General features: G+C 67.7%; 102 protein-coding genes and 3 pseudogenes. 49 read left to right on the top strand and 56 right to left on the bottom strand.

What is annotated here, in order from left to right:
- Window positions 1-453: 453 nt before the first annotated feature.
- A complete protein-coding gene (locus ACYJSS_RS02670; RefSeq protein ID WP_111262645.1) occupies window positions 454-1,008 on the top strand; it encodes a hypothetical protein in 555 nt (184 codons plus the stop codon).
- Window positions 1,009-1,583: 575 nt separating this feature from the next.
- Here the strand turns inward: ACYJSS_RS02670 and feaR are convergent.
- The 4 genes from feaR to ACYJSS_RS02650 form a co-directional block, all read right to left on the bottom strand.
- Window positions 1,584-2,498, bottom strand: coding sequence for a transcriptional regulator FeaR (gene feaR / locus ACYJSS_RS02665; protein ID WP_111262666.1), 915 nt, complete (start codon window positions 2,496-2,498; stop codon window positions 1,584-1,586).
- Between the two features lie 156 nt (window positions 2,499-2,654).
- Window positions 2,655-3,578, bottom strand: a complete 924-nt coding sequence (gene paaX, locus ACYJSS_RS02660; protein ID WP_111262644.1) for a phenylacetic acid degradation operon negative regulatory protein PaaX — start codon at window positions 3,576-3,578, stop codon at window positions 2,655-2,657.
- A gap of 67 nt (window positions 3,579-3,645) precedes the next feature.
- Window positions 3,646-4,242, bottom strand: coding sequence for a phenylacetic acid degradation protein PaaY (paaY, locus tag ACYJSS_RS02655; protein ID WP_111262643.1), 597 nt, complete (start codon window positions 4,240-4,242; stop codon window positions 3,646-3,648).
- Entirely contained in the window at window positions 4,239-4,556 is a 318-nt protein-coding gene (locus tag ACYJSS_RS02650; RefSeq protein WP_146603036.1) for a hypothetical protein, read from the bottom strand. The genes paaY and ACYJSS_RS02650 overlap by 4 nt, the downstream gene beginning before the upstream one ends.
- A gap of 105 nt (window positions 4,557-4,661) precedes the next feature.
- Here ACYJSS_RS02650 and paaF point away from each other — a divergent pair, with 105 nt between their 5' ends.
- The 6 genes and pseudogenes from paaF (at window position 4,662) to paaK (ending at window position 10,831) form a co-directional block, all read left to right on the top strand.
- The gene (gene paaF / locus ACYJSS_RS02645) at window positions 4,662-5,435 is read left to right on the top strand and encodes a 2,3-dehydroadipyl-CoA hydratase PaaF (RefSeq protein WP_111262642.1); all 774 of its coding nucleotides are present in this window, start codon (window positions 4,662-4,664) and stop codon (window positions 5,433-5,435) included.
- Between the two features lie 38 nt (window positions 5,436-5,473).
- Window positions 5,474-6,265 carry a 2-(1,2-epoxy-1,2-dihydrophenyl)acetyl-CoA isomerase PaaG gene (gene paaG / locus ACYJSS_RS02640; RefSeq protein WP_111262641.1) on the top strand — a complete coding sequence of 264 codons (792 nt, stop codon included), beginning with the start codon at window positions 5,474-5,476 and terminating at the stop codon, window positions 6,263-6,265.
- A 3-nt stretch (window positions 6,266-6,268) separates the two neighbouring features.
- The gene (gene paaH / locus ACYJSS_RS02635) at window positions 6,269-7,792 is read left to right on the top strand and encodes a 3-hydroxyacyl-CoA dehydrogenase PaaH (protein WP_111262640.1); all 1,524 of its coding nucleotides are present in this window, start codon (window positions 6,269-6,271) and stop codon (window positions 7,790-7,792) included.
- A pseudogene (gene paaI, locus ACYJSS_RS02630) lies at window positions 7,779-8,229 on the top strand (hydroxyphenylacetyl-CoA thioesterase PaaI). Before paaH ends, paaI begins: the two are co-directional and overlap by 14 nt.
- A complete protein-coding gene (gene pcaF / locus ACYJSS_RS02625; protein ID WP_111262639.1) occupies window positions 8,222-9,427 on the top strand; it encodes a 3-oxoadipyl-CoA thiolase in 1,206 nt (401 codons plus the stop codon). Before paaI ends, pcaF begins: the two are co-directional and overlap by 8 nt.
- A gap of 90 nt (window positions 9,428-9,517) precedes the next feature.
- Complete coding sequence (paaK, locus tag ACYJSS_RS02620) at window positions 9,518-10,831, top strand: phenylacetate--CoA ligase PaaK (RefSeq protein ID WP_111262638.1); 1,314 nt, start codon at window positions 9,518-9,520, stop codon at window positions 10,829-10,831.
- Window positions 10,832-11,114: 283 nt separating this feature from the next.
- Here paaK and ACYJSS_RS02615 read toward each other — a convergent pair whose 3' ends face one another.
- On the bottom strand, window positions 11,115-11,486 hold the full coding sequence (locus ACYJSS_RS02615) for a helix-turn-helix domain-containing protein (protein WP_111262637.1): 372 nt from the start codon (window positions 11,484-11,486) through the stop codon (window positions 11,115-11,117).
- Window positions 11,483-11,620 (bottom strand): annotated as a pseudogene (locus ACYJSS_RS02610) (type II toxin-antitoxin system HigB family toxin); the annotation flags it as partial. The gene ACYJSS_RS02615 and the pseudogene ACYJSS_RS02610, both read right to left, overlap by 4 nt.
- Window positions 11,621-11,763: 143 nt before the next feature.
- Here ACYJSS_RS02610 and ACYJSS_RS02605 point away from each other — a divergent pair.
- Window positions 11,764-12,117, top strand: a complete 354-nt coding sequence (locus ACYJSS_RS02605) for a DUF1428 domain-containing protein (protein ID WP_111262636.1) — start codon at window positions 11,764-11,766, stop codon at window positions 12,115-12,117.
- Between the two features lie 164 nt (window positions 12,118-12,281).
- Here the strand turns inward: ACYJSS_RS02605 and ACYJSS_RS02600 are convergent, their stop codons facing one another.
- Together ACYJSS_RS02600 and ACYJSS_RS02595 are read right to left on the bottom strand one after the other, a co-directional pair.
- Entirely contained in the window at window positions 12,282-12,476 is a 195-nt protein-coding gene (locus ACYJSS_RS02600; protein WP_111262635.1) for a hypothetical protein, read from the bottom strand.
- Window positions 12,477-12,544: 68 nt separating this feature from the next.
- Window positions 12,545-12,763: a hypothetical protein gene (locus tag ACYJSS_RS02595; RefSeq protein ID WP_236206653.1), complete on the bottom strand. Its 219-nt coding sequence runs from the start codon at window positions 12,761-12,763 to the stop codon at window positions 12,545-12,547.
- 520 nt (window positions 12,764-13,283) lie between these two features.
- Between ACYJSS_RS02595 and paaA the strand changes: the two genes are divergently transcribed.
- The 15 genes from paaA (at window position 13,284) to ACYJSS_RS02520 (ending at window position 28,901) form a co-directional block, all read left to right on the top strand.
- A complete protein-coding gene (gene paaA, locus ACYJSS_RS02590; protein ID WP_111262633.1) occupies window positions 13,284-14,273 on the top strand; it encodes a 1,2-phenylacetyl-CoA epoxidase subunit PaaA in 990 nt (329 codons plus the stop codon).
- 155 nt (window positions 14,274-14,428) lie between these two features.
- Entirely contained in the window at window positions 14,429-14,710 is a 282-nt protein-coding gene (gene paaB / locus ACYJSS_RS02585; protein WP_111262632.1) for a 1,2-phenylacetyl-CoA epoxidase subunit PaaB, read from the top strand.
- A 10-nt stretch (window positions 14,711-14,720) separates the two neighbouring features.
- Window positions 14,721-15,482 (top strand): 1,2-phenylacetyl-CoA epoxidase subunit PaaC, encoded by a 762-nt coding sequence (paaC, locus tag ACYJSS_RS02580; protein ID WP_236206652.1) that lies wholly within the window; start codon window positions 14,721-14,723, stop codon window positions 15,480-15,482.
- On the top strand, window positions 15,469-16,002 hold the full coding sequence (gene paaD, locus ACYJSS_RS02575; RefSeq protein WP_236206651.1) for a 1,2-phenylacetyl-CoA epoxidase subunit PaaD: 534 nt from the start codon (window positions 15,469-15,471) through the stop codon (window positions 16,000-16,002). The genes paaC and paaD overlap by 14 nt, the downstream gene beginning before the upstream one ends.
- Before the next feature lie 76 nt (window positions 16,003-16,078).
- Window positions 16,079-17,155, top strand: coding sequence for a 1,2-phenylacetyl-CoA epoxidase subunit PaaE (gene paaE, locus ACYJSS_RS02570; protein ID WP_459479225.1), 1,077 nt, complete (start codon window positions 16,079-16,081; stop codon window positions 17,153-17,155).
- Between the two features lie 157 nt (window positions 17,156-17,312).
- Window positions 17,313-17,621 (top strand): DUF485 domain-containing protein, encoded by a 309-nt coding sequence (locus ACYJSS_RS02565; RefSeq protein WP_236206649.1) that lies wholly within the window; start codon window positions 17,313-17,315, stop codon window positions 17,619-17,621.
- Window positions 17,618-19,255 carry a cation acetate symporter gene (locus ACYJSS_RS02560; RefSeq protein WP_236206648.1) on the top strand — a complete coding sequence of 546 codons (1,638 nt, stop codon included), beginning with the start codon at window positions 17,618-17,620 and terminating at the stop codon, window positions 19,253-19,255. The genes ACYJSS_RS02565 and ACYJSS_RS02560 overlap by 4 nt, the downstream gene beginning before the upstream one ends.
- A gap of 72 nt (window positions 19,256-19,327) precedes the next feature.
- Window positions 19,328-21,382, top strand: coding sequence for a phenylacetic acid degradation bifunctional protein PaaZ (gene paaZ, locus ACYJSS_RS02555; RefSeq protein WP_236206647.1), 2,055 nt, complete (start codon window positions 19,328-19,330; stop codon window positions 21,380-21,382).
- Between the two features lie 291 nt (window positions 21,383-21,673).
- Complete coding sequence (locus ACYJSS_RS02550) at window positions 21,674-23,011, top strand: alginate export family protein (protein ID WP_236206646.1); 1,338 nt, start codon at window positions 21,674-21,676, stop codon at window positions 23,009-23,011.
- 44 nt (window positions 23,012-23,055) lie between these two features.
- Window positions 23,056-25,200 (top strand): methyl-accepting chemotaxis protein, encoded by a 2,145-nt coding sequence (locus tag ACYJSS_RS02545; protein ID WP_459479222.1) that lies wholly within the window; start codon window positions 23,056-23,058, stop codon window positions 25,198-25,200.
- 311 nt (window positions 25,201-25,511) lie between these two features.
- Window positions 25,512-26,657 carry an amine dehydrogenase large subunit gene (locus tag ACYJSS_RS02540; protein WP_236206643.1) on the top strand — a complete coding sequence of 382 codons (1,146 nt, stop codon included), beginning with the start codon at window positions 25,512-25,514 and terminating at the stop codon, window positions 26,655-26,657.
- A gap of 10 nt (window positions 26,658-26,667) precedes the next feature.
- Window positions 26,668-27,207, top strand: a complete 540-nt coding sequence (locus ACYJSS_RS02535; RefSeq protein WP_236206642.1) for a MauE/DoxX family redox-associated membrane protein — start codon at window positions 26,668-26,670, stop codon at window positions 27,205-27,207.
- Between the two features lie 3 nt (window positions 27,208-27,210).
- Entirely contained in the window at window positions 27,211-27,828 is a 618-nt protein-coding gene (gene mauD, locus ACYJSS_RS02530) for a methylamine dehydrogenase accessory protein MauD (RefSeq protein WP_173180355.1), read from the top strand.
- Window positions 27,829-27,843: 15 nt separating this feature from the next.
- A complete protein-coding gene (locus tag ACYJSS_RS02525) occupies window positions 27,844-28,365 on the top strand; it encodes a methylamine dehydrogenase light chain (RefSeq protein WP_021217250.1) in 522 nt (173 codons plus the stop codon).
- A 14-nt stretch (window positions 28,366-28,379) separates the two neighbouring features.
- Complete coding sequence (locus tag ACYJSS_RS02520; protein ID WP_236206641.1) at window positions 28,380-28,901, top strand: cytochrome c; 522 nt, start codon at window positions 28,380-28,382, stop codon at window positions 28,899-28,901.
- Between the two features lie 690 nt (window positions 28,902-29,591).
- On the opposite strand, the gene ACYJSS_RS02515 is transcribed toward ACYJSS_RS02520, so the two are convergent.
- The 6 genes from ACYJSS_RS02515 to ACYJSS_RS02490 all read right to left on the bottom strand — a co-directional run bounded on the left by ACYJSS_RS02515 (window position 29,592) and on the right by ACYJSS_RS02490 (window position 34,982).
- A complete protein-coding gene (locus tag ACYJSS_RS02515) occupies window positions 29,592-30,191 on the bottom strand; it encodes a LysE family translocator (RefSeq protein WP_236206640.1) in 600 nt (199 codons plus the stop codon).
- A gap of 94 nt (window positions 30,192-30,285) precedes the next feature.
- Window positions 30,286-31,122, bottom strand: a complete 837-nt coding sequence (locus tag ACYJSS_RS02510) for an AraC family transcriptional regulator (protein WP_111263909.1) — start codon at window positions 31,120-31,122, stop codon at window positions 30,286-30,288.
- A gap of 126 nt (window positions 31,123-31,248) precedes the next feature.
- Window positions 31,249-31,866 carry an isochorismate family cysteine hydrolase YcaC gene (gene ycaC, locus ACYJSS_RS02505; RefSeq protein ID WP_111263908.1) on the bottom strand — a complete coding sequence of 206 codons (618 nt, stop codon included), beginning with the start codon at window positions 31,864-31,866 and terminating at the stop codon, window positions 31,249-31,251.
- A gap of 70 nt (window positions 31,867-31,936) precedes the next feature.
- Entirely contained in the window at window positions 31,937-33,775 is a 1,839-nt protein-coding gene (locus ACYJSS_RS02500; RefSeq protein ID WP_111263916.1) for an amidohydrolase, read from the bottom strand.
- Window positions 33,776-33,928: 153 nt separating this feature from the next.
- Window positions 33,929-34,495, bottom strand: a complete 567-nt coding sequence (locus ACYJSS_RS02495) for an antibiotic biosynthesis monooxygenase (protein ID WP_236206639.1) — start codon at window positions 34,493-34,495, stop codon at window positions 33,929-33,931.
- A 49-nt stretch (window positions 34,496-34,544) separates the two neighbouring features.
- On the bottom strand, window positions 34,545-34,982 hold the full coding sequence (locus ACYJSS_RS02490) for a DoxX family protein (RefSeq protein WP_111263906.1): 438 nt from the start codon (window positions 34,980-34,982) through the stop codon (window positions 34,545-34,547).
- 236 nt (window positions 34,983-35,218) lie between these two features.
- Between ACYJSS_RS02490 and ACYJSS_RS02485 the strand changes: the two genes are divergently transcribed.
- The 4 genes and pseudogenes from ACYJSS_RS02485 (at window position 35,219) to ACYJSS_RS02470 (ending at window position 40,551) form a co-directional block, all read left to right on the top strand.
- Window positions 35,219-36,640 carry a mechanosensitive ion channel domain-containing protein gene (locus ACYJSS_RS02485; protein WP_111263915.1) on the top strand — a complete coding sequence of 474 codons (1,422 nt, stop codon included), beginning with the start codon at window positions 35,219-35,221 and terminating at the stop codon, window positions 36,638-36,640.
- Window positions 36,641-37,097: 457 nt separating this feature from the next.
- A complete protein-coding gene (ald, locus tag ACYJSS_RS02480) occupies window positions 37,098-38,222 on the top strand; it encodes an alanine dehydrogenase (protein WP_111263905.1) in 1,125 nt (374 codons plus the stop codon).
- 436 nt (window positions 38,223-38,658) lie between these two features.
- Window positions 38,659-39,693, top strand: a pseudogene (locus ACYJSS_RS02475) (HAMP domain-containing protein); the annotation flags it as partial.
- Between the two features lie 93 nt (window positions 39,694-39,786).
- Window positions 39,787-40,551, top strand: coding sequence for a methyl-accepting chemotaxis protein (locus ACYJSS_RS02470; RefSeq protein WP_459479242.1), 765 nt, complete (start codon window positions 39,787-39,789; stop codon window positions 40,549-40,551).
- Between the two features lie 526 nt (window positions 40,552-41,077).
- Here ACYJSS_RS02470 and ACYJSS_RS02465 read toward each other — a convergent pair.
- Complete coding sequence (locus ACYJSS_RS02465) at window positions 41,078-41,431, bottom strand: winged helix-turn-helix transcriptional regulator (RefSeq protein ID WP_111263903.1); 354 nt, start codon at window positions 41,429-41,431, stop codon at window positions 41,078-41,080.
- A 307-nt stretch (window positions 41,432-41,738) separates the two neighbouring features.
- Complete coding sequence (locus tag ACYJSS_RS02460; RefSeq protein WP_236206026.1) at window positions 41,739-42,623, bottom strand: LysR family transcriptional regulator; 885 nt, start codon at window positions 42,621-42,623, stop codon at window positions 41,739-41,741.
- A 100-nt stretch (window positions 42,624-42,723) separates the two neighbouring features.
- Between ACYJSS_RS02460 and ACYJSS_RS02455 the strand changes: the two genes are divergently transcribed.
- Both ACYJSS_RS02455 and ACYJSS_RS02450 read left to right on the top strand, forming a co-directional pair.
- The gene (locus ACYJSS_RS02455; protein ID WP_236206027.1) at window positions 42,724-43,710 is read left to right on the top strand and encodes a cyclase family protein; all 987 of its coding nucleotides are present in this window, start codon (window positions 42,724-42,726) and stop codon (window positions 43,708-43,710) included.
- Between the two features lie 128 nt (window positions 43,711-43,838).
- On the top strand, window positions 43,839-44,684 hold the full coding sequence (locus ACYJSS_RS02450) for an EamA family transporter (protein WP_236206028.1): 846 nt from the start codon (window positions 43,839-43,841) through the stop codon (window positions 44,682-44,684).
- Between the two features lie 4 nt (window positions 44,685-44,688).
- Here ACYJSS_RS02450 and ACYJSS_RS02445 read toward each other — a convergent pair whose 3' ends face one another.
- The 7 genes from ACYJSS_RS02445 to ACYJSS_RS02415 form a co-directional block, all read right to left on the bottom strand.
- Window positions 44,689-45,345, bottom strand: a complete 657-nt coding sequence (locus tag ACYJSS_RS02445) for a DUF2848 family protein (protein ID WP_111263899.1) — start codon at window positions 45,343-45,345, stop codon at window positions 44,689-44,691.
- A 249-nt stretch (window positions 45,346-45,594) separates the two neighbouring features.
- Window positions 45,595-45,936, bottom strand: a complete 342-nt coding sequence (locus ACYJSS_RS02440; protein WP_111263898.1) for an I78 family peptidase inhibitor — start codon at window positions 45,934-45,936, stop codon at window positions 45,595-45,597.
- A gap of 166 nt (window positions 45,937-46,102) precedes the next feature.
- Window positions 46,103-47,362: a type II toxin-antitoxin system HipA family toxin gene (locus ACYJSS_RS02435; RefSeq protein ID WP_236206029.1), complete on the bottom strand. Its 1,260-nt coding sequence runs from the start codon at window positions 47,360-47,362 to the stop codon at window positions 46,103-46,105.
- Window positions 47,355-47,672 (bottom strand): helix-turn-helix domain-containing protein, encoded by a 318-nt coding sequence (locus ACYJSS_RS02430; protein WP_111263896.1) that lies wholly within the window; start codon window positions 47,670-47,672, stop codon window positions 47,355-47,357. Before ACYJSS_RS02430 ends, ACYJSS_RS02435 begins: the two co-directional genes overlap by 8 nt.
- Before the next feature lie 228 nt (window positions 47,673-47,900).
- A complete protein-coding gene (locus ACYJSS_RS02425; protein WP_111263895.1) occupies window positions 47,901-49,196 on the bottom strand; it encodes an MFS transporter in 1,296 nt (431 codons plus the stop codon).
- Window positions 49,197-49,240: 44 nt separating this feature from the next.
- A complete protein-coding gene (locus ACYJSS_RS02420) occupies window positions 49,241-50,575 on the bottom strand; it encodes an amidase (RefSeq protein ID WP_236206030.1) in 1,335 nt (444 codons plus the stop codon).
- On the bottom strand, window positions 50,572-51,246 hold the full coding sequence (locus ACYJSS_RS02415) for a DUF2848 domain-containing protein (protein WP_236206031.1): 675 nt from the start codon (window positions 51,244-51,246) through the stop codon (window positions 50,572-50,574). The genes ACYJSS_RS02420 and ACYJSS_RS02415 overlap by 4 nt, the downstream gene beginning before the upstream one ends.
- Window positions 51,247-51,538: 292 nt before the next feature.
- Here ACYJSS_RS02415 and ACYJSS_RS02410 point away from each other — a divergent pair, with 292 nt between their 5' ends.
- A complete protein-coding gene (locus tag ACYJSS_RS02410; RefSeq protein ID WP_111263892.1) occupies window positions 51,539-52,426 on the top strand; it encodes a pseudouridine synthase in 888 nt (295 codons plus the stop codon).
- 211 nt (window positions 52,427-52,637) lie between these two features.
- The gene (lpdA, locus tag ACYJSS_RS02405; RefSeq protein ID WP_236206032.1) at window positions 52,638-54,038 is read left to right on the top strand and encodes a dihydrolipoyl dehydrogenase; all 1,401 of its coding nucleotides are present in this window, start codon (window positions 52,638-52,640) and stop codon (window positions 54,036-54,038) included.
- A gap of 215 nt (window positions 54,039-54,253) precedes the next feature.
- Here the strand turns inward: lpdA and ACYJSS_RS02400 are convergent, their stop codons facing one another.
- Window positions 54,254-55,540 carry a sigma-54-dependent transcriptional regulator gene (locus ACYJSS_RS02400; RefSeq protein WP_111263890.1) on the bottom strand — a complete coding sequence of 429 codons (1,287 nt, stop codon included), beginning with the start codon at window positions 55,538-55,540 and terminating at the stop codon, window positions 54,254-54,256.
- Between the two features lie 316 nt (window positions 55,541-55,856).
- Between ACYJSS_RS02400 and ACYJSS_RS02395 the strand changes: the two genes are divergently transcribed.
- From ACYJSS_RS02395 to ACYJSS_RS02380, 4 genes are all read left to right on the top strand, one after another.
- Window positions 55,857-57,734, top strand: coding sequence for a di-heme-cytochrome C peroxidase (locus ACYJSS_RS02395; RefSeq protein ID WP_236206033.1), 1,878 nt, complete (start codon window positions 55,857-55,859; stop codon window positions 57,732-57,734).
- A gap of 69 nt (window positions 57,735-57,803) precedes the next feature.
- On the top strand, window positions 57,804-58,970 hold the full coding sequence (locus ACYJSS_RS02390; protein WP_111263888.1) for a catalase family protein: 1,167 nt from the start codon (window positions 57,804-57,806) through the stop codon (window positions 58,968-58,970).
- Between the two features lie 128 nt (window positions 58,971-59,098).
- Entirely contained in the window at window positions 59,099-59,692 is a 594-nt protein-coding gene (locus tag ACYJSS_RS02385) for a YkgJ family cysteine cluster protein (protein WP_236206034.1), read from the top strand.
- Between the two features lie 705 nt (window positions 59,693-60,397).
- Window positions 60,398-60,901: a BRO-N domain-containing protein gene (locus ACYJSS_RS02380; protein WP_236206035.1), complete on the top strand. Its 504-nt coding sequence runs from the start codon at window positions 60,398-60,400 to the stop codon at window positions 60,899-60,901.
- Between the two features lie 106 nt (window positions 60,902-61,007).
- Here the strand turns inward: ACYJSS_RS02380 and ACYJSS_RS02375 are convergent, their stop codons facing one another.
- From ACYJSS_RS02375 to ACYJSS_RS02335, 9 genes are all read right to left on the bottom strand, one after another.
- Window positions 61,008-61,385, bottom strand: a complete 378-nt coding sequence (locus ACYJSS_RS02375) for a cupin domain-containing protein (protein WP_236206036.1) — start codon at window positions 61,383-61,385, stop codon at window positions 61,008-61,010.
- A gap of 76 nt (window positions 61,386-61,461) precedes the next feature.
- Complete coding sequence (locus ACYJSS_RS02370; RefSeq protein WP_236206037.1) at window positions 61,462-62,271, bottom strand: AraC family transcriptional regulator; 810 nt, start codon at window positions 62,269-62,271, stop codon at window positions 61,462-61,464.
- A complete protein-coding gene (locus ACYJSS_RS02365) occupies window positions 62,268-62,693 on the bottom strand; it encodes a DUF1801 domain-containing protein (protein WP_236206038.1) in 426 nt (141 codons plus the stop codon). Before ACYJSS_RS02365 ends, ACYJSS_RS02370 begins: the two co-directional genes overlap by 4 nt.
- Before the next feature lie 813 nt (window positions 62,694-63,506).
- Window positions 63,507-64,547 (bottom strand): hypothetical protein, encoded by a 1,041-nt coding sequence (locus ACYJSS_RS02360; RefSeq protein WP_236206039.1) that lies wholly within the window; start codon window positions 64,545-64,547, stop codon window positions 63,507-63,509.
- Between the two features lie 116 nt (window positions 64,548-64,663).
- Window positions 64,664-65,440 carry an APH(3') family aminoglycoside O-phosphotransferase gene (locus ACYJSS_RS02355; RefSeq protein ID WP_236206040.1) on the bottom strand — a complete coding sequence of 259 codons (777 nt, stop codon included), beginning with the start codon at window positions 65,438-65,440 and terminating at the stop codon, window positions 64,664-64,666.
- A 102-nt stretch (window positions 65,441-65,542) separates the two neighbouring features.
- Window positions 65,543-67,066: an MFS transporter gene (locus tag ACYJSS_RS02350; protein WP_236206041.1), complete on the bottom strand. Its 1,524-nt coding sequence runs from the start codon at window positions 67,064-67,066 to the stop codon at window positions 65,543-65,545.
- Window positions 67,063-68,487 (bottom strand): efflux transporter outer membrane subunit, encoded by a 1,425-nt coding sequence (locus ACYJSS_RS02345; RefSeq protein WP_111262671.1) that lies wholly within the window; start codon window positions 68,485-68,487, stop codon window positions 67,063-67,065. Before ACYJSS_RS02345 ends, ACYJSS_RS02350 begins: the two co-directional genes overlap by 4 nt.
- 5 nt (window positions 68,488-68,492) lie before the next feature.
- On the bottom strand, window positions 68,493-71,624 hold the full coding sequence (locus ACYJSS_RS02340; RefSeq protein ID WP_236206042.1) for an efflux RND transporter permease subunit: 3,132 nt from the start codon (window positions 71,622-71,624) through the stop codon (window positions 68,493-68,495).
- 27 nt (window positions 71,625-71,651) lie between these two features.
- Window positions 71,652-72,800: a MexC family multidrug efflux RND transporter periplasmic adaptor subunit gene (locus tag ACYJSS_RS02335; RefSeq protein WP_236206043.1), complete on the bottom strand. Its 1,149-nt coding sequence runs from the start codon at window positions 72,798-72,800 to the stop codon at window positions 71,652-71,654.
- 169 nt (window positions 72,801-72,969) lie between these two features.
- On the opposite strand from ACYJSS_RS02335, the gene ACYJSS_RS02330 reads away from it, so the two are divergent.
- Window positions 72,970-73,533 (top strand): TetR/AcrR family transcriptional regulator, encoded by a 564-nt coding sequence (locus ACYJSS_RS02330; protein WP_111262674.1) that lies wholly within the window; start codon window positions 72,970-72,972, stop codon window positions 73,531-73,533.
- Window positions 73,534-73,675: 142 nt separating this feature from the next.
- On the opposite strand, the gene ACYJSS_RS02325 is transcribed toward ACYJSS_RS02330, so the two are convergent.
- Together ACYJSS_RS02325 and ACYJSS_RS02320 are read right to left on the bottom strand one after the other, a co-directional pair.
- The gene (locus ACYJSS_RS02325; protein ID WP_111262675.1) at window positions 73,676-74,806 is read right to left on the bottom strand and encodes a M14 family metallopeptidase; all 1,131 of its coding nucleotides are present in this window, start codon (window positions 74,804-74,806) and stop codon (window positions 73,676-73,678) included.
- A gap of 99 nt (window positions 74,807-74,905) precedes the next feature.
- Window positions 74,906-75,559, bottom strand: coding sequence for a YceH family protein (locus tag ACYJSS_RS02320; RefSeq protein ID WP_236206044.1), 654 nt, complete (start codon window positions 75,557-75,559; stop codon window positions 74,906-74,908).
- Window positions 75,560-75,939: 380 nt separating this feature from the next.
- Between ACYJSS_RS02320 and ACYJSS_RS02315 the strand changes: the two genes are divergently transcribed.
- Window positions 75,940-76,425: a hypothetical protein gene (locus ACYJSS_RS02315; RefSeq protein WP_236206045.1), complete on the top strand. Its 486-nt coding sequence runs from the start codon at window positions 75,940-75,942 to the stop codon at window positions 76,423-76,425.
- 130 nt (window positions 76,426-76,555) lie between these two features.
- On the opposite strand, the gene ACYJSS_RS02310 is transcribed toward ACYJSS_RS02315, so the two are convergent.
- Window positions 76,556-77,011 (bottom strand): Lrp/AsnC family transcriptional regulator, encoded by a 456-nt coding sequence (locus ACYJSS_RS02310; protein WP_111262677.1) that lies wholly within the window; start codon window positions 77,009-77,011, stop codon window positions 76,556-76,558.
- 131 nt (window positions 77,012-77,142) lie between these two features.
- Between ACYJSS_RS02310 and ACYJSS_RS02305 the strand changes: the two genes are divergently transcribed.
- A complete protein-coding gene (locus ACYJSS_RS02305) occupies window positions 77,143-77,763 on the top strand; it encodes a LysE family translocator (RefSeq protein ID WP_236206046.1) in 621 nt (206 codons plus the stop codon).
- Here the strand turns inward: ACYJSS_RS02305 and ACYJSS_RS02300 are convergent.
- Genes ACYJSS_RS02300 through ACYJSS_RS02290 form a run of 3 tightly spaced genes read right to left on the bottom strand, consistent with a single transcriptional unit; the run spans window position 77,760 to window position 82,687 of the window.
- Window positions 77,760-78,884 carry an ABC transporter permease gene (locus ACYJSS_RS02300; protein ID WP_236206047.1) on the bottom strand — a complete coding sequence of 375 codons (1,125 nt, stop codon included), beginning with the start codon at window positions 78,882-78,884 and terminating at the stop codon, window positions 77,760-77,762. The two genes, ACYJSS_RS02305 and ACYJSS_RS02300, sit on opposite strands and share 4 nt — an antisense overlap.
- 3 nt (window positions 78,885-78,887) lie before the next feature.
- Window positions 78,888-81,617: a ribosome-associated ATPase/putative transporter RbbA gene (gene rbbA, locus ACYJSS_RS02295; RefSeq protein ID WP_236206048.1), complete on the bottom strand. Its 2,730-nt coding sequence runs from the start codon at window positions 81,615-81,617 to the stop codon at window positions 78,888-78,890.
- Complete coding sequence (locus ACYJSS_RS02290) at window positions 81,617-82,687, bottom strand: HlyD family secretion protein (RefSeq protein WP_111262681.1); 1,071 nt, start codon at window positions 82,685-82,687, stop codon at window positions 81,617-81,619. The genes rbbA and ACYJSS_RS02290 overlap by 1 nt, the downstream gene beginning before the upstream one ends.
- A gap of 218 nt (window positions 82,688-82,905) precedes the next feature.
- Between ACYJSS_RS02290 and ACYJSS_RS02285 the strand changes: the two genes are divergently transcribed.
- Window positions 82,906-83,094, top strand: a complete 189-nt coding sequence (locus tag ACYJSS_RS02285) for a hypothetical protein (protein WP_111262682.1) — start codon at window positions 82,906-82,908, stop codon at window positions 83,092-83,094.
- Between the two features lie 63 nt (window positions 83,095-83,157).
- On the opposite strand, the gene ACYJSS_RS02280 is transcribed toward ACYJSS_RS02285, so the two are convergent.
- Window positions 83,158-83,454: a hypothetical protein gene (locus ACYJSS_RS02280; protein WP_111262683.1), complete on the bottom strand. Its 297-nt coding sequence runs from the start codon at window positions 83,452-83,454 to the stop codon at window positions 83,158-83,160.
- Window positions 83,455-83,608: 154 nt separating this feature from the next.
- Window positions 83,609-84,052 (bottom strand): bleomycin resistance protein, encoded by a 444-nt coding sequence (locus ACYJSS_RS02275; protein WP_373875142.1) that lies wholly within the window; start codon window positions 84,050-84,052, stop codon window positions 83,609-83,611.
- A 132-nt stretch (window positions 84,053-84,184) separates the two neighbouring features.
- On the opposite strand from ACYJSS_RS02275, the gene ACYJSS_RS02270 reads away from it, so the two are divergent.
- Window positions 84,185-84,415 (top strand): DUF2789 domain-containing protein, encoded by a 231-nt coding sequence (locus tag ACYJSS_RS02270; RefSeq protein ID WP_111262684.1) that lies wholly within the window; start codon window positions 84,185-84,187, stop codon window positions 84,413-84,415.
- A 254-nt stretch (window positions 84,416-84,669) separates the two neighbouring features.
- Here ACYJSS_RS02270 and ACYJSS_RS02265 read toward each other — a convergent pair whose 3' ends face one another.
- Complete coding sequence (locus ACYJSS_RS02265; protein WP_236206049.1) at window positions 84,670-85,413, bottom strand: SDR family oxidoreductase; 744 nt, start codon at window positions 85,411-85,413, stop codon at window positions 84,670-84,672.
- A 138-nt stretch (window positions 85,414-85,551) separates the two neighbouring features.
- Between ACYJSS_RS02265 and ACYJSS_RS02260 the strand changes: the two genes are divergently transcribed.
- Complete coding sequence (locus ACYJSS_RS02260) at window positions 85,552-86,466, top strand: LysR family transcriptional regulator (RefSeq protein WP_236206050.1); 915 nt, start codon at window positions 85,552-85,554, stop codon at window positions 86,464-86,466.
- A gap of 398 nt (window positions 86,467-86,864) precedes the next feature.
- Here ACYJSS_RS02260 and ACYJSS_RS02255 read toward each other — a convergent pair whose 3' ends face one another.
- On the bottom strand, window positions 86,865-87,869 hold the full coding sequence (locus ACYJSS_RS02255) for a zinc-dependent alcohol dehydrogenase family protein (protein WP_218281330.1): 1,005 nt from the start codon (window positions 87,867-87,869) through the stop codon (window positions 86,865-86,867).
- A gap of 231 nt (window positions 87,870-88,100) precedes the next feature.
- On the opposite strand from ACYJSS_RS02255, the gene ptrC reads away from it, so the two are divergent.
- A complete protein-coding gene (ptrC, locus tag ACYJSS_RS02250) occupies window positions 88,101-88,292 on the top strand; it encodes a type III secretion system co-regulatory protein PtrC (RefSeq protein WP_111262723.1) in 192 nt (63 codons plus the stop codon).
- A gap of 24 nt (window positions 88,293-88,316) precedes the next feature.
- Here the strand turns inward: ptrC and ACYJSS_RS02245 are convergent, their stop codons facing one another.
- The 4 genes from ACYJSS_RS02245 to ACYJSS_RS02230 form a co-directional block, all read right to left on the bottom strand.
- A complete protein-coding gene (locus tag ACYJSS_RS02245; protein ID WP_111262687.1) occupies window positions 88,317-90,554 on the bottom strand; it encodes a xanthine dehydrogenase family protein molybdopterin-binding subunit in 2,238 nt (745 codons plus the stop codon).
- Window positions 90,555-90,565: 11 nt separating this feature from the next.
- A complete protein-coding gene (locus tag ACYJSS_RS02240; protein WP_111262688.1) occupies window positions 90,566-91,024 on the bottom strand; it encodes a (2Fe-2S)-binding protein in 459 nt (152 codons plus the stop codon).
- A 140-nt stretch (window positions 91,025-91,164) separates the two neighbouring features.
- The gene (locus ACYJSS_RS02235) at window positions 91,165-92,091 is read right to left on the bottom strand and encodes an AraC family transcriptional regulator (protein ID WP_111262689.1); all 927 of its coding nucleotides are present in this window, start codon (window positions 92,089-92,091) and stop codon (window positions 91,165-91,167) included.
- A 244-nt stretch (window positions 92,092-92,335) separates the two neighbouring features.
- Window positions 92,336-93,355, bottom strand: a complete 1,020-nt coding sequence (locus ACYJSS_RS02230) for a zinc-dependent alcohol dehydrogenase family protein (protein WP_111262690.1) — start codon at window positions 93,353-93,355, stop codon at window positions 92,336-92,338.
- Between the two features lie 166 nt (window positions 93,356-93,521).
- On the opposite strand from ACYJSS_RS02230, the gene ACYJSS_RS02225 reads away from it, so the two are divergent.
- The 4 genes from ACYJSS_RS02225 (at window position 93,522) to ACYJSS_RS02210 (ending at window position 100,767) form a co-directional block, all read left to right on the top strand.
- Window positions 93,522-94,439: a LysR family transcriptional regulator gene (locus tag ACYJSS_RS02225; protein WP_111262691.1), complete on the top strand. Its 918-nt coding sequence runs from the start codon at window positions 93,522-93,524 to the stop codon at window positions 94,437-94,439.
- Window positions 94,440-94,934: 495 nt separating this feature from the next.
- Window positions 94,935-96,176, top strand: coding sequence for a multidrug efflux RND transporter periplasmic adaptor subunit MexE (gene mexE, locus ACYJSS_RS02220; RefSeq protein WP_236206051.1), 1,242 nt, complete (start codon window positions 94,935-94,937; stop codon window positions 96,174-96,176).
- Between the two features lie 11 nt (window positions 96,177-96,187).
- Window positions 96,188-99,376: an efflux RND transporter permease subunit gene (locus ACYJSS_RS02215; RefSeq protein ID WP_111262693.1), complete on the top strand. Its 3,189-nt coding sequence runs from the start codon at window positions 96,188-96,190 to the stop codon at window positions 99,374-99,376.
- A complete protein-coding gene (locus ACYJSS_RS02210; RefSeq protein WP_236206052.1) occupies window positions 99,373-100,767 on the top strand; it encodes an efflux transporter outer membrane subunit in 1,395 nt (464 codons plus the stop codon). The genes ACYJSS_RS02215 and ACYJSS_RS02210 overlap by 4 nt, the downstream gene beginning before the upstream one ends.
- Window positions 100,768-101,213: 446 nt before the next feature.
- Here the strand turns inward: ACYJSS_RS02210 and ACYJSS_RS02205 are convergent, their stop codons facing one another.
- From ACYJSS_RS02205 to ACYJSS_RS02180, 6 genes are all read right to left on the bottom strand, one after another.
- Window positions 101,214-101,837, bottom strand: coding sequence for an NIPSNAP family protein (locus ACYJSS_RS02205; protein ID WP_236206053.1), 624 nt, complete (start codon window positions 101,835-101,837; stop codon window positions 101,214-101,216).
- Between the two features lie 85 nt (window positions 101,838-101,922).
- Window positions 101,923-102,912 (bottom strand): 3-hydroxybutyryl-CoA dehydrogenase, encoded by a 990-nt coding sequence (locus ACYJSS_RS02200; protein ID WP_373875143.1) that lies wholly within the window; start codon window positions 102,910-102,912, stop codon window positions 101,923-101,925.
- A complete protein-coding gene (locus ACYJSS_RS02195) occupies window positions 102,912-104,018 on the bottom strand; it encodes an NAD/NADP-dependent octopine/nopaline dehydrogenase family protein (protein WP_236206054.1) in 1,107 nt (368 codons plus the stop codon). Before ACYJSS_RS02195 ends, ACYJSS_RS02200 begins: the two co-directional genes overlap by 1 nt.
- Before the next feature lie 415 nt (window positions 104,019-104,433).
- Window positions 104,434-105,363, bottom strand: a complete 930-nt coding sequence (catA, locus tag ACYJSS_RS02190; RefSeq protein ID WP_236206055.1) for a catechol 1,2-dioxygenase — start codon at window positions 105,361-105,363, stop codon at window positions 104,434-104,436.
- A 55-nt stretch (window positions 105,364-105,418) separates the two neighbouring features.
- Window positions 105,419-105,709 (bottom strand): muconolactone Delta-isomerase, encoded by a 291-nt coding sequence (gene catC / locus ACYJSS_RS02185; RefSeq protein WP_021217318.1) that lies wholly within the window; start codon window positions 105,707-105,709, stop codon window positions 105,419-105,421.
- A gap of 26 nt (window positions 105,710-105,735) precedes the next feature.
- Window positions 105,736-106,857 (bottom strand): muconate cycloisomerase family protein, encoded by a 1,122-nt coding sequence (locus ACYJSS_RS02180; protein ID WP_236206056.1) that lies wholly within the window; start codon window positions 106,855-106,857, stop codon window positions 105,736-105,738.
- 125 nt (window positions 106,858-106,982) lie between these two features.
- On the opposite strand from ACYJSS_RS02180, the gene ACYJSS_RS02175 reads away from it, so the two are divergent.
- The 3 genes from ACYJSS_RS02175 to ACYJSS_RS02165 all read left to right on the top strand — a co-directional run bounded on the left by ACYJSS_RS02175 (window position 106,983) and on the right by ACYJSS_RS02165 (window position 108,563).
- A complete protein-coding gene (locus tag ACYJSS_RS02175; protein WP_111262702.1) occupies window positions 106,983-107,858 on the top strand; it encodes a LysR family transcriptional regulator in 876 nt (291 codons plus the stop codon).
- A gap of 67 nt (window positions 107,859-107,925) precedes the next feature.
- Window positions 107,926-108,168, top strand: coding sequence for an AbrB/MazE/SpoVT family DNA-binding domain-containing protein (locus tag ACYJSS_RS02170; protein WP_236206057.1), 243 nt, complete (start codon window positions 107,926-107,928; stop codon window positions 108,166-108,168).
- On the top strand, window positions 108,165-108,563 hold the full coding sequence (locus ACYJSS_RS02165) for a PIN domain-containing protein (RefSeq protein ID WP_111262704.1): 399 nt from the start codon (window positions 108,165-108,167) through the stop codon (window positions 108,561-108,563). The genes ACYJSS_RS02170 and ACYJSS_RS02165 overlap by 4 nt, the downstream gene beginning before the upstream one ends.
- Before the next feature lie 265 nt (window positions 108,564-108,828).
- On the opposite strand, the gene ACYJSS_RS02160 is transcribed toward ACYJSS_RS02165, so the two are convergent.
- The 3 genes from ACYJSS_RS02160 to ACYJSS_RS02150 form a co-directional block, all read right to left on the bottom strand.
- Complete coding sequence (locus ACYJSS_RS02160; protein WP_236206058.1) at window positions 108,829-110,106, bottom strand: OprD family porin; 1,278 nt, start codon at window positions 110,104-110,106, stop codon at window positions 108,829-108,831.
- A gap of 280 nt (window positions 110,107-110,386) precedes the next feature.
- Window positions 110,387-110,887 carry a flavin reductase gene (locus tag ACYJSS_RS02155; RefSeq protein ID WP_111262706.1) on the bottom strand — a complete coding sequence of 167 codons (501 nt, stop codon included), beginning with the start codon at window positions 110,885-110,887 and terminating at the stop codon, window positions 110,387-110,389.
- 18 nt (window positions 110,888-110,905) lie between these two features.
- On the bottom strand, window positions 110,906-111,862 hold the full coding sequence (locus tag ACYJSS_RS02150; RefSeq protein ID WP_236206059.1) for a PDR/VanB family oxidoreductase: 957 nt from the start codon (window positions 111,860-111,862) through the stop codon (window positions 110,906-110,908).
- Window positions 111,863-111,874: the final 12 nt, after the last annotated feature.

Genomic DNA, 111,874 nt, shown 5'->3' with positions numbered 1-111,874 from the left:
TGGCGTCGAGCGCAGCGAAGCCCAACGGGGGTCAATGGGAAGGTGCCAGGGCCGTTCGCGAGCAGAGCTCGCTCCTGCGAGGTGGAATCGGAGGTGGGCTGCGTAGGGCGGGTGAAACCCGCGTGAGGCGTGCCGAAGGAAGATTCATGGCACGAAATCCGCGCCGCCCGGGTGCTTATTCGCGAATGAATTCGCTCCTGCAAAGGCGGGTACGGACGGCGGCCTGCCGATCACTCGAATTCTCACTTTAAAGATTACAAAAAGCACGTAACTCATTGATTTTCATATAAATGAAAAATCTAGAATTTACTTTAACTTTTGCCTGCATACGTTTGAAAGCAGGCGATTCCGGCGCCGAAACCTTGCCGTAATACTTCTGGCATATCACCGTCATCTCGCCGTCACACGACTCGGGCAGATTCGCGTCTCACCAATCCTGGGGAGGACCATGAAATGCCCTACAAGAAAACCCTGATCCAATCGCTGACCCTGGCCGCGCTGGCCATCGCCGTTTCCGCCTGCAGCACCCAGCCGGCCGCCCCGGCCAAGGTCGAGGCGCTGAACAACGAAGACTGGTATCAGATCCGCACCGAGAAGGAGCTGTTCGTCTTCGACGACTACGCCACCTATCGCGGCTTCATGCAGAACGGTACCGCCCCGCTGAAGAAAGCCACCGGCAAGAAAGACGGCTTCGACCGCGACATCACCCTGATCCTCAAGGCCGACGACCAGGGCAAGGAAGCCAAGACCAGCGCCCAGCGCTTCCTGGACGTCAGCCTGCCGCCGGCCCAGCCGTTCTACGGCGAGCTGCGTGACGAAGAAGGCATCATCTATGTGTTCAGCCGCTACGGCGACATGATGGACATGTACAAGATCGGCGAGCCCACCTTCAGCTACGTCGACATCGGCGGCGGCCCCGACGGCCAGCGCGTGGTCTACGTCCTGACCAAGGAAGAGCCCAAGCCGGAAAAGCTGATCGCCCAGTTCCGCCGCAACTACGGCATGTGATCCGCCCACCACGGTCACCCAACGGCAGCGCCCAGGCGCTGCCGTTTTCATTTGTGCGAAAAATGCCGACACCAACCCGCCCGGGAACACCCGTAGGGGCGAGTTCATTGGCTCTGTCTGCGTTAGCTGTTGTGGTTTTGAAGCAAGCCGTCAAGCACGGTGCTTTTCGGGCACCAAGGGTTTGTGCCACTTCCACAGCATGGGTTTCGCTTCGCTCTACACCATCCTACGAAAGCCGCCGCCACGTGCGTACTGGGTCGGTGCGCGCAGAAATGTTGGGATTTGAGCGAAGAAGGCTGGCCCGAAGGGTGAGCGAAGCGAATCAAGGGGTTGAGCGACATGGATGTCGCGAGAGGCGCATCGGGCCAGGGATGGCCCATTGGCGATGGAGCGAGGGAAGTCTGGCTTCAGCCAGACCCGTATGGCGGGGCAGGCCCTTTTGGTTGCTTTTAAGTGGCTCGGCATTCCGACGATTGTCAAAAGGGACTCGCCCGGGTGGGCGAAACCAAAAGCCCCACCAAAACCCTGCAATCAGCTGGGCTCAAGTCCTCTAGCAACGCGCAGCCCAAGTCCACCTAGTGCTGATAACGCTTGCGGTACTCGCCGGGAGAAACGCCGAAGCGCGCCTTGAAGGCGGTGGAGAAATAGCTGGAATCCGAGAACCCCCAGGAATAGCCAAGAGCGGAGAGCTTCTGCTCGGCGCCGCCCAGGCGCAGGGACTCGGCGCAGAAGTCCAGGCGGCGGTTCTTGATGTACTGCGCCACCACCAGCCCCTTGCGCGAGAACATGCGGTACAGGCCACGCACCGAAACCCCCACCTCGCGCGCCAGCAGCTCCGGGCAGAGCTCCTCGGAACGGATGTGCGCATCGATGAAGTCCAGGGTCTTGCGGAAAACCCGCTCGTGCACGTCGCCCTCGGCATCGACGGCGCTGATGGCCGGGCGCAACAGGCTGACCACCGCATCCAGGGTCGCCTCGCTCTCGTGCTGGCTGAGGCACTCGTGCTGGCTGGCCTCCAGCACCAGGCGATGGGTGAGCAGCGCGATGGGCGAGGTGGCGGCGATCTTCTGCGCGCAGCGCACGCTGCCATAGCGCAGGTTCTGTTCCACCAGGTGGCGCGGCAGGATCAGCGACAGCTGCCGGGAATTGGCGCCGTAGGTGAAGTCGCTGGGCAGCGAGGAGTCGATCAGGGTGATGTCGCCGGGCGCCAGGCGCACGCGGTTGCCGCCCTGCTCCATGTTCGCCTCGCCCTGCAGCTGGAAGGCGGCGAAGAAGTGCCGACCGTCGCTCTGCGCCACCTCGTGCTCGGTGCGATAGAGCCGCGCCTGGGCGACATCGACGAAGCTCAGCTTGATGGCGCCGGATTTGTATTCGCGGACCGCGCCGGAGAATTCATCCCCGAGGGTCTTGGCGCAGAAGCGCCCGCATACCTGGTTGATCCGCTGCAACCACTCGTCGAAGCGGTCGGTTCTCAGTGCACGTGCAGTCATGGCCATGGAGCCTCTGGCTAGCTTTCTTATTGTTATTGAAGGCCGCATCGAGGCGACCTTCGTTCATTCTTCCTCCGTGCCATCCCGCGACCTGCGGTGCGGCCCGGCGGATCACGCCAAGCACTTCGCCCTCCTGGGCATTTCGAGACAGGAGCCCTATTTAAGCCCGCCGAATCGCCGATAGAAACTTTCGCCGACATCCGGCAGCGGACCGTCTGCGGTTTCCAGTGCGCCATTGAGCCACTCCTCGGCCTTGGCTTGCACCAGGCGGTAGATATTGCGGCACAGCTGGCGCGCCGCACGCCCCTCCCAGTCGCCCGGCAACAGCTCGTCGGGCAGCTGCGGGTCGCGCAGCAGCAATTTGCGGTACTCGTGTATCAGCAGGGTTCGTGCCAGGAAGCAGTCCTGCGGCTGCAGCGCCTCCTGTTCGCGCAGCGCCTGCCACAACGGGCGGAACAGCTGGATGAATTCGCTGTAGTGCGCCGCCAGCTCGTCGATGTTCCAACTCTCGCGAACCTGCATGCGCAGAGCCCTGGAGGCGAGCACATCCTGGGCGGTGGTCTCGAAGACGATGGTTTCCTCCAGGGCCTCGAGGTCCTGCAGGGTGGCGTTCACATCCATGCGGTCGCAGCGCGGGCAGGCCAGCACGATCGGGGAAATCGCACCAAAACCTTGCCACTCCAGCTCCTCGCGCACCTGTTTGCGCTTCTCCTGGGGCAGCTGCGAGAGCATCACCAGGCACCAGGAACCGTCCCAGGCCGGCAGGCTGGAGCTGTACACGCGCTTGAAGGCCTTTTCGAAACGCCGCCGCCCGGTGCCGGTGAGGCTGTAGTAGCTGCGCCGGCCGACCTTCTCGGCGGTGAGCCAGCCTTCCTTGGTCAGGCGGAAGATCGAGGTACGGATCAGGCGCTCATTCACGCCGATGGGCTCCAGCAGCTGGATCAGGCTGCCCAGCCACACGGTGCCGCCATGGGGTTCGATGGCATCGCCATAGAGGGTGATGATCAGCGAGCTGGCGCGCAGCGGCGTCTGCTCCTGGAAACGGGTGATGAGGTGCTGCAGGGGAGCGAGGGACGTCATGGGCGAACCGGGCGCTGGAAAGTTGCCGAATATACCCGTCGCATCGGCGCGCTGACCACAGTCGCGCTCATGCCGATTCCCCCTTCGGGCGCAGGCCGTCGACGCGGTTGCGCGGGCGATCCGGCTCCACCGCCGACAGCGGCTCGCAGGCCACCATGCTCGCCATGCAGCGCCGCGCCAGCGCCTGGTACTCCCGGGTGCCGCGCTGCTTCCAGGCCACCTCCTCGTCGCCGAGCCGGCGCTTCACCTCGGCCGGCGCACCCATGACCAGGGACTGCTCCGGGCACTCGAAGCGCGCCTTGACGAAGGCCGCGGCGGAGACGAAGGAGCGCGCACCGATATGGGCGCCATCCATCACCACCGCATTCATGCCCACCAGGGCGTCCTCGCCGATGCGACAGCCGTGCAGCACCGCGCCGTGGCCGATGTGGCCGTTGCGCTCCACCACCGTGTCGCTTTCCGGGAAACCATGCATCACGCAGGTGTCCTGGATGTTGGCGCCCTCCTCCAGGACGATCCGCCCGAAGTCGCCGCGCAGGCTGGCCAGCGGGCCCACATAGCAGTTGGGGCCGATGATCACGTCGCCGATCAGCACCGCCGACGGGTGCACGTAGGCGCTCGGGTCCACCACCGGAACCAGCCCGTCGAGGCTGTAGCAGGTCATGGCGCAACACCCCGCGCGATGGGTTGAAGCAGGAAAAGGCGGCTCATGGTCGATCCTCGCAAGCGAATACCGCGACAAAAAAGCGATGCGGCAGGTGACGCAACTTGTATCACATCATTTTTATCGGATAAAGCCAGCAATCGCGTATCGGTTGACACAAATCCACCCTTCACCGCCAGAAGCCCGCACCAATACTGGAACTCGCCGACTCGCATTGGCGAGAAGCCAGCATCGGAACGCCAGGACGCGCAAGGAAACACCTCATTAAAGACACACAAAATCAATTCAATGCTTATTGTTTTGTATCGCTTCACGCGTATACTCCGGAAAAACGCCAGCCCGCCCAGCGGACGAATGCCTGGCAACCCAACAACAAATGCCGGCCCAGATGCCGTGCGTGCGCCGTGAGGGCCCGCTGCATGCCCCAGACTCTCGTCGTCCTGCCACCGGATAGAGGCGTGCGCCTCATCACCCTGCAACGCCCGGAGGCGCTCAACGCCCTGAACACCCAGTTGCTGGGCGAACTGGCACTGGAACTGGACACCGCCGAGCGCGACCCGGAGACCCGCGTGGTGGTGCTCACCGGCAGCCGCAAGGCCTTCGCCGCCGGCGCCGACATCAACGAGATGGCCGAGCGCGACCTGGTGGGCATCCTCGACGACCCGCGCCAGGCCCACTGGCAGCGCATCACCCGCTTCCCCAAGCCCCTGGTCGCCGCGGTCAACGGCTTCGCCCTGGGCGGCGGCTGCGAACTGGCCATGCACGCCGACATCCTCATCGCCGGCGAGGACGCCCGCTTCGGCCAGCCGGAAATCAACCTCGGCATCATGCCCGGCGCCGGCGGTACCCAGCGCCTGCTGCGCGCCGTAGGCAAGTCCCTGGCCATGCAGATGGTGCTCGGCGGCGAGGCCATCGACGCCCGCCACGCCCTGCGCGCCGGCCTGGTCAGCGAAGTGACCCAGCCGGAATTCACCGTCGAGCGCGCCCTGGCCATCGCCCGCGTCATCGCCGGCAAGGCACCTCTCGCCTTGCGACTGGCCAAGGAGGCGTTGCTCAAGGCCGAAGACACCGACCTCGCCAGCGGCCTGCGCTTCGAGCGCCACGCCTTCACCCTGCTGGCCGGCACCCGTGACCGCGAAGAAGGCCTCGCCGCCTTCCGCGAGAAACGCACCCCCGAATTCACCGGCCGCTGACCCGGCCGCCCACCACTCGACTCCATAGAGCGCACGCCATGAATTTCGAGCACATCCTGTTTTCCATCGAGGCCGGGGTCGCCACCCTCAGCCTCAACCGCCCCGAACAGCTCAACAGCTTCAACGCCGCCATGCACGGCGAGGTCCGCGAGGCCCTCAAGCGCGTGCGCCAGGACCCGGAGGTGCGCGTCCTGCTGCTCACCGGCGAGGGCCGCGGCTTCTGCGCCGGGCAGGACCTGGCCGACCGCAACGTCGCGCCGAGCGCCGAGATGCCCGACCTGGGGCTGTCCATCGAGCGCTTCTACAACCCGCTGATCCGCGCCCTGCGCGACCTGCCGCTGCCGGTGATCTGCGCGGTCAACGGCGTGGCCGCCGGTGCCGGCGCCAACATCCCGCTGGCCTGCGACCTGGTGCTGGCGGCGCGTTCGGCCAGTTTCATCCAGGCCTTCTGCAAGATCGGCCTGGTGCCCGACTCCGGCGGCACCTGGAGCCTGCCGCGCCTGGTCGGCCTGGCCCGTGCCAAGGCCCTGGCATTGCTGGGCGAGCGGCTGAGCGCCGAGCAGGCCGAGCAATGGGGGCTGATCCACCGCGTGGTGGATGACGCCGCGCTGCGCGACGAGGCCCTGAAGCTGGCGCGCCACCTGGCCACCCAGCCCACCTACGGCCTGGCCCTGATCAAGCGCGCCCTCAACGCCAGCCTGGACAACGGCTTCGACCAGCAGCTGGAGCTGGAGCGCGACCTGCAGCGCCTGGCCGGCCGCAGCGAGGACTACCGCGAAGGCGTCGGCGCCTTCATGGAGAAACGCACCCCGAGCTTCAAAGGACGCTGAGCCATGCACGCCCTGAACAGAGAAACCCCGGTGGCCGTGATCGGCGCGGGCGCCATGGGCGCCGGCATCGCCCAGGTCGCCGCCCAGGCCGGGCACCCGGTGCGCCTGTACGACACCCGTACCGGCGCCGCCGCCCAGGCCATCGCCGGCATCGACCGGCAGCTCGCCCGCCTGGTGGACAAAGGCAAGCTGGAGGCCGCCGCCCATGTCGCCACCCTCGCCCGCCTGCGCCCGGCCGATGAGCTGGAGGAGCTGGCCGACGCCGGCCTGGTGATCGAGGCGATCGTCGAGAAGCTGGAGATCAAGCGCGAGCTGCTGCAGCGCCTGGAGGCCCTGTGCGCCCCCGACTGCATCCTCGCCAGCAACACCTCGTCGCTGTCCATCACCCGCCTCGCCGCCGGCCTGCGGCACCCGGGCCGCGTGCTCGGCATGCACTTCTTCAACCCGGCACCGCTGATGGCGCTGGTGGAGGTCGTCTGCGGCCTCGACAGCGACCCGCAACTGGCCAGCTGCCTGTTCGAAACCGCCCGCGCCTGGGGCAAGCAGCCGGTGCACGCCCGCTCCACCCCCGGCTTCATCGTCAACCGCGTGGCGCGTCCCTTCTATGCCGAAAGCCTGCGCCTGCTGCAGGAAGGCGCCGCCGATTGCGCCACCCTCGACGCCCTGCTGCGCGAGGCCGGAGGCTTTCGCATGGGCGCCTTCGAACTCACCGACCTGATCGGCCATGACGTCAACTACGCCGTCACCTGCGGGGTGTTCGACGCCTACTACGGCGACGCCCGCTTCCAGCCCTCACTGATCCAGAAGGAGCTGGTGGACGCCGGCCGCCTCGGGCGCAAGAGCGGCCGGGGCTTCTACGACTACGCCGAAGGCGCCGAGCGCCCGCAGGCGGCGACGCTCGCCAGCACCGCCACCGTGGACACCTGCGCCATCGAAGGCGATCTCGGTGTCGCAGCCCCACTGGTGCAGCGCCTGGAAAGCACCGGCGTGCGGGTCACCCGCCGTGACGGTGCCGGGCTGCTGCGGGTCGGCGACGCCACCCTGGCGCTGAGCGACGGCCGCCTGGCCGCCCAGCGCGCCCGCGAGGACGGCCTCGACAACCTGGTGCTGCTGGACCTGGCCCTCGACTACGGCCGCGCCGAACGCCTCGGCATCAGTTGGGCGGCGGGCACCTCCCAGGCCGCCATCGATGCAGCGGTCGCCCTGCTCGCCCGCGCCGGCATCAGTGCCAGCCCGCTGGCCGACGTCCCCGGCCTCGCCGTGCTGCGCACCGTGGCCATGCTCGCCAACGAAGGCGCCGACGCCTTGCTCCACGGGGTCGCCAGCGCCGCCGACATCGACCTGGCCATGTGCGCCGGGGTCAATTACCCGTGCGGCCCGCTGGCCTGGGCCGACGCCATCGGCCCGGCCCAGGTGCTGCGCACCCTGGACAACCTGCAGGCCGCCTATGGCGAGCCGCGCTACCGCCCCTCGCTGGCCCTGCGCCGCCGGGTGGCCGAAGGGAGGACACTGCATGACCAACCGTGAAGCCCTGTCGCTGGCCGAGGCCTGCGCCAGCACCCTGTACGAACGCGACGCCGCCAGCCAGGCGCATGGGCATGCGCCTGCTCTCGGTGGCCCCCGGCGCCGCCCGGGTGGGCATGAGCGTGCGCGCCGACATGCTGCAGGGCGTCGGCACCTGCCATGGCGGGCACCTGTTCGCCCTGGCCGACTCGGCCTTCGCCTTCGCCTGCAACACCTACAACGAAGTCACCGTGGCCATCGGCTGCAGCATCGACTACGTGGCCCCGGCGCACCTGGGCGACACCCTCACCGCCCAGGCCACCGAACAGAGCCGCAGCGGCCGCACCGGCAACTACGACGTGCGCATCGAGAACCAGAACGGGCAACTGATCGCCCTGTTCCACGGCAAGTCCTACAAGGTGCGCGGCACCCTGCTCGACGAGGAATCCCTGCATGAATGACGCCCTGATCATCGACGCCGTGCGCACGCCCATCGGGCGCTACGCCGGCGCCCTGTCCTCCGTTCGCGCCGACGACCTCGGCGCGGTGCCGATCCGCGCCCTGATGCAGCGCCACCCCGAGCTGGACCGGGGCGCCATCGACGACGTGATCTACGGCTGCGCCAACCAGGCCGGCGAGGACAACCGCAACGTCGCGCGCATGGCAGCCCTGCTCGCCGGGCTGCCGGTCACCGTGCCCGGCACCACCCTCAACCGCCTGTGCGGCTCGGGGCTCGACGCCATCGGCAGCGCCGCCCGCGCCCTGCGCTGCGGCGAGGCCGGGCTGATGCTGGCCGGCGGCGTGGAATCCATGTCCCGCGCGCCCTTCGTGATGGGCAAGTCCGAACAGGCCTTCGGCCGCAGCGCGGAGCTATTCGACACCACCATCGGCTGGCGCTTCGTCAACGGCCTGATGAAGCGCCAGTACGGTATCGACTCCATGCCCGAGACGGCGGAGAACGTCGCCGAGCAGTTCGGCATCAGCCGCGCCGACCAGGACGCCTTCGCCCTGCGCAGCCAGCTCAAGGCGGCCGCCGCCCAGGCCAGCGGGCGCCTGGCGAAGGAGATCGTCCCGGTGGAGATTGCCCAGCGCAAGGGCCCGTCGAAATGGGTGGAGCAGGACGAGCACCCGCGCGGCGACACCACCCTGGAGCAGCTGGCGCGCCTCGGCACGCCCTTCCGCGAAGGCGGTAGCGTCACTGCCGGCAACGCCTCCGGGGTCAACGACGGTGCCTGCGCCCTGCTGCTGGCCAGCACCGATGCCGCCCGCCGCTTCGGCCTCAAGCCCCGCGCCCGCGTGGTCGCCATGGCCTGCGCCGGCGTCGAGCCGCGCATCATGGGCATCGGCCCGGTGCCGGCCACGCGCAAGGTGCTGGCGCTCGCCGGCCTGTCGCTCGCCGACATGGACGTGATCGAACTCAACGAAGCCTTCGCCGCCCAGGGCCTGGCCGTGCTCCGCGAACTGGAACTGGCCGACGACGATCCCCGGGTCAACCCCAACGGCGGCGCCATCGCCCTGGGCCACCCGCTGGGCATGAGCGGCGCGCGCCTGGTCACCACCGCGCTGCACGAACTGGAAGCCCGCTCCGGCCGCTACGCCCTCTGCACCATGTGCATCGGCGTCGGCCAGGGCATCGCCCTGATCATCGAAAAACTGTAACCGCCACACCGGGCCGGGAAGGCCGGGAGTATCCTGCCTTCCTGCACTCAGGCGCCCAGCGCCACGCACAAGAACAATACGAGTGATGAAATGAACATGATCGCCAATGCCGCCTTGCTCGACCCGATGGAAACCGCCAGCGTCGACCAGCTCCGCCAGCACCAGCTGGAACGCCTGCGCTGGAGCCTTGACCACGCCTACCGCAACGTCCCGCTGTACCGCCAGCGCTTCGACGAACTGGGCGTGCACCCCGAGGACCTGAAGAGCCACGACGACCTCGCCCGCTTCCCCTTCACCGGCAAGTCCGACCTGCGCGACAACTACCCCTACGGCATGTTCGCCGTGCCCCAGCAAGAGGTGGTGCGCATCCACGCCTCCAGCGGCACCACCGGCAAGCCCACCGTGGTCGGCTACACCCAGAACGACATCGACACCTGGGCCAACGTGGTGGCGCGCTCGATCCGCGCCGCCGGCGGCCGCAAGGGCGACAAGGTGCACGTCTCCTACGGCTACGGCCTGTTCACCGGCGGCCTTGGCGCCCACTACGGCGCCGAGCGCCTGGGCTGCACGGTGATCCCCATGTCCGGCGGCCAGACCGAGAAGCAGGTCCAGCTGATCCGCGACTTCCAGCCGGACATCATCATGGTCACGCCCTCCTACATGCTGAACCTCGCCGACGAGATCGAGCGCCAGGGCCTGGACCCGCACAAGCTGGCCCTGCGCCTGGGCATCTTCGGCGCCGAACCCTGGACCGCCGAACTGCGCCGCGCCATCGAGGAGCGCCTGGGCATCACCGCCCTGGACATCTACGGCCTCTCGGAAATCATGGGCCCGGGCGTGGCCATGGAATGCGCCGAGACCAAGGACGGCCCGACCATCTGGGAAGACCACTTCTACCCCGAGATCATCGACCCGGTGACCGGCCAGGTGCTGCCGGACGGGCAGATGGGCGAGCTGGTGTTCACCTCCCTGTCCAAGGAGGCGCTGCCGATGATCCGCTACCGCACCCGCGACCTCACCCGCCTGCTGCCGGGCACCGCGCGCCCCATGCGGCGCATCGACAAGATCACCGGGCGCAGCGACGACATGCTGATCATCCGGGGCGTCAACGTCTTCCCCACGCAGATCGAGGAGCAGGTGCTCAAGGTCCGCCAGTTGGCCGAGACCTACGAGATCCACCTCTCGCGCACCGGCAACCTCGACAGCATGGAAGTCCACGTCGAACCCCGCCATGGCCTGGAGCCGCTGGACCAGGCGCAGGAACTGGCGCTGTGCACCGAACTGGGCCGCCATATCAAGACCTACATCGGCATCACCTCGCGCATCGTGCTGCGCCCGGCTTACTCGCTGAAGCGCTCCGAAGGCAAGGCCTGCCACGTCTACGACAACCGCGCCAAGGCGTGAGCCGCCCACGCCTTTAGAACGTGGAGGGGCACAGACAGTCCTCGGAGTTTGCGGCCGCCGCTCACTCCGGACGTAGGGTGTGCTGCGCGCACCTGGGCTCGCCGGAAGCACCCTGCGGCGGTGCGCACGGCACACCCTACGGCTCGAGCTCATCCTGTCGTGCCCTCAGTTCGAGTCGTCACAGGCAAAGCCGATGACACATGACCACGGCCTAAGGAGGTGACTGCTCACGTGCAAATGAAAAGCCCCGCCGAAGCGGGGCTTTTTGCCGTGCTGGAACCACTCAGACGGCGGTCGGTGGCTTGATCAGGCTCTCCGCAGGGATGCCGAACATCTCGTGCAGCTTCCAGATCATCGGCAAGGTGAGGGAGCGCTTGCCGTTGAGCACCTCATAGACCCGGTTGGGGCGCCCGATGGCGGGCACCAGGTCGGCCACGGTCAACCCGGACTGCTCCATGCGGAACTTGATGGCCTCCACCGGCCCGGGCAGGTCGACCGGGAAGTGACGCGCCTCGTACGCCTCGATCAAGGTGAGCATCACCTCGAAGAAGTCGCCTTCGGGCGTGTCCGGCTCAGGCTCGTTCTCGAACAGCGGCGCCACCAGCTCGAGCGCCGCGCGGTAGTCATCGTCAGTGCGAATCGGGCGGATGTTCATGATCCCGGGTCCATCTCCACAGTGTTGGCATCGATGGCGTCGTACTCCCTGTGAGTACCGACGAACTTGATATAGAGCGCACCGAAGCGGTAGGCAACCGCCACCACCAGCCGATAGTCATTGCCCTTGATACTGCCTCACAACCTGCAGCCGCCGCGCCGCTCGTCGGAACAGCCCGGGCATTCGCCCAGGAATTGTCTCAATCGCCAATCCTGAATCGACTACCGGATGAGACCGGCACGTGGATCGCCACGCGCCACCGCCCAGGAGATCGCTCATGAGCTACGTAGATGGATTCGTCGTCCCCGTGCCCACCGCCAAGCGCGAGGCCTATATCGCCCTCGCCCGCACCGCCGCCCAGGTGTTCAAGGACCATGGCGCCCTCAGCGTCGTCGAGTGCTGGGGCGATGACGTGCCGGAGGGCAAGGTGACGTCCTTCCCCATGGCGGTGAAACGCAAGGACGACGAGACGGTGGTGTTCTCGTGGATCACCTGGCCGTCCCGCCAGGCCCGCGACGAAGGCATGAAGAAATCCATGGAGGACCCGCGCCTGCATCCCGATCCCGAGAAGATGCCCTTCGACGGGCAGCGCATGATCTATGGCGGCTTCGAGGTGATAGTCGACGCCTGATGGGCACGGGTAGCCCGGACTGTTCAGTGGATCCCCGCGTTCGCGAGGATGACGGTGCTCGCTGCGGTATCCCCGCCACCTCGTCACCCCCGCGAACGCGGGGGCCTACTAAACGTAAAGGCGGGCTGAAACCCACCCTACGCCCGCCCGACACCTCACCCCGATCAGGGCTCCAGCGCCGGGGATTGCAGCGCCACTAGCACGCCGTCAGCCCAGCGCAGGCGCGAGGCAAGACGGCCCGAGTCCTCGCGGGCGGGCGCGGCCAGCTCGGTGGCGCCCTCTGCCAGGGCCTGGGCGTGCAGTTCCGCGACGCGCGGGGTGACCAGCAGCACCTCGATGGCTTCTAGACCCGCGCCCATCAGCCCTTCGCCTTCGTGGTCATTTCGAACATCCCTGAATGATGGGTTCGAGTGGAATGCGAGGCCGCTCAGCCCCGCAGCAGCCCGCGCAGCGAGCGCACCAGCCAGGCGATGGCCATCAGCTCCAGCGCCACCAGCACGCCCACCAGCTCACCGAGCTCGGCCGAGAACAGCGGCAGGCACAGCCCGCCATCGGCACAGGCGAGGAACGGGCGCAGCACCGCGACCAGCACCACCACCCCCAACCCAGAGGCCAGCAGCGCCAGTGCCAGGCGCCCGAGCGCCACCGACGAAGGCGCCGCAAACGACCACGGCCCCATGTCCCGCCAGGCCACCAACACCGTGCCGGAACCCGGATGGAAACAGAAGGATGAACACCCGCGCCTGAACATGAAGGCCTCCAATGCCAATGGCAGGCCGGCAGTATGCAAAGGCGCGCAGCGCCGGTCTTTTAAGCTTTGGGGGGCAATTGTTAAAAAGAGTAAAGGGAACGGAACAATGTAGTCATTTCTGAAATTTTGAATCTCTTTCCCCTTAGCTGGAAGCTTGAAGCCTGAAGCTGGAAGAAAAAGCCAAAAGCGCCCCAGCCCACGACTCTGGCTCTGGCTCTGGCTCTGGCTCTGGCTCTGGCTCTCAGCTTCCAGCTTCCAGCTTCCAGCTCCTAGCTCCTAGCTTGCCACTTGAAGCTTGCCACTTGCCGCTTTTCCAATCCGACACCTATTTTTTAATTTGATATTTGTTTTTGTATCATTTAAAACTAGCGCCATGGCCAAGCCACCCCACGAACCCGCATGGCTGGAGAACGGCATGTACGCACAATTGGTTGAGACCGGCGTGAAGCGCGTGAAGGCGCTGGAGGAGATGTCCCCGGAAGAGCGCGCCTTCCAGGAAAGGATCGATGCGGAAATCAAGATCGAGCCGAAGAACTGGATGCCGGACGCCTACCGGCAGACGCTGATCCGGCAGATTTCCCAGCATGCGCATTCCGAGATCGTCGGCATGCTGCCGGAGGGCAACTGGGTGACCCGCGCGCCCACCCTCAAGCGCAAGCTGCAGCTGATGGCGAAGATCCAGGACGAGGCCGGCCACGGCCTGTACCTCTACAGCGCCATGGAAACCCTCGGCGCCTGCCGCGACGAGGAGATCGCCAAGCTGCACAGCGGTCGCGCCAAGTATTCGAGCATCTTCAACTACCCGACCCTGAGCTGGGCCGACATGGGCGCGGTGGGCTGGCTGGTGGATGGCGCCGCCATCGTCAACCAGGTGGTGCTGCAGCGCACCTCCTACGGGCCCTACTCCCGCGCCATGGTCCGCATCTGCAAGGAAGAGTCCTTCCACCAGCGCCAGGGCTACGAAATCCTCCTGCACATGATGCGCAACGGCACCCAGGCGCAGAAGGACATGGTCCAGGACGCCATCAACCGCCTCTGGTGGCCCTCGCTGATGATGTTCGGCCCCAGCGACGAACACTCCCCCAACAGTGCCCAGTCCATGGCCTGGAAGATCAAGCGCCAGGGCAACGACGAGCTGCGCCAGCGCTTCATCGACCAGACCGTGCCGCAACTGGAGCTGCTCGGCTGCACCGCGCCGGACCCGCACCTGAAGTGGAACGAGGCGCGCGGCCACTACGACTTCGGCGAAATCGACTGGAGCGAGTTCTACGAAGTGCTCAAGGGCAACGGCCCCTGCAACCACGAGCGCATCGCCACCCGCCGCAAGGCCATCGAAGACGGCGCCTGGGTCCGCGAAGCCGCGGTGGCCCATGCCCGCAAGAATCAGAAGAAAGACGCCGCCTAACCCACCGCCACCTGTGAGCTTGCGAGCTAGAGCAGAACGAGGTGGAAACAGGCGCGGGCGCGGAGTTTACGACTGTAGATGAGCAAGCCCGGGGCTGTTTCCAGCGACGTTATGCCGACGCGCAGCAGCTCACACCTGATGAGCAGGAGAACACAATGAGTGAATGGACCCTTTTCGAGGTCTTCGTGCGCAGCAAGCACGGCCTCAACCACAAGCATGTCGGCAGCGTGCACGCCGCCGATGCCGCCATGGCCATCGAGAACGCCCGCGAGCTGTACACCCGCCGCAACGAGGGCGTGAGCCTCTGGGTGGTGCCCTCGGCGCTGATCACCGCCTCCTCCCCCGATGAGAAGGAACCGCTGTTCGACCCGGCCGAAGACAAGGTCTACCGCCACGCCAGCTTCTACGAGCTGCCGGCCGAAGTCGGCCACATGTGAGGCGCACGCCATGACTGCCAAGCACGACCTGATCGAATACCTGCTGCGCCTCGGCGACAGCGCCCTGGTGCAGGGCCAGCGCCTTTGCGAGTGGTGCGGCAAGGCCCCGGCCCTGGAAGAGGAGCTGGCGTTGATGAACGTCGGCCTCGACCTGGTGGGCCAGGCCCGCAACTGGCTGGAATACGCCGCCGAGCTGCTGGACGACGGCCGCGACGCCGACCACCTGGCCTACCGCCGCGACGAGCGCGCCTACCGCAACCTGCTGCTGGTGGAGCAACCCAACGGCGACTACGCGGTGACCCTCACCAAGCAGTTCCTCTTTGATGCCTGGCATTTCCAGGTGCTCCACGGCCTCAGCAGCTCCCGTGACGAACGCATCGCCGGCATCGCCGCCAAGGCGCTGAAGGAAGTCACCTACCACCTGCGCCGCTCCAGCGAATGGGTACAGCGCCTGGGCGACGGCACCGAGGAAAGCCACCGGCGCATGCTGGCGGCTATCGGTGAACTCTGGCGCTTCACCGTCGAGCTGGTGAACGGCGACGAGGTGGAACAACGCCTGGCCGCCGCCGGCAGCGCACCGGAGCCTGCGGACATCGCCTCCGCCTGGAAGGCCAGGGTCGCCGACACCTTCGCCAGCGCCACCCTGCCGCTGCCGGAGCCGGCCAGCCACTTCTACCTTTCCGGCCGCCGTGGCCTGCACACCGAGCACCTGGGCCTGCTGCTGGCCGAGATGCAGTTCCTGCAAAGGGCCCATCCCGATGCGTCCTGGTGAGCTGATCGCCAGCGACCGTGGCGCCCGCCCCGGCGTACCCGTCGACCTGGCCCGCGCCTGGTCGGTGCTCGGCGAGGTGATGGACCCGGAAGTGCCGGTGGTCAGCGTGGTCGACCTCGGCATCGTCCGCGCCCTCGACTGGCGAGGCGGCCACCTGCACGTGGTGGTCACCCCCACCTATTCGGGCTGCCCGGCCACCGAGGTGATCGAACGCGACATCGAACAGGCGCTGGAAGGCGCCGGTTTCGCCGCGCCGAACCTGGAACGCCGCCTGGCGCCGGCCTGGACCACCGACTGGATCAGTGACGACGGCCGCGAACGCCTGCGCGCCTACGGCATCGCCCCGCCCAGCGGCAGCACCAGCAAGCGCGCCCTGCTGGGGGACGCCCCGGATATCCGCTGCCCGCAATGCGGCAGCGTGCATACCGAACAGTTGAGCGAATTCGGCTCCACGGCCTGCAAGGCCTTGCACCGTTGCAAGGAGTGCCTGGAGCCGTTCGATTACTTCAAGTGCATCTAGGAGAGCGAACACAGGCCGTTGCCACTGGCACCGCTTGTATTCGTCCTCCGCGCGGTAAAGTCGCAGGAGAACAACAATGAGCAGGTTCCACAGCCTGACCATCAAGGACGTGCGCCCGGAAACCCGCGACGCGGTGTCCATCGCCTTCGACATTCCCGCCGCGCTGCGCGACAGCTTCCGCTTCACCCAGGGCCAGCACCTGGTGGTGCGCACCCAGCTGGATGGCGAGGAAGTGCGCCGCTCCTACTCCATCTGCACCGGCGTCAACGACGGCGAGCTGCGCGTCGCGGTCAAGCGCGTGGCGGGCGGGCGCTTCTCCAGCTGGGCCAACGAGCAGCTCAAGGCCGGCCACAGCCTGGAGGTGATGCCGCCCTCCGGCCACTTCAACGTGCCGCTGGACCCGGCGCGCCACGGCCACTACCTGGCGGTGGCCGCCGGCAGCGGCATCACGCCGATCCTCTCCATCGTCAAGACCACCCTTCAGACCGAGCCCCACAGCCGCGTCACCCTGCTCTACGGCAATCGTTCCAGCGCCTCGGCACTGTTCCGCGAACAGCTGGAGGACCTGAAGAACCGCTACCTGCAGCGCCTCAACCTGATCTTCCTGTTCAGCCGCGAGCAGCAGGACGTGGACCTCTACAACGGCCGCATCGACGCCGACAAATGCGGCCAGCTGTTCCAGCGCTGGATCGACGTGCGCGCCCTGGACGCCGCCTTCATCTGCGGCCCGCAGGCGATGACCGAGACCGTGCGCGACCAGCTGCGCGCCAACGGCATGCCGGCCGAGCGCATCCACTTCGAGCTGTTCGCCGCCGCCGGCAGCGAGCACCGGCGCGAAGCCCGCGAGGCTGCCCAGCAAGCAGGCAGCGCGCAAAGCCGGGTGACGGTGATCAGCGACGGCCGCGAAGTGAGCTTCGAGCTGGCCCGCAACAGCCAGAGCCTGCTCGACGCCGGCAACGCCCAGGGCCTGGAACTCCCCTATTCCTGCAAGGCCGGCGTCTGCTCCACCTGCAAGTGCCGGGTGGTCGAGGGCGAGGTGGAGATGGACAGCAACTTCGCCCTGGAGGACTACGAGGTGGCCGCCGGCTACGTGCTCTCGTGTCAGTCCTATCCGCTGACAGACAAGGTGGTCCTCGACTTCGACCAGCTCTGATCCCGAACCGTAGGGTGGGCCGGGCGGCGCTCCGTTTCAGCCCACCAGCACGCTACGCCCCCCCATCGGTGGGCTGAAGCCCACCCTACGAGAGCAGATCCACCCGCTTCACCTGCGTGCCGCACCGTCTCGACAACCACAACAAGAGAGAGCAGCCATGACCCCGCAAGACCTCGACCGCATCCGGCAGCACCCGGATTTCATCCAGCTGGTCAAGCGCAAGCAGCGCCTGACCTGGTCCCTCACCGCCGCCATGCTGGCGATCTACTACGGCTTCGTGCTGCTGGTGGCCTTCGCCCCGGAGCTGCTCGGTCGTTCCCTCAGTGGCGGGGTCACCAGCGTCGGCATGCTGGTGGGCGTGGTCATCATCCTCCTGGCCTTCGGGCTCACCGGCATCTACGTGGTGCGCACCAACCACGTGCTCGACCCGCTGAACGACAAGCTCAAGCAGGAGTGCGCGCCATGAAGGCCCTCCTCGCCCTCACCGCCCTGCTGGCCTCCGGCAGCGCCCTGGCTGCCGATGCCGGCGCGCGGCCGCTGAACTGGCCCGCCATCTATATGTTCCTGGCGTTCGTCGTGTTCACCCTCGGCATCACCCGCTGGGCCGCCCTGCGCACCCGCTCCACCGCCGACTTCTATACCGCCGGTGGCGGCCTCACCGGCTTCCAGAACGGCCTGGCAATAGCCGGCGACATGATCAGCGCGGCGTCCTTCCTCGGCATCTCCGCGATGATGTTCATGAACGGCTACGACGGCCTGCTCTACGCCCTGGGCGTGCTCGCCGGCTGGCCGATCATCCTCTTCCTGATCGCCGAGCGCCTGCGCAACCTGGGCCGCTTCACCTTCGCCGACGTGGTCTCCTACCGCCTCGACCAGAGCCCGATCCGCATCACCGCCGCCTTCGGCACCCTCACCGTGGCCCTGCTCTACCTGGTGGCGCAGATGGTCGGCGCCGGCAAGCTGATCGAGCTGCTGTTCGGCCTCAGCTACCTGCAGGCCGTGCTGCTGGTGGGCGTGCTGATGGTCTGCTACGTCACCTTCGGCGGCATGCTCGCCACCACCTGGGTGCAGATCATCAAGGCGGTGCTGCTGCTCTCGGGCACCAGCTTCATGGCCTTCATGGTGCTCCGGCACTTCGGCTTCAGCACCGAGGCGATGTTCGCCGCCGCCACCGAGGTACACGCCAAGGGCACCGCGATCATGGCCCCGGGCGGGTTGCTGTCGAACCCCGTCGACGCCATCTCCCTCGGGCTCGGCATGATGTTCGGCACCGCCGGCCTGCCGCACATCCTCATGCGCTTCTTCACCGTCAGCGACGCCCGTGAAGCGCGCAAGAGCGTGTTCTATGCCACCGGCTTCATCGGCTATTTCTACCTGCTGCTGATAGTGGTGGGCTTCGGCTCCATCGTCATGGTCGGCACCAACCCGGAGTTCCGCGACGCCGCCGGCGCCATCATCGGCGGCGGCAACATGGTCGCCGTGCACCTGTCCCACGCAGTGGGCGGCAGCCTGTTCCTCGGCTTCATCTCGGCCGTGGCCTTCGCCACCATCCTCGCGGTGGTCGCCGGCCTGGCGCTGTCCGGTGCCTCGGCGGTGTCCCACGACCTGTACGCCTGCGTGCTCCGCAAGGGCCAGGCCAGCGAACGGGAGGAAATGCGCGTCTCGCGCATCGCCACCCTCGGCATCGGCGTGCTGGCGGTGATCCTCGGGCTGCTCTTCGAGTCGCAGAACATCGCCTTCCTTTCCGGCCTGGTGCTGGCCATCGCCGCCTCGGTCAACTTCCCGGTGCTGTTCCTCTCCATGTTCTGGAAGGGCCTGACCACCCGGGGCGCCGTGGCCGGCAGCCTGGCCGGCCTGGCGTCGGCCATCGCCCTGCTGGTGGCGAGCCCGGCGGTGTGGGTCAACGTGCTGCACCACGAGCAGGCGCTGTTCCCCTACGCCAACCCGGCGCTGTTCTCCATGACCCTGGCCTTCTCCAGCGCCTGGCTGTTCTCGGTCACCGACCGTTCCGAACGCGCCACCCGCGAACGCGGGCGCTACCTGGCCCAGTTCATCCGCTCCATGACCGGCATCGGCGCAGCCGCCGCCAGCCGCCACTGACTCCTCGGCCGCCCCCAGCTCCCGAGCGGGGGCGGCCCCACCCCCTCGAACACCGCCTCAAGGAGAGCCACCATGAGCAACGTCACCACCCTGCAGAGCCTTATCGCCGGCCGCTGGATCGGCCAGCACGGCGCCCAGACCCTGCGCAGCGCCATCGACGGCAGCGCGCTGTTCCGCACCCATGAAGAGCACCTGGATTTCGCCGAAGCCGTCGAGTTCGGCCGCCGCCGCGGCATCCCCGCACTGATGGCATTGGACTTCCAGCAACGCGCCGCGCGGCTCAAGGCCCTGGGCCTCTACCTCAACGAGCGCAAGGAGCAGCTCTACGCCCTGTCGCGCCACAGCGGCGCCACCCGCGCCGACAGCTGGATCGACATCGAGGGCGGCAGCGGCACCCTGTTCGCCTATGCCGGCGTCGGCGCCCGTGAACTGCCCTCCGGCAACGTCGTACATGAAGGCCCGGCCATGCAGTTGGGCAAGCAGGGCCTGTTCGCCGGCAGCCACATCCTGGTGCCGCGCGGCGGCGTCGCCGTGCACATCAACGCCTTCAACTTCCCCATCTGGGGGATGCTGGAGAAGTTCGCGCCGAGCTTCCTCGCCGGCATGCCCTGCATCGTCAAGCCGGCCACCGCCACCAGCTACCTCACCGAAGCCGCCGTGCGCCTGATGCACGAGTCCGGCTTGCTCCCAGAGGGCAGCCTGCAGCTGGTGATCGGCGGCACGGGCGACCTGCTCGACCGCCTCCAGGGCCAGGACGTGGTGACCTTCACCGGCTCCGCCGACACCGCCGCCAAACTGCGGGTGAACGCCAACCTGGTGCGCAATTCCATTCCCTTCAACGCCGAGGCGGATTCGCTGAACTGCGCCATCCTCGCCCCGGAAATCACCCCGGACGACCCGGAGTTCGACCTCTTCGTCAAGGAAGTGGCCCGGGAGATGACGGTGAAGGCCGGGCAGAAGTGCACCGCCATCCGCCGCGCCATCGTGCCGGCGAAACACATCGACGCCGTGGCCGAGCGCCTGCGCGAGCGCCTGGCCAAGGTGGTGATCGGCGACCCGGCCGTGGACGGCGTGAAGATGGGTGCCCTGGCCTCCCATGCCCAGCAGGCCGACGTCGCCGCGCGGGTGGAAACCCTGCTGGCCGGCAGCGAGCTGCTGTTCGGTGCCCGCGACGGCTTCGCCCCGCAAGGTGAAGGCGTGGCCGAAGGGGCCTTCTTCGCCCCCACCCTGCTGCGCGCCCGCGACCCGCATGCCGAAGGCGGCGCCCACGATATCGAGGCCTTCGGCCCGGTGAGCACGCTGATGGCCTATGACGACATCGACGAAGCCATCGCCCTCGCCGCCCGTGGCAAGGGCAGCCTGGTGGCCAGCCTGGTGACCCGCGACCCCGCCGTCGCCGCTTACGTGGTGCCGCGCGCCGCCGCCCTGCACGGCCGCCTGCACATCCTCGACCGCGAGTCCGCCGCCGAATCCACCGGCCACGGCTCGCCGCTGCCGGTGCTCAAGCACGGCGGCCCCGGCCGCGCCGGCGGTGGCGAGGAGCTGGGCGGCCTGCGCGCCGTGAAGCACTACCTGCAACGCGCCGCCGTGCAGGGCTCGCCCACCATGCTCGCCGCCGTCACCGGCGAATACGTGCGCGGCGCCAAGCTGATCGAGACCGAGGTGCACCCGTTCCGCCGCTACTTCGACGAGCTGCAGGTCGGCGAATCCCTGCTCACCCACCGCCGCACCGTCACCGAGGCCGATATCGTCAACTTCGGCTGCCTCTCGGGCGACCACTTCTACATGCACTTCGACGAGTTGGCGGCCAAGGAATCCCAGTTCGGCAAGCGCATCGCCCACGGCTACTTCGTGCTCTCCGCCGCTGCCGGCCTGTTCGTCTCCCCGGCCCCCGGCCCGGTGCTGGCCAACTACGGCCTCGACACCCTGCGCTTCGTCAACCCGGTGGGCATCGGCGACACCATTCAGGCGCGCCTGACCTGCAAGCGCAAGATCGACCAGGGCAAGAAGAGCGCCAAGGGCGAGCCCCAGGGCGTGGTGGCCTGGGACGTGGAAGTCACCAACCAGGACGGCGAGCTGGTGGCCAGCTACGACATCCTCACCCTGGTGCTCAAGCGTCCTGCCTGACACCTGATCCGGGCGTTGCACGGCACAGCATGGGTTTCGCTTCGCTCTACCCATCCTACGGAGACTCAATCGCAGGATGGGTCGGGCGACGTTCCGCGAGGTACGAAACCCATCATCTCTTCTCCTCTCCCCACCGCGATACCCGAACGATTCCCACGCAATCTGGCATGCACAGCCAAACGGTTGGCAAGCAGGCACAAGGCTGGCGCGAGGGCGATACGTACCATCGCCCCATGGGCCGATCCGCGTAGAGCCCCCACGCCAACACCAACAACAACGGGAATCCCACGCATGCAAAGACTCACCCGCGTCACGCCGCTGTTCCGCCTTTCGACCCTGGCCCTGCTGGTGGCCTGCGCCACCCAGGCCGGGGCCTACGAGCTCTACGCCGACGAGGACACCCACCTCAATGCCGACCTGGAAGCGGTGTTCGGCGTCTTCCACAGCCAGGAGAACTACGCCACCACCGGCACCCAGTCGAAAGGCTCCTCCAGCTGGCGCGAGGGCTACATCAAGTACGGCATCAGCGGCGACCAGGGCCTGGGCGGCGCCGGTACCGGCTACGGCGCATTCAACCTGCTCAGCTCCGCCACCTGGGGAGATGGCGACGCGGCGGGCTTCACCGACGGTGACGAACGCACCACCAAGATCGAGGACGCCTACCTGGGCTGGCGCTCCGGCACCCTGTTCGAGGCCCTGGGCGAGGACGGCATCGACTTCTCCTTCGGCCGCCAGAACATCTCGGTGGGCGACGGCTTCCTGATCAACGGCGACGCCCTGAACCTGGGCAACGGCCTGGCCGACGGCGAGTTCGACCGGGGCGGCGCCTACTGGCTGGCGGCGCGCAAGGCCTTCGACCAGACCGCCGTGCTGCGCATCGGCGGCAAGGACGGCTGGCGCGGCGACCTGATGTGGCTGAAGTCCGACAACCGTTCCCAGGCCAAGCCCGAGCTGTTCGTCGGCACCCTGGAACACGTGGCCGAGCAAGGCACCGTCGGCCTGACCTGGATCGACATCCGCGACGTCGACGAGGAATACGCCTCGCCCATCCAGCTCGACCGCGACGGCATGAAGACCTACAGCCTGCGCGCCCAGGGCAATGCCGGCGTGGAGAACCTGTTCCTCTCCGGCGAATACGCCTGGCAGGACAAGAAGACCGCCGACAACGAGGACGCCTGGTACCTGGAAGCCGGCTGGACCTTCGCCGATGCGCCCTGGAGTCCCAGCGTCAGCTACCGCTACAGCCGCTTCTCCGAAGCCTTCGACCCGCTGTTCTTCGGCTTCAACCGCGGCTACGGCACCTGGTTCCAGGGCGAGGTGGCGGCCAACTACGCCGGCCCCTTCAACAGCAACACCCGCGTGCACCACGTGGCGCTCAAGGCCACTCCGCTGGAGAACCTGAGCATCGGCGCGCTGTACTTCGACTTCGACACCCTCGACCGCGACCTGGGCAACTTCGACGGCCGCGAGCTGGACCTCTACGCCGAGTGGGCGGTCAACGACAACCTGGTGATCATGCCGGTGGTGGGTGTGTACGAGCCCAGCCGCAGCGCCGACAACGGCGGCACCCAGCTCGGCAGCAACGACCGCAACCTCTACACCCAGCTGGTCTTCGCCAGCCACTTCTGAGCCCCTGGCGGCGGGCCTCCCGCCGCCCTTCCCCCGAGCACGCCATGCGTACACCTTCCCTGAGCATCCAGAGCCGCATCACCCTGCTCGCCAGCGCCTGCCTGATCCTCGTGGTGGCGTTGCTGGTGGGGCTTTCGCTGTACCAGACCCGGCTCAGCACCGAACGCGTCAAGGCCTCCAGCGGCCGCATGCTGGCCAACGCCGCCGAAGCCCACATGCAGGCCCAGGCCCGCGTGCAGGCGCTGCAGATCCAGCGCACCTTCCTGCAAACCTACGAATACGGCCAGGGCCTCTCGCGCGTCCTCCTCTACCTGCGGGCGCGGGCGACGGCCGGCGAGCTGACCGCCGCCGAGCTGCGCCAGCGCATGGCCGAACAGATGCGCAGCGCCGTCCTCGCCAAGCCCGACCTGCTCGGGCTTTTCGTCATCTTCGAGCGCGACGCACTGGACGGCGCCGACAGCCAGTTCGTCGGCCAGGACCAGGCCTTCGGCAACGACGCCGGGCGCTTCTCGCTGTACTGGGTGCAGGGCAAGCCGGGCGAGCTGCAACCGGTGGTCGGCCCGGAGCAGATCCTCGGCGACACCTCTCCCGGCCCCAGCGGCAGCCCCTACAACGCCTTCTACACCTGCCCGCGCGACAACCGCCGCGCCTGCCTGCTGGAACCCTATTTCGACGACGCCTCCGGCACCCGCCGGCTGGTCACCAGCGTCGCCTTCCCGCTGATCGAGAACGACAAGGTGATCGCCGTGGTCGGCCTCGACATCAGCCTCGACGCCCTGCAGCGCAGCGCCCTGGACGGCAGCGCCCAGTTGTTCGACGGCGCCGGCCAGCTGGGCATCCTCAGCAACGGTGGCGTGGTCGCCGGCTACAGCGCCGACGCCACCGCCCTGGGCAAGCGCCTCGACCAGGCCCTGCCCGACGGCGCCGACGCGGTGCTCGACAGCCTGCGCCAGGCCAAGGCACGCACCCTGGTGGACGAGCAGCGCATCCGTGTCCTGGAGCCGCTGGAACCCATCCCCGGCGCCGCGCCCTGGGGTGTGCTGGCGACGGTGCCGCAGCGCGTGCTGCTGGCCCCGGCCGAAGCCCTGCAGAAGGAGCTGGACGCCGAGCGCCTGGCCAGCTCCGCCCTGGAGTTCGGCCTGGGCAGTGGCGCCGCCCTGTTCGGCGTGCTGCTGATCTGGTTCGCCGCCTTCCGCATCACCCGCCCGCTGCAAGGCCTGACACGCATGCTGGAAGCCATCGCCCAGGGCGAAGGCGACCTCACCCGTCGCCTGGCCGTGCACTCCCGTGACGAGCTGGGCAAGCTCGCCGGCGCTTTCAACCGTTTCGTCGAACGCATCCACGCCGCCATGGGTGAGGTGGCCTCGGCCACGGGACGGGTCAACGAGGTCGCACAACGGGTGCTGGCCGCCTCCAACGCCTCGCTGCGCAACTCGGACGAGCAGGCCCAGCGCACCAACAGCGTCGCCGCCGCGATCAACCAGCTGGGCGCCGCCGCCCAGGAGATCGCCCGCAACGCCGCCGACGCCTCGCACCAGGCCTCCGACGCCCGAGAACTGGCCGAGGAAGGCAAGCAGGTGGTCGGCAAGACCCTCACCGCCATGCACGAGCTGTCCACCAAGATCAGCGCCTCCAGCACCCAGATCGAGACCCTCGCCGGCAAGACGGTCGACATCGGCCAGATCCTCGACGTGATCAAGGGCATCTCCGAGCAGACCAACCTGCTGGCCCTCAACGCCGCCATCGAAGCCGCCCGCGCCGGCGAGGCCGGCCGTGGCTTCGCCGTGGTCGCCGACGAGGTGCGCAACCTCGCCCACCGCACCCAGGTGTCGGCCCAGGAAATCCACCAGATGATCGAAGAGCTGCAGGTCGGCTCCCGCGAGGCGGTCGGCACCATGACCCAGAGCCAGCGCTACAGCCAGCAGAGCGTCGAGATCGCCAACCTGGCCGGCGAACGCCTCTCCAGCGTCACCCAGCGCATCGGCGAGATCGACGGCATGAACCAGTCCGTGGCCACCGCCACCGAGGAACAGACCTCCGTGGTCGAAGCGCTGAACATGGACATCACCGAGATCAACACCCTCAACCAGGAAGGCGTGGAAAACCTCCAGGCCACCCTGCGCGCCTGCGCCGACCTGGAACAACAGGCCGAGCGCCTGCGGCAACTGGTGGGCAGCTTCCGCATCTGACCGGCAGCGCCGCGCCCCCTGGGTTGAGTGGTTCCCCGCGTGCGCGAGGATGACGAGGGGGCGCACACCATCCCTCTACACCGTCACCCCCGCGCACGCGGGGGCCCACTGGACAACCGGCACTACACTCTCACCTGCCCGCTGCACCTTTACGCAAGCCCCTGGCACGCCGGCACAACGGCTGGCACAGGCAGACAACGGGTTGGCAGACAGAGCAATTTCCCTGGCACAGCCACAAGGCAGACTGGTACTGCAGAAATCTGCCAACGTACCCGCGATCCGCCAGACCAATAATTCAGGGAGCCCCCCTAATGCGAATAAACAGGATCCTCGTCCATTCAGCGCTGAGCCTAGGCCTTGCGCTGGCGGGGCTGAACGCCCATGCGGACCTTCCCGCCGACACCATCGGCCAGGTGACCTTGCCCTTCCCGCCCGAACCGCACCGCGCCTACATCGTCGACGTGGAGTTCGAGAACTTCGTCGCCGGCCGTGTGACGGTGGTGGACCCGGAGAAGAAGAAGATGCTCGGCATGGTCAGCACCGGCTTCGCCGCGCCCTCGACCCTGAGCCGTGACGGCAAGCGCCTGTACACCGCCGACCTGTTCTATTCGCGTGGCACCCGGGGCACCCGCACCGACGTGCTGACCGCCTGGGACACCTCCACCCTGTCGCCGTCCTGGGAAGTGCTGATCCCCACCAAGCGCGCCGAGATGCTGACCCAGCGCTACTCCCTGGGCACCAGCAGCGACGACCGCTTCGTCTACGTCTACAACTTCACCCCGTCCACCTCGGTGACCGTGGTCGACACCCAGGCCAAGGCGGTGACCGCCGAGATCGCCATCCCCGGCTGCGTGCTCAACTACCCGGTGGGCAAGCGCGCCTTCGCCTCGCTGTGCGGCGACGGCAAGCTGCAGGTGATCAAGCTCGACGACAACGGCAAGGAAGCCTCGCGCACGCAGACGCCGTTCTTCGACCCCAACGCCGAGAAGCTGGTGGAGCGCGGCATCGCCGTGGGCGACCGCTACTACTTCACCACCACCGAGGGCGAGGTGCGTGGCGTGGACTTCTCCGGCGACACGCCGAAGATGCTCGAACCCTGGTCGCTGACCACCGAGGCCGAGCGCAAGGCCGGCTGGGCACCGGGCGGCTGGCAGCTGCTGGCGGTGGCGCCCAGGCTCAACCGCCTGTACGTGCTGATGCACGACGCCCACGAGCCGATGAAATGGGAAGACCCGAGCCCCTTCGTCTGGGTCTACGACCTGAAGACCGGCAAGAAGGTCGCCACCCTGGAAGCGCCCAACCCGATCTGGAGCCTGGCCGCCACCAACGACGACAAGCCGTTGCTGCTGGGCACCAACATCACCGGCGGCCTGGAGGTCTTCGACCTGGCCAGCGGCAAGCACACCGGCACCATGGAAAAGATCGCCAAGACACCGATCCAGATCCTCAGCCACTAGGAGGTCCGCCATGTACAGCGACCCGATCTTCGTCATCGCCAGCGCCCTCGCCGTCGCGGTGATCCTGGCCAGCGCCGCGACCCACAAGTTGCGTGCGCCGGCCCGGTTCCGCGACCAGGTGGAGGCCTACCAGTTGTTGCCCAAGGCGCTGCTCAAGCCCTTCGCCCGGCTGCTGCCGCTGCTGGAGGTGGCCCTGGCCTTCGCCCTGCTGGTGCCCGCCAGCCGCGCCATCGCCGCCCTCGGTGCGGCCCTGCTGCTGGCCGCCTACGCCGGCGCCATCGGCCTGAACCTGTGGCGCGGCCGTCGCGACATCGATTGCGGTTGCTCCGGCCCGGACCAGTCCCAGCCCATCCGCCCGCAGCTGCTGCTGCGCAACGCGGTGCTGGTGGCCCTGGCGCTGGTCGCCACCCTCACCCCCGGCGTCCGTGAACTGGGCGTCTTCGACGGCTTCGTGGTGATCGCTGCGGCGGCCGTCGCCCTGCTCATCTATGCCGCGGCCGATGGCCTGCTGGCCAACAGCCCCCGTCTGCTCAAACTCATTGGAAGGTGAAATATGGAAGGCCTGATCGTTTCCAACATCCTGCTCTGGTGCCTGCTGCTCGCCCTGGCCTTCGCCGTGATGGGCCTGGTGCGCCAGATCGGCGTGCTCCACGCACGCCTGGCCCCGGCAGGCGCGCTGATGATGGACAAGGGCGTCGCCGTCGGTGACGCCGCGCCCAAGGTGACCGCCGCCGACCGCAACGGCCGCCCGGTGAACTTCGGCTATGCCGGCGAGAAGGCGCAGTTGCTGTTCTTCCTCTCGCCCACCTGTCCCATCTGCAAATCCCTGCTGCCGGCCATCCGCTCCATCGCCAGGGAACAGGCCGACCGCCTGGAAGTGGTCTACGTCAGCGACGGCGACATGGACGCCCAGGCCGCGCTGATCCGCGAGCACAAGCTGGAAGACGTCACCTACGTGGTCGGCCCGGAAGTGGGCATGACCTACCAGATCGGCAAGCTCCCCTACGCCGCACTGATCGACAAGGCCGGCACCCTGCGTGCCAAGGGCCTGGTCAATTCCCGCGAGCACCTGGACAGCCTGTTCGAGACCGAACACCTGGGCAGCGCGACCCTGCAGCAGTACCTGCACGGCGGCCATTCCCATGGCCACTCGCACTCCGCACAACAATAAGGAAGGGAGACTTCCATGAAACTGCTCGACCTCCTGTTCGAACGCTCCGCCCGGCACGTCGCCGACACCACCTCGCGGCGCAAGCTGCTGGCCCGCTTCGGCTCGCTGATGGTGGCCGGCGCCGCACTGCCGGTGCTGCTGCCCATCGACCGCACCGCCAAGGCCCTGGCCGCCGAAGCGCCCCAGGCCGGCGACCCGGGCGACCCGACCAGCTGCGACTACTGGCGCTACTGCTCCATCGACGGCTTCCTCTGCAGTTGCTGCGGCGGCACCGTCACCTCCTGCCCGCCGGGCACCGAGGTGTCCCAGGTGACCTGGATCGGCACCTGCCGCAACCCGGCGGACGGCAAGGACTACATCATTTCCTACAACGACTGCTGCGGTAAGCACAGCTGCGCCCAGTGCGCCTGTACCCGCAACGACAGCGAGGAGCCGGCCTACCGCCCCTTCAACAACAACGACGTGAACTGGTGCCTGGCCGCCAAGTCGCACATCTACCACTGCACCATCTCGGTGATCCGCGGCGTGGCGATATGAACGGAGGGGTTGTCATGCGAGCACTGTTCGTCGTCGCGCTGGCCTGCGCCATGGCAGCCCCGCCGGCGTTCGCCCGGGCGATCCCCGACCCGCACCAGCGGGCCGCGCCCGGCAACGAGGCACAGCAGAAGCCGATCGCCCAGGCGGGCTACAGCACGCCGGTGAACTACCAGCTGCAATGCGCCGGCTGCCACCTGGGTGACGGCACCGGTTCGAAAGCCAACGACACGCCACGGATGAAGGACTTCGTCGGCAACTTCCTCAAGGTCGAGGGCGGTCGCGAGTTCCTCGTGCGCGTGCCGGGCATGTCTCAGTCCGCGCTCAACGACGCGCAACTGGCCGACCTGCTCAACTGGCTGATGCGCGAGGACGGCATGGCCGGCAAGAGCATGCCCGCGCGCTACGTGCCCTACAGCGCCGAGGAAGTCGCCCGCCTGCGCAAGGTGAACATGCTCAACCTGCCCGGCACCCGCGCCGAGCTGATCGCACGGATGCGCCAGCAGGGCATCCCCATCGAGGACGGCATGGACTACTGAGCGCCCCGCCCCTTTCAAGCCCGCCTTCATGGCGGGCTTTTTATTGGGCTGCGGTGGCCCAGTGTGGGAGCCGATGGAGTGCCGGCTCAATCGCAGCCAGGTGCCGGCGGGGAGTCTTTCGCGGCTGAAGCTGCTCCCACAAGGGAAGCCCGCAGCGAGGCCGGACATCGCTGTGTTGGGCCTCGCTGCGCTCGGCGCCAACCTACGACGCCGGGCCAACCGTTGTGTAGGGTGGATGGCGCTCTTTTCATCCACCAAGCGACCTTCCAGCCCGCACGCATGCCACGCCTCGTGGGAGCGAATTCATTCGCGATGGATCATCCGGCCATTCGAAGCCAGTTGCCGGCGGTAGGTCTTTCGCGGCTGAAGCCGCTCCCACAGGGAAAGCCCGCAGCGAGGCCGGATATCGCTGTGTTGGGCCTCGCTGCGCTCAGCGCCAACCTACATGCCCTGCCTGATCGACGGAGCCGACCGTTGTGTAGGGTGGATGGCGCTCTTTCATCCACCAAGCGACCTTCCAGCCCACACGCATGCCACGCCTCGTGGGAGCGAATTCATTCGCGATGGATCATCCGGCCATTCGAAGCCAGGTGCCGGCTGAGAGTATTTCGCGGCTGAAGCCGCTCCCACAAGGGAAGCCCGCAGCGAGGCCGATGGGCGAATGAATTCGCCCCTACAAGGGTTTGTGCCTCATACCACCAGGCTGAGCCAGGCGGAGGCCAGGAGCAGCACTGCCATTGCCTGGTTGAAGCGCTTCTGCGCGGCGGCGCTGCGCCACAGGCGGGCGCTGCCGAAGCCGAGCAGCGCCCAGGCGCCCATGCAGGGGATGGAGACCAGCAGGAAGGCCAGGGACAGCGTGACCACCCGCGCGGCCTTGTCGGCGCCCTCCCCGGCGAATACGCCGACCACCGCCAGGGCCATCATCCACACCTTGGGGTTGACCAGCTGCAGGCCGATTGCGCCGGCCAGGCCGAGGCGCGTGCCGGGGTCGGCCGGGTCGTCCAGCGAGCGCGCCTCGCTGCGCAAGATCTGCCAGGCCAGCCAGCTCAGCCAGGCGATGCCGGCCCAGGCCATGGCCCGTTGCAGCATGGGGTGGCGGGCCAGCACCTCGCCCAGGCCCAGCCCCACCAGCAGCACGATGGCCGCTGCGGCGCAGCAGGCGCCGAGGACGATGGGCAGCGCCGCGCCCAGGCCGAAGCGCGAGGCATTGCTGAGCACCAGGATATTGGTGGGCCCGGGGGTGATGGAGGCGACGAAGGCGAACAGCAGGAAAGGCAGCAGCTGTTCCATGGTCAGCCCCCGCAACGAGGGTGAAGCGAGAGGGAACGGGGCATCGGCAAGGGCTCCTGTGAAGACGAGCCCCATGGTCACCGCCGCGCCCGGCTCAGTCTGGAAGCTTTGAGCAGCGCTTGCGGTAGTCCGCCGGGGTCAGCCGGTAGGCGCGGCGGAACCAGCGCCCGAGGTGGCTCTGGTCGGCGAAGCCGAGGGCGCTGGCGACCTGCGCCGGCGTGTCGCCCCGGGCCAGCAGGGTGCGGGCGCGGGCCAGGCGCAGCTGGATCAGGTAGGCGTGCGGGGCCAGGCCGAAGGCGGCCTTGAAGGCACGGGTGAGGCGGAAGCGGTCGACACCGGTGATGCGGGCCAGGTCGTCCAGGCCGATCTCCTCGTCCAGGTGCGCGTGCAGGTAGTCCCGTGCACGCAGCGCCACCCGGGGCAGGCGCGGGTCCTGTGGCTGGCACAGGCGCCAGTGCAGGTGCCCGGTCATCTTCGCCAGCAGGTTGTCGATGGCGGCCTGACGCAGCATGCGCACCTCGTTGCCGTGCAGGGCGTGGAAGGCCTGCAGGGTGGCATGCGCCAGGGTCGGGTCGTGGGCCAGGGTGTCGGCGAAGCTCGGCTGGCAGCCGGCCGGGGCGTCCTCGAACAGCGCGTGCATCTCGCGCTCGATCCAGTGCGGGTCGAGGTAGAGCGTGGAATAGGTGAAGCCTTCCTCGGTGGGCGCGTGGCCGTCGTGGATCTCGCCCGGTTCCAGCAGGAACACCTGCCCCGGTGTGCTGACGTTGCGCCGGCGCCGGCAGTTGAACTGCTGCACGCCCTGCTCGGTGACGCCCACCAGGTAGCTGTCGTGCCAGTGCGGGTCGTAGGCGTGGCCCTGGAAATGGGCGCGGATGGTCTCGATGCCCGTGTCACCGTCCTGCGCGAGATCGATCCAGTTGCGATTTTCCAAGGGGCTCTCCAGGGGCCAGGCTGCAAGCCTGCACCGGGCGCGGTTGGAAGGCCATTATCGGTCGTCGGAAAAAACGCGTCTGGAAGATTCGTGCAGCAAACGGCCCCTTGCGGGGCCGTCGGCGGATCAGGGCTTCTGGCTGTAGCTCTGGATCAGGTTGGCGTAGGCCGGCAGGTGGCCCCCGAGGATGCCGCCGAAGCCCTCGATGTCGTTGCGCCAGTCACGGTGCAGCTCGCAGCCGACGCTGAACCAGTTCATCAGCTGGGCGCCAGCCTGGCTCATGCGATCGAGGGCGGCGTCGCGCACCACCGGATTGAAGGTGCCGGAGGCGTCGGTGACGACGAACACCTCGAAGCCCTCCTCCAGGGCCGACAGGGTCGGGAACGCCACGCAGACGTCGGTCACCACGCCAGCGATGATCAGCTGCTTGCGGCCGGTGGCCTTCACTGCGTCGACGAAATCGGCGTTGTCCCAGGCGTTGATCTGGCCCGGGCGCGGGATGTAGGGCGCATCCGGGAACAGGGCCTTGAGCTCCGGCACGATGGGGCCGTTGGGGCCGTTCTCGAAGCTGGTGGTGAGGATGGTCGGCAGGTTGAAGAACTTGGCGATGTCGGCCAGGGCCAGCACGTTGTTCTTGAACTCGTCGGGGGTGAAGTCACGCACCAGCGACAGCAGGCCGGCCTGGTGGTCGACCAGCAGCACGGCGGCGTTGTCCTTGTCGAGGCGGTTATAGCGGTAAGCCATGGCATTTCTCCTTGCTTCGGTTGGACGCCGGCCCCGAGGGCCGGCGGGAGGTTGCAGGGGACAGTGCGGATCAGAAGGCGAAGCACGAGCAGCCGAACGCGCCCCAGAAGCCCTGGAAGTCGCTCACCGGCACGCTGGAGAGGCGCGCCCGCTCGTGGCTGTGGGCGTGCACGCCGCACGGGCCGACGCACTGGTGCACCTGCGCCACCAGCGGCGCGCTCGGGCGCCAGTGCCCGGGCACCTTGGCCACCGGCGACCAGTCCGGCAGCACCGGCACGGTCGGCGGCGCGAGGTCGTCGAACTCGGCGGCGGCGTGCACCACCTTGCCGTCCACCACCGTGAGCACGGATTCGATCCACTTGATGGCTTCTTCCTCGACGCTGAAGAAGTCCGCCGAGAGCGCCACCAAATCGGCCAACTGGCCCACCTTGATCTGGCCCTTCTTGCCCTGCTCCGAAGAGAACCAGGCACTGCCGTGGGTGAACAGCTCCAGCGCGGTGGCGCGGCTCAGGCCCTGCGGGTACAGCTCCAGGCCGCCGACGGTGCGGCCGCTGACCAGCCAGTAGAGCGAGGTCCAGGGGTTGTAGCTGGAGACGCGGGTGGCGTCGGTGCCGGCGCCCACGGGCACGCCCTCGGCGAGCATGCGCTGGATAGGCGGGGTCTTCTCGGCGGCCTTGGAGCCGTAGCGCTCGACGAAGTATTCGCCCTGGAAGGCCATGCGGTCCTGGATGGCGATGCCGCCGCCCAGGGCGCGCACGCGCTCGATGTTCCTCGGCGTGATGGTCTCGGCGTGGTCGAAGAACCAGGGCAGGCCGTTGAAGGGGATGTCGCGGTCGACCTTCTCGAACACGTCGAGCATGCGCGAGATGGATTCGTCATAGGTGGCGTGCAGGCGGAAGGGCCAACGCTGCTCCACCAAGTGGCGCACCACCGGTTCCAGCTCCTGCTCCATGGTCTGCGGCAGGTCCGGGCGCGGTTCGAGGAAGTCCTCGAAATCGGCGGCGGAGAACACCAGCATCTCGCCGGCGCCGTTGTGGCGGAGGAAGTCGTTGCCCTGGCCGTACTTCACCGAGCCGGTCCAGCGCTTGAAGTCCTCCAGCTCTTCCTTGGGCTTCTGGGTGAACAGGTTGTAGGCGATGCGCACGGTGAGCTGGTCGGCCTTGGCCAACTGCTCGATCACCTGGTAGTCCTCCGGGTAGTTCTGGTAGCCGCCGCCGGCGTCGATCGCGCTGGTGATGCCCAGGCGGTTGAGCTCGCGCATGAACTGGCGGGTGGAGTTGACCTGGTAGTCCAGCGGCAGCTTCGGGCCCTTGCTCAGGGTCGAGTAGAGGATCATCGCGTTGGGGCGGGCCACCAGCATGCCGGTGGGCTCGCCACGGCTGTCGCGGACGATCTCGCCGCCCGGCGGGTTGGGCGTGTCCTTGGTGTAGCCGACCACCTTCAGCGCGGCGCGGTTGAGCAGCGCGCGGTCGTAGAGGTGGAGCACGAACACCGGGGTGTCCGGCGCGGCCTTGTTCAGCTCATCGAGGGTCGGCATGCGCTTCTCGGCGAACTGGAATTCGTTCCAGCCACCCACCACGCGCACCCACTGCGGCGTCGGCGTGCGGTCGGCCTGTTCCTTGAGCATGCGCAGGGCATCGGCCAGGGACGGCACGCCCTCCCAGCGCAGCTCCAGGTTGTAGTTGAGGCCGCCCCGGATGAGGTGCAGGTGCGAGTCGTTGAGGCCGGGGATGACGCTGCGCTTCTTCAGGTCGACGACGCGGGTGGCGTCGCCGCGCAGGGCCATGGCCTCGGCGTCGCTGCCGACGGCGATGAAGCGGCCGTCCCTGATGGCCACGGCCGTGGCGCTGGGGTTGTCGCGGTCCACCGTGTGCAGGCGGCCATTGAAGAGGATGAGATCGGCTTTCATGTCGGTTCCCGAAGTGGCGGCGAAAGAGGCGCCGGGCATGCCGGCGAAAGGCAGGGCGGACCAGAGCGCACCCGCCGCGCCCAGCACGGAGCTGTTGGCGAGGAAGCGGCGGCGGCCCCGGTTGGTGTCGTCGTTGTCCATGGTGTTCTCCGGTCAGCGGGCGTTGAGCCAGCCGGCGAACAGCCGGGTGGCACGGGGCATGAAGAGGTAGACGACCAGCAGCACGATGCTCGCGGTGATCACCAGGTTGCTGCCCAGGTAGCTGCCCAGCCAGGGCAGGCGGGCGAAGGCCGGCTGCCACAGCAGCGGCACCACCAGGCTCAGCGGCAGGATCACCAGGAAGGTGACGCAAGCCTGCTTCCAGCGCGGCGGCTGGGGCGCGTCCGGCGCCTGCGGGGTGAACCAGAACTCGCGCTCGTCCTGCACCTCGATGCAGTCGCCATCGGCCAGCAGCGGCTCGGCTTCGGCGATCAGGGCGCGGCGTTCGCTGGAGTCCAGCCAGTCCTGCAGCTGCCCGGTGCTGGCGAAGCGCAGCACGCAGGTGAACAGCGCGAGGCCGGCTTCGTGGCCGCGCATCACGTCGATGCCGAGGTGCCCGGGGTAGCCCCGTGCAGTGGTGATGGTGCGGCGCAACCAGGCTTCGTAGTCGGCCTCGCTACCCGCGCGGATACGGTGGCGTACCAGCAGGGTGACGACTTCCCGCGTGAGTTCATCGGGCATGTCCAGCTCCTGTCGAGGGGTTGAGCGCCGGCAGCCGGCGCCGGAGAAATCAGCGTAGCAGTGCCGTTGCGCCCTGCCCGCCGAGGCGCGGCAGGGGCCAGGCGAGCGCGCCCGGGCCACTGATCAGGAGGGTGGTGAAGACGATCAGCAGCAGCCAGGCGAACTGGCCTTCGGCGATGGACCAGCCCGGGTGCACGACGACGAGCGAGACCAGCAGCACGACCAGGATCGGCACGCAGGCCAGGCGGGTCAGGGTGCCGCAGAGGATCGCCAGCGGGCAGGCCACTTCGGCGAAGATCGCCAGCAGCAGCGTCGGCAGCGCGCCCAGGTGCAGCGGGTCCTCGATCAGCCTCAGTTCCTGGCTGAAGCCCAGCAGCTTGGGCAGGCCGTGCACCCAGAGCAGCAGCAGCGCGCCGCTGGCACGCAGGAACAGCAGGCCCCAGTCACTCGGCCCAGCCGGCGGCAGTGTCGTGGCGGCGTTCGCCATGGTGTCGCTCCGGTCGGTTGGATTGGCGGCCATGGTGCCGCGCCAGGCCGGGAACGACTTGTATGGATGTGCTGGCTTGGTCCCGATGTGCCCTCGCGGTGGCCATCCTGGCGACCGGGCCGCGTTCGGGGGCTGGCGAACGCCGCGCACTGGGCCAGAATGGCATCGCCCCCTTGCGCCACGCGCGAGCCGGCGAGATGCTGCGCGCCCCCGCCACCACCCGAGGCCCACTCCGAATGCCCGACATGCTGCAGAACTACCCGCTGATCTTCGGCATCGCCCTGGTGCTGGCCGACCTGATCGCCTGGCGCCTGCTGCCGGCCAACCCGGCGGCGTGGCGGGTCCTGGCGCGACTCGGGCTGTTCCTCGCCTACAGCGCGCTGATCATCAACGCGGGGCTCAGCCCGCTGCTGCCGCCGCCCGGCGCCGACACGGCCCAGGCACTGACCGGCACGCTGCTGGAGATCGTCTGGTGGCTGTACTGCGCGCGCACCCTGACCGTGGTGCTGGGCCTGCTGCTGATCTCCCGCAGCGGCCACACCGGGCGCCTGCTGCAGGACGTGATGGGCGCGGTGATCTTCCTCGTCGCCATCGTCGCCGCCGCCGGCTACGTGATGCAGCTGCCGGTCAAGGGCCTGCTGGCCACCTCCGGCGCCATGGCGATCATCGTCGGCCTGGCGTTGCAGAGCACCCTGGCGGACGTGTTCTCCGGGATCATCCTCAACACCACCAAGCCCTATCAGCTGGATGACTGGATCTCCATCGACGGCACCGAGGGCAAGGTCATCGAGATCGACTGGCGCGCCACCCACCTGCTCACCAGCCAGGGCAGCACGGCGGTGATCCCCAACTCGGTGGCGGCCAAGGCGAAGATCCTCAACAGCAGCCGCCCCAACGATGCCCACGGGGTCTCCATCAGCCTGGAGGTGCCCGCCAGCGTGCGCCCGCGCCGGGTGCTGGACGCCCTGGAGAAGACCCTGCAGGGCTGCAGCGCCCTGCTCGCCGCCCCCGCGCCCAAGGTGGCGATCAAGAGCGCCGGCGCCTCGGTCAATGTCTACGAGGCGAGCGGCTTCGTCGGACCGAAGACCAGCAAGGTGGAGGTGCGCAACCTGATGTTCGACCTCGCCCATCGCCACCTGGAGGCCAGCGGCGTGGTGTGGAAGGCCGATGCCCTGCCCCAGCCGCGCCAGCGCCTGCTGCTGGACGAGGTGAAGATCTTCCGTGCCCTGGGCAACGAGGAGAAGGACCTGATCGCCCAGGCCATGGATGCCCGCGACTACCTGGCCGGCCAGGTGGTGCTGGATGCCGGCGAGGTGGCCGGGCACCTGCTGGTGATCGGCACCGGGGTGATCTCGGCGGCGGTGCCCGACGGCGACGCCTGGGTCGAGGCCGGGCGCATGGGCCCCGGCGAGATCATGGGCGAGGAAGGCATCATCGACGACGCCCCTTCCAGCGCCCGCTTCACCGCCCTCACCTCCTGCCGCCTGTACCGCATCGAGCGCGACAACATCCGCGCCTGCCTGGAACAGCGCAGCGAAATCCGCACCGCCTTAAACCGCCTGCACACCTTCCGCGAACAGGCCAGCCACTCCCTGCTGCTGCAGAAGCCCACCGCCATCCGCAAGGGCGGCTTCCTGCAGTGGTTGCAAAAGCGCTGACGCAAGCCCGCCTCGTAGGATGGGTAGAGCGCAGCGAAACCCATGCTGACGGAGCGCCGAGACTCCTCGGACTACCTGCGCGCCGCGCCCTCCCACAAGGCACGTGCCCATGCCCAGCGTGCAGGGCGATGGGTTTCGCGCTGCTCTACCCATCCTACGAACTGCTGCAGAAGCCCACCGCCATCCGCAAGGGCGGCTTCCTGCAGTGGTTGCAAAAGCGCTGACGCAAGCCCGCCTCCTAGGATGGGTAGAGCGCAGCGAAACCCATGCTGACGGAGCGCCGAGACTCCCCGGACTACCCGCGCGCCGTGCCCTTCCACAAGGCACGTGCCCATGCCCGGCGTGCAGGGCGATGGGTTTCGCGTTGCGCTACCCATCCTACGAATTAGCCACTCGCTCACCCTGAGCTTTTCTACACTCCAGACAGGAACCCTTCCCGACTGGAGAGGAGACGACCATGCGCATAGGCGTGCCCAAGGAGATCAAGAACCACGAGTACCGCGTGGGCCTGACGCCGCAGTCCGTCGCGGAACTGCACCGGCTGGGCCATGAGGTCTGGATCGAGACCCACGCCGGCGCCGGCATCGGGTTCAGCGACACCGACTACCTGGAAGCCGGCGGGCATATCGCCGCCAGTGCCGACGAACTCTTCTACACCGCCCAACTGCTGGTGAAGGTCAAGGAACCGCTGGCCACCGAACGCTCGCGCCTGCGCCCCGACCAGACGCTGTTCACCTACCTGCACCTGGCCCCCGACCGGCCGCAGACCGAGGAGCTGATGGCCTCCGGCGCCACCTGCATCGCCTACGAGACGGTCACCGACAACCTCGGCCGCCTGCCCCTGCTGGCCCCGATGTCGGAGGTGGCCGGGCGCATGTCCATCCAGGCCGGCGCCAGTTGCCTGGAGAAGGCCCGGGGTGGGCGCGGCGTGCTGCTCGGCGGCGTACCGGGCGTGGCCCCGGGCAAGGTGGTGGTGCTCGGTGCCGGGGTGGTCGGCAGCCACGCGGTGGCCATGGCCGTGGGCCTGGGCGCCGACGTCACCGTGCTGGACCGCAACGTCGATGCCCTGCGCCGCCTGGACACCCTCTACGGCAACCGCATCACCACCCTCTGCTCCACCCATGCGGCCCTGCGCGAGCAGGTGCTGGCCGCCGACTTGGTGATCGGCGGCGTGCTGGTCCCCGGCGCCGCCGCACCCAAGCTGATCACCGCCGAGATGGTGGCGCTGATGGCCGAGGGCGCGGTGCTGGTGGATGTCGCCATCGACCAGGGCGGCTGCGCCGAAACCTCCCATGCCACCACCCACGCGGCGCCCACCTACAAGGTCGACGGCGTGGTGCACTACTGCGTGGCCAACATGCCCGGCGCCGTGGCGCGCACCGCGACCCTGGCGCTGAACAACGCCACCCTGCCCTTCGTCATCGCCCTGGCCAACAAGGGGACGCGCAAGGCCCTGGCGGACGACGCGCACCTGCGCAACGGCCTCAACGTCGCCCGTGGCCGCCTGGCCAACGGGGGTGTCGCCGACGCCCACAACCTGCCCTGGACCGCGCCGGCGGAGCTGGTGAAGGAGCTGCCCTAGGCGTCGGACTGCCCCTGCCTTCGCGGTGTGAGCGCGTTGGGCCGGGGTATCACCCGGTTGCACCCGCTCGTCCGTCTCATGCTGCAAAAGTGACCGAGGGGGATTCACCAGTCACAGCCAAAATGCCATCATGCGCGCCGCCCGGCGCCGGGCTTCCCGCGCCGGCACGTTCGGCGATGGAATGCCCACAGATACGAAGGCCCGCAACCCGGCCTCATGCCCCACGGCGCCAACGCGCCCGGGCTCTTCTCCGCGTCCTGCGGAACCCCCACAGCGTCCAGCCAAGGCCCGCTTCGTGCGTCGGCCCGGCCCTGGCTGTGTTCGCGGCCAGACGGCGACCCCGTACTCCGCGCTGTAACGACTATCCCGCAGCCTGGCAAAACCCGGCTGTCGAATAACAGGCACACCCGCTGCCAGAACACGTGGATACCTTGCGATGCCCAACAACCTGAAATTCAGCCACAAGATCCTCCTGGCAGCGTCGCTGGTGATGATCACCGCCTTCGCCTGCTTCGTGCTGTTCAACGACTATCGCCAGCGCCAGACCCTGCGCACCGACGTGCACAACTCGCTGCAGGACCTCGGCGCGCTGACCACCAGCAACATCAAGAACTGGCTGGAAGGCCGCATCCAGCTGCTCGAGTCCCTCGGCCAGCAGGTCGCCGCCAATGGCACCGAGAAGGAGCAACTGGCCCGCTCCATCGGCCTGCCGGTGTATGGCCAGCGCTTTCAGCTCAGCTACTTCGGCGGTGAAGACGGCCTGATGTTCTCGGTGCCGGCCGGCAATCGCCCCGCCGACTACGACCCGCGCCAGCGCGGATGGTACAAGGCCGCCAGCGCCGCCCAAGGCACCATCCTCACCGAGCCGTACATCGCCGCCTCCTCGGGCAAGCTGGTGATCACCATCGCCACCCCGGTACGCGTCGATGGCCGCTTCGTCGGCGTCGCCGGCGCCGACATGGACCTGGAGAGCATCACCCGCCTGATCAACTCGCTGAACTTCAAGGGCAACGGCCACGCCTTCCTGGTCAGCGCCCAGGGCAAGGTGCTGCTGCACCCGCAGAACCAGTACATCCTCAAGAACCTCAGCGACCTCTACCCCGGCGCCACCCCGGCCATCCGCCCGGGTGTCTCCGAGATCGAGGTGGACGGTCGCACCCAGTTCATCTCCTTCACACCCATCGAGGGCGTGCCGTCCACCGACTGGTACATCGCCCTGGTGCTGGACCAGGACGCCGCCTTCTCCATGCTGGGCGAGTTCCGCACCTCGGCCATCATCGCCACCCTCATCGCCGTGGTCGTCACCTTCTTCCTGCTGGGCATGCTGATCCGCGTGCTGATGCAGCCGCTGCGGGTGATGGGCCGCGCCATGGGCGACATCGCCGAGGGCGAAGGCGACCTGACCCGGCGCCTGGAGGTGCACTCCCAGGACGAATTCGGCGAGCTGGCCCAGGCCTTCAACCGCTTCGTCTCGCGCATCCACGCGTCGATCCGCGAGGTGTCCTCGGCCACCATCCAGGTCAACGAAGTGGCCAAGCTGGTGGTCAACGCCTCCAACTCCTCGATGCACAACTCCGACGAGCAGGCCCAGCGTACCAACAGCGTCGCCGCCGCGATCAACCAGCTGGGCGCCGCCGCCCAGGAGATCGCCCGCAACGCCGCCGACGCCTCGCACCAGGCCTCCGACGCCCGAGAACTGGCCGAGGAAGGCAAGCAGGTGGTCGGCAAGACCCTCACCGCCATGCACGAGCTGTCCACCAAGATCAGCGCCTCCAGCACCCAGATCGAGACCCTCGCCGGCAAGACGGTCGACATCGGCCAGATCCTCGACGTGATCAAGGGCATCTCCGAGCAGACCAACCTGCTGGCCCTCAACGCCGCCATCGAAGCCGCCCGCGCCGGCGAGGCCGGCCGTGGCTTCGCCGTGGTCGCCGACGAGGTGCGCAATCTCGCCCACCGCACCCAGGTGTCGGCGCAGGAGATCCACCAGATGATCGAAGAGCTGCAGGTCGGCTCCCGCGAGGCGGTCGGCACCATGACCCAGAGCCAGCGCTACAGCCAGCAGAGCGTCGAGATCGCCAACCTGGCCGGCGAACGCCTCTCCAGCGTCACCCAGCGCATCGGCGAGATCGACGGCATGAACCAGTCCGTGGCCACCGCCACCGAGGAACAGACCTCCGTGGTCGAAGCCCTGAACATGGACATCACCGAGATCAACACCCTCAACCAGGAAGGCGTGGAAAACCTCCAGGCCACCCTGCGCGCCTGCGCCGACCTGGAGCAACAGGCCGAACGCCTGAAGCACCTGGTAGGCAGCTTCCGCATCTGACCGGCAACGCCGCGCCCCCTGGGTTGAGTGGTTCCCCGCGTGCGCGAGGATGACGAGGGGGCACACACCATCCCTCTACACCGTCACCCCCGCGCACGCGGGGGGCCACTGAACAACATCCCGCCCCCACCCGTGGGAGCGCATTCATTCGCGATTCGGCGCACCAGGCAACGCCGTGCCCCCTGGCTTGAGTGGTTCCCCGCGTGCGCGAGGATGACGAGGGGGCACACACCATCCCTCTACACCGTCACCCCCGCGCACGCGGGGGCCCACTGAACAGCATCCCGCCCCCACCCTTAGTGGGAGCGAATTCATTCGCGATGGGAGCCGCCGGCGGTACCGTCGGTGCAGTCCTGCAACCTCGCCTGGTGGAGGTAAAAAGCGACCTCCACCCTACGCCCTGCATAGCCTCACTGAGTGATTGAAGCCCGCGTTTCCGGCAAGCGTGTCGGGTTGCACCCGACCTACGTCCGATGCCCAACCCCGACCGGCGCAGCTCCGTGGGGCGGGTGAAACCCGCGTGCCGCTACTCGTCCTCCATCACCCGGGGCGGCAGGCCGATCTGCCCGCCGTGGCGCCGGCCCCAGTCATCGAGGACCCTGAGCGCATCCACCAGGGAGGCGCCCAGGGGAGTGATGCGGTATTCGACGCGGGGCGGCACCTGCTGGTAGTCGCGGCGCAGCACCAGGCCTTCCAGCTCCAGCTCGCGCAATTGCAGCACCAGCATCTTTTCGCTGATGCCGCCTACCTGCCGGCGCAGTTCGCCGAAGCGGCGCGCCTCGTCGCCGAGGCTGTAGAGGATCTGTGCCTTCCACTTGCCGCCGATGACCTTCATGGCGGCATCCAGGCCCGGGTTGCCAGGTTTTTCGAAGCGGCTCATCAGCGGCGCCCCCTGCTGCCGGGGCCCAAGCGGGTTATCGAGGACATCGCCTGTCCCTCCGTAAGAGTTTTCTGAAATCGCGGCTATTGGGCAGCAACAGGCGAATGACCACCCTGACCTCAGTCAAATCGCACGCACAAAAACACCGGTACTCACCTTCAGGGTGGTGCCGGGCCGTTTTCAACGCTCGGTGCACAATGCCCGGCACACCCCCGCAGGGCGGGTGAAAGCCGCTTTCGGCGATCACGCCGCCGGGCTGCACCCCACCTGTATCCAGACGATCACCGCAGCGCGCCGTGAAACGCCCTCAGCCGGCCAGCCGCTGTGCCAGGAAGTCGACGAACACCCGCACCTTCTGCTGCAAATGGCGGTTGCTGGCGTACAGGGCGTAGATGCTGCGCCGGGCCAGTGGCTGTTGCGGGAGCACCCGTTGCAGTTGGCCGCTGGCGAGGTGCGGGTCGGCGATGAACGATGGCAGCGCGCCGATGCCGGCGCCGGCCAGCAGCAGGTCGCAGAGCATCAGGCTGTTGTCCACCGAGAGCCGGGTGCGCAGTTCCACCCCGCGCCCCTTGGGGCCGTCCAGGCGCCAGCCGCCGGGGTTGTCGGCCAGGCGGTAGGCGAGGCAATCGTGGCCGCACAGGTCCTCCACCTGCCGGGGCGTGCCCCGCGCCGCGAGGTAGCCGGGGGCGGCGCAGATCACCTGCTCCACCTCACCCAGGCGCCGGGCGATGAGGCTGGAGTCGGGCAGGCTGGAGCGGATGCGCAGTGACACGTCGAAGCCTTCGGAGACCGGGTCCAGCAGGTGGTCGTCCAGGGTCAACTCCACATTCAGGTGCGGGTACAGCGCCATGAACTCCACCAGCAGCGGCGACAGCACCTTGAGGCTGAACGACAGCGGTGCGTTGACCCGCAGGCGCCCGCTCACCTCGCCCGTGCCCAGGGCGGTGGCGTGTTCCAGGGCGTCCAGCTCGTCCAGCAGGCGGCAGCACTCGGCGAAGTAGGCGCGCCCGGTGTCGGTGAGGCTCATGCGCCGGGTGGTGCGCAGCAGCAACAGGCTGCCCAGGCGCGCCTCCAGTTGGCGCACCTGCTTGCTCACCGCAGCGGTGGACTGGCCCAGGTCGACGGCAGCCTTGCTGAAGCCCTCAAGTTCGACGACGCGGCGGAAGGTGCGCATGGCGACGAGCAGGTCCATATTTTCCCCCAGGTTGAATGTCTTTCAGCGGAGGCGGAGATTATCTCCTCAAGCCTGACAAATACCATCGCGGCATCCATCACCCACAAGGAATGCCGCCATGCACCTGCCACGCCCCCTTTCCCGCCTCGCCGCCCTGCCCCTGCTGCTGTCCCTGGCCCAGGGCGCCTTCGCCGCCGAGGAAGTCGGCAAGAGCCCCTGGGGGCCGAAGGACGAGATCGGCCGCCTCAACCTGATCACCCCCGAGTCCCGCGCCACCATCCTCGGCCGCCTCAGCGGTGGCAAGGCCTACGACCTGGCCGTGGAGTACTTCATCGGCATGCCCAGCTGGCAGGCGGCGGGCGACCCGCCCTACCAGATGTGGATGACCCATACGCCCCACGGCAACCTGCTGGCCGACCCGATGGGCGTCGGCGAGGCGATGAACCGCCACGTCAGCTACACCGGTTCGGCGGTGTCCATGTACGCCCACATGGGCACCCACATCGACGCGCTCAACCACTTCGGCCTCAACGGCAAGATCTGGAACGGCTACGCCGCCGCCGACCACCTGGGCGACCGCGGCTGGAACGTGACCGGCGCGGAGAAGCTGCCGCCCATCGTCGCCCGTGGCGTGCTGATCGACATCCCCGCCGCCAAGGGCGTGGAGCTGCTGCCGGACAGCTACCGCGTCACCCGCCTGGACCTGCAGCAGGCGCTGAACAAGCAGGGCGTGCGCCTGCAGAAGGGCGACGTGGTGCTGATCCGTACCGGACGCATGCGCGACTACGAGGACGCCCAGCGCTACATGACCAACCCGCCGGGCCTGAGCCTGGACGCGGCGAAGTTCCTCGTCGAGGACGGCGGCGCCATGGTGGTGGGGGCGGACAACCTCAGCTTCGAGACCTTCCCCACCGAGGTGCCGGAGAACTACATCCCCGTGCACACCTACCTGCTGGCCCAGCAGGGCACGCCGATCATGGAGCTGGTGGACCTGGAAGGCCTGTCGCGGGACAAGGTCTACGAATTCGCCTTCATCGGCGCCTCGCTGAAATTCCGCGGCGCCGACGCCGCGCCGATCCGCCCGGTGGCGCTGCCGATCGACTGAGGCGCTTCCCGGGCTACGGAGAAGGCACGCAGGTTTCACAGCTGGGCGCGGGCTGTGTCACTATCGCGCCTCCTTCGCGGCGCCCCTCGCCGGGCGCCGCACCTCCGTCGGTACAAGGAACGTCACGCTTGGACACCTCGGTATTTCTCGTGGTGATGGCAGCGGCCGCCCTCCACGCGGGCTGGAACGCCCTGCTGAAGATCGGCCTCGACCGCCTGCTCACCGCCACCCTGATCCAGGTGGCCGCCGGCCTGGTGGCGATGCTCGCCCTGCCCTTCGTGGCCTTCCCGGTCGCGGCCGCCTGGCCCTGGATCCTCCTCTCCGCCGTGCTGCACATCGGCTACAACAACTTCCTGTCCCGCGCCTACCAGTACGGCGACCTCGGCCAGGTCTACCCGGTCTCGCGGGGCAGCTCGCCGCTGATCGTGGCACTGCTCTCGGTGCTGTTCCTGCATGACGGGCTCGGCCACGCCGAGCTGCTGGGCCTGCTGACCCTGGTGATCGGCATCTGGCTGATGGCCTGGCGCGGCGGGCACGGCAGCGCCGGGCTGAACCGGCCGATGCTGTTCTGTTCGCTGATGACGGCGGCCTTCATCGCCGGCTACACCCTGTCCGACGCGGTCGGCGCACGCAGCAATGGCGACGCGCTGTCCTACGCTGCCTGGCTGTTCGCGGTGAATGGCTGGGTGATGGCGGGGGTGATCGCGGTGCAACGCGGGCCGCGCGTGTTCCTGCAGCTCGGTCCGTACTGGAAGAGCGGCCTGGCGGGTGGCGCCATGTCGCTGCTGGCCTACAGCATCGTCATCTGGGCCATGACCCAGGCGCCGGTGGCGCTGGTCTCGGCATTGCGCGAGACCAGCGTGGTATTCGCCCTGCTGATCGGCTGGCTGGCACTGAAGGAGCCGATGCCGGCGATCCGCCTGCTGGCCTGCCTGGTGATCGCCATCGGCGTGGTGGTGATGAAGCTCGGCTAGCCGGCTAGTCCAGCGCCTGCACCCGGTAGCTGTGGCTGAGACTGCGCCCGAGCACGGGGTCGTACAGCTCCACGCTGAAGTGTTCCCCGGGCTCGGGGTCGCCGATGAAGGGCAAGGTGCCGCAGAACATCGCGGTGCCGGCCGGCAGGCTGGCATCACCGGTGCGCAGGGCGATCAGCTCGCGCGGGTCCAGCAGCGTCGCGGCGAGCCCGGCCTGGTACAGCTCGTCACGCCCCTCGACATGGCGCCAGCAACGCAGGCGCAGCTGGTCCCAATGCCCCGCCACTTCATGGAAACGCCACAGCTCGCGGCCCACAGGCTTGAGGCAGAGCTGCCGCGAGACGGCGATGTCGTACCCCTCGACGCGACGGTCCGCGTGGTCGGAACCGATGCCGACGTAGAGCGCCGTGCCCGTGGAGAAGAGCACGCACTCGACCTCGGCCGAGGAGTCCCTGCCCGGCACCTGGAAGCCGTCGTCGGTGCACAACAGGTCGGCGGACAGTTCATAGAAGCAGGGCAACGTCTCCGGCGAGCGCGCGCCAAGGGTGCGTACCTGCGCGGCGACGCTGTCGGCATCGCGCCCCGTCCAGCCGGCGACCACCAGGCTGCGTACATCGAACGCGAGGGATTCCCCGCCGGCCACGGTGAAGTGCAGTGTCATGGCTAACTCCTGTCGAACTGATGCGAGTGTTCCCGCGCAGCGTCGCGCCGGAGCGACGGAAGACGTCCGGGCAGGCGGGAAGCGATGGAAGCCACGATGCTAGAGCGTACGAACGGAGGGGCACAGAGGAAGAATCCGCAACCCGTGAAGGACGGAACCACCACGTGTGTGGACAGAAACCCGGGTTGGCGAAAGGGATAAAGCGAGGCAGGAAACGGGCCCGCAGGCGCGGGCCCGGAGGGGGTCGGCTCAGCCGCAGCTGACGCCCTTGATCAGGTTGGCATCATCGGTGTCGATGTTCAGGCGGCGGGAGTTGTATTCCAGGGTCATCACGCTGCCCGGCTTGAGCACGCGCACGTCGCTGGCGCCGGCGGCCTTCTTCGCCTGTTCGACCAGCTCCGGGGTGGCGGCCTTGCCCACCAGCGAACGCACGGGGCCGGACGAGCAGCGGCCATCCTCGGAGGGCGCAGCGGCCGGCAGGCTCTCGCTGGCAGCGGCGGCGGGCTTCTCCGCCGGCGCGTCGGTGGAGCTGCAACCGGCCAGCAGAGCGCCCATGAGCGCCAGGCCGAAGGTGATGGAAGTGCGAGACATACTGCGATCCTCATAGTGAAAACGAAGCTGAAATCGGTGGCGGGGAAAGGCCCGGGCCGCGTGCATGGGACACGTGCAGCCGGCTCGCCGTTCCCGACGCAGGCGCGCATTGTAGCGTGGCGCCAGCCTCGTGCAGGCGTGGAACATCCGTGGTGCGGTTCGCGATTCAGGCGAGCCGCGCGATGTTGTCGTCGATGCGCGCCTGGATCGTGCGCAAGGTGTCACGGGTGATGCCGTGGGGGAACCGGTCCTCGGCGCAGGCACTGAAGCCACTGGCCACCTGGCGGATCCGCTCGATGATGTCAGCAGCGTCCCGGGCCGTGAGATCCGCCTCCTCCGCCGCGAGCTCGAGCAGGTGCTGCCGGGTGATGCGCAGCGCCTCTCCCATCACGTCCATCTGGTGGTAGCCACCCGGTCCTTCGCAGAAGGTCACGTCGTAGGCTGGGGCCAGCGTCCATTGGCCGGTGGCGGACATCAGGTAGGCGAAGTTCTTGGGGTGATCGTCACGGTTGTTGAACACCACGTTGAATACGATCCGTTCGAAGGCGATCGCTTTCTCCCGCACGTCATTGCAGCAGAACTGGGTCGCCCGCAGGAAATGGGTGTAATCCAGCGCACCGGCCGTGCGGAAGTCCGCGCCGGTGAAGGCGGCCAGGCTCTGCATGGGGACGCGCATGCCCCCCTGCCGGTCGAAGCGGCGGCTGGCGAAGGCAGCCCGCCCGTTCGGTAGCTCGAAGTGCTCGGTGTCCGGGGTTTCGATGGCGCATGCGCGCAGGCATTGCGCGTAGAGCGCTTCGACGGCGCACACCTCGGGGTGTTCCCAGGCCGCCGGGAACTTGATCAGCCAGGCGTCCAGGCCAGGCGCCGCCGCCGTGCTGAAGCGACCGCTCACAGGGTCGCGATAGAGCAATACCTTGGGCCGCGCTCCGTGCGGCGAGCCGCCCATGAGCATCAACTGCTGCAGGAACTCCCCGCCCTCGCCATCGAGCACCGCCTGGACTTCCGCCGCCAGTTGCTCGAGGGGAACCTCTTCGCAGGACAGGGGCGACTCCGCCGCCGGCTCGAACGACATCGCCCCCATGGCATGCGAGCCTATGTAGGTCAGGCGTTCCAGAGGGCCGACTTGCGCGGGGTTTAGCCCACGTCGCTTGAACAGGCGATCCATCAGCAATATGCCCCAACCGTCGGGCAGCGAGTCGTAGACCGGCCCAGGCAGCGACAGCTGATGATCGGGAAAATCCCTGCGCAGCCGTGGGCCTTTCAGGGGCAGGCGCAGGGACGACAGCTCCAGCCCCGACGCCAGCGCCTCTTCGCTGTACTCGAAGGCGATCAACGGACGCCCTGTGAGCGCGGTCGAGGAAACCAGCGAACCCCAGCGCCAATGCGCGCCCCAGCCGTCGTAGTAGACGTCGACCCGCCTAGACATCGCCGGCTTTCCTTTTCACCCGCCGGCGCTGGGCGCCCTGTTCATAGCGAAGGATGTCATCCAGGCTTTCCAGTTGCGGCATGAACAGCAACTCCAGCTCCTCGAGACGCCCCAGGACCATGGCCACGCGAACCACGCTGTCGAACGCGACGCTGCGCCCGGCCTCCAGATTCGACAAGGTGCCGACACCGATACCGGCTCGGGCGGCCACCTCGGCCTGGGTCATCCCCTGGATCAGGCGCTCCTGGCGCAAACGCGTGCAGAGCAGTTCGACCACTTCCGCCGGTTTGACCAGACCTAAATTCATCATATCGAGTGTTAAACCCAGTAATCGCCTTTAATACGCTGAATTATAGAGTTATATGAAAATTCGGAAAGCTCTATAACTTCATAAAAACACGTATTATTGAGTAATTGCGCCATTAATCTTCGAAATACTGAATTTATCGGCCAGAGCCTAGTGCATGCGGGACGAGCACAAGGTGCGACGGCCTGCCGCTCAGCCCCGGGTAACCACCTCGCCCTTCCATGCAAGGGCTTACCCGCGCCGCGCCTTGCGGACGAACACCACCACCAGCAACGCTGCCAGCAGCTCCAGGCCGGCGACCATGTAGAGCCCGCCGGCCAGTGCGCCGGTGCGGTCCTTCACCCAGCCGATGAGGTAGGGCGCGGCGAAACCGGCGAGGTTGCCGACCGAGTTGATCACCGCGATGCCGCCGGCCGCCGCCGTGCCGGTGAGGAACAGCGTGGGCAGCGACCAGAACACCGGGAAGGCAGCGAGGATGCCCACCGCCGCCAGGGTCAACGCCAGCATCGCCGCGACGCCGTGGCCCATGGATGCGGCGCAGGCCGCCAGACCGACCGCGGCCAGGGCGGCGGCACCGGCGCAGTGCAGGTGCCGCTCGCCGCTGCGGTCGGAATGGATGCCGTTGAGCACCATCGCCACCGTGCCCACGGCGAAGGGCAAGGCGGCCAGCAGGCCGATATCCAGGCTGCCCTGCACGCCCAGGTCGCGGATCAGCGTCGGCACCCAGAAGGCGATGGTGGCGTTGCCGCTCACCAGGCAGAAGTAGATGGCCGCGCACAGCCACACATGGGGGTTGCAGAAGGCGTCGCGCAAGCTTGAAGCCTTGCCTGGTGCGGCGGCGTCGGCGGCCACCTCGGCGCTCACCAGGGCGCGCTGCGCGGCGCTCAGCCAGCGCACGTCCGCCGGGCGCTCGGGCAGGTAGCGCAACACCAGCAGGCCGGCGAGCACCGAGGGCACGCCTTCGACGATGAACAGCCATTGCCAGCCGGCCAGCCCGCCGACATCGGCCATGCCCGTCATGATCAAGCCCGCCAGCGGCCCGCCTATCACCCCGGCCAGGGCGAAGCTGGTCATGAACAGGCCATTGACCCGGGCTCGCCGCGCGGTGGGGAACCAGTAGGTGAGGTAGAGCACCACGCCAGGGAAGAAGCCCGCCTCGAACACCCCGAGCAGAAAGCGCAGCACATAGAACTGCATCGGCGTGGTCACCAGGAACATGGCGGTGGAGATCAGCCCCCAGCAAAGGGTGATGCGCGCCAGGGTGCGCCGCGCGCCGATGCGTTCCAGCAGCAGGTTGCTCGGCACCTCGAAGAGGAAATAGCCGATGAAGAAGATGCCTGCGCCCAGGCCGTAGACGGCTTCACTGAAGCCCAGGTCGTCGAGCATGTGCAGCTTGGCGAAGCCGACGTTGACCCGGTCCAGCCAGGCGAGGATGAACAGCGCCACCAGGAAGGGCACCAGGCGCCAGGTGATGCTGCGGTAGGCCCGCTCGCGCAGGAGTGAACGGGCCGGATCGGAAATGGACATGCGATCGCTCCCGGGGCGGCCAGGCCGCCCGCAGAGGTGAAGGGTCAGCCCAGGCAGCGCTCCACCGCAGCCCCCAGTTGCAGGATGTTGGCGTCCTGCCCGCCGAGCCCGCACAGGCTCAGGGCGATGCCGGGGCGTTCCGGCAATGGGATGGACAACGCACAGCCGTCGAGGAAGTTGATGACGGCGGGGTTGGCCAGCACCCGCGCGTTGATGCGCTGGAAGGCGTCGTCATCGGTGATCTCCGCCAGGCGCGGCGGCGCGATGGAAACCGTGGGCATCAGCCAGGCATCCGCCCCCAGCAGCACCTCCGCCGCGCGGGCCTTCAGCTCGGCGCGCTCCAGCAGCAGCTCCAGGTAGTCGCAGGCGCTCTGCCGGCTGCCCCGCTCGATGCGCATGGCCACCAGCGGGTCGTAGCGCTCGCTTTCGGCCAGCAGGCGCTTGCGGTGCCAGTACCAGGATTCGGCAGCCGCGAAACCGCCGCCCGCGTTGATCTCGGGGAGGCGCTGCAGCTCGGGGAAGCGGAACTCGACGATCTCGGCGCCCTGCTCCGCCAGGCGCGCCAGGGCCCAGTCGAAGGCCTGCGCCACCTCCGGTGCGAGGTCTTCCAATACATGGTCGGGGGTGACGAAGAAGCGCTGCCCCTGCAGCGGCAGGCCGGCATCGCGCCAGGGCTGGGCGCCGGTCAGCAATGCGTCCACCTGGGCGCAACAGGCCACCGTGGGCGCCAGCGGCCCGACGGAATCCAGGCTTTGCGACAGGGGCACCATGCCCCCGCAGGGCACCCGCCACGCCGTGGGCTTGAAGCCGGTAATGCCGCAGAAGGCCGCCGGGATGCGCACCGAGCCGCCGGTATCGGTACCCAGCGCCACCACCGACATGCCCAGCGCCACGCTGACGGCGGCCCCGGAGCTGGAGCCACCGGCGATGCGCCCCTCCCCCAGCGGCGACAGCGGCGTGCCGAAGTGCGGGTTGAGGCCAAGGCCGGAATAGGCGAATTCGGTCATGTTGGTGCGCCCCACGAATACCGCGCCGCCCTCCCGCAGGCTGGCCACTACCGGCGCATCGGCCTGCGCGGCGGGCTCGCCCTCCAGCACCCGCGAACCGGCGCGGGTGACCTGCCCGGCAACGTCGAACAGGTCCTTGAGCGACAGCGGCAGGCCGTCCAGGGGCGAGAGGCGCCGCCCCAGGGACAGGCGATGGTCAGCAGCCTCGGCGGCGGCGCGGGCGCCCTCCTCGTCCAGCTCGATGAAGGCGTGGCCGCCGGATGCGAAGTGCCGCTGGGCACGTTCCAGCATGGTTTCGGTCAGCTCGCGGCTGCTGATGCGGCCATTGGCGAGGCGCGCGGACCACTCCGCCAGGGTGACGAGGGTGCTCATGCCTCCACCTCCAGCACCTGCACGCGGTAGCTGTGGCTCAGGGTGCGCTCCAGCACCGGGTCGTGCAGCTCGACGGTGTAGGCCTCGGCGGGGGCGATCGGCTGCAGCGCCGCCAGGGTGCCGCAGAACATCACGCCGCCCTGGGGCATGGACATGGCGCCATGGCGCCGTTCGATCAGATCCAGCGGGTCGAGCATGCTGCCGGCCTCGCCCTCCTGGTACAGCTCGCGGCGCCCCTCGCGCTCGCGCCAGCAGCGCAGCACCAGGCTGTCCCAGTGCCCGGCCACTTCATCGAAGGGCCACAACTGGCGGCTCACAGGTTTGGCGCAGAGCTGCTTGGACAGGGTGATGTCCAGCGCCTCCACCTGGCGCTCGGTGTGGTCGGAACCGATGCCGACGTAGAGCCCGTCCCAACCGGCGATCAGCACGCACTCCACCTCACCGGTGGAGTGCTCGCGCGGCACCTGGATGACCTCGTCCGAGGTCAGCAGCGAGGCCGCCACCTGGTAGAAGCACGGCACCTGGGCCGGCGGAGAGATGCCCAGCACCTGCAGCTCGGCGATATGACGCCCGACGGCCTCGTGGTCGCGTCCGGTCCAGCCGGCGATCACCAGTTCCCGGGGTTCGAAGGCCAGGCGACGCTCGCCCGCGATGATGAAATCCAGTGCCATGGTCAGTCTCCTTGCTTGCGTTGATCGTCCCACCGGCCCCGCCTCGGACACCCGTTGCAACAGCGGGGACGAGCGCGCGCCACCGAAAAGCGTGGGGTGCCTTGGGCGATGCCCGTGCGACGAAGTAGCCGTGATCCTAGGCTCAAGCCCGATGGGCTCGACAGGTGAAGGGGTCCGCTTGCCCTGCCGGATGACGCCACGCCGGGCGAAGGGAAACGGGCATGCCGGGGTTTGACCGCCCGCGCCCGCTGCGGCCTAATGCGCGCCCCGCCAGGCTTGACCGGAGATGGCCATGAGCACCGAACCCAATGTGCGCCCAAGCACGCTGCACCTGCCCCAGGGCCCCTGGGCGACGGTGCTCGACTGCCTCTGCGCGCATTTCCCGGCCATCGACCGTGCCACCTGGCTCGACCGCATGGCGCGTGGGCGGGTGACCGATGGCGAGGGCCACCCGGTGGATGCGCTGCGCCCCTATCAGGTGGGCTTGTGCGTGCGCTACTACCGCGAGGTGGCGCAGGAGCGCGAGATCCCCTTCGAGGAGCACGTGCTCTACCAGGACGAGCGCCTGGTGGTGGTCGACAAGCCGCACTTCCTGCCGGTGATGCCCGCTGGCGAGTACGTCGAGCAGACCCTGCAGGCGCGTCTCACGCGGCGCCTGGGCATCCCCGGCCTGGTGCCGCTGCACCGCATCGACCGGCACACCGCCGGCCTGGTGCTGTTCTCCCGCGAGCCGGCCACCCGTGGCGCCTACCAGGCGCTGTTCCGTGAGCGCCGCGTGCACAAGCGCTACGAAGCGGTGGCCGCGCCCCTGCCGCAACTGGAATTCCCCCTCACCCTGCGCACGCGCCTGGAGCCGGGTGAGCCCTTCTTCCGCATGCAACAGGTGGACGGCGAGCCCAACACCGAAACCCGCCTGGAAGTGATCGAGCGCGGCCCGCAACTGTGGCGCTACGCCCTGCACCCCGTGACCGGTCGCAAGCACCAGCTGCGCGTGCACATGGCCGCCCTCGGCGCCGGCATCCTCAACGATGGCTTCTACCCCGACCTGCACGACACCCAGGCCCCCGACGACCATGGCCGCCCCCTGCAACTGCTGGCCCGCGAACTGGCCTTCATCGACCCGGTCAGCGGTGCAGAGCTGCGCTTTGAAAGCCAACTGCGCCTGATGGATATCGCTTAATCCCGCTGGCTCCGCTGTGTTGGGCTTCGCGCCTCAGCCCAACCTACCGGGCCGTGCCAGCCCTTGTCCCCCCTGACCAGCACGATCTTTTCTTGACCGTTCATTCAGGCGCGAGGATATTACGCCCGTCATCCAAAGCCGATGGACGCGCCGTGAAGCTCCACTACGCTTGCTGGGTCGATAGCCATCAATCGAGACAGAAGGAAATTTCATGAGCCAATACGACGTGGTTGTCATCGGCGGTGGCCCGGGCGGCTACAACGCCGCCATCCGGGCCGGCCAACTGGGCCTCAAGGTGGCCTGCGTGGAGGGACGCGAGACCCTGGGCGGTACCTGCCTGAACGTCGGTTGCATGCCGTCCAAGGCGCTGCTGCACGCCTCCGAGCTCTACGAGGCCGCTACCGGCAAGGAGTTCGAACTGCTCGGCATCGAGGTCAAGCCCACGCTCAACCTCGGGCAGATGATGAAGCAGAAGGCCGACAGCGTGAGCGCGCTGACCAAGGGCATCGAATTCCTCTTCCGCAAGCACAAGGCCGAGTGGATCAAGGGCTGGGGCCGTATCGACGGCCCGGGGCGCGTCGTGGTCAAGGGCGCCGATGGCAAGGAACAGGTGCTGGAAACCCGGCACATCGTCATCGCCACCGGCTCCGAACCCACCCCGCTGCCGGGCGTGGAGATCGACAACAAGCGCATCCTCGACTCCACCGGTGCCCTGTCCCTGCCCGAGGTGCCCAAGCACCTGGTGGTGATCGGTGCCGGCGTGATCGGCCTGGAGCTGGGCTCCGTCTGGCGCCGCCTGGGCGCCGAGGTCACGGTGGTGGAATACCTCGACCGCATCTGCCCCGGCCTGGACGTGGAAACCGGCAAGACCCTGCAACGCGCCCTGGCCAAGCAAGGCATGAAGTTCAAGCTCGCCTCCAAGGTCACCCGTGCCAAGAGCGGCAAGAGCGGCGTCGAACTCAGCGTCGAGCCGGCCGCCGGTGGCGAGGCCGAAAGCCTCCAGGCCGACTACGTGCTGGTGGCCATCGGTCGCCGCCCCTACACCCAGGGCCTGGGCCTGGAGACGGTGGGCCTGAGCGTCGACAAGCGCGGCATGCTGGCCAACGAGAAGCACCAGAGCACCACGCCCAACGTCTGGGTCATTGGCGATGTCACCTCCGGCCCGATGCTCGCGCACAAGGCCGAGGACGAAGCCATCGTCTGCATCGAGCGCATCGCCGGGCACAAGGCCGAGGTGAACTACGAGGTGATCCCCAACGTCATCTACACCCGCCCGGAAGTGGCCACCGTGGGCAAGACCGAGGAGCAGCTGAAGGCCGATGGCCGCGCCTACAAGGTGGGCAAGTTCCCCTTCACCGCCAACAGCCGCGCCAAGATCAACCACGAGACCGAAGGCTTCGTGAAGGTGCTGGCGGACGAACGCACGGACGAAGTGCTGGGCGTGCACCTGGTCGGGCCCAGCGTCAGCGAGATGATCGGCGAGTACTGCGTGGCGATGGAGTTCTCCGCCTCCAGCGAAGACATCGCACTGATCTGCCACCCCCACCCGACGCGATCCGAGGCGCTGCGCCAGGCCGCCATGGATGTCGGCGGCTGGGCGATGCAGAGCTGACGGTGTGATGCCCATGAAAAAGGCGCCTGTCCGGCGCCTTTTTCGTTTGCTTGAGACGTGGCCATGAGTCATTGGCTCCTCAGAGCCCGGCAGGACGAACTCGTGCCGTAGGGTGTGCCATGCGCACCTCCGCACGGTGCCTCCGGCAGACTCCCAGGTGCGCGCAGCACACCCTACAAGAGCATATCGGCGCGCGGGCTCGGCTCCCTGGCTGCTTATAGAAGCTGATGCTTGTGCAGCAGCCGGTAGAAGGTCGGCCGCGAGATGCCCAGCACCCGTGCCGCCAGGCTGAGATTGTTGCCGTAGCGTGCCAGCGCATCGCACAGCGCCTGGTATTCCGCGCGGCGCTTGTAGTCGTCCAGGGTGCCGATCAGCACGCTGTCCATCGGCACGCTGTGCAGGCCCAGGTCCGCCGCCTCGATCTGCTCCCCTTCCGCCAGCGCATAGCCGCGCCGCACCCGGCTGGCCAGCTCGCGCACGTTGCCCGGCCAGTGGTGGCGGACCAGCGCGGTCAGCGCCTCCTCGCTGAACTGCCGCGGCTTGTGCCCGGACTCCAGGCTGTAGAGATCGGCGAAGTAGTTGGCCAGCAGCGCAATGTCGCCCTGGCGGCGGCGCAGCGGCGTCAGGCGCACCTGATGCGGCGCCAGCAACTGGTAGAGCTCCGGGAGGAAGCGCCCCTGCTCGGCCATCAGCTCGATGTCGCGGTCCGAGGCCACCAGCAGGCGCACATCCAGGGCGCGCGCCGGGCCCTGGGGCTGCGGCAGCTTGCGGGTACGCAGGCAGTGCATCAGGGTGCGCTGCACCTCCAGCGGCAGCTCGCTCACCGCATCGAGAAACAGGCTGCCGCCATTCGCCGCCTGCAGGCGCCCCGCCGGGCCGAACAGCGCGGCGTTGCAGCCGGCCTCGTCCAGCACCCCGCAGTTGAAGGCCACGAAGGGCCCGCCCACACGGCGTGAATAGCGGTGCAGCGTGCGCGCCACCAGCTCCTTGCCGGTGCCGCTCTCGCCGAGGATCAGCACCGGCCGGTCCAGCGGCCCGAACTTCGCCAGCTGCTTGCGCAGGTCACGCAGTGGCCGGCTCTGCCCCAGCAGCTCGTGGTCGGCGCCCTGGCGGCTGCCGAGGCCGCGCAGCCGGGCGATGCCGAAGGCCCGGCCGAGCAGCCCCTGCAGGCGCGCGGAGTCCACCGGGACTTCCACCGTGTCGAAGAACCATTCGCCGGCGAAATCCTCGACCCGTTCCTGGGGCGCGATATCCCGCCCCAGCAGGCCGATCCACTCCGTGCCGCTGCTGCTGATGAGCGTCTTGATGCGTTCGGGGTTGTCCAGGTGCTCATGCCGCAAGCACAAGAGGCCAACGTCATAGCCGCCCGCCTGCGCCTGCTGCGACTCGCGACTCTCCACCGTCCAGCCGCTGGCCTGAAGGCGCGGCAGCAGCTGTCGGCACTCCTCACAAGGGTCGATCATCAGCACGCGGCGAGCAGTCGGGGTGATGGTGTCCAACATGTCCCATCCTTGGCGCCAATTTTTTGATTAATGCAATAAAAACAATGGTTTGGCGCTTCTAACTGTAACGCTAGCAATATCTTTGACGGGCTATGGAACCATTTCTTATAGGCATCATCGCGAAGGGTTCTTAAAACGACGAGGCAATCGGGCGCAGGCCCTGCGCAGTGGAAAAGCCCGGAGAATCGGCCTCGCGAAAACATGACGCAGCCGACAAAACGCCCCGCACCGAAGACATTGGTAATAGCACCTTGCCAATAGGCGCATTGATTGGCATAACGTAGGCTTTTCCCCACTAGTTACAAGGATGTATCTGATGCGAATCCTGCGTCGCACGCTGGTGCTTCTGCTCGTTCTGATCCTCCTGGGCCTGGCCGTCGTCCTTTATTACGTCGCCAACCCCAACCTGCCGACCTACAAAGCCCCCGAGCAGCTGCACTACCTCAACCAGTGGGACGAACAGGCACGCCAGACCTACTACTACACGCCCCAGGGCACCACGGTTAAGGGCCTTCGCTACGACTGGTTCACCGCGCTCGAACTGCCCTTCTCCAGCGACAGGTTCGCCCGCCCGGAATACCTCGCCCGCTTCGGCTTCCTCGTCGACCCGCTGCAGAAGGCCACCGAGATCAACCCCGGCAACCTGCCCGTCGGCTTCGCCCGCCATGAAGACGACGACACCGGCCAGCAGTACCTCGACATCACCTGCTCCGCCTGCCACACCGGCGAGCTGCACTACAAGGGCCAGGCCGTGCGCATCGACGGCGGCGCCGCCCTGCACTCCCTCGCCTCCACCGTGCCCACCCTCAGGGGCGGCGGCTTCGGCCAGGCGCTGGGCATGAGCATGGCCTTCACCTACTACAACCCCTTCAAGTTCAACCGCTTCGCCAAGGCCGTGCTCGGCAGCGAATACCCCAAGGGCAAGGACGAGCTGCGCAGCGACTTCAAGGACGTGCTCGACCGCCTGCTCGGCACCGCCTGGAACGACACCCACCGCGGCCTCTACCCCACCGAGGAAGGCTTCGGCCGCACCGACGCCTTCGGCCGCATCGCCAACAGCGTGTTCGGCGACGCCATCGACCCCGCCAACTACCGCATCGCCAACGCCCCGGTGAGCTACCCGCAGCTGTGGGACATCTGGAAGTTCGACTGGGTGCAGTGGAACGGCTCCGCCATGCAGCCCATGGCGCGCAACATCGGCGAATCCCTGGGCGTCGGCGCCAGCCTCACCCTGCACCAGGAGAACGGCCAGCCGGTGCCGCTGGACCAGCGCTACGCCTCCAGCGTGCGCGTGCGTGACCTGCACACCCTGGAAGAAACCCTCAAGACCCTGAAGCCGCCGACCTGGCCGGAAGAGGTGCTCGGCAAGATCGACCTGCCCCGCGCCAGCCAGGGCCGCGCCCTGTTCGCCGAGAACTGCGCCTACTGCCACGCCCCCAACCCGCAACCGGTGGACAAGCGCCTGGCGCCCGACCGCGACCCGGAATGGAAGATGCGCATGATCGCCACCGACAAGATCGGCACCGACCCCACCACCGCCGACAACATCGCCGACCACCGCTTCGACATCACCAAGCTCGGCTGGACCAAGGAGCAGCTCTCCAAGCTCGACGTCGTCCTGTTCAGCAAGCCGCCGTTGCAGGACCTCGACTTCAGCAAGATCTCCAGCGCCAAGGGCCTGGCCTACCTCACCGCCTACGTCGAAGACCGCGCCTACCAGGAAGCCGGCATCAGCGGAGAAGAACGCAAGCAGATGGACGGCTACGGCCTGAAGATCGGCGTGCGCGAACTGCGCGCCTACAAGGCCCGCCCGCTGGACGGCATCTGGGCCACCCCGCCCTTCCTGCACAACGGCTCGGTGCCCACGATCTTCCAGCTGCTTTCCCCCGTGCCCGAGCGCGCCAAGGAGTTCTACGTCGGCAACTTCGAGTACGACCCGCAGTTCGCCGGCTTCAAGCACGACAAATTCCCTGGCGGGTTCCTGTTCAAGACCTCCGTCACCGGCAACAGCAACCAGGGCCACGAGTTCCGCGACGGCTGCCGCCAGAACGGCGTCATCGGCCGCGCCCTCTCGCCGGACGAACGCCTCGCGCTGATCGAATACCTCAAGGTCATGGGCAACCAGAGCCTGGAAGAAAAGCTCAGCCCGGTAGCGCCCAAGCCCTGGACGCCCGGCCCCGCCTGCGAAGGCTGATAGACCGCTGTCACACCCCTCCCCGCCACGGGGAGGGCCTGGGAACGAACAACAAGGACTCCAGCTCCCATGCTCAAGCGCTTCTGGCTCTGGCTCGGCCGCCTCCTCGGCAAGCTCACCCTCACCCTCCTCGTCGTCGGCCTGCTCGGCTGGGGCATCGGCTCGCTCTACTACAGCTGGAAATTCTCCGGCCCCGTTTCCGCCGACGAACAGATCCCGCCGACCGAGGCCAGCGACGCCAAGGCCATCATGGAATCGGCCGTGCGCGTGGTCGAACAGCACCGCGACAACACCCGCGTCCTGCGCGACGCCCACGCCAAGGCCCATGGCTGCGTGAAGGCCGAAGTCACGGTCGCGAAGGACCTGGCCAGCGACCTGCGCGCCGGCGTGCTCGCCGAACCGGGCAAGACCTGGCAAGCCTGGATGCGCCTCTCCAACGGCAACGCCTACCCGCAGTTCGACAGCGCCCGCGACGCCCGCGGCATGGCCATCAAACTGCTCGACGTGCCCGGCCAGAAACTGCTCAACGCCCCGGACCACGCCAACGAACAGGACTTCGTGATGTTCAACCACGACGTCTTCTTCATCCGCGACGTGGCCGAATACCGCAGCAACTTCGAAGCCCAGGCCAACGGCCAGAAGGTCGGCGCCTTCTTCCCCAGCCTCGACCCGCGCACCTGGGAAATCCGCCACATGCTGATCGCCCTGCAGACCCTCGCCCCGGCGCCGGCAAGCCCCACCGACACCGTCTACAGCTCCGTCTCGCCGTACAAGCTCGGCCAGGCCAACATCAAGTACCGCGTCATCCCCGACCCGCAATCCTGCCCCGAGTACACCCTGCCCAAGCAGAACACCGACCTGCCCAACTTCCTGCGCAACGCCCTGTACCAGCGCCTCTCCCTGGACCGCGTACCGGCCTGCTTCGCCCTCCAGGTGCAGGTGCAGAACCCGCAGTACTACATGCCCATCGAAGACACCAGCGTGGCCTGGAGCGAGAAGATCTCCCCCTTCCAGACCGTCGCCACCATCAAGGTCCCCGCGCAGGACTTCGATAGCCGCGAGCAGAACGAATTCTGCGACAACCTCTCCTTCAACCCCTGGCACGCCCTCCCCGAACACCGCCCCATCGGCGGCATCAACCGCCTGCGCAAGGTGGTGTACGAAACGGTGAGCGTGTACCGCCATGAACGGAATGGCGTGCCGCAGCCGCAGGCTGAGGTGAAAGAGCACGAGTGATGGGAAAATGCGGTGGACGTAGAGTTCAACCGCACTCCAACACGCAGCCCTTGTGGCTGATTGGTTAGAAAAGTGCGTGCAGCCGGCACACCGACAACACGCACCCAACAACTATCCCAAGCCTTTCAATGAAGATAAAAGACGCAATTAAGATATTAAACCAGCATGTCTCCAGACTTGAACGAATTGAGAGTTCCTGGAGCAACTGCAGATCCTGCCCTCATGGAGGCGCCTGCTGCATTGGCGTATCAAATCTTTTGATATTCCCTGAAGAACAAAAAACAATAAAATCTCATCTTCGAAAAAACAAAGAAATATTGGCATATGCAATACAGAGACTTGAAAAGAAACAGGGCTGCTACTTTCACAGCAGCGAATCCAAAACGTGCCTGATCCACGAAGTAAGGCCACTAAACTGTAGGTGGACGCCCTACACCGCGTTCCCTGAACCAGATGGAATGCTTTCAATTTCTCTAAGAGATGAAAATTGCAAATTCGAAAAGCACGCCGTTGAAATTGAGTCAGAAAAAGCAGGAATAATAAAAATAAGACCCATCAATCAAGGCGAATACAATCATCACTTCCTGTATTGGCCAAAAATTTCAGGACTTGACGAGTTAAAAGGAGACAATGACAAGCTCACCACCATTGAAAGCCTACTTGAAACACTCAAACAAGAGCCCGGGATACAAAAAGCTCTCTTTAGTGCTCAAAAACCTTAACCGTAAAACCCACATTAATAATATCCTCTTGTCCTCCCCACCCCACCTCCCTATCCTTCGCCGGCTGCGGTAAGTCCCGCGACCGGGTTTGACGGCCCGTTCCGATAGGCGCGATTGCGCCACAAGGTGCATGCAAAAAACGGCGAATGTTCTTTGCAGGCATCGGTACGCATGCAGTTTTTACAACTGCACTGTTATATGGCGGATCGCGCAGGGAGACCTTCGGGTCTGCCGGCCCTAGCTCCGGTCTGTCAACCCCGCGCGGTCCGTCACCCTTGGTCTCAAGAAGGGTGCCTCTAAGGTCCTGCTGGACGCCTGAAATGCCCAATGCGGAACGTTGAACAAGCGCCACAACATCTGAAGCGCTATCAACTCATTTCTTACAATCGCTGATCACCTGCCTCTCTTGCCCTCCCCGCCCCACCTCCCTATCCTTCGCCGGTCGCGGTCAATCCCGCGACCGGGTTTGACAGCCCGTTCCGATAGGCGCGATTGCGCCGCAAGGTGCATGCGAGAAACGGCGAACGTTTTTTGCAGGCACGTGCTCGCATGCAGTTTTAACTGCACTGCTCTATGGCAGATCGCGTGGGGAGACCCTCGGGTCTGCCGGGTCCTATCGCCGGTCTGTCAACCCCGCGCGGTCTGCCACCCTTCGTTTGACAGCGAATGGCGGCAGCTCCTGAACTGACTGATAGGAGCTACACCATGCACGAAGCACTCACCCCGCTCTTCTTCCACCGCAACACCTATCCCCTGCGCGCCGTGATAATCGACAACCAGCCCTGGTTCGTCGCCGTGGATTTCGCGCGGATGATCGGTGCGCTGCGCCCCTATCGCCTGCCCCAGCGCATGGACCCGAACCAGAAGCGCTGGGTGCTGCTGGAGTACGCCACGGGGTTGCGCGAGGAGGTGGAGGTGATCAGCGATGCCGGGGCCTACAAGGCGTTGTACCGCTTCCGCCACCCGGAGCACCGCTGCATCGGCCAGTGGTTGAGCGAGGTGGTGCTGCCCACCCTGCACGACCGCCACCGCGACGCCGAGGCGGCGCCGCAACGGGCCCTGATGCATTGGGCCAACCAGCAGGTGGGCGTGCTCAAGTGGCAGGGCGATATCTGGATCGCGCGGCGCGACCTGCCGGTGTTCCTGGCCATTCATGACGAGCCGGAACTGCGCGACCTGCCGAGCTGGAAGGGCTTGCAGCTCCTGTAGGTTGGGCTGAGGGACGAAGCCCAACGTGGCGGGGGTCGTGGTTGCGCCCTGCCCCCGCCTGTCGCGAATGAGTTCGCGCCTGCAAAGGCGCGATGCGGGCGGGCGATCAGATCCAGACGTCGTTCTGCGCGGTGCGCTCGCCGCCCTCCTCGCCGGTGTTGAGCACGCCACGGGGCTCGATGAGCATCATCTTCACCTCGCCTTCGGCGTAGGGTTTGTGCTCGACGCCCTTGGGCACGACATAGAGTTCGCCCGGCCCGAGCAGGACGGCGCCGTCGCGCAAATCGATGCGCAGCTGGCCTTCGAGCACCAGGAAGGCTTCGTCGGTGTCGGCGTGGGCATGCCAGATGAAGTCGCCCTCGATGCGCACGACCTTGAACTGGTAGTCGTTCATCTCGGCGACGACCTTGGGGTTCCACTGTTCGCTGAACAGCGAGGTCTTCTGCAACAGGTTGATGCTCTGGTGGTTGGGCTGAACGGCCATGGTGCGGCTCCGGGTTGGGGGTTGAGCCGCGAGAGTAGCGAGGCCCGCCGTAGCGCTCTTGTACGATCCTGCAGCTTCAGCGGGCGTGCATGCGCAGCCAGCGCGACGGCGGCAGGCCGTAGCACTGGGTGAAGTGGCGGGTCATGTGGCTCTGGTCGAAGAAGCCGGCGGCCAGGGCGGCATCGGCGAGGCTGAAGCCGTCCAGAAGCATGCGCCGGCAGCGGTCGAGGCGGCGCAGGGTGAGGTAGCGGTAGGGGCTGGTGCCGTAGAGCGCGCGGAAATCGCGGGACAGGCTCCAGCGCTCGCGGCCGCTGGCGCGCTCCAGCTCCTCCAGGCTGAGGTTGCTGCCGAGGTGGCTGTGGATGTAGTCCCGGGCGCGCTCGGCCGAGGCGAAGTCGAAGGCGCGGCGCCCTCGCCGCCTGCCGCCCACGGCCTGCAGCGCCTGGGCCAGGTCGTAGAGGGCGTCCTGCTCTTCCAGCGCCTGCAGCGGGTGGTCGATGGCCTGCATGAAGGTTTCGGTCGCCCGGCGCAGGCGCGGGTCATCGGAGAGGCCACCGGGCACGAAGGGCAGCGGCCGACCGCCAAGCACCTGCTGGATCAGCACCGGCTCGACGTAGACCATCCGGTAGTGGAAGCCGGCCTCGGTGCCGGCCATGCCGTCGTGGAGTTCGTCGGGGTGCAGCACCAGGGTGCCGCCGGGCAGGCTGTGGCGCAGGCTCTTCTGGTAGCTGAAGCTCTGCACCCCGGACAGGGTGCGGCCGATGGCGTAGGTGTCGTGGCGGTGCGGGTCGTAGCCGTGGCCGCCGAAGTAGGCCTCGATGCGCTCGATCCGCGCCGGGTGGTCGCTGCGACGCACCCAGTCCCGCGTGCCGGGCAGCTCGGTCATCCGGCGCGCTTCCGGGGCTTGGCCGGGCGCTCGGTATTGAGCGCCACGGCGGCGAGGAACAGCGCCTGCAAGGCGGCCTCGTCGATGCGCTCGCCCGGGTGGATGTCGATGGCGCGGCGGGTGTTGCCTTCCAGGCTGGCGTTGAACAGCCCGGCCGGGTCGGCCAGCGCGGCGCCCTTGGCGAAGGTGAGCTTGACCGCGTTCTTGTAGGTTTCCCCGGTGCAGACGATGCCGGCGTGGGACCACACGGGCACGCCGCGCCACTTCCATTCCTCGACCACTTCCGGGTCGGCGGCGCGGATCAGTTCGCGCACCCTGGCCAGGGTTTCGCCGCGCCAGTCGGCGAGCTCGGCGATGCGGGCGTCGATCAGGCGGGAGGCGTCGACGGCGCCCTCTTCCACCTTGCTGCTGTCCTTGCCCATCGGGTTGTCTCCATGCGTCGGGGGTTGGTGCCAGGGGCCGATTGAATACCAGCCAGCGTCAGCGCGCCATAGGTGCATGAAGGTGGTGAACCGGGCGTAGGGTGGACCGCGCTTCATCGGTCCAACATTCGGGCTCGCCGGTCACTCCGCTGGTGGATGAAAAGAGCGCCATCCACCCTACGCGGCGAAGCCGTATTGTCGGTTCGGAGGCTTCGCGTTTGCGGGGGTTACGGCGCATGACGGTGACGAACCGGGCGTAGGGTGGACCGCGCTTCATCGGTCCACCTTGCGGGCTCGCCGGTCACTCCGCTGGTGGATGAAAAGAGCGCCATCCACCCTACGCGGCGAGGCCCTGTTGTCGGTTCGGAGGCCCCGCGCTCGCGGGGTGACGGCGCATGACGGTGACGAACCGGGCGCAGGGTGGACCGCGCTTCATCGGTCCACCATTCGGGCTCGCCGGTCACTCCGCTGGTGGATGGAAAGAGCGCCATCCACCCTACGCGGCGAGGCCCTGTTGTCGGTTCGGAGGCCCCGCGCTCGCGGGGTGACGGCGCATGAAGGTGGTGAACCGGCGTAGGGTGGACCGCGCTTCATCGGTCCACCATTCGGGCTCGCCGGTCACTCCGCTGGTGGATGAAAAGAGCGCCATCCACCCTACGCGGCGAGGCCCTGTTGTCGGTTCGGAGGCTTCGCGCTCGCGGGGTGACGGTGCATGACGGTGGTGAACCGGGCGCAGGGTGGACCGCGCTTCATCGGTCCACCCTTCGGGGTCATGCCGGACACCGCCATGATCGCGCCACCCGGTGGGCAGGCTTATTGGGTCAACGACAGCGGCACGCCCCAGATCGGGTCTTCCTTGCCCTGCTGGCGCAGCGGGGTGAGCTGCAGGGGCACGAGCCGGGACAGCATCTCCCGGTGCCTGTCGCTCAGGTAGCGCGGGGAGATGACGGAGGTGGCGAAGTCCATGGGCGCCGGCCAGGTGTAGACGGTGAGGTTCTGCAGCGGGCACTCGACCTTCTGCGCATCGGTCGCCCGGCACTTGGAGCGCTGGTACTGGGCGCTGGGGCTCTTCAGGTGCATGCGCGGGGCCAGCACCAGCTGCCCGCCCTGGACGGTGAAGCTGGCGAGGGCCTTGTCCGCCGGCAGGCGTGCCTGGACCTTGATCGAGGGTACGTCCCGGGAGTCGGTCTGCTGGTAGTAGCCGGCCCCCGCGCCCTGGGTGGTCTGGCTGTACTGCTGCTCGCCCCAGGCCACGCAGGCGCCGCTGGCCACGTGCACGGCGGTGCAGACCTTCTCGCTCTTCAGCTCGCTGCCGTAGGTGGCGTCCTTCCACACCTCTTCGCGGTAGTACTCGCGGTACAGCTCGGTGGACAGGTACGCGGTGCCGTTGGGGCCTTTGCCCGAGCCGGCCGGGCCGCTGCGGGCGCCGACCTCGTCGAGCACCCCGCGAATCTGGTAGTCGTCGCCCCCGGTGAGCAGGTACTTGCCGGGCGGCAGGATGTGCACCTCGAAGGCCGTGAACAGGTTGGTGGGCTTGGGGTCGCGCTGCAGCTCGTTGGTCTTGAAGCGGCGGCCGAAGGTGATGGTCGGGTCGCTCTCGTTCTGCCAGATCACCGTCGGCGTCCACTGGGTCATGGTCAGCGCGTCGTTCAGCGTCTTGTGCGGCATCACGTCGGCCACCAGCACCACGGCCATGTTCGCCTTGAGCGCGGCGTCCACCTTGTCCAGCAAGGGCCCGTTGCTCGGGTCGTCCATGCCGTAGCCGCTGGTGTAGGGCTCGGGCACGCAACCGGCGAGGGAGAAGGCAAGCAGCAAGGCGGAAGGCAGGGCAAGAAGCGGGCGAGGCAGTCGCATGCATCGATCCTTGATAGAGGCCGGGACGGGATCGGCGATTGTCACCGCCCCGATGCGCCAGCGAAATAGTGCGGATGGGCTAGGCCGGCACGCTCGGCAAGCGTGCCGGCCGCTGCTCAGAACATCTCGTCCAGCTGCTCGAAGAACAGGCGCCTGGCCGGCTGGTCCGGGATACCCAGCCGGGCGATGAAGCGGTCGGCGGTTGCCGGCGACAGCTCCTCGGCGATGTTGCGGTGGGCGAAGGCGATGTCCAGCCAGCGATCCGCCAGGCCGCCGCGCCCCAGGTCGATGAAGTGCAGCCGCTCCCGGGCGTCGAGAAAGAGGTTGGCGTCGCACAGGTCGCCATGGGAGAAGACCCGGTCCTCGGTCGGCACGCTGGCGTGCAGGTGGCCGATCAGCGCCTCGGGCGTCGGCAGCTCGGGCCAGGTGTCCGGGTCCCAGTCATCGGCGATCAGCCCCTGGTCGACCAGGTACTCCAGCTCGTGCAGGCGCACGGCGGCCGAGGAATCGAAAGGGCAGCCGTCGACCGGCACCGCCTGCAGCAGGCGCAGGGCTTCGGCGAAGGCCTGGTACACGGAGGGCTCGTCTTCCATCAGCTCGGCGAGCGGCCGGCCGGGCACCGCACGGGTGATCATGAACTCATGCCCGTCGCCGGCGGCGCAGGCCACCACCTCGGGCACCTGGAGCTTGCCGTCGAGCCACTGCAGGACGCTGGCCTCGCGCATCACGCTGTAGGTGGTGGGCGCGTAGATGGCGGCGCTCGCCTTGAGGAAGAAGCGGTCGTTGCCACGCTCGAACGCGTGGACTTCGCATGGGGACTCACCGACGCAATCCCGCGTCAGGGGCGCGCCGTCGATGAAGCGCGCGATGCTCTGGGGCAGTACGAATGGCATGGAACCCGCCTGTCGTGGATGGAAAGCGCGCAACGATAGCGCAAGGCGTGAAGCCCGGCAGCGGCGTAATTGTGACAGGCGTTGAACAGCGGCCACGCCGGGTCAGCGCCCTGCCGCGGCGGGTTCGCGCCCCTCCTCCTTGCCCAGCGACAGGAACACCACCAGCGCCAGGCCGGCGAGCAGCACGGCAGCGGACAGCAGCACCGTACCGTGGGCGGCGGCGAAGGCTTCGCGCCCGGCCTGGGCCAGCGAGGCGGCCAGGGTGGCGTCGAGGCGTTCGGCAGTGACCAGGGTGTCCGCCAGCGAGCGCATCGCCGGGTCCTTCACCGCCTCGGGCACACCGCCGGGTAGCTGGATGGCGGCCGCGTAGACGCTGGAGAGCAGCACGCCGAAGGCGGTGATGCCCAGCCCCGTGCCCATCTCGTAGCCGGTGGCCTCCAGCGCGCCGGCGGCCCCCGCCTTGCTGGCCGGCGCGGCCCCCATGATGGCGATGGAGGACGCGGTGAGGCCGATGCTCAGGGCCAGGCCCAGCAACACCAGCAGGCCGGCCACCCAGGCGCCGTCGTTCAGGTCGCTCGACCCCAGGCCCGCCAACGCGACGGCCGAGCACAGCAGCGTGGTGGTCGCCACCCGGCGCAGGCCGACCAGGGCGACGAGGTAGCCGGCCAGCGGCCCGCCGACACCGGCGGCGATCATCAGCGGCAGCAGGAACAGCCCCGCTTGCAGCGGCGTGCGGCCGAGCACCAGTTGCAGCTCCTGGGCGATGGTGAGTTCGGTGCCGGCCAGGGCGCCGGAGACCACCAGCGCCATGATCAGCCCGGAGCGGATGGCGGGCCGCGCGAACAGGCCGAGATCGAGCATCGGCTCGGCGCTGGTGAGCTGGCGGCGCACGAAGTCGGCCAGCAACAGGACACCCACCAGCAACGTGACGCCGCTGCCCCAGGACGGCCCGCCCGGCGTGAGGCCGGATTTGAGCGCATGGACGCTGGCGATGATGCCGGCGATCAGCAGCAGTGCCTGGCCGATCTTCCAGCCACCGCTGCCACTGCCGGCATCACGGGGCACCAGTACATGGGCCAGGGGCCAGATAAGCAGCATCAACGGCAGGTTGATGAGGAACACCGAGCCCCACCAGTAGTGCTCCAGCAGCGCGCCCCCCACCAGCGGGCCCAGGGCCGCACCGGCGGAGGCCACCGTGCCCCACAGGCCCAGGGCGATGCCCCGCTCCCTGGGCGACTCGAAGGCGCGCCGGATGATCGCCAGGGTGCAGGGCAGCACCATGGCTCCGCCCACCGCCATCCCCGCGCGGGCGGCGATCAGGGCCGCTGCCGTGGGGGCGTAGGCCGCCGCACAGGACATGGCGACGAACACCAGCAGGCCGGCGAGCAGCATGAAGCGGCTACCGATGCGGTCCGCCAGGGTGCCCATGGGCACCAGCAGGCCGGCCATGATCAGTGGGTAGATGTCGATGATCCACAGCACCTGCTCGCCGCTGGCCCCGAGGGACAGGGTCAGCGACGGCACGGCGATGTGCAGCACCGTCATGTCGATGACGATGGGCAGGTAGGCCAGGACCACCACCAGCAGGATCAGCCAGCGGTTGCCCGGAGGGTGGCTCGAACTCATCGGCTCTCCAGGCTGGCGTCTGCACCGCTCCAGCCGCCACCCAGGGCGCGGAACAGGTCGACCAGGGCGAGCTGCCGCTGGGTGCTGGTCTCGATCAGCGTGGAGTCGTTGAGGAAGGCGCTGCGCTGGGCATCCAGGTAGCGCAGGTGGCTGTCCACGCCGCCTTCGTAGCGGGCCTTGGCCAGCTTCAGGGTCTCGTTGCTGGTGTTGGCCAGGGCGCGGCGGGCCGCTTCCTCGCGGCGCAGGGTGTCGGTGGCGGCCAGGGCGTCGGCCACTTCGCGGAAGGCGGTCTGGATGCTGCCTTCGTAGGCGGCCACGGCGGCGTCCTTGCGCACTTCGGCGAGGTCGAGGTTGGCGGCGTTGCGGCCGGCATCGAAGATCGGCAGCGTCAGGGTCGGCATGAAGCTCCAGGCGCGCGAGCCGCCATCGAACAGGCCGGACACCTCGGCACTGGAGCTGCCATAGCTGCCGGTGAGGCTGATGCGCGGGAAGAATGCCGCCCGCGCCGCACCGATATCGGCGTTGCGCGATTTCAGCCGGTGCTCGGCTGCGAGGATGTCCGGGCGCCGCTCCAGCAGTGCCGAGGGCGCGCCGGGGGCGATGTCCTGGATCAGCAGCAGCTCGTCACGGGGCGTCTCGGGCAGCGAGCGGGCGGCATCCGGGGTGCCGACCAGCAGCACCAGCGCGTTGAGTGCCTGCTGCTTCTGCCGCTGATTGGCCTCCAGTTCGGCGCGGGATTGCTCCACCAGCCCGAGGGCTTCCTGGTGGTCCAGCGCGGTGGCGGCACCGGCGGCGCGGCGCTGGGCGGTGAGGTCGAGGGAGTCCTCGCGGCTTTCCAGGGTCTGCCGGGTCAGGGCCAGGCGGCGCTGGGCGCCGTCGTAGGTCAGGTAGGCCTGGGTGACTTCCGCGACCAGGGCGATGCGCGCGCTGCGGCCCGCTTCCTCGGTGGCCAGGTACTGCTCCAGGGCCGAGTCGGTGAGGCTCTTGACCCGGCCGAACAGGTCCAGTTCGTACTCGGGCAGGCTCACGCCCACCTGGTAGCTGCTGGTGACGCTGGAGGCACCGGTGCTGGAAAGCTCCCCCGGCACCCGCTGGCGATTACCCGAGGCACTGGCGGCGAGCCCCGGCACCCGGTCGGCGCGCTGGATGCGGTATTGCGCGCGGGCCTGCTCGATGTCGAGCAGGGTCTGGCGCAGCGAGCGGTTGTTGGCCAGCGCCTCCCCCACCAGCCGGCGCAGGTCGGCGTCGACGATGAAGGTGCGCCAGTCCAGCTCGCTGGCGGCCTGGCCCTGCCTGGCGGCGGGGCCGGTCCATTGCGCGGCCACCGGGGCTTCGGGGCGTTCGTAGGTGGGGGCCATGGAGCAGCCGCCCAGGGTCAGTGCGATCAGGAGCGCCGATGCGCTGAAGACGTTTCTGTGCATGGCGATCACTCCAGGACCTTGGTGGTTTCTTGGCTGGCCGCCGGGCGACTGCGCAGCAGGGACAGCACCCAGACGAAGCAGATGGGCACGAAGATGACGCCCAAGAGCGTGGCGCTGAGCATGCCGCCGATGACGCCGGTGCCGAGGGCGCGCTGGCTGGCGGCACCGGCGCCGGTGGCGAGGGTCAGCGGCACCACGCCGAGGATGAAGGCCATGGAGGTCATGATGATCGGGCGGAAGCGCAGGCGAGCGGCCTCGATGGCGGCCTCGCGCAGGCTGTGGCCCTGCTCCCAGAGCTCCTTGGCGAACTCGACGATGAGGATGGCGTTCTTCGCCGCCAGGCCGATGATGGTGATCAGGCCGACCTTGAAGTACACGTCGTTGGGCATGCCGACCGAGGTCACCGCGAGCACCGCGCCGAGGGCGCCGATGGGCACGATGAGCATCACCGACAGCGGGATCGCCCAGCTCTCGTAGAGCGCCACCAGCAGCAGGAACACGACCAGGATGGCCAGGGCGAACAGCTGCACCGCCTGGCCGCTGGCGACCTTCTCCTGGTACGACAGGCCCGTCCACTCGTAGCCGATGCCTTCGGGCAGCTGGCCCACCAGGTGTTCGAGCTCGGCCATGGCCTCGCCCGTGCTGACGCCGGGCGCGGCGTCGCCGGCGATGCGGATCGACGGGTAGCCGTTGTAGCGCACCAGTTGCACCGGGCCTTCTTCCCAGCGGGTGGTGACGAAGGCGGAGAGCGGCACCTGCTCGCCCCTGGCGTTGCTGACGTAGAGCTTGAGCACGCTTTCCGGCGTCATCCGCGCGCCCTGCTCGGCCTGCACCACCACGCGTTGCTGGCGGCCGGCGTTGGAGAAGTCGTTGATCACCGAGGAGCCGAACGCGGTGGACAGCGCGCTGCCGATGGTCTCGAAGCCGACACCCAGGGCGCGGGCCTTCTCGCGGTCGATCTCCAGGCGCAGCTGGGGCGCTTCGGCCAGGCCTTCCATCATCGCGTAGAGGATCTTCGGGTTGCCGTTGGCCTGGCCCAGCAGCTGGTCACGGGCGGCCAGCAGGGCTTCGCGGCCGAGGCCGCCACGGTCCTGCAGGCGCAGGGCGAAGCCGCCGGAGTTGCCCAGGCCGTCGATGGGCGGCGGGGTCACGGCCATGATCGCGCCGTCGCTGACGCCGGCGAGGTTCTGGTTGGCCAGCAACGCCTCGGCCCCGGCCGATTGCTCGTCGCTGCGCTCGGACCAGTCCTTCAGGGTGGGGAACGCCAGCGCGGCGTTCTCGCCCATGCCGGAGAAGCTGAAGCCCATGACCAGGAAGGTGTTGGCCACCGCCTCGCGGGCGCCCAGGTACTGCTCCAGCTGCTGGCCGGTGACATCGGTGCGCGCACGGGTGGCGCCGGGCGGCAGCTGCACGTCGACGATCATGTAGCCCTGGTCTTCCACCGGTACGAAGGATTCCGGCAGGCGCAGGTAGAAGTAGCCGAGCAGTGCCACCAGGCCGGCGTACACCAGCATGAAGCGCCCGGCACGTTTCACCAGGCCGCCGTTGAGGCGGGTGTAGCCCTGGGTGAGGCCGGTGAAGCCGCGGTTGAAGGCGCCGAAGAAGCCGCGCTGCTCATGGTGCCCCTGGGGGATCGGCTTGAGCAGCGTGGCGCACAGGGCCGGGGTGAAGGTCAGGGCGAGGAAGCCGGAGAACAGGATCGACACGGCCAGCGACAGGGAGAACTGCTGGTAGATGACGCCCACGGAGCCGGCCATGAAGGCCAGCGGCAGGAACACCGCCGACAGCACCAGGGTGATGCCGACGATGGCGCCGGACACCTGGCCCATCGCCTTGACCGTGGCCGCGCGCGGCGACAGGCCTTCCTCGGCCATGATCCGCTCGACGTTCTCGACCACGACTATGGCGTCGTCCACCAGGATGCCGATGGCCAGCACCATGCCGAACATGGTCATCATGTTCACCGAGAAGCCCAGCAGGTACATGACGCTCAGCGTGCCCGCCAGGCACACCGGCACGACGATGGCCGGGATCAGGGTGTAGCGCACGTTCTGCAGGAACAGGAACATCACCAGGAACACCAGCACCATGGCTTCCAGCAGGGTGTGGATCACCTTCTCGATGGCCACGTCGACGAAGCGCGAGGTGTCGTAGGGCACCGAGTATTCGACGTCGTCGGGGAAGTTCACCGACAGCTCGGCCAGGCGTTGCTTGATCGCCTCGGCGGTCTGGATGGCGTTGGCGCCCGGGGACAGCTGGATGGCACCGGCCACCGAGGGCTTGCCGTTGAGGCGCGAGGAGAAGTTGTAGCTCTCGCTGCCCACTTCCAGGCGGGCCACGTCGGCCAGCTTCACCGAGGAACCATCGGGGTTGGCACGCAGCACGATGCGGCCGAACTCGGTCGCATCGTCCAGGGTGCCCTTCACCGCGAGGGTGGCGGTCAGCTCCTGCTCGGTGCTGCCCGGCGAACTGCCGAAGGCACCGGCCGGCACCTGCACGTTCTGCCCACGGATGGCGGCGCTCACGTCGTCGATGGACAGGCCGTAGCCCACCAGCTTCTGCGGGTCGATCCAGACGCGCATGGCCGCTTCCGAGGAGAAGAACTGCAGCTTGCCGACGCCGGTCACCCGGCGCAGTTCGTTGTTGATGTTACGCGCGGCGTAGTCGCCGAGGAAGGTGGTGTCGCTGCGCTGGGCACCTTCCTTGTAGTTGAGGGCGTAGATGAGCAGGAAGCCGGCGCTGGTCTGCTCGACCTCGACCCCCTGGGTGAGCACGGCCTGGGGCAGGCGCGACTCGGCCTTCTTCAGGCGGTTCTGCACGTCCACCTGGGCCAGCTCCGGGTTGACGCCGGGCTGGAAGGTGACCACCACCTCGCCGGTGCCGTTGGAGTTGCTGGTGGACTCGAAATACAGCAGGCCCTTGGCACCGTTGAGCTCCTCCTCGATCACGCTGGTGACCGAGTCCACCAGCACCTGCGCCGAGGCGCCCGGGTAGGTGGCGGTGATGGTGATCTGCGGCGGCGCGACGTTGGGGTACTGGGCCACCGGCAGCATCGGGATGACCAGCAGGCCGGCCAGGGAGATGAACAGCGCCACCACCCAGGCGAAGTTGGGGCGCTTGATGAAGAACAGAGACATGGACGTTTCCTCGTGGCGATACCGGCCTTACTGGCGGGCTGCCTGTTGCTCCTGGGTGGGACGCGCCTCGACCTTGGCGCCCGGCTGCAGGCCGGTGAGGCCGCCGACGATCACGCGGTCGCCGCTGGCCAGCCCCTGGCTGATCTGCCAGCGCGCGCCCTGCATGGCACCGGTGTGCACGGGGCGAGCCTCGACACGCTCGTCGGCGCCGATCACCAGCACCAGGGCGCTGCCGTCGGCCGCCCGCTGCACGGCGCGCTGGGGCACCAGGATGGCGTTGGCATCGCTGCCCTGGGGCGCACTCACCCGGACGTACATGCCGGGCAGCAGCACCCCGTCGGGGTTGGCGAACTTGCCACGCAGGGACACCTGGCCGGTGCCCGGGTCCACCGAGACGTCGGTGAACAGCAGCTCGCCCTGGCGCTCGTAGTCGGTGCCGTCGACGTGGATGCGCAGCGCCTGGCTGTCGTCGGCGGAGAGCGTGCCGCCCTTGAGCGCTTCACGCAGGCGCAGGGCGTCGGCCACCGGCTGGGTGAAGTCGGCGTAGATGGGGTCGAGCTGCTGGATGCGCGCCATGAGCGTGGTCTCGCCCTGCCCCACCAGCGCCCCTTCGGTGACCAGCGCGCGGCCGATGCGACCGGAGATGGGCGCCTTGACCGAGGCATAGCCGAGGTTCAGGCGCGCGGTCTCCAGGTCCGCCTGGGCCGTACGCACCGCCGCCCTGGCGCTGCGCAGGTCGGCGGTGGCGGTGTCGAAGTCCTGCTGGCTGACCGCCTCGATCCTGGCCAGCGGCTCGTAGCGCTTGACCCGCGCCAGGGCCTCGAAGAGGGTCGCCTCGGCGCGCGCCAGCTCGCCCTCGGCACGGGAAACCGCCGCCTTGAGCGGTGCCGGGTCGATCTGGAACAACAGGTCGCCGGCCTTGACGTCCGCCCCCTCCTCGAAACGCTTCTGCACCACGATGCCCGCGACCCGGGCACGCACCTCGGCCACACGCACGGGCTCGATGCGCCCCGGCAGCTCGGTGGTCAGCACCAGCGGCTCGGCCACCACCGCCACGACGTCCACCGGCCTGGCCACTTCGGCAGCCGCTTCCGGCTCGCCCGATGCCCCGCAACCAGCCAGCGCCATGGCTGCAACCCATACCGAGACGGTTCCTACTGCACGCAATCTGCCCATGTTTCACCCGGACCCTAGACTGGAAAGGCGCGCATGATCTTTCATAGATCTAAATGAGTCAATATTGTCTCATTTGAATCTTTTGTTATTAATCATGTCGTTCACCGTTGAAGCCCGAGGGTTTTTCTGCACAATGCGCCCAATCCGAAAATCAACGCAGGACCCTTCCATGGCGCTGACAGCACAAGACGAACGACTCATCAAGGCGCTGGCCGTCGCCTTCGTCGAGCGGCCGCGCGCCACGCTGAAGGAGCTGGCGGAAGCGGCCGGCGTGAGCAAGGCCACGCTGCACCGCTTCTGCGGCACCCGGGACAACCTGGTGGAGATGCTCATCACCCACGGCGAAACGGTGATCGGCCAGATACTCTCCGCCGGCGACCTGCAGCACGCCGAGCCGCTGGACGCGTTGCGCAGGCTGATCGGCGAACACCTGATGCACCGCGAACTGCTGGTGTTCCTGATGTTCCAGTACAACCCCGACACCCTCGACCCGAAGGCCGAGGACGATCGCTGGCAGAGCTATTGCGTCGCCCTGGACAGGTTCTTCCTGCGCGGCCAGCAGGAGGGGGTGTTCCGCATCGACATCAGCGCGGCAGTGCTCTCGGAGCTGTTCCTCTCGCTGATCTTCGGCATCGTCGACGCCGAACGCCGTGGCCGCATGGCCAGGTCCGGCTCGGCGGTGATCCTCGAGCAGATCTTCCTCCACGGTGCGGCGGCGCCGACCCGCGCCTGACGGCGAGAGTGGTCGCAGGCTGCCCCAGCTCCACCGAAGAGCGAACCGCCCCAGCAACACTCGCGATCGGAGGGCCGCACAACGAAAAACGCCGCCTCCCCAGCAACGGGGAGGCGGCGTTCTTTCAGGGGCGCGGCGGCGGTCAGCGCAGGCCGTCGACCATCGCGGCGGCAACGCTGAGCACGTCCTGGCCGAGCTTCATGGAGCGCTTGCCGTCCCAGCCCGTTTCCGGGTTGGGGTTGTCGTCGTGGTCCTTGAACGGCATCTCGATGGTGAACGACAGGCAGTCGAACTCCATGCCGACGGCGTTGCAGGCCAGGGTGGTGTTGGCCTTGCCGGGTTCGTCCTTCGGGTAGCCGTAGCGGGTCTGGAAGTCGGCGCCGATGTCCACCAGGCGGTTGCGGAACTCGTCTTCCAGGCGTTCCAGGCGCTTGCTGTAGCCCGGGTTGCCTTCGCAGCCGGCGGTGAACACGTGGGGGATCTCCTCGTCGCCGTGGATGTCGAGGAACAGGTCAACGCCGACCTTGCGCATCTGCTGCTGGACGAAGAACACCTCGGGGCTCTCGGCCTCGCTGGCCGATTGCCAGGCGCGGTTGAGGTCCTTGCCGGCGGCGTTGGTGCGCAGGTGGCCACGGAAGGCGCCATCGGGGTTCATGTTCGGCACCAGGTAGAGGTCGGCCTTGGCCAGCAACTCGTTCAGCTCGGCGTCGTCCTTGTTCTTCAAGCGCTCGATCACGCCTTCCATGTACCACTCGGCCATGTGCTCGCCGGGGTGCTGCTGGGCGATGATCCAGATCTTGCGCTGGGCCGCCGGGTTGCGGCTGACCCGCAGCAGCTGGATGTCGCGGCCCTCGATGCTCTTGCCGGTGGCGAACAGCTCGGCGCCGGCGTTGGCCAGGGCGTCGGCGATCAGGCGGTCGTGGCGTTCGCGGCTGTAGGGCTCGAAGTAGGCGAACCAGATCTGCCCCTCGCGCGGTTGCAGGCCGAAGTGCAGGCCTTTCTCGTCGAAGTGGCTGGGCACGCGGAACCAGTTGACGTGGTCGTAGGAGGCGGCGGCGTTGTAGCCGGTCCAGGCGTGGGCGTAGGCCGACTGGCCGGCGTTCACCAGGCTGAAGTCGTGGCGTTGGCCGGGGGTCATGCCCTCGACCTTGAAATGGAACCACTGGAAGTGATGGCTCTTGAGGTCCGGGCGCATCGCCAGCAACAGGTGCTGCGGATTGCTGGCGTCCTTCACCTCGATATTGCCGCTATCGAAGTCCGAGCTGATTTTCATGGCTACCTCAGGCGTGGGTATCAGGGTTGCGCGAAAGGATGGCAGGTCGCCCGGCACGGCGAAACGCGCCAGGCGACAAAGAGTTGCGCAGAAGGGTAATCAGCGGGCTTCGAGGCGCGCCAGGCGCTCTTCGAGTTCGGCGACGCGGGCCTCCAGCTGCTCGATGCGCGAGTCGCTGGCGGCACGGCTCTCGCTGCGCTCCGGGGCGCTCTGCCGCGCGGCCAGCAGCTCTTCGAGGTCGGCCTTCTCGCCCAGCAGGTGCATGTAGCGATCCTCGCGCTGGCCCGACTGGCGCGGGATCAGGGTGACGAGGCCACGCGCGGCGAGGCGTTCGAGGTTGTGCTGCACCTGCTCGACGTCGTCGAACTCATGCATGCGGCCGCTGCGGGTCAACAGCTCGTTGAGGGTCTGCGGGCCGCGCAGCAGCAACAGGCCGAGCAGGATCAGCTGCCCATGCACCAGCTCCAGGGTCTTCTCCGCACGCTGCTCCCAGCGGTCGGCGCGACTGCCCATCACCAGGCGCGCGAGCCCGCGCCCCTCGAGCACCCGCATGCCCTGCCCCACCTGGCCGGGAGTCAGGTTCATCACCGGCTCGCGGCTGGTCTTCTGGTTGCTGGCCAGGACCAGCGCGTTGAGGGTCAGCGGGTAGGACTCCGGCGTGGTGGCCTGCTTCTCGATCAGGCTGCCGAGCAGGCGGACCTCGACGGCGGAAAGGGGCTCGTTGCTGAAGGGGGTTTCGATCTCGCTGGACATGTCGCCATCCAATGGTGGGAAAGGGCCATAGCCTAGCGTGACTCCCCGCTCCTTTGCACCGCATCGCATCCCTGGGCACGCAGTGTTCGCTTCCCTGAACAGCCGAGCCGGCCACGGCACCCGGAAGATGCCTTGATCAACCCAATCAATCGAATAAATAGATTGTTATCATTTGGCGAAAAAGTCTTTTGCGGAAGGTTTCAAGTGCCTAACAACACCGCATTTGATTGCGTAAGTATCTGATTTAAAAGCATGCCAACTCAACTATCGACGGGATCGATGTAGACCATTACCGATATCCACTTCTTTATCGATTTTTCATCCGTAACATTGGCCCCGTGTTCACTTTCAACCCCACTTGAAACCACGAGGCACCCAAAATGAAAAAGCAAATCCTTGCCAGCCTGTTCATCGCTTCCCTGTCCGCTACCGCGTTCGCCCTGCCCCAAGGCGCCGCGCAGACCCAGCAGACCGTCGCCAGCGGCGCCGAGCGCACCATCAATCGCCTGGCTGAAGATGGTTCCGACCGCACCCCGGGCTTCCGCGTCGCCGAAGACGGCTCCGACCGCACTCCGGGCTTCCGTGTCGCCGAAGACGGTTCCGACCGCACCCCCGGCTTCCGTGTCGCCGAAGACGGTTCCGACCGCACTCCCGGCTTCCGCGTTGCCGAAGACGGCTCCGACCGCACTCCCGGCTTCCGTGTCGCCGAAGACGGCTCCGACCGCACTCCCGGCTTCCGCGTTGCCGAAGACGGCTCCGACCGCACCCCGGGCTTCCGCGTTGCCGAAGACGGTTCCGACCGCACTCCGGGCTTCCGTGTCGCCGAAGATGGTTCCGACCGCACTCCGGGCTTCCGCTTCTCCTGACAGGCCGCTGCACAGGTTGCAATCCGACCCAGGAATCCCGTGCGAGGTCTGAGCGATGTACCCAGCCCGTAAATGCTGAAGGCGCCCTCGAGGCGCCTTCAGTGCTTCTACCCTTCCGCTTTTCCCGCCGTCACTCCGACGCCGTAGCCGGTGGCTGCAAAGGGCGCAGCGGGATCGGCGCCGACATCACGATGGACGTTCGCGTCTCGCCGAAGTGGTTGATGCTGCCGACGAAGCGTTCCAGGTGGCGGATGTTGCGCGTCACCACCCGCAGGATGAACGAGTCCTGCCCCGTCACATGCAGGCATTCCAGCACTTCCGGCATCTGCTGCAGCAGCGCGACCAGGCGTGCCTTGTCCGGCTGGGGCGTGGTCATGCCGATCAACGCCATCACCTCGTAGCCGACATGTTCGGCGGATACGCAGGCGCGATAGCCCTCGATTACCCCGGACTCTTCGAGGCGCTTGAGGCGCTCCGATGTCGCCGGCAGCGAAAGCGCCACCCGGTTGGCCAGTTCGGTGAGCGAAATACGCCCTTCGTCCTGAATGGCCTGGAGGATTTTCCAGGATTTGGCATCGATCTCCATTTTTAAGGCCCCTATCGAAATTCACATAAGCAATTCAGGCAAAGCCAGATAATTACCATAGTTATTGCATTCAAAGATCGGTATCAGCGCCGCAGAATAAGGCCATTCCAATGACCTCACCGGTGGCCCGGATGGACCTCGCGCTGTTCTTCAAATCCGCCCTGATCGGCTTGTCCATCGCTGCCCCCGTGGGCCCCGTGGGCCTGCTCTGCATCCAGCGCAGCCTGGACCACGGCGCCCGCATCGGCTTTCTCAGCGGCCTGGGCGCCGCGCTCGCCGACGCCTGTTTCGGTGCCCTGGGGGCCTTCGGGGTGCAGGCGCTGATCCAGGCCTTCGTGGCACTGGCCACGCCCCTGGCGCTGGTCGGCTCGGGCTTCCTCGCCTGGATGGGCCTGCGCCTGCTGCGCGCCACGCCGGCCCGCCACGCCGCCGCCTTGGTCGAGCCCGGCAACGGCTGGAAGGCGCTGGCGTCGGTCTTCGCGCTGACGCTCACCAACCCCATGACGATCCTGGCCTTCATCGCGGTCTTCGCCGGCCTCGGTGCCGACGCGACGCCCGGTACGGCGAGCGCGCTGCTGATGGTCGCCGGGGTGTTCTGCGGCTCGGCGCTGTGGTGGCTGGCCCTGGCGCTGGGCGTGGCTGCCGTACGCCACCGCTTGAACGCCGGCCTGCTGCGGCGCATCGACCAGGCGGCCGGGCTGTTCCTGCTCGGTTTCGCCGCCTGGCAGCTGGCGCGGGCTCTGGCCGTCTAGGCCATCTGGGTGATGGTGCGGCGGAACCGGGTCAGGGCGGCGAAGAAGAAGGCGCTGCCGATGCCGATGATGGCGAGGAATTGCGGCCAGACGATGTCCAGCCCCGCACCGCGGTAGAGGATGCCCTGGGCCAGGGCGACGAAATGGGTGGTGGGCGCTGCCAGCATGATCTGCTGCACCAGCTCGGGCATGCTCTCGCGCGGGGTGGTGCCGCCGGAAAGGATCTGCAACGGCATCAGCACCAGGATGGTCAGCAGCCCCAGCTGCGGCATGGAACGCGCCACGGTGCCGAGGAAGATGCCCATCGACGTGGTGGCGAACAGGTGCAGCGCCGCCGCCACCAGGAACAGCCCCAGCGAGCCCTCGATGGGCACCGCCAGCCAGCCACGCACCACGAACACCAGCGACAGCGCGGCCGCCACCAGTACCACCGCGCCCATGGACCAGACCTTGGCCAGCATGATCTCGAACGCCGACAACGGCATCACCAGCAGGTGCTCGACGGTGCCGTGCTCGCGCTCGCGGATCAGCGCCGCGCCGGTGAGGATGATCGACAGCATGGTGATCTGGTTGATCACCTCCATCACGCCGCCGAACCAGGCCTGGGTCAGGTTGGGGTTGAACAGCGTGCGTACCGTCAGCTCCGCCGGCATCGCGTTCGCCCCCCGGTAGCGGGCGACGAATTCGTTGACCTCGGTGGCAACGATGTTCTGGATGTAGCCCGCGCCGCTGAAGGCCTGGCCGATCTGCGTGGCGTCGACGTTGAGCTGCACCGCCGGGTTGCGGCCGGCGAGCACGTCGCGCTGGAAGTCGGGCGGGATGTCCAGGGTGAAGGTGTAGAGACCGGTGTCCATGCCCCGGTCCATGCGCCCCTGGTCGATCAGCTCGGGCGCGCGGAAGTACGGCGGCTGGAAGGCGTTGACCAGGCGCGTGGAGAGCTGCGAGCGGTCCTCGTCGACCACCGCGATGGGTGCATGGTGCAGGGTTTCCGGAATGCCGGTGGCGGAGCTGTACACGCCCAGGCTGAAGGCCCAGAGGATCAGCAGCAGCATCGCGTAGTCGCGCTGCAGGCTGCGGAACTCCTTGAGCCCCAGGTTGAAGATATTGGCCAGGCTGCGCATGGGTCAGGCCTCCTGCTTCTTCAGCGCGAGCACGCTGAACAGGGTGAGCAACGGGATGGTCAGCAGCAGCGGCACGAAGTAGTAGGCCAGGTCGGCGAAGCCCAGTGCCTTGGAGAACACGCCCCGGCTGATGATGAGGAAATGGGTGGCGGGATAGGCCTGGCCGATGAGCGCCGCCGCGCCTTCCAGGGACGACACCGGGTGCACCAGCCCGGAGAACTGGATGGCCGGCACCATGGTGGCGATGGCGACGCCGAACACCGCGGCGATCTGGCTGCGCATGAAGGTGGAGAGGAACAGGCCGAGCCCGGTGGCGGCCGTGACGTAGCACAGCGCGGCGAGCACCAGGGTGACGAAGCTGCCCTTGAGCGGCACGCCGAACACGAACACCGCCAACGCCACCATCAGCAGGAAGCTGACCATGCCCATCGCCACGTAGGGCAGCTGCTTGCCCAGCAGGAACTCCAGCCGCGTGACCGGCGTGACGTAGAGGTTGGTGATCGAGCCCAGCTCCTTCTCGCGCACCACGCCGAGGGCGGTGAGCATCGCCGGAATCATGATCAGCAGCAGCGGGATCACCGCCGGCACCATGGCCTTGAGGCTTTCCACGTCCGGGTTGTAGCGGTAGCGCACCTCGACGCTGGCGGCACTCCGGCCGCCCCCTTCGGGCGACTGCCGGCCGAGTTCGGCGAGGTAGCCCAGGTGCATGCCCTGCACGTAGCCGGCGACGGTGTTGGCGCGGGTCGGCATGGAGCCGTCGATCCACACGCCGATGGCGGGGCTGGCGCCACGCTTCAGATCACGGCCGTAGCCGGGCGGGATTTCCACGGCCAGGCTCAGCTCGCCGCTGCGCATGCGCCGGTCCAGTTCCGCGTAGTCCTGGATCGGCGCGCGCTCGATGAAGTAGCGCGAGCCGGAGAGGTTCAGTGCGTAGGCCTGGCTGGTGGTGGTCTGGTCGCGGTCGAGCACCGCATAGGAGAGGTCCTCGACGTCCATGCTGATGCCGTAGCCGATGATGAACATCAGCAGCACGGTGCCGAGCAGGGCCAGGGTCAGGCGGATCGGGTCGCGACGCAGCTCCATGGCCTCGCGCCGTGCATAGCTGAACAGCCGCTGCGGGCTGAAGCCGCGCCCGGCACGGGCGGTTTCGGTCGACCGGGTCGCCGGGGCCGCCTCGGCAGGGGCCTTGCCGGCGATGCCGGCGGCCTCCTCCAGGTAGGCGATGAAGGTCGCCTCCAGGCTCGGCAGGCCGCGAGCGGCCACGAGGTTCGCCGGGGTGTCGCTGGCCAGCACGCGGCCGGCGTGCATCAGCGAGATGCGGTCGCAACGCTCGGCCTCGTTCATGAAGTGGGTGGAGATGAAGATGGTCACGCCATCGTTGCGCGACAGGTCGATCATCAGCTCCCAGAAGCCGTCGCGGGCCACCGGGTCGACCCCGGACGTGGGCTCGTCGAGGATGAGGATCTCCGGCTCGTGGATCACCGCGACCGCCAGGGACAGGCGCTGGCGGATGCCCAGCGGCAGCGCGTCGGGCAGCTCGTCGGCCACGCCCGCCAGGTCGAAGCGCTGCATCATCGCCGCCACCCGCGCCTCGATGCGCTCGGCCGGCAGGTGGAACAGCCGCGCATGCAGCACCAGGTTCTGCCGCACCGTCAGCTCGCGGTACAGGGAGAACGCCTGGGACATGTAGCCCACCCGCCGCCGGGTGGCCATGTCGCCGGCATCCACCGGCTGGCCGAACAGCGCGCAACTGCCTTCGCTGGCGGGCAGCAGGCCGGTGAGCATCTTCATGGTGGTGGATTTGCCGCAGCCATTGGAGCCGAGGAAACCGAAGATCTCGCCGCGCTCGATGCGGAAGCTGACGCGGTCGACGGCGACGAACTCGCCGAAGCGGCAGGTCAGCCCGTCCGCCTCGATGGCCACGGCACGCTCGCCCTCGGGCAGCGGCGGGATCACCAGGCGCCGGTGGTCGCGGCGCTTCTCTTCCGGCAGCAGGGCGATGAAGGCCGCCTCCAGGCTGTCGGTGCCGGTCTGGGTGCGGATTTCGGCGGGGCTGCCGGTGGCCAGCACGCGCCCGGCGTCCATCGCCACCAGGCTGTCGAAGCGCTCGGCTTCTTCCATGTAGGCGGTGGCCACCAGCACGCTCATGCCGTCGCGGCCCTGGCGGATGCGGGCGATCAGCTCCCAGAACTGGTTGCGCGACAGCGGGTCGACGCCGGTGGTGGGCTCGTCGAGGATCAGCAGGTCCGGGTCGTGGATCAGCGCGCAGCACAGGCCGAGCTTCTGCTTCATGCCGCCGGAAAGCTTGCCCGCCGGGCGCTCGCGGAACGGGTCGAGGCCGGTGCTGCGCAGCAGGTCGTCGATGCGCCGCTCGCGCTCGGCGCGGTCGTGGCCGAACAGGCGGCCGAAGAAGTCGAGGTTCTCGAACACCGTCAGCGTCGGGTAGAGGTTCTTGCCCAGCCCCTGGGGCATGTAGGCGACGCGCTGGCAGATGGCGCGGCGGTGGCGGGCCGAGCGCATGTCGCCGCCCAGCACCTCGATCTCGCCCTGCTGCATCTTCCGCGCGCCGGCCAGCAACGCCAGCAGGCTGGACTTGCCGACGCCGTCCGGGCCGATCAGGCCGACCATGCGGTTGGCCGGGATCGCCAGGTCAACCTCGTGCAGGGCGAAGGTTTGGCCGTAGGCCAGGCTGACCCCGGCCAGGTGGGCGACGCTGCCGTCGGAGGCGTTCATCAGGGCACCTTCACCTGCAGGTGCTGCGGCCATTGCCGTTCGGCATCCAGGCGCAGGTAGGCCATGCCGGGCACGCCGGTCTTCACCGCGGTCATGTGCTGCTTGAGCAGCGCCGGGTCGATGCGCGCCTTGACGCGGAACATCAGCTTCTCGCGCTCGCTGGCGGTCTCCACCGTCTTCGGCGTGAACTGGGCGACGCTGGCCACGTAGGAGACCTTGGCGGGGATCACGTACTGCGGCACCGCGTCGATGATCAGCCGCACCTCGTCGCCCAGGTGCACGCGCCCGGCCTGGCCGGCGGGCAGGAAGAAAGTCATGTAGACGTCGCCCAGGTCCACCAGGTTGAGCAGCTTGCCGCCAGCCGGCAGCACTTCGCCCGGCTGCGCCACGCGGTATTGCACGCGGCCGGCGCGGGGGGCCTTGAGCAGGCTGTCGTCGATGTCCGCCTGCAGCCGGGCGACGCTGGCATTGGCCGCCTCGATGGCCGACTGCGCCTCGATCACCTGGGACTTGGCCGCCTCGATGCCGGCCTGGGCGGAGATCACCTGGGAGCGCGAGGCGGCCAGTGCCGCCTGGGCGCTCTGCATCACCGCGCGATCATCGTCCAGTTGCTGCTGGGGCATGGCGTTGCGCTTGACCAGGGTCTCGGTACGGGCGAAGCGCTTCTGGGTGGCCACCAGTTCCGCCTCGCGCTGGCTGACCACCGCCTTGGCCGTGGCCTGCTCGCTCTCACGCTGGGCCACCAGCGCCTGGGCGGTGAGCCGCGCGTTCTGGGCCTGGCGCACCTGCGCCTGGGCCTGGGCCAGCTGCGCCTGCAGCACCTGGGTGTCCATCTGCGCCACCGGCTGGCCGGGGGTGAGGAAGTCGCCCTCGTCGACCATTATCTCGGACACGCGGCCGGCGAGCTTGGTCGCCACGTCCACCTCGGTGGCTTCGATCCGCCCGTTGCCGCTGGCGAACCCCTCGCCCAGGCCGACCGGCCGCAACACCCACCAGGCGCCGGCGGCCACCGCCACGGCGGCCAGCAGTGCCGCCGCCCAGGTCAGTTTCTGCTTGCTTGGCTGCTTCATCTTGGTATCCCGAATGGCTGGATTTCGATGGGGGAAATCATCTGCCGAACGGCAATGAGTCACATTGACTCATGTCAGGTCGGCCTTTTTCCGCCCCTTCCGGCTCGACGTCCATCCAGACGAAGCCACGGCAGGCACCAACGACTTGATGTATGATTGCGCGCCTCGAACACGGCCAACCACGATCAACCCGGCGCCCATGCGCCCCCGGACCGACCATGAACACCAGCGAAACCACCAGCCCCGAGCAACAGCCCCAGACCGAAGGCAGCGCCGAGGCGGCCGCCCCGGCCAAGGCCGTGAAGAAGCAGAACGTGCCCTGGTACCAGACCCTCAAGTCCCACGACCGCGGCCAGCGCCCCGGCGCGGCACCGCGCGGCTCGCGCCGCTCGATGGGCAAGCGCTGATCCGGCGCACCGGCACAAAAAAAGCCAGCGTGATGCTGGCTTTTTTGTGGGCGCCCGGCGGGGTTACTGGCTGTTCTTGACCAGGCTCATGCGCTTCTCGGTGAACACGCAGATCACCCCGGCGTTGTTGTACATCACCTCGTGGTTGAAGTTGCAGTACGCTGCGGCAACGCTCAAGGGAAGCTGCTCGCTGCTCCAGCGGGCCGGCTTGAACCAGGACAGCTCGCCTTCCTTGCACTGGCGCGCCTCGGCATCGGAGCTGTAGGTGCAAAGCACAGACTGGTCGACTTCCCCCTTGAAGCAACCGGCCAGGGGAAGGAAGCAAAGGCCTGCCAACAGAAGTTTGGTGTGGGTACGCATGACAGCTCCGGAATCGGCATGTGAAGGAATCAGTGCCGATTTGAACCAGCCCAGCGGCACGGGTTCCGTGGCGTCGGCAAAGATTTCCAGCGCATCCGCCCAGCAGGCCCCCGCGTTCGCGGGGGTCCACTGAAGCTCAGCGCCTGCGCCGCCGTCACGCCCCAGGCGGCAAAGCATCGCCGCACGCGCGCAGCCCAAGGCTCTGGTGGAAGCGCAGCAGGTAGCCGTCCGGGTCCTGGAGGAGGAAGTTGAGCTCACCGTGCGCCTGCTCGTCCTGGCGGTACCAGCGTTCCTCGGCTGCGCGCCGCAAGGACACCCCGGCCGCCTCGATGCGCGCGATCAACGCGAGCGCGTCGGCGCAACGGATCGACAGGTTGAGCCCACGCCCGAATGGCGGTTCCAGGGGCTCGACCCGCCACTCCGAGGCCTCGCCGTCGTCCTCCTCCAGCATCAGCTGGGCCTCGCCGAAGCGCAGGTAGGCGAAGCGGTGCTCGGGGCGCTGGTACGCCACGTCGAAACCCAGGACACGGCAATGGAAATCCAGGCTGCGGGCGAAATCGACGACCAGCAACTCCGGGACCAGGGCATTGAAATGCATGATGGGTTCCTTGCTCAGATGCCCACCCCGCATGGGCGGGCGCGCCACCTTAGCGCAGGATTCACCGACACTAAAAGCGCGGAGCATGGGTCTATAGTCCCTGCATCTTTCCCATCCGTAACGGAGCCCTCAATGGATACGACCCCGCACAACCTCGCCACCCTCTTCGAGCAGCTCGGCCTGGCATCCGAGCACGACAGGATCGAGGCCTTCATCGCCGACCACCCCCTCGCCGACGGCCAGAAGATCCACGAAGCGCCCTTCTGGAACGAAGCCCAGAGCGCCTTCCTGCGCAATGCCCTGGTGCAGGACGCCGACTGGGCCGTGGAGGTGGACGAGCTGGCGGTGCGCCTGTCGAAGTGAGTCGGCGAACAGCCAGAGAAGCACGTGGCTCAGATGTAGGGTGTGCTGCGCGCACCTGGACTCGCCGGAAGCACCGAGCGGAGGTGCGCACGGCACACCCTACGGCACGCGTTTGTCCTGATGGGTTCGGAACTCCGGCCCTCACCAGCAGCGCCGATAGCTCAGCAACACTCCTAGGACGCGATGCCTGAAGACCGAATGAAAAACGGCCCATGGGGGCCGTTTCGTTTTGCTGCGCAGGTACACCCGCTCGATCAGAAATCCTGCACGGTCGGGCGCAGCACCACTTCGCTGATGTCCACGTCCGCCGGTTGCCCCACCGCGTAGGCGATGGCCCGGGCGACGGATTCGGCGGGGATCGCCAGCTTGTAGAACTCGCCCAGGGCCTGGCGGCTTTCCTCGTGGGAGCTGCCCAGCTTCAGTTCCGAATCCACCGCGCCGGGGGAGATGACGGTGACGCGGATATCGCCGCCCACTTCATGACGCAGGCCGTCGCTGATGGCACGCACGGCGAACTTGGTGCCGCTGTACACGGTGCCGCCCGGGCTGAACACCTTGTGGCCGGCCACCGAGGCGACGTTGATGAACTGGCCGCTGCGCTGTGCCTGGAACACCGGCAGCGCCGCCGCGATGCCGTAGAGCACGCCCTTGATGTTGATGTCGATCATGCGGTCCCACTCCTGCACCGGGGTTTCGGAGAGCGGCGCGATGGCCATCAGGCCGGCGTTGTTGACCAGTACGTCGATGCGGCCGAAGGCCTCGATGCCGCCCTGGACCAGGGCGCGGACCTGCGCCGGGTCGGTGACGTCGGTGGCGAAGGCCACGGCCTTGCCGCCGGCAGCGGTGATTTCGCTGACCAGCGCGTCGAGACGGTCGACGCGGCGCGCACCGAGCACCACCGAGGCGCCCAGGGCGGCCAGGTGCCGGGCGGCGGCTTCGCCGAGGCCGCTGCTGGCGCCGGTGATGACGATGACTTTGCCGTTGATGTTGTTGCTCATGTCGGGTTCCTCAGGTTGGCTGCCGGCAGGAGGGGTTCCTGCTGCTGGAGGCCAGTATGGAAATCCGATGACGCCCAGGGAATGGAAGGATTAGGATTGCGGAATTCCAGATTCCGGAACAGTCCGAAGGCCGCCGACATGCTCAACCGAATGGAAATGCTGCGCATCTTCTGCATCGCCGCCGAGTCCGCCAGCTTTCGCGAAGCCGCCACGCGCCTCGGCGCCTCCCCGCAGACGGTGACCCGGGCGATCAAGGACCTGGAGCAACTGGTGGGCGAGCCGCTGTTCCATCGCAGCACGCGACAGGTGCAGATCACCGCCTACGGCGAACTGCTGGCGGCCCAGGCGCGGGAGACCCTGGGCAGCTTCGACCAGCTGTTCCAGCGCCACGTCCGCCGGGGCCGGGACGAGATGGCCGGCCGCGTGGGCGTCGCTGCACCCCGCTCCATCGGCCGGCGCTTCGTGCTGCCGCTGCTGGCCGAGTTGCAACGCGAGCACCCCGAGATCGTGCTGGACATGCGCCTGTCGGACCAGATGACGGATTCGGTCGACGAGCAGATCGATATCGGCGTGCGCATGGGCTTCATCCGCGATCGCCGCTACATCGCCCGCCCCACGGCGACCGTGCCGCTCTACGTGGTGGGCGCGCCGGCACTGATCGAGCGCGTCGGCACCCCGGAAGACATCGATGCCCTGAACCGGCTGCCGACCACCGCGCTGATCGACGGCAATACCGGGCGCCTCTGGCCCTGGACCTTCGCCGAGGACCGCCAGCTGCAACCGCAGCGCGCCGCCTTCACCACCGACGACCAGGAGTGCGAATGCGAGGCGGTGCTGGCGGGCGTCGGCTTCGGGCAACTGCCCAGCTACCTGGTGACGCCGCACATCCGCGCCGGACGCATGGTGCGGGTGCTAGTCGACGACGAATCGCCGTCCTGGCAGATGTTCGTCTACCGGCCCCAGCGCGGCCCGGTGTCACCCCGGGTGCGGCGGGTGTTCGATCGGCTGGTGGAACGGCTTTCCGATCCGACCTGGGTTCCGCTGGAGCCCTGACCTCCCGGCAAATCGGATGGGTAGAGCGCGGCGAAACCATCGATCCGAGCCTGGAACACCGCGATCATCGGCGCCCCCAGCATGGGTTTCGCACGGCTCTACCCATCCTACGAGTCGAACTGCGGCCCGTAGGATGGCGTGGAGCGCAGCGAAACCCATCGATCCGAGCCTGGAACACCGCGATCATCGGCGCCCCCAGCATGGGTTTCGCACGGCTCTACCCATCCTGCGAGTCGAACTGCGGCCCGTAGGATGGCGTAGAGCGCAGCGAAACCCATCGATCCGTACCTGGAACACCACGATCATCGGCGACCCCCAGCATGGGTTTCGCACGGCTCTACCCATCCTGCGAATTGAACTCCGGCGCAGCGAAACCCATCACCGCCGTTGTCCGGGGTTCACTCGGCTATATCGATGACGATCTTGCCGAAGGCGGTGCCCTGCTCCACCGCGTCGTGGGCGTCGTGGGCGGTCGCCAGGGTGAAATGACGCGGGTCGAGCACCGGCTTTAGCTTGCCGGCCTCCACCAGGCGCGTGGCGTCGGCGAGGACTTCGCCGTGGTGGGCACGGCCCTCACCGGTAAGCATCGGCAGCAACACGAACACGCCATTGACGGTCGCCGCCCGCAGCGAGGATGGCGCCAGGCTGTGGGTGCCGAAGGCGGCACAGCTGACCACATGGCCACGGATGCGCACCGACTCCAGGGCGTCGTCGAGGGAGCTGCCGCCCACGGTGTCGTAGACCACGTCGAAGCCCTTGCCGCCGGTGAAGGCCGCCACGTAATCGGCCGCCTTGGTGGTGTGGTAGTCGATGGGCGTGGCGCCCAGGCCGCGCACCATCTCGTGCTTGGCCGGCGAGGCGGTGGCGAACACCTCGGCGCCGAAGGCCTTGGCGATCTGCACGGCGATATGGCCCACGCCGCCGGAACCACCGGTGACCAGCACCGTCTGCCCGGCATGCAGGCGCGCGCTGTCCACCAGGCCTTCCCAGGCGGTGAGGAACACCAGCGGCAGTGCCGCGGCTTCGCGCATGCTCAGGTTCTTCGGCTTCAGCGCCAGCAGGCGCCAGTCCACCGCAGAGAATTCGGCCAGGGTGCCTTGCAGGCCGCGCACGCCGCCGACCAGGCCGTAGACCTCGTCACCCACCTTGAAGCGGCTGACGCCCGCGCCCACCGCCTCGACCACGCCGGCCAGCTCGGTGCCCAGCACCGCCGGCAGCACCGGGTCGGCATAGGGCGCCCGGCCGGTGCGGATCTTGTAGTCGATGGGGTTGACCCCGCTGGCCTCGATACGCACCAGGACCTGGCCCTCGCCGGCGACCGGGCGGGCGATCTCCTGCTGGATGAAACGGCCGCTCTGGTAATCCTCGAGCACGAGGGCGCGCATGGTGACGGGGTTGGACATGGTTTCACTCCTTGCAATCAGTCTCGCCGAGGTCTGCCCCGGCATCCGGCGCCCACTATAGAGCCGCCGCGAAAGCGAGGAAACAGGCGGCGAAACCGCATCCTCCGGCAGCGCAACGGCAAGCATCGACGTCACTGATACTCACCATCAGCCCCTTTCAATTCTCCGATTGCCAGCGCACCGGCAAGATTCGCTCATCGGCCTTGTGCCCCATGAACCGAGATGCCAGCCATGACCGCCTACTCGAAAATCGTCGACAGCAGCTACCTGGTCACCCACGTCACCCTGGATGAATTCCATCTGCACTTCGAAACCGAAGTCGCCGTCTGCCAGGAAGACGGCACCTTCGAGATGCTCCAGGCGCCGACGCCGATTGCCGAGCGTCGCGCCCTGCGCCAGCTGATCCGCAACCAGGCCGCCTGATTCCGGCGGCCCGGTCGCGCCGCCTCAGGCCTTGACCTGGGCGGGGAACGGCAGGGTTCGCAGGCGCACGCCCACCGCCGCATGCAGGGCGTTGGCCAGTGCCGGGGCCAGGGGCGGAACCCCGGGCTCACCCACCCCGGTGGGCTGCTCGGTGGACGGCAGGATGTGCACCTCCACGGCCGGCATCTCGTTGATCCGCAACACCTGGAAGTCGTGGAAGTTGGATTGCTCCACCGCTCCGTCCTTCAGCGTCACCGCGCTATGCAGTGCTGCCGCCAGGCCAAAGCCGATACCGCCCTCCATCTGCGCCCGGATCACATCGGGGTTGATCGGCACGCCGCAATCCACGGCGCAGACCACGCGGTCCACCTTGTAGCTGCCATCGGCCTTCACCGTCACCTCCACCACCTGGGCCACATAGCTGCCGAAGGATTCGTGCACGGCGATCCCGCGACCGCGCTTCTCACCCTCGCCGCCAGCCTTGAGCGGCTGCTTCCAGCCGGCCTTGTCCGCCACCAGCTCCAGCACGCCGCGATGGCGCGGATGCTTCTCCAGCAGCGCGTGGCGGTAGTCGTACGGGTCCTTGCCGGCGGTGGTCGCCGCTTCGTCGATCAGCACCTCGGCAGCGAAGCCGGTGTGGGTGTGGCCCACCGAGCGCCACCACTGCACCGGGACGTGGATGTCCTCGGGGGTGGACAGCTCCACCTGCAGGTTGGGCACGGCGTAGGAGAGGTTCGCCAGCCCTTCCACGGAGGTGTTGTCGATGCCGTCCTTGATCAGGAAGGCCTCCATGCCGGTGCCCTTGATGATGGACTGGCCGACGATGCGGTGATGCCAGGCCAGCAGCTTGCCCTCGGCGTCCAGCGCGAGACGCGCGCGGTGCAGGTAGGCCGGGCGGTAGTAGCCGCCGCGGGTGTCGTCCTCACGGGTCCAGACCAGTTTCACCGGCGCCTTGATGCCCTTGTCGCGCGCGGCCTTGGCCACCGCCACCGCCTCCAGCGGGTAGTCGGAAAGCGGGTTGGCACGGCGGCCGAAGCTGCCGCCGGCGTAGAGCTGGGTGATGGCGACCTTCTCCACGGGGATGCCCAGGTACTTGGCCACCGTCACCTGGTCGCCGGTCTGCCACTGCTCGCCGTTCCACAGCTCGCAGGCACCGTCGGAGAGCCGGACCAGGCAGTTCATCGGCTCCATCGCCGCGTGGGCCAGGTAGGGGAATTCGAAGTCCGCCTCGATCAGCTTCGCCGGCTTGGCCAGCGCGGCCTCGACGTCACCGCTGCGCGCGGCCATCAGCCCCGGCCTGCCAGCGCTCTCGCGGTACTTGGCGAAGATCTCGGCGCTGCCCAGCTTGAAGGCCTTGCTCTCGTCCCATTCGATGACCAGCGCGTCGCGGCCCTGGCGTGCGGCCCAGGTGTTCTTCGCCAGTACGGCGACCCCGGCACGGCCATGGGGCAGGTCGCGGAACTCGACCACCTCCACCACATCGGCGATGGCCTTGGCCTTGCTCGCGTCCACCGTCTTCGGCACGCCGCCGAAGCGCGGCGGGTAGGCGACCACCGCCACCAGCATGCCGGGCAGCTTGAAATCCTGGGTGAAGACGGCGCTGCCGTTGGTCTTGTCGTGGCTGTCCTTGCGCTTGGCGGTCATCTGGCCGATGAGCTTGAAGTCCTTGGGTGCCTTGAGCTTCACCTCGGTGGGCACCGATTCCTGCGCGGCCGCCTCGGCCAGTTCGCCGAAGCCGGCCTTGTTGCCGGAGGCGGCATGGGCGACCACGCCTTCGCTGACGGTGATGGATTCCGCCGGCACCTTCCACTTCTTGGCGGCGGCAGCGACCAGCATGGCCCGCGCGCTGGCCCCGGCCTTGCGCATCTGCTCGAAGGAGTTGGCCATGGCGCTGCTGCCACCGGTGCCCTGCAGGGTGCCGAAGGCCAGGTTGTTGTAGACGGCGGCGTTGGCCGGCGCGCCTTCGACCACCACACGGCTCCAGTCGGCGTCCAGTTCCTCGGCCACCAGGGTGGCGAGGCCGGTGTAGGCGCCCTGCCCCATCTCCACATGCTTGGCGACCACGGTCACGGTGCCGTCGCGGGCGATGCGCACGAAGGCGTTGGGTTCGAAGCGCGCGTCGGCGGCGAACATCTCGGCGGCGTCCAGGAGCGGCGAGAAGAGCACGCCCAGGGCCAGCCCTCCGCTGCCCTGCAGGAAGGTCCGCCGGCTGATGTTGAGGATGCCGTTGCCCGGCGTGCTCTGGGTTTCGATCTTGCCCATGTCGTTGCTCCTCAGGCCAGTTGGCCGGCTGCTTCGTGGATGGCCGCGCGGATGCGCACATAGGTGGCGCAGCGGCAGATGTTGCCGCTCATGGCGGCATCGATGTCGGCGTCGCTGGGTTTGCGGTTACCCGCCAGCAGAGCCGTGGCCGCCATGATCTGCCCCGACTGGCAGTAGCCGCACTGCACCACGTCGAGCTTGCGCCAGGCGTCCTGCACCGCCTTGCCCACTGCGCCCTCGCCCACCGCCTCGATGGTGGTGATCTTCTTGCCCACCAGCATGGATACCGGGGTCACGCAGGCCCGCGTCGGCTGGCCATCCACGTGCACCGTGCAGGCACCGCACAGGGCCATGCCGCAGCCGTACTTGGTGCCGGTCATTTCGGCGACATCGCGCAATGCCCAGAGCAGCGGCATGTCGGGGGCGATATCGAGTTCCTTGTCTTGGCCATTCAGGTTCAGGGTGATCATCGGCTTCTCCACCTCTACGGGTATGGATTCATGGGGCGCCGGCCACGGGCGGGCCGGTTCAGGGCACGGTTGTTTCAGGGTAGAAGCTCCCTGGCCGCCCCACGGCCGTTGCGACGGCGGGACGACCAGCGGAGCGGGTATCAGGCACTCTGGCGTAGGCGCGCGATGTCGCGCTGCGGCGGCTCGCCGAACAGGCGGCTGTATTCGCGGCTGAACTGCGAAGGGCTCTCGTAGCCCACGCGGCTGCCGGCGGTGGCCGCATCCAGCGCCTCGGCGAGCATCAACCGGCGCGCCTCCTGCAGGCGCAGCTGCTTCTGGAACTGCAGCGGGCTCATGGCGGTGACCGACTTGAAGTGATGGTGCAGCGCCGAGGTGCTCATGTTCACCTCACCGGCCAGGGCACCGATCTGCAACGGGCGGTGATAGTTGTTCTTCAACCAGCTGACGGCCTTGGCGATGCGCTGGGTGTGGCTGCCGACGCAGGCGATCTGGCGCAATTGCGCACTGCGCTCGCCGAGCAGCAGGCGATAGAGGATCTCCCGCTCCACCAGCGGCGCCAGCACGCCGATATCCTCCGGCGTATCGAGCAGGCCGACCAGGCGGATCAGCGCGTCCTGCAGCGGCTCGTCCAGGCTGCACACCGAGATGCCGCGCGCGGAACTGGCGACCATGGGCGAACGCTCCATCTCCAGGAGCAACTGGCTGATGAGCGCGGGCTGCAGGTTCAGGCGCAGGCCGAGGTAGGGCACCTCGGGGCTGGCATCGAGGATCTGGCCGATCACCGGCAGGTCGAGGGAGACGATCAGGTACTGGGATTGGCCATAGATGTAGGTCTCGTCGTTGAGCATGGCCTGCTTGCGCCCCTGCACCACGATGCCCAGGGCAGGCTCGTAGAGACAGTGGATGGGCTCGGTGGCGGTGCTGGCGCGGAACAGCGACAAGCGCGGGATGGGCGTCTCGTGGATGCCGTCCTCCCGGGTGAATCGTTCAATCAATCGTGCGAGGCGTGCCTGCGCGCCCAGGGGGGCGCTTTGCCCCTGCTCTTCGAGGGTTGCGGGTGTGGTCATGGTTTCAGCCCTCCGGATCAGGCGACAACTCTACTTGCGCGCGCGGGGCGCGTCTCGGGCCCGGAAACACTTCGGCAGGATCAGGCAATAATCCTGCAGAATCCTGCTACCGAAGCGGGGGGTGGGAGTCGCACACTGCCACCCCTTCGATCCTGGGCGATCGCCGTCACCGACAGGCGCCCCGTTCTCCACCCAAACGAAATCCGGCGCACGTGGCGCCGGATCCGGTACAGCGGTCACCCCATCAGTCGGCGACGTGGATGACCACGCGGCCACCGGCCGGGCAGGTTTCCATGTAGCGGCTCGCTTCGACGAAGTCGGCGAACTCGAAGACCCGGTCGATGCTCGGCTTGAGCAGGCGGTCACCGGTCATCTGGTTGATGTGCGCCAGGGCCCGCTGCACGGCGGCCTCGTCACGCTCCAGGCCGGTTTCCGGATCACCGGTGAAGTCCATCACGCAGTGGCGGAAGAACTGCAGGTGCTTCTTGAAGGCGGCGCAGGCGGGGAAGGCCGCGTCATTGCCACCGTTGATGCCATAGAGGATCAACTTGCCGCGCGGCGAGGCGACATCGCCCAGCAGCTTCATCTGCGGGCCGGCGCACTGGTCCAGCACCACTTCGACGCCCTTGCCGGCGGTGAAGCGCTCGACCTCCAGGACCAGGTCCTGCTCCTCGGTGACGATGACCTTGTCGGCGCCCAGTTCCTTGAGGAAGGGGCGGCTTTCCGGGTAGCTGGTGGAGGCGATGACGATCGCCCCCAGCGCCTTGGCCAGCTGCACCGATTGCGGCGCCAGGCAATGCCCGGCCTCGGTGATCAGCACGTGCTGCCCGGGCTTGACCTTGGCCAGCTCGACCAGGGCGAAGTAGCCCAGCAGCAGCGGCGTGTAGTGCACGGCGGCCTCGACCGGGGTCAGCACGTCGGGGTAGCGGGTCAGGGCACGGCGCGGCATCAGCACGATGTCGCCCCAGGCCGGATAGGTATTAGGGGTGGCGGACGGGAAGCTGGCCACGGCCATGCCGGGCTGCAGGTCGTCGACGCCTTCGCCGACGGCCTCTACCACACCGGCCAGCTCGAAGCCGAGCCCGGCAGGCAGACGGGCCTGTTCGGAGGCCAGGTTCTGCCGCCAGAGCACGTCTTTCCAACTGACGCCCAGCGCCTGGGTGCGCACCAGAACTTCGCCGAACCCCGGTTTGGGGGTGGGCAGCTCTTCCAGCTTGAGCACATCGGCCTCGCCGAATTGATGAAAACGGATCATGCGGGACATCACACACCTCGCCTGTGACTCTGTCATGGCCATGGACTCTATCCGGGCTTTATCCCTAAAACCACCCGCGCGCATCAATAGTTGTCATAAACACGGATGATGTGAGCCTTGACGACCGCGCTGCAGAGCCTCATTTTTCACACACTCATTTCGGAAGTAGCCCTGCATGAACAGGAACGACCTACGTAGAGTTGACCTCAATCTACTGATCGTGTTCGAGACGCTCATGCATGAGCGCAGCGTGACTCGGGCGGCGGAGAAGCTCTTCCTCGGCCAGCCCGCCATCAGTGCAGCCCTCGCGCGGCTGCGTACCCTCTTCGATGACCCGCTGTTCGTGCGCACCGGCCGCAGCATGGAGCCGTCCGCCCGCGCAGTGGAGATCTTCGCCCTGCTCTCCCCGGCGCTGGACTCCATTTCCACGGCGGTCAGCCGTGCCGCCGACTTCGACCCGGCCACCAGCAACGCGGTGTTCCGCATCGGCCTGTCCGACGACGTCGAGTTCGGCCTGCTGCCCGCCCTGCTCCGCCGCCTGCGTGCCGAAGCGCCGGGCGTGGTGCTGGTGGTGCGCCGCACCAACTACCTGCTCATGCCCAACCTGCTGGCCTCCGGGGAGATCTCAGTGGGTGTCAGCTACACCGACGAGCTGCCGGCCAACGCCAAGCGCAAGACCATCCGCCGCTCCAAGTCCAAGCTCCTGCGTGCCGATGCCGTACCCGGCCCGCTGAGCCTGGAGGACTACTGCGCGCGCCCCCACGCGCTGGTTTCCTATGCGGGCGACCTGTCCGGCTTCGTCGACGAGGAACTGGAGAAACTGGGACGCAAGCGCCGCGTGGTGCTGGCCGTGCCGCAGTTCAATGGCCTCGGTGCCCTGCTCGCCGGGACCGACATCGTCGCCGTGGTGCCCGACTACACCGCCGCAGCCCTCACCGCCGCAGGCGGCCTGCGCGTGGAGGACCCGCCCTACGGCGGCCGTGCCTTCGAACTGTCCATGGCCTGGCGCGGCGCCCAGGACAACGACCCCGCCGAGCGCTGGCTGCGCTCGCGCATCCAGATGTACTGCGGCGACCCGGACAGCCTCGAATAATCCAGCCACGCACCGCTTGGCGACTGAAGTCGCCCCTACAGGGAGCAGCGCTCCGTCGAAACGTCCGGGTCCTGTTGGGGGCACGACTGTAGGGTGGATGACGCTTTTTCATCCACCAGGCCCGTAGGGTGGGCCGGGCGGCGTTCCGCTTCAGCCCACCGAATACCCACGGCACGGCGCTTCGCGAGCAGAGCTCGCGCCTACGGCTGAGCGCCAGCGCAGGCCCGAATCGATGAAAAGAACAGCCATTCGCTTCTATCGATAGAACGCCCCGGATACCTCCCTGCAAGCAATCCCGTGAATGCTCGAAAACCGTGCAGTGGACCGCTGAAATCCCCATTCCAGTGCGGTTTTCCAGGGCAAGCCACTTACTATCAATGGAAAAAAGCGATTCATCACTGACGGTGATATTTATCTTCGTGGCGTTCGATTCGTGCATGAACGAGCCAGCCAGCAGACTCCGCCCATCTACAAATCCAATTGGCGGAGCTACACATGGAACAGTCCACGAAATCCACCTGGCGAACCGGCCTCACCCTCGCATCCCTGCTGGTGCTGGTGGCGTGCGGTAAGGCCCCCGAAGCCACGCTTGCACCCGCTGCCGCCAAGGTCAGCGTGGCCGAAGTGCTGCAACAGCCGATCAACGAATGGGACGAATTCACCGGCCGCCTGGAGGCGCCGGAATCCGTCGAGATCCGCCCGCGCGTCTCCGGTTACATCGACAGCGTGTCCTTCCGCGAAGGCAGCCTGGTGAAGAAGGGCGACCTGCTCTTCCAGATCGACCCGCGCCCCTTCCAGGCCGAAGTGAAACGCCTGGAAGCCCAGCTGCAACAGGCCCGCGCCGGCCAGACCCGCGCGCTGAACGAAGCCCGCCGCGGTGACCGCCTGCGCCAGAGCAACGCCATCTCCGCCGAGCTGGCCGATGCCCGCAGCAGCGCTGCCCTGGAAGCCCAGGCCGCCGTCGCCGCCACCCAGGCCGAGCTGGACAACGCCAAGCTCAACCTCAGCTTCACCCGCATCACCTCGCCCATCGACGGCCGCGTCAGCCGCGCCGAGATCACCGAAGGCAACCTGGTCAACGCCGGCCAGTCGCTGCTGACCTCCGTGGTCTCCACCGACAAGGTCTACGCCTACTTCGATGCCGACGAGCGCGTCTTCCTCAAGTACGTCGAACTGGCCCGCAAGGCCGGCGGCGATGCTCGTGGTGCCAGCCCCGTGTACCTGGGCCTGACCAGCGAGACCGGCAACCCGCACCTGGGCCAGCTGGACTTCCTCGACAACCAGGTCAACCCGCGCACCGGCACCATCCGTGGCCGCGCCGTGTTCGACAACAAGGACGGCCGCTTCACCCCCGGCCTCTATGCCCGCATCAAGCTGGTGGGCAGCGACACCTACCCCGCTGCGCTGATCAAGGACGATGCCATCGGCACCGACCTGGGCAAGAAGTTCGTCCTCGTCCTGGGCGAGAACAACACCGTGGCCTACCGCGCCATCGAGCTCGGCCCGAAGGTCCAGGGCCTGCGCATCATCCGCACCGGCCTGGCCAAGGGCGAGAAGATCGTGGTCAACGGCCTGCAGCACACCATGCCCGGCGCCACCGTCGACCCGCAGTCCGTGCCCATGGCCGACGAGAGCACCCTCGCCGAGCTGGCCCGCCTGCGCCAGAGCGTGGAAGGCCGTGACGCACCGCGTGTCGCCGAACAGAACGCCAAACCTGCCGTCGCTCCGCGCGGTTGAGGTAGTACGACATGAATTTTTCCCAGTTCTTCATCCTGCGGCCGATCTTCGCCGCCGTGCTGTCGCTGCTGATCCTGATCGGCGGCGCCATCTCGCTGTTCCAGCTGCCCATCAGCGAATACCCCGAGGTGGTCCCGCCCACCGTGGTCGTGCGCGCCAACTTCCCCGGCGCCAACCCCAAGGTGATCGGTGAAACCGTGGCCTCGCCCCTGGAGCAGGCCATCGTCGGCGTGGAAGGCATGCTCTACATGTCGTCCCAGTCCACCAACGACGGCAAGCTGACCCTGACCATCACCTTCGCCCTGGGTACCGACCTGGACAACGCCCAGGTGCAGGTGCAGAACCGCGTCACCCGGACCATGCCCACCCTGCCCACCGAAGTGCAGCGGCTCGGCGTGACCGTGGACAAGGCCTCCCCGGACCTGACCATGGTGGTGCACCTGACCTCGCCGGATAACCGCTACGACATGCTCTACCTGTCCAACTACGCCGCGCTCAACGTGAAGGACGAGCTGGCGCGCCTGGACGGCGTGGGCGACGTGCAGCTGTTCGGCATGGGCAACTACTCCCTGCGCGTCTGGCTGGACCCGAACAAGGTGGCCTCGCGCAACCTCACCGCCACCGACGTGGTCAACGCCATCCGCGAGCAGAACCGCCAGGTTGCGGCCGGTGCCCTGGGTGCGCCGCCGTCCGATGCGGGCAACAGCTTCCAGCTCTCGATCAACACCCAGGGCCGCCTGGTGACCGAGGAAGAGTTCGAGAACATCATCATCCGTGCCGGCGACGACGGCGAGATCACCCGCCTGCGCGACGTGGCACGCATCGAGCTGGGCTCCAGCCAGTACGCCCTGCGCTCGTTGCTGAACAACCAGCCGGCCGTGGCCATCCCGGTGTTCCAGCGCCCCGGCTCCAACGCCATCGAGATCTCCGACTCCGTGCGGGGCCGCATGGCCGAGCTGAAGAAGAGCTTCCCCCAGGGCATGGACTACGAAATCGTCTATGACCCGACCATCTTCGTGCGCGGCTCCATCGAGGCGGTGGTCCACACCCTGCTCGAAGCCATCGTGCTCGTGGTGCTGGTGGTGATCCTGTTCCTGCAGACCTGGCGCGCCTCGATCATCCCGCTGGTGGCCGTACCGGTCTCGCTGATCGGCACCTTCGCGGTGATGCACCTGTTCGGCTTCTCCCTCAACGCCCTGTCGCTGTTCGGCCTGGTACTGGCCATCGGCATCGTGGTGGACGACGCCATCGTCGTCGTGGAAAACGTCGAGCGGAACATCGGCCTCGGCAAATCACCGGTGGACGCCACCCGCCAGGCCATGAAGGAAGTGACCGGCCCCATCGTCGCCACCGCCCTCGTGCTGTGCGCCGTGTTCGTGCCCACCGCCTTCATCTCCGGCCTCACCGGGCAGTTCTACCAGCAGTTCGCGCTGACCATCGCCATCTCCACCGTGATCTCGGCCTTCAACTCGCTGACCCTGTCCCCGGCGCTGGCCGCCGTGCTGCTGAAAGACCACCACGCGCCCAAGGACCGCTTCTCGCGCATCCTCGACAAGCTCTTCGGTGGCTGGCTGTTCGGCCCGTTCAACCGCGTCTTCGAGCGCGCCGGCAACGGCTACGTCGGCACCGTGCGCCGCGTGCTGCGCGGCAGCTCGGTGGCCCTGCTGGTCTACGGCGGCATCCTGGTGCTCGGCTACATGGGCTTCTCCAGCACCCCGGCCGGCTTCGTGCCGCAGCAGGACAAGCAGTACCTGGTGGCCTTCGCCCAACTGCCCGACGCCGCGACCCTGGATCGCACCGAAGCGGTGATCAAGCGCATGTCCGAGATCGCCGCCAAGCACCCGGGCGTGGAAAACACCGTGGCCTTCCCGGGCCTGTCGATCAACGGCTTCACCAACAGCCCCAACAGCGGCATCGTGTTCACCCCGCTCAAGCCCTTCGACGAGCGCCGTGACCCGTCCATGTCCGCCGGTGCCATCGCCGCCGAGCTGAACAAGGAGTTCGCCGGTATCCAGGACGCCTACATCGCCATCTTCCCGCCGCCGCCCGTACAAGGCCTCGGCACCATCGGCGGCTTCCGCCTGCAGGTGGAGGATCGCGGCAACCTGGGCTACGAGGAGCTGTACAAGCAGACCCAGAACATCATCAACAAGGCGCGCCAGCTTCCCGAGCTGAACCCCATGTCGGTGTTCACCAGCTACCAGGTCAACGTCCCGCAGGTGGATGCCAACATCGACCGCGAAAAGGCCAAGACCCACGGCGTCGCCATCAGCGACATCTTCGACACCATGCAGGTCTACCTGGGCTCGCTGTATGCGAACGACTTCAACCGCTTCGGCCGTACCTACCAGGTCAACGTCCAGGCCGACCAGCCGTTCCGCCTCGAACCCGAGCAGATCGGCCAGCTGAAGGTGCGCAACAACCGTGGCGAGATGATCCCGCTGTCCACCTTCGTCAAGGTCGACAACGCCTCCGGCCCGGACCGCGTCATGCACTACAACGGCTTCATCACCGCCGAGATCAACGGTGCCGCCGCCCCGGGCTACAGCTCCGGCCAGGCCGAGGAAGCGATCGCCAAGCTGCTCAAGGAAGAACTGCCCAACGGCATGACCTACGAATGGACGGACCTGACCTACCAGCAGATCCTCGCCGGCAACACCGCGATCTTCATCTTCCCGCTCTGCGTGCTGCTGGCCTTCCTGGTGCTGGCCGCCCAGTACGAAAGCTGGAGCCTGCCGCTGGCGGTGATCCTGATCGTGCCGACCGTGCTGTTCTCGGCCATCGTCGGGGTAATGCTCGCCGGTAGCGACAACAACATCTTCACCCAGATCGGCCTGATCGTCCTGGTGGGCCTGGCGTGCAAGAACGCCATCCTCATCGTCGAATTCGCCAAGGAGAAACAGGAAGAAGGCCTCGACCGCCTGGCCGCGGTACTGGAAGCCTGCCGCCTGCGTCTGCGCCCGATCCTGATGACCTCCATCGCCTTCATCATGGGCGTGGTGCCCCTGGTGCTCTCCTCCGGCGCCGGCGCTGAAATGCGCCACGCCATGGGTGTCGCGGTGTTCAGCGGGATGATCGGCGTGACCTTCTTCGGCCTGCTGCTGACCCCGGTGTTCTATGTGCTGATCCGCGGCTTCGTCGAGAAAGGCGAAGCCCGCAAGGCGGCCAAGGCCCAGAAACTCAAGGAACTGCACGCATGATCAACAAGGCTTTCGCCCCTGCCCTGCTGGCCCTCGCTTTGAGCGCCTGCGCCGTGGGCCCGGACTACAAGGCCCCCGACAGCGAGCCCGTGCGGCTCGCTGCGGCAGACGCCGGCCACTACGACCGCGCCCGCTTCGAAACCCTCTGGTGGCAACAGTTCGACGACCCGACCCTGAACCAGCTGGTGCAGCAGTCCCTCGAACAGAACCGCGAGCTGCGCGTGGCCTTCGCCCGCCTGCGCGCCGCCCGCGCCATCCGTGACGACGTCGGCAACGACCAGCTGCCGACCATCACCAGCCGCGCCAGTGCCGAAGTCGGCAAGGGCCAGCAGCCCGGCCAGACCGAGCAGCGCGTCAACGCCGAGCGCTACGACCTGGGCCTGGACATGGCCTGGGAGCTGGACCTGTTCGGCCGCATCCAGCGCCAGATCGAGGCCAGCGACGCCGAGATCGGCGTCGCCCAGGCCGAACTGCAACAGCTTCAGGTCAGCCTGATCGCCGAATTGGTGGACGCCTACGGCAACCTGCGCGGCGCCCAGCTGCGTGAACGCATCGCCCGCGAAAACCTGAAGAACCAGCAGGAATCCCGCGGCCTCACCGAGCAACTGCGTGACGCCGGCGTCGGCAACGAGCTGGACGTGCTGCGCGCCGACGGCCGCCTGGCCGCCACCGAAGCCACCCTACCGCAACTGCAGGCCCTCGAAGTGCGCTCGCGCAACCGCATCGCCACCCTGCTCGGCCAGCGCCCGGAGCAGCTGACCGTGGACCTGGCGCCCAAGCCGCTGCCGGTGATCGCCAAGGAACTGCCCATCGGCGACCCCGCCGAGCTGCTGCGTCGCCGCCCCGACGTCGCCGCCGCCGAGCGCCAGCTGGCCGCCGCCACCGCCAATGTCGGCGTGGCCACGGCGGACCTGTTCCCCCGCGTCAGCCTCTCCGGCTTCCTCGGCTTCACCGCCGGGCGCGGCTCGCAGATCGGCTCTTCCGCCGCCCGTGCCTGGGGCGTGGCGCCGACCATCAGCTGGGCCGCCTTCGACCTCGGCAGCGTGCGGGCCCGCCTGCGCGGCGCCGAAGCCGAAGCCGACGGCGCCCTGGCCGGTTACGAGCAGCAGGTGCTGCTGGCCCTGGAAGAGTCGGAGAACGCCTTCAGCGACTACGCCAAGCGCCAGCAGCGGCTGATCGCCCTGGTGCGCCAGTCGGAGGCCACCCGCGCCGCCGCCCAGCAGGCCGCCGTGCGCTACCGCGAAGGCACCGTGGACTTCCTCGTGCTGCTGGACGCCGAACGCGAGCGCCTGGCCGCCGAAGACGCCCAGGCCCAGGCCGAAGTGGAGCTCTACAGCGGCATCGTCGCCATCTACAAGGCCCTCGGCGGCGGCTGGCAACCCCAGGCCTGACCTCTCCTCCTGGCTCGGCCGCCCCCCGGCCGACCTCTCGCCCCGCGACGGTGCCCCTGTCGCGGGGCTTTTTTTGCCTGAAGAAATCCAGCCGGCGCGCTGCCCCATCGTGGGAGCGAATTCATTCGCGATGGAGCATCCGACCACTCGCGGCCCAGTGCCGGCGGCAGGTCTTTCGCGGCTGAAGCCGCTCCCACTGGGATTGCCGCAGCGAGGCCATGCATCGCTGCGTTGGGCCTCGCTGCGCTCGGCACCAACCTACGCACCGTGCCACCGTAGGTCGGGTGCAACCCGACGCCTGCGGTGCAAGACTTTCGCGGGTTTCACCCGCCCTACGGAGCTGACCGCCGTGTAGGGTGGATGACGCTCTTTTCATCCACCAAGCGATGTATCACCCACACACCGCAGTTTGCCTGGTAGGGGCGAATTCATTCGCCCTGCGGTGCTCACCGCAACGGCGAGAAGCGCGCCGGCAGGCACGCGGTGGAGTGCATGTCGCGCAGCTGCGGGCCGGAGTTTTCCGGCGGCCAGACGCCATCGGCCACCGCGCGGGTGCGCACGTCGAGGCGTTGCTCGAGGCTCGCGTAGGGCCAGATGTGCAGGTAGCGCGGGGTGCGGCCGTCGGTGGCGTAGAAGGCCGCGTAGACTCGGGAGTAGCCCTCGCCGGTGCGCGGGCCGACGGCCTTCTTCCAGCCCTCCAGGGTCGGTGCCAGGCCGGAGGGGATCAGGTCGTACACCCGCAGTTCGTAGAAGGGTCCATGGGCGCCCGGTGCCAGGGGTTCGAGGAAGGGGAACAGCGTGTAGTTCTCCACCTTCATGTCGGTCATGAAGCATTCGATGCCGAAGGCGTCCCGCGCCAGCAGGTAGCGCTCGCGCTCGGCCTGGCGGGCCAGCTCGTCGGTGAAGCCGCGCAGCACGATGACCTGGTTCAACGGGCCGATTTCCGAGGCCCAGCAGCCCATCAGGGTGCAGCCGGGGCCGCTGCTGGCCAGGGTTTCTTCCAGGCGTGCCAGGGCATCGGCCGTGGTGCGCACACGCAGGGTGAATGTGATCAGTTCGAACAGGCGCATCGTTACCTCGTGGTCCGTGGTTCATGTAGATAAGGCGGCGGGCACTGTGCCCGCCACCCCGCAACCGGGGCCGCGAGGGGCGCGTTCACGCCTGCCTCAAGGCCCCGTTGAAACGCGGGGCGAGCCCCATCAGGTCGAGCTTGCGGGTGAATTCGCCGAGGCGGCGCAGCTTGTAGGCCTCCACGTCCACGCCCGCGTAGTCATAGAAGCCCTGCCCCTCGCGCAAACCGTTGCGGCCCTCGTGCATGTTGTCGGCGATCACCTGGGGCGAGGCGAAGCGCGGGTCGATGGCACCGGCCAGGTAGCGCGAGGCGTAGTAGAGGATGTCGCCGCCCCCCCAGTCGATGAACTCCAGCAGGCCCAGCACCGAGAAGCGCAGGCCGAAGCCGACGCGGATCGCGGTGTCGATGTCATCGGCGCTGGCCACACCCTCTTCCACCATGCGCGCGGCCTCGTTCATCGCCAGGGCCTGGATGCGCGGCACGATGTAGCCCGCCGCCGGGGCGCAGAGCACCGGCACCTTGCCCACCCGGCGCAGCAACGCCAGCAGGCGCTCGACCACCGTGCCGTCGGTGGCCTCGCTGCGGCTCACCTCCACCAGCGGGATCAGGTAGGCCGGGTTGAGCCAGTGGGCGTTGACGAAGCGCCCGGGGTGGCTGAGCAGCCCGGCCAGCTCGGTGACCAGGAAGGTGGACGTGGTGGAAGCGATGATGCAGTCGCCGCTGCAATGCAGGCTCAGCCAGGCGAAGCACTCGCGCTTGACCTCCAGCACCTCGGGCACCGCCTCGAACACCAGTTCGGCGCAGGCCAGGTCGGCCCGCGCCTGCTCGCGGTCGCACAGGCGCACGCGGCCCAACGCCTCGTCCGCCTGCCCGGGTTCGAGCACGCCGAGGCGTACCAGGGTCTGCAGCTCGCTGGCGAGACTGGCGCGCACCTTGTCGAAATACCCCCGCTGCTGCTCGGCATCGCGGGCCTTGATGTCGATGAGGGTCACCGGCAGCCCGGCGTGCATGAAGGCCAGGGCGATGCCTTCGCCCATGCGCCCGGCGCCGACCACGGCGATGCGCGCGGCCATCAGTGGATGCCCTCGCGCAGCAGCTCGACCATCTCGGCGCGGCTCAAACCCGCCAGGCCGAGGCGCTCCAGGGTGCGACCCTCGGCATAGAGATCGAAGCCGGCCACCGCCGAGGCGATGCTCAGCAGGCCCTGGGCGACGGGCATCGGTACACCGGCCCAGAGGCCGACCGAGACCAGGAAGGACAGGCCCAGGCGCGTGTCTTCCAGCATGTAGCGGTGGCGCTGCAGGTCGATGTCCTCGCGCCAGTCGCCGCTGTCGGTGAGCGTGCCGTGGGCACCGCGGCCGTACATCCACTCATCGCCCTCGGTGGTGTTGTAGTGGTCGGCCAGGGGGAAATGCGGCGCCGGGTAGCCGAGGGCCTCGCGCAGGGCCATGCGCTCGGCGTCCAGCGCGGTGGTGACGCGGCGGATGGCCGGCTGGGTGCCTTCGTTGTGGATGTCCCAGGTCTCGAAGTGCTCCAGGGGGCCGGCGTTCATCATGATCAGCGGCGGGTGGATGATCGGCCCGGCATTCATCAGCGCACCGCTGAGGCCGTCCTCGATGGGCTCGACGCTCGGGTAGGCCTGGCGCAGCAGGGCGAAGGCCGGCTCGGCCAGGCGGCTGGGGAACACCCCGGTGGGCAGGCGCGTGGCGTAGCCGCTGATCACCACGTCGGCCGCGCCGTGCTTGCGGGCCAGGTAGGGCAAGGTGCCGGTCTCGGCGAAGGCAACTTCGGCGCGGTTACCAGCCTCGTGCATGGCCTTGGCGAACAGGTAGCTGCCGAAGGTGCCCGGCGGCAGGAACAGCACCTGGCCGTCGCGCAGCAACGGCGCCATTTCCCGCGCCAGGCTCTCGTGGGTGGTGGACGGCAGCGGCACCACCAGCAGCTCGGCGAAGGCCACGGCTTCGGCCAGGTCGTCGCTCAGGCTGAGGCTCGCGCCCTCGCCGCCCACGGCCACCTGGCGGGTGCCGCGGTAGTCCTTGACGGTCAGGCTGCCGATGGCCGCCAGCTCCTTGAGCGCCGCGCCGTCACGCCGCCACAGGCACACGCGATGGCCCTTCTCCGCCAGTTCGATGGCTGCTGCGTAGCAACCGTGTCCACCGCCGATAACGCTGATGTTCATGGGTCAAGCTCCTCGTTCAAGAGCCTCGATCCTAGGGGCCCGACCCGCACCTGGCTGCGCGGAATGCGCAACGAGGATTCGGAATGTGCAAGGGATTGGTGCCGGTTCGGCAATCGATCCCGCAGGGGCCAATTCATTCGCCCAAGGGCCGCGCAGCGGCCCGCGTGTCCCCTCCTCGCGCAGGCCCCACATCGCCGCACGCCATAACACCGCTGGTGGATGAGAAGCGCGTCATCCACCCCACGCCCCGGTCATCGTCGTTGATCGGAAAAGGCACGGTGCTGCGGCGCTCTGTGGGAGTGGCTTTAGCCGCGAAAGGCCCATCGCCGGCACAAAAGAACCACGCCGGCATGACCACCGGCGTGGTTGAAAACAGCGGGGAAAATCGGGTGAATCCCCGCCGGAACCAGGAGCCTCAGGCTTCCAGGGCGCGGACGCGATCGCGGCGCGCTTCTTCATCCGGCTTGGCGGCGGCCTGCAGCTGGAAGTCGAAGTCGATCTCGGCGAAGCGTCCTTCGATGCCACGGGCGTCGGCGGCTGCGGCGTCCTCGATGAAGCGCACCTCGGCCACCAGGCCTTCGCGGGTGGCGTAGGCGAAGTCGTCCCACAGGTACTGGTCGCCCGAGAGGTTGATCTGGGTGGTCAGGTGGCGATGGCCGGGAGCGGAGATGAAGAAGTGGATGTGCGCCGGGCGGTTGCCGTGGCGGCCCAGGCTGTCGAGCAGCTCCTGGGTGGGGCCGTCCGGCGGGCAGCCGTAGCCGGAGGGCACGATGCTGCGGGCACGGTAGCGACCTTCGCCGTCGGTGATGATGCGGCGGCGCAGGTTGAACTCGGACTGGGTGCTGTCGAAGTAGGAATAGGTGCCATTGGTATTGGCGTGCCACAGGTCGACGGTGGCGCCGGCGATGGGCTGGCCCTCGGCGTCCAGCACCTGGCCCTGGAGGAACAGCACGGTGCCCGGGTCGGTGCCGTCGTCCATGCGTGCCTCGCCCTCGGACAGCGGCGCACCGGCCACGTAGAGCGGGCCCTCGATGGTGCGCGGGGTGCCACCGCTGTAGCCGGCGGCTTCGTCCTGGGCATCCAGCAGCAGGTCCAGGTAGTGCTCGACGCCCAGGCCGGCCACCAGCAGGCCGGCCTCCTGGCGGCTGCCCAGGCGGTTGAGGTAATCCACCGCCTTCCAGAACTCCTCGGTGGTCACCTCCAGGTCCTCGATGATCTTCACGGTGTCGAGGAGGATGCGGTTCACCAGCGTCTTCATGCGCGGGTTGCCCTGGTCGTTGTCGAAGCCGGAGGCTTGCTTGAAGAACTGCTGGACGCTTTCGGTCTGGGAGAGTTTGACAGTCATGGTTGGAACCTCATCTTGTAGTTATTGGCCGGGCTTGGCTGGGGCTAGGCGGCGATCAGCGATCGTCCTGGTGGATCGACGAAGGGTGGCGGCAGAGCCCGTCGACCTCGATCTCCATGTAGGGGAACAGCGGCAGCTGCATCAGGGTGTCGTGCAGCTCCTCGACGCTGGCCAGGTCGAACACGCTGTAGTTGGCGTAGTGGCCGGCGATGCGCCACAGGTGGCGCCACTTGCCCTCGCGCTGCAGGCGCTGGGCCAGTTCCTTCTCGTCGGCCTTGAGCTTCGCGGCCTTGTCCGGGTCCATGTCGAGCGGCAGCTTCACGGTCATCTTCACGTGGAACAGCATGCGTGGGTCTCCTTCTTCAGGCGGTATCAGGTGCGACGGAAGCGCGCCAGGCGCTCCTCGTCGAGGGTCAGGCCGAGGCCGGGCAGGCGCGGCACGTGCAGCTGGAAGTCCTCGTAGCGCGGCGGCTCGGTGACGATCTCCTCGGTCAGCAGCAGCGGGCCGAACAGTTCAGTGTTCCAGGCCAGTTCGGCCAGGGTGATGAAGGCATGGGCCGAGGCCAGGGTGCCGACGCTGCCTTCGAGCATGGTGCCGCCGTAGAGGCCGATACCGGCCGCCTCGGCGATGGCGGCAGTGCGCAGTACGGCGCGCGGGCCGCCGTTCTTGGCGATCTTCAGGGCGAACACCGGGGCGGCGCCTTCGCGGGCCAGGTTGAAGGCGTCCTCGACGCATTCGATGGACTCGTCCGCCATGATCGGCGCCGGGCTGCGCAGCGCGAGGCGGGCCTGGCCGGCGCGGTTGTTGCGCGAGATGGGCTGCTCGATCAGGTCGATGCCGTTCTCGCCCAGTACCTGGCAGGCACGCAGGGCCACGGCTTCATCCCAGTACTGGTTGACGTCCACGCGCACGCTGGCGCGATCGCCCAGGGCCTTCTTGATGGCGATGACGTGGCGCAGGTCCTGGTTCACTTCGTTGGCGCCGATCTTCAGCTTGAAGATGCGATGGCGGCGCACCTCCAGCATGTGCTCGCCCTCGGCGATGTCGCGGGCGGTGTCGCCGCTGGCCAGGGTCCAGGCCACTTCCAGGCTGTCGCGCACACGGCCACCGAGCAGCTCGCTCACCGGCAGGCCCAGGCGCTTGCCCTGGGCGTCCAGCAGCGCGGTTTCCACCGCCGAACGGGCGAAGGTGTTGCCGGTGATGCTGCGGTCGATGCGCTGCATGGCGGCGTTGATGTTGCTGGCGTCCTGGCCGACCAGCAGCGGCGCGAAGTAGCGGTCGAGGTTGGTCTTGATGCTCTCGGGGCTTTCGTAGCCGTAGGCCAGGCCGCCGATGGTGGTCGCTTCGCCGATGCCCTCGATGCCGTCGGCGCAGCGGATGCGCAGGATCACCAGGGTCTGGTTCTGCATGGTGTGCATCGCCAGCTTGTGCGGGCGTATGGTCGGCAGGTCGACGATGATCGCTTCGAGGGACTCGATCGCGTTAGAAATCATTTCAATACCCATCAGGTTCTGTTTTCAATGAACTGGAGCCTAAATCCACGATTCAACCGGTTCCAATATTGAGTTTGTCTGGCACCATACTCACCAGGTATCAAACCAGGCACAGAGAGATCCCCATGGAGCTTCGCCACCTGCGCTACTTCCAGGCCCTTGCCGAAACCCTCAACTTCACCCGCGCCGCCGAGCGCCTGCATATCGCCCAGCCCCCCTTGAGCCGGCAGATCCAGCAGCTCGAGGAAGAGCTCGGCGTCACCCTGCTCGAGCGCGGCCGGCCCCTGCGCCTGACCGAGGCCGGGCGCTTCTTCCACGAGCACTCCAGCGCCCTGCTGGAGCAATTGGCCAAGGTCTGCGACAACACCCGGCGCATCGGCCAGGGCGAGAAGACCTGGCTGGGCATCGGCTTCGCCCCCTCGACCCTCTACGGCGTGCTGCCGGAGCTGATCCGCCGCCTGCGCAGCGACGCCGAGCTGGAGCTCGGGCTCAACGAGATGACCACCCTGCAGCAGGTGGAGGCGCTCAAGGCCGGGCGTATCGACATCGGCTTCGGCCGCATCCACATCGAGGACCCGGCCATCCACCAGCAGGTGCTGACCCTGGACCCACTGGTCGCCGCCCTCCCCGCCGGCCACCCGCTGCTGGCCGCCCCGGCGAGCCTGGAAGCCCTGGCCCGCGAGCCCTTCGTGCTCTACCCGGGCAACCCGCGCCCGAGCTACGCCGACCATGTGCTCGCGCTGTTCGCCACCCACGGCTTGCAGATCCGCGTGGCGCAGTGGACCAACGAACTGCAGACCGCCATCGGCCTGGTCGCCGCCGGCATCGGCATCACCCTGGTGCCCGCCTCGGTGCAGCTGCAGCACCGCGACGACATCGGCTACACCCGCCTGCTGGAAGGCAACGCCACCTCGCCGATCATCATCAGCCGCCGCGTCGGCGACAGCTCCCCGGCATTGGGGGACTGCCTGGCGCTGATCGAGGAGCTGGTGGCGAAGTGAGCTGCCTTGACGCCCCTCGCCCGGTGCCACAAGGTACGGAGCATCGTTTGCCGCAGGAGCCCATGACATGCCGACCGCCACACTCAGCGCAAAGGGCCGGATCACTCTCCCCTTGCAGGTTCGCGAATCCCTGGGACTGACGGAGGGGGACCGCGTCGAATTCATCGAGATCGAAGCCGGCAAGTTCGCCGTAATGGCCGCCGGCACGTCCATACGCAGCCTCAAGGGCGCGGTGCCCATGCCGACCACCCCGGTCAGCATCGAGGACATGAACGAAGCCATCGAGCGAGGTGGCTCATCCGCGCGATGATCGGGCTCGATACCAACGTGCTGGTCCGTTATCTGGCCCAGGACGATCCTCGGCAGAGCGCCCTGGCGACTCGACTGATGGAAGGGCTCAGTGTCAGCGCGCCGGGTTATGTATCCCAGGTCTCGCTCGTGGAGCTGGTCTGGGTCCTCACCTCCTGCTACCGGCTGCCCAAGGCGGAACTGGTAGCGCTGCTGGAAACGCTTCTGCGCAGCCAGGAGCTGGTGATCGAGCGGGCCGACCTTGCCTGGAAGGCCCTGCATCGTTTCAGCGTCGCCAATGCCGACTTCGCCGATTGCCTGATCGAACGTAGCGCCGACTCGGCGGGCTGCGAGAAGGTGATGACCTTCGATGCAAAGGCAGCCAGGACTGCCGGCATGCATCTGCTGGAAGGTTGAAGCGAAATAAAAAAAGGCCCGCAAAGGAGTGGCCGGGCCGAGGTGAAAACAAAGGGGTTGGTACACAGGCCAGGTGTTGCATCGACTTTGCAGGATGGGTCGGGCGACGTTCCGCGAACGGAGCGAAACCCGTGCTGCTCCGGGGCCGCTACGCGACCCCGGGCGAATGAATTCGCCCCTACAGGTGACGTGATCCGGCCCGGCAGTGCGCTTCCAGCCTTTGCAGGAAGCGACAACGCCGGGCCGGCCCTTCATGCCCTGCTGCTCAGAACTTGAAGGTGTAGGTGGTGATCAGGCGGTTCTCCTTGTAGTCCGCCCCCGAGGCCGCGCCGTTGCCGTAGCGGGTCTTGACGTCGATGTTGCGCCACTCGAAGCCGACGCCCTTGAGCGGGCCGCTCTGCACCACGTAGCTGAGGAAGATGTTGCGTTCGCTCTCGACGTTCTCGTCCAGCGCGTTGTTGCCGCGATCGATGCCGGTGCCGCGCAGGTAGCGGGTCATCAGCTTGAGCCCGGGCACGCCGTAGCCGGCGAAGTCCAGGTCGTAGCGCAGCTGCCAGGAGCTCTCGTTGGGCTTGACGAAGGCCACGGTGGACCAGTTCACCAGGTACGGCTGCGGGGCGTAGCCGTTGAGCGTGGGGAAGGTGCTGTCGCCGAGCATGCGCTGGTAGCCGACGCCGATGGCGTGGGCGCCCTTGCGCAGGGTGGTCATGGCGCCGTAGGAGCGGTTGTCGATCTCGCCGTAGAGCGCCTTGCCGTCCTCCTTGTTGTCGAAGTAGCGCAGGTCGGTCTTCAGGCCGAAGCCGTCGCCCAGGTCGGCGTTGTAGGTCAGGCCGCCGTAGTGCTGCTCGTAGATGTCCTCCAGCTGGCCGTAGAAGTAGGTGGCCGAGAGCGCCGGGCTGAAGGCGTAGGTGGCGCCGCCGAAGTTGAGGCCGTCGCTGCGGCGTTTGATGTCCGGGCCGTTGAACAGGTACATCTTCTCCCGGTCGGAGGACTCGCGCCCGCTGATCTCGGTGAAGCGCCCGCCGGTGAGCGTGAGCTTGTCGATCTCGCGGGATTCGACCAGGAAGCCGTGGTAGGTGGTGACCAGCTGCCGCGAGTCGTCCATGAAGGCCACCGGCAGCATCGGCCGGTGCTCGCCGATCTTCAGCTCGGTCTTGGAGTACCTGACCTTGGCGGTCAGCGCGGCGCGGCCGTAGTCACGCACCTGCTCGCCCTTGCTGTCGTCGTAGGGAATGATGCTGTCCGGGCCACGGCCACCACCGCCATCCAGGCGATAGGCATATTGCGCGGACAGGTCGAGGCCGAACTGGATCGGGCCTTCGGTGTAACCGGAGATGGCGCGGAAGTCGAAACCCTGGGTCCAACTGCCGATACGCGACTTCGGTGCATCGCTCTGTTTGTAATCACGGTCGATATAGAAGTTGCGCAAGCCGAGGCTCACTTGCCGATCATCGAGAAAGTCCGCCTGGGCGGTAATCGGCGCGAGCGCACCCATCAGGCTCGCGGCAGCAACGCCGCGGGCCAGCCAGCTTTTCTGAAACATGGGATGTTCCTTTAATACATGTGCAAGGCACTAGAGTGGGAGCAGATTAATTGGCAAATCAGCAAACGCAGGCAGTTAATCCGCAGTGTTGTTTTTATGACCACTTACTGCAAAAAGGCGAAACAGACCCATTACCCGAACATCAGTAACGGGCACCCTCCTTTATTGTTATGTGTTTCATACAGCAGACTTTGCGCGGGAATCACTCGCAAAGTTTCCGGCGATGAGCACCGAAACTTTCTACACCGGGACGTTGCTCTTCCCCGGCCTTGAAGCGTTATCAGCAGGCTGCCTTGGAGGCATCGCCGAGGCGGTGGTAGGCGCGGTCGAAGTACACCAGCCCCTCCCGGTTGTCGCCGTGGCGGATGCCCAGCACCTCGCAATAGAAGATGGTGTGCGAGCCCACTTCATGGGCCTGGGCGATGCGGCAGTCGAAGCTCACCAGCGCGCCGTCCAACAACGGGGCGCCGCTTTCCAGGGTGCTCCAGCTGGCGGCGGCGAAACGCTGTTCGGAATCCAGTTCGCGGTTGGCGAATACCGCCGAGATGTCCTTCAGCTCGGCGCTCAGCACATTGACGCTGAGCACGCCATTGCTCTTGAAGTGCACGTTGGAGAACGAGGAGCGGTTCATGCACACCAGCAGCGTCGGCGGCTGGTCGGTGACGCTGCACACCGCCGAGGCGGTGAAGCCGAAGCGCCCGGCGGCGCCATTGGTGGTGATGACCGAAACGGCGCCGCCCAGCAGCGCCATCGCATTACGAAATCCCGTGGTGTCGACCATGGTTCTACCCTCCGGTATTCAGATGTCCAGGACCAGCTTCGGGGTCCTGGCGCGCGAGCAGCAGACCAGGATCTGGTCGTTGGCGGCCTTCTCCTCGTCGGTCAGGTAGACGTCGCGGTGGTCCGGCTCGCCCTCCAGCACATCGCACAGGCAGGTGCCGCAGACGCCCTGCTCGCAGGAGATCTCCACCTTGATGCCGACGGTCGCCAGCGCTTCGAGGATGCTCTGGCCCTCGGCCACCTGCACCGTCTTGCCGCTGCGCGCAGCGACCACTTCGAAGCCTTCGCCACTGGCGTCGACCTCGACCTGGAAGTACTCGCGGTGGATGTTGGCCTCGGCGTAGCCCGCCTCGCGCGCCGCGCCGATCACCCAGTCCATGAACCCGGCCGGGCCGCAGACGTAGACGTGCACATCGGCCTGGGACGTGCCCAGCACGCGCGGCAGGTCGAGCTTCTGGGCCGGCTCGTCGTCGAAGTGGGTGGCGACGCGCCCGGCGAAGGGCGCGGCGGCCAGCTCGTCGAGGAAGGCGGTGCGGCCGCGCGAACGGCCGCAGTAGTGCAGCTCGAACTCGCTGCCGGCCGCCTGCAGCGCATGGGCCATGGCGATCATCGGGGTGATGCCGATGCCGCCGCCGATGAGGATCGAACGCTTCGCATCGGTGGCCAGGGGGAACAGGTTGCGCGGGGCGCTGATCTGCACCTCGGTCCCTTCCAGCAGGCTGTCGTGCACGCCCAGGGAGCCCCCGCGGGAGGCCGGGTCCTTGAGCACGCCGAGGCGGTAGAGGCTGGAGTCGGCCGGATCACTGCACAGCGAATACTGGCGCACCAGGCCGGGGGCGACGTGGATGTCCACGTGGGCCCCGGCTTCGAAGGCAGGAAGCGTCGTGCCGCCGACGGGAAGCAGGTCGAGGACGACGACGCCGTCGCCCTGCAACTGGCGCTTGTGCACCACGACCTTGAGGAGTTGTTCTGTCATCTCGGGTTCACC

The sequence above is a fragment of the Pseudomonas sp. No.21 genome (assembly GCF_054558415.1).
The sequence above is the reverse complement of the archived record's forward strand: the minus strand, read 5'-3'. Positions and strand labels throughout refer to the sequence as shown.

Bases quoted from the DNA above. Each gene is read 5' to 3' on its own strand.
- feaR (WP_111262666.1), bottom strand. From the start codon at position 2,498: ATGACTGCACGTGCACTGAGAACCGACCGCTTCGACGAGTGGTTGCAG.
- ACYJSS_RS02420 (WP_236206030.1), bottom strand. From the start codon at position 50,575: ATGAGCACCCTCGTCACCCTGGCGGAGTGGTCCGCGCGCCTCGCCAAT.
- paaY (WP_111262643.1), bottom strand. From the start codon at position 4,242: ATGACCTGCTACAGCCTCGACGGGCTGGTTCCGGTGGTGGACCCGAGC.
- ACYJSS_RS02670 (WP_111262645.1), top strand. From the start codon at position 454: ATGCCCTACAAGAAAACCCTGATCCAATCGCTGACCCTGGCCGCGCTG.
- paaE (WP_459479225.1), top strand. From the start codon at position 16,079: ATGAGCAGGTTCCACAGCCTGACCATCAAGGACGTGCGCCCGGAAACC.
- ACYJSS_RS02230 (WP_111262690.1), bottom strand. From the start codon at position 93,355: ATGTCCCGCATGATCCGTTTTCATCAATTCGGCGAGGCCGATGTGCTC.
- ACYJSS_RS02445 (WP_111263899.1), bottom strand. From the start codon at position 45,345: ATGACACTGCACTTCACCGTGGCCGGCGGGGAATCCCTCGCGTTCGAT.
- ACYJSS_RS02155 (WP_111262706.1), bottom strand. From the start codon at position 110,887: ATGGTCGACACCACGGGATTTCGTAATGCGATGGCGCTGCTGGGCGGC.
- ACYJSS_RS02160 (WP_236206058.1), bottom strand. From the start codon at position 110,106: ATGTTTCAGAAAAGCTGGCTGGCCCGCGGCGTTGCTGCCGCGAGCCTG.
- ACYJSS_RS02200 (WP_373875143.1), bottom strand. From the start codon at position 102,912: ATGGCCGCGCGCATCGCCGTGGTCGGCGCCGGGCGCATGGGCGAAGGC.
- ACYJSS_RS02380 (WP_236206035.1), top strand. From the start codon at position 60,398: ATGCACGAAGCACTCACCCCGCTCTTCTTCCACCGCAACACCTATCCC.
- ACYJSS_RS02335 (WP_236206043.1), bottom strand. From the start codon at position 72,800: ATGGGCAGATTGCGTGCAGTAGGAACCGTCTCGGTATGGGTTGCAGCC.
- paaA (WP_111262633.1), top strand. From the start codon at position 13,284: ATGTACGCACAATTGGTTGAGACCGGCGTGAAGCGCGTGAAGGCGCTG.
- ACYJSS_RS02320 (WP_236206044.1), bottom strand. From the start codon at position 75,559: ATGTCCAGCGAGATCGAAACCCCCTTCAGCAACGAGCCCCTTTCCGCC.
- catC (WP_021217318.1), bottom strand. From the start codon at position 105,709: ATGCTGTTCCACGTGAAGATGACCGTGAAGCTGCCGCTCGACATGGAC.
- lpdA (WP_236206032.1), top strand. From the start codon at position 52,638: ATGAGCCAATACGACGTGGTTGTCATCGGCGGTGGCCCGGGCGGCTAC.
- ACYJSS_RS02225 (WP_111262691.1), top strand. From the start codon at position 93,522: ATGAACAGGAACGACCTACGTAGAGTTGACCTCAATCTACTGATCGTG.
- paaX (WP_111262644.1), bottom strand. From the start codon at position 3,578: ATGACGTCCCTCGCTCCCCTGCAGCACCTCATCACCCGTTTCCAGGAG.
- ACYJSS_RS02205 (WP_236206053.1), bottom strand. From the start codon at position 101,837: ATGCGCCTGTTCGAACTGATCACATTCACCCTGCGTGTGCGCACCACG.
- ACYJSS_RS02265 (WP_236206049.1), bottom strand. From the start codon at position 85,413: ATGAGCAACAACATCAACGGCAAAGTCATCGTCATCACCGGCGCCAGC.
- ACYJSS_RS02490 (WP_111263906.1), bottom strand. From the start codon at position 34,982: ATGGCGAACGCCGCCACGACACTGCCGCCGGCTGGGCCGAGTGACTGG.
- catA (WP_236206055.1), bottom strand. From the start codon at position 105,363: ATGACTGTCAAACTCTCCCAGACCGAAAGCGTCCAGCAGTTCTTCAAG.
- ACYJSS_RS02280 (WP_111262683.1), bottom strand. From the start codon at position 83,454: ATGCGTACCCACACCAAACTTCTGTTGGCAGGCCTTTGCTTCCTTCCC.
- mauD (WP_173180355.1), top strand. From the start codon at position 27,211: ATGGAAGGCCTGATCGTTTCCAACATCCTGCTCTGGTGCCTGCTGCTC.
- ACYJSS_RS02565 (WP_236206649.1), top strand. From the start codon at position 17,313: ATGACCCCGCAAGACCTCGACCGCATCCGGCAGCACCCGGATTTCATC.
- ACYJSS_RS02350 (WP_236206041.1), bottom strand. From the start codon at position 67,066: ATGAGTTCGAGCCACCCTCCGGGCAACCGCTGGCTGATCCTGCTGGTG.
- ACYJSS_RS02560 (WP_236206648.1), top strand. From the start codon at position 17,618: ATGAAGGCCCTCCTCGCCCTCACCGCCCTGCTGGCCTCCGGCAGCGCC.
- ACYJSS_RS02460 (WP_236206026.1), bottom strand. From the start codon at position 42,623: ATGGACCTGCTCGTCGCCATGCGCACCTTCCGCCGCGTCGTCGAACTT.
- ACYJSS_RS02260 (WP_236206050.1), top strand. From the start codon at position 85,552: ATGCTCAACCGAATGGAAATGCTGCGCATCTTCTGCATCGCCGCCGAG.
- ACYJSS_RS02550 (WP_236206646.1), top strand. From the start codon at position 21,674: ATGCAAAGACTCACCCGCGTCACGCCGCTGTTCCGCCTTTCGACCCTG.
- ACYJSS_RS02410 (WP_111263892.1), top strand. From the start codon at position 51,539: ATGAGCACCGAACCCAATGTGCGCCCAAGCACGCTGCACCTGCCCCAG.
- ACYJSS_RS02310 (WP_111262677.1), bottom strand. From the start codon at position 77,011: ATGGAGATCGATGCCAAATCCTGGAAAATCCTCCAGGCCATTCAGGAC.
- ACYJSS_RS02175 (WP_111262702.1), top strand. From the start codon at position 106,983: ATGGAGCTTCGCCACCTGCGCTACTTCCAGGCCCTTGCCGAAACCCTC.
- ACYJSS_RS02235 (WP_111262689.1), bottom strand. From the start codon at position 92,091: ATGACCACACCCGCAACCCTCGAAGAGCAGGGGCAAAGCGCCCCCCTG.
- paaB (WP_111262632.1), top strand. From the start codon at position 14,429: ATGAGTGAATGGACCCTTTTCGAGGTCTTCGTGCGCAGCAAGCACGGC.
- ACYJSS_RS02455 (WP_236206027.1), top strand. From the start codon at position 42,724: ATGCACCTGCCACGCCCCCTTTCCCGCCTCGCCGCCCTGCCCCTGCTG.
- ACYJSS_RS02275 (WP_373875142.1), bottom strand. From the start codon at position 84,052: ATGCATTTCAATGCCCTGGTCCCGGAGTTGCTGGTCGTCGATTTCGCC.
- ACYJSS_RS02170 (WP_236206057.1), top strand. From the start codon at position 107,926: ATGCCGACCGCCACACTCAGCGCAAAGGGCCGGATCACTCTCCCCTTG.
- ACYJSS_RS02290 (WP_111262681.1), bottom strand. From the start codon at position 82,687: ATGAAGCAGCCAAGCAAGCAGAAACTGACCTGGGCGGCGGCACTGCTG.
- ACYJSS_RS02180 (WP_236206056.1), bottom strand. From the start codon at position 106,857: ATGATTTCTAACGCGATCGAGTCCCTCGAAGCGATCATCGTCGACCTG.
- ACYJSS_RS02430 (WP_111263896.1), bottom strand. From the start codon at position 47,672: ATGATGAATTTAGGTCTGGTCAAACCGGCGGAAGTGGTCGAACTGCTC.
- ACYJSS_RS02605 (WP_111262636.1), top strand. From the start codon at position 11,764: ATGAGCTACGTAGATGGATTCGTCGTCCCCGTGCCCACCGCCAAGCGC.
- ACYJSS_RS02545 (WP_459479222.1), top strand. From the start codon at position 23,056: ATGCGTACACCTTCCCTGAGCATCCAGAGCCGCATCACCCTGCTCGCC.
- ACYJSS_RS02305 (WP_236206046.1), top strand. From the start codon at position 77,143: ATGGACCTCGCGCTGTTCTTCAAATCCGCCCTGATCGGCTTGTCCATC.
- ACYJSS_RS02240 (WP_111262688.1), bottom strand. From the start codon at position 91,024: ATGATCACCCTGAACCTGAATGGCCAAGACAAGGAACTCGATATCGCC.
- ACYJSS_RS02435 (WP_236206029.1), bottom strand. From the start codon at position 47,362: ATGTCTAGGCGGGTCGACGTCTACTACGACGGCTGGGGCGCGCATTGG.
- ACYJSS_RS02255 (WP_218281330.1), bottom strand. From the start codon at position 87,869: ATGTCCAACCCCGTCACCATGCGCGCCCTCGTGCTCGAGGATTACCAG.
- ACYJSS_RS02215 (WP_111262693.1), top strand. From the start codon at position 96,188: ATGAATTTTTCCCAGTTCTTCATCCTGCGGCCGATCTTCGCCGCCGTG.
- ACYJSS_RS02390 (WP_111263888.1), top strand. From the start codon at position 57,804: ATGCTCAAGCGCTTCTGGCTCTGGCTCGGCCGCCTCCTCGGCAAGCTC.
- ACYJSS_RS02195 (WP_236206054.1), bottom strand. From the start codon at position 104,018: ATGAACATCAGCGTTATCGGCGGTGGACACGGTTGCTACGCAGCAGCC.
- ACYJSS_RS02495 (WP_236206639.1), bottom strand. From the start codon at position 34,495: ATGCCCGATGAACTCACGCGGGAAGTCGTCACCCTGCTGGTACGCCAC.
- ACYJSS_RS02340 (WP_236206042.1), bottom strand. From the start codon at position 71,624: ATGTCTCTGTTCTTCATCAAGCGCCCCAACTTCGCCTGGGTGGTGGCG.
- ACYJSS_RS02520 (WP_236206641.1), top strand. From the start codon at position 28,380: ATGCGAGCACTGTTCGTCGTCGCGCTGGCCTGCGCCATGGCAGCCCCG.
- paaD (WP_236206651.1), top strand. From the start codon at position 15,469: ATGCGTCCTGGTGAGCTGATCGCCAGCGACCGTGGCGCCCGCCCCGGC.
- ACYJSS_RS02165 (WP_111262704.1), top strand. From the start codon at position 108,165: ATGATCGGGCTCGATACCAACGTGCTGGTCCGTTATCTGGCCCAGGAC.
- ACYJSS_RS02330 (WP_111262674.1), top strand. From the start codon at position 72,970: ATGGCGCTGACAGCACAAGACGAACGACTCATCAAGGCGCTGGCCGTC.
- ACYJSS_RS02285 (WP_111262682.1), top strand. From the start codon at position 82,906: ATGAACACCAGCGAAACCACCAGCCCCGAGCAACAGCCCCAGACCGAA.
- ald (WP_111263905.1), top strand. From the start codon at position 37,098: ATGCGCATAGGCGTGCCCAAGGAGATCAAGAACCACGAGTACCGCGTG.
- paaZ (WP_236206647.1), top strand. From the start codon at position 19,328: ATGAGCAACGTCACCACCCTGCAGAGCCTTATCGCCGGCCGCTGGATC.
- ACYJSS_RS02540 (WP_236206643.1), top strand. From the start codon at position 25,512: ATGCGAATAAACAGGATCCTCGTCCATTCAGCGCTGAGCCTAGGCCTT.
- ACYJSS_RS02210 (WP_236206052.1), top strand. From the start codon at position 99,373: ATGATCAACAAGGCTTTCGCCCCTGCCCTGCTGGCCCTCGCTTTGAGC.
- paaF (WP_111262642.1), top strand. From the start codon at position 4,662: ATGCCCCAGACTCTCGTCGTCCTGCCACCGGATAGAGGCGTGCGCCTC.
- ACYJSS_RS02400 (WP_111263890.1), bottom strand. From the start codon at position 55,540: ATGTTGGACACCATCACCCCGACTGCTCGCCGCGTGCTGATGATCGAC.
- ACYJSS_RS02375 (WP_236206036.1), bottom strand. From the start codon at position 61,385: ATGGCCGTTCAGCCCAACCACCAGAGCATCAACCTGTTGCAGAAGACC.
- ACYJSS_RS02470 (WP_459479242.1), top strand. From the start codon at position 39,787: ATGCACAACTCCGACGAGCAGGCCCAGCGTACCAACAGCGTCGCCGCC.
- ACYJSS_RS02535 (WP_236206642.1), top strand. From the start codon at position 26,668: ATGTACAGCGACCCGATCTTCGTCATCGCCAGCGCCCTCGCCGTCGCG.
- ACYJSS_RS02500 (WP_111263916.1), bottom strand. From the start codon at position 33,775: ATGAAAGCCGATCTCATCCTCTTCAATGGCCGCCTGCACACGGTGGAC.
- ACYJSS_RS02355 (WP_236206040.1), bottom strand. From the start codon at position 65,440: ATGCCATTCGTACTGCCCCAGAGCATCGCGCGCTTCATCGACGGCGCG.
- ACYJSS_RS02150 (WP_236206059.1), bottom strand. From the start codon at position 111,862: ATGACAGAACAACTCCTCAAGGTCGTGGTGCACAAGCGCCAGTTGCAG.
- ACYJSS_RS02415 (WP_236206031.1), bottom strand. From the start codon at position 51,246: ATGGCACTGGATTTCATCATCGCGGGCGAGCGTCGCCTGGCCTTCGAA.
- ACYJSS_RS02395 (WP_236206033.1), top strand. From the start codon at position 55,857: ATGCGAATCCTGCGTCGCACGCTGGTGCTTCTGCTCGTTCTGATCCTC.
- ACYJSS_RS02360 (WP_236206039.1), bottom strand. From the start codon at position 64,547: ATGCGACTGCCTCGCCCGCTTCTTGCCCTGCCTTCCGCCTTGCTGCTT.
- ACYJSS_RS02270 (WP_111262684.1), top strand. From the start codon at position 84,185: ATGGATACGACCCCGCACAACCTCGCCACCCTCTTCGAGCAGCTCGGC.
- ACYJSS_RS02385 (WP_236206034.1), top strand. From the start codon at position 59,099: ATGAAGATAAAAGACGCAATTAAGATATTAAACCAGCATGTCTCCAGA.
- pcaF (WP_111262639.1), top strand. From the start codon at position 8,222: ATGAATGACGCCCTGATCATCGACGCCGTGCGCACGCCCATCGGGCGC.
- ACYJSS_RS02300 (WP_236206047.1), bottom strand. From the start codon at position 78,884: ATGCGCAGCCTGGCCAATATCTTCAACCTGGGGCTCAAGGAGTTCCGC.
- ACYJSS_RS02465 (WP_111263903.1), bottom strand. From the start codon at position 41,431: ATGAGCCGCTTCGAAAAACCTGGCAACCCGGGCCTGGATGCCGCCATG.
- ACYJSS_RS02525 (WP_021217250.1), top strand. From the start codon at position 27,844: ATGAAACTGCTCGACCTCCTGTTCGAACGCTCCGCCCGGCACGTCGCC.
- rbbA (WP_236206048.1), bottom strand. From the start codon at position 81,617: ATGAACGCCTCCGACGGCAGCGTCGCCCACCTGGCCGGGGTCAGCCTG.
- ACYJSS_RS02315 (WP_236206045.1), top strand. From the start codon at position 75,940: ATGAAAAAGCAAATCCTTGCCAGCCTGTTCATCGCTTCCCTGTCCGCT.
- paaG (WP_111262641.1), top strand. From the start codon at position 5,474: ATGAATTTCGAGCACATCCTGTTTTCCATCGAGGCCGGGGTCGCCACC.
- paaH (WP_111262640.1), top strand. From the start codon at position 6,269: ATGCACGCCCTGAACAGAGAAACCCCGGTGGCCGTGATCGGCGCGGGC.
- ACYJSS_RS02485 (WP_111263915.1), top strand. From the start codon at position 35,219: ATGCCCGACATGCTGCAGAACTACCCGCTGATCTTCGGCATCGCCCTG.
- ACYJSS_RS02600 (WP_111262635.1), bottom strand. From the start codon at position 12,476: ATGGGCGCGGGTCTAGAAGCCATCGAGGTGCTGCTGGTCACCCCGCGC.
- ACYJSS_RS02365 (WP_236206038.1), bottom strand. From the start codon at position 62,693: ATGGGCAAGGACAGCAGCAAGGTGGAAGAGGGCGCCGTCGACGCCTCC.
- ACYJSS_RS02325 (WP_111262675.1), bottom strand. From the start codon at position 74,806: ATGAAAATCAGCTCGGACTTCGATAGCGGCAATATCGAGGTGAAGGAC.
- ACYJSS_RS02440 (WP_111263898.1), bottom strand. From the start codon at position 45,936: ATGTCTCGCACTTCCATCACCTTCGGCCTGGCGCTCATGGGCGCTCTG.
- ycaC (WP_111263908.1), bottom strand. From the start codon at position 31,866: ATGGCTTACCGCTATAACCGCCTCGACAAGGACAACGCCGCCGTGCTG.
- ACYJSS_RS02425 (WP_111263895.1), bottom strand. From the start codon at position 49,196: ATGTCCATTTCCGATCCGGCCCGTTCACTCCTGCGCGAGCGGGCCTAC.
- paaC (WP_236206652.1), top strand. From the start codon at position 14,721: ATGACTGCCAAGCACGACCTGATCGAATACCTGCTGCGCCTCGGCGAC.
- ACYJSS_RS02345 (WP_111262671.1), bottom strand. From the start codon at position 68,487: ATGCACAGAAACGTCTTCAGCGCATCGGCGCTCCTGATCGCACTGACC.
- ACYJSS_RS02245 (WP_111262687.1), bottom strand. From the start codon at position 90,554: ATGGGCAAGATCGAAACCCAGAGCACGCCGGGCAACGGCATCCTCAAC.
- ACYJSS_RS02370 (WP_236206037.1), bottom strand. From the start codon at position 62,271: ATGACCGAGCTGCCCGGCACGCGGGACTGGGTGCGTCGCAGCGACCAC.
- mexE (WP_236206051.1), top strand. From the start codon at position 94,935: ATGGAACAGTCCACGAAATCCACCTGGCGAACCGGCCTCACCCTCGCA.
- ptrC (WP_111262723.1), top strand. From the start codon at position 88,101: ATGACCGCCTACTCGAAAATCGTCGACAGCAGCTACCTGGTCACCCAC.
- ACYJSS_RS02615 (WP_111262637.1), bottom strand. From the start codon at position 11,486: ATGAACATCCGCCCGATTCGCACTGACGATGACTACCGCGCGGCGCTC.
- ACYJSS_RS02515 (WP_236206640.1), bottom strand. From the start codon at position 30,191: ATGGAACAGCTGCTGCCTTTCCTGCTGTTCGCCTTCGTCGCCTCCATC.
- paaK (WP_111262638.1), top strand. From the start codon at position 9,518: ATGAACATGATCGCCAATGCCGCCTTGCTCGACCCGATGGAAACCGCC.